Annotated in this window: 87 protein-coding genes, 9 tRNA genes, 2 other RNA genes and 1 riboswitch (1 of these 99 cut by a window edge); of the genes, 49 read left to right on the plus strand and 49 right to left on the minus strand. The window is 58.1% G+C overall.

The features are described from left to right. The 3 genes in view from B5F22_RS01135 to B5F22_RS01145 are tightly spaced (at most 31 nt apart) and all read left to right on the plus strand, a layout consistent with a single transcriptional unit that may run on beyond the window. A protein-coding gene (locus tag B5F22_RS01135) for a dihydroorotate dehydrogenase electron transfer subunit (RefSeq protein ID WP_087389900.1) crosses the window boundary here: on the plus strand, positions 1–224 show its 3' end. It extends 547 nt beyond the left edge of the window; 224 of the gene's 771 nt are visible here — the last part of the coding sequence; its start codon lies off the left edge, out of view; its stop codon occupies positions 222–224. Beyond that, entirely contained in the window at positions 217–1,134 is a 918-nt protein-coding gene (locus B5F22_RS01140) for a dihydroorotate dehydrogenase (RefSeq protein ID WP_087369257.1), read from the plus strand. The genes B5F22_RS01135 and B5F22_RS01140 overlap by 8 nt, the downstream gene beginning before the upstream one ends. Before the next feature lie 31 nt (positions 1,135–1,165). Continuing rightward, complete coding sequence (locus tag B5F22_RS01145; RefSeq protein ID WP_087389903.1) at positions 1,166–2,320, plus strand: bifunctional histidine phosphatase family protein/GNAT family N-acetyltransferase; 1,155 nt, start codon at positions 1,166–1,168, stop codon at positions 2,318–2,320. Positions 2,321–2,364: 44 nt separating this feature from the next. Here the strand turns inward: B5F22_RS01145 and B5F22_RS01150 are convergent, their stop codons facing one another. After that, positions 2,365–2,748, minus strand: a complete 384-nt coding sequence (locus B5F22_RS01150) for a hypothetical protein (protein WP_143482143.1) — start codon at positions 2,746–2,748, stop codon at positions 2,365–2,367. A gap of 144 nt (positions 2,749–2,892) precedes the next feature. Between B5F22_RS01150 and rbr the strand changes: the two genes are divergently transcribed. Then, on the plus strand, positions 2,893–3,426 hold the full coding sequence (rbr, locus tag B5F22_RS01155; protein ID WP_087229723.1) for a rubrerythrin: 534 nt from the start codon (positions 2,893–2,895) through the stop codon (positions 3,424–3,426). Positions 3,427–3,491: 65 nt separating this feature from the next. On the opposite strand, the gene rsfS is transcribed toward rbr, so the two are convergent. From rsfS to B5F22_RS01210, 11 genes are all read right to left on the minus strand, one after another. After that, positions 3,492–3,842 (minus strand): ribosome silencing factor, encoded by a 351-nt coding sequence (rsfS, locus tag B5F22_RS01160; protein ID WP_087369254.1) that lies wholly within the window; start codon positions 3,840–3,842, stop codon positions 3,492–3,494. 61 nt (positions 3,843–3,903) lie between these two features. Continuing rightward, a complete protein-coding gene (yqeK, locus tag B5F22_RS01165) occupies positions 3,904–5,085 on the minus strand; it encodes a bis(5'-nucleosyl)-tetraphosphatase (symmetrical) YqeK (RefSeq protein ID WP_087389908.1) in 1,182 nt (393 codons plus the stop codon). A gap of 51 nt (positions 5,086–5,136) precedes the next feature. After that, positions 5,137–5,442, minus strand: coding sequence for a ribosome assembly RNA-binding protein YhbY (gene yhbY, locus B5F22_RS01170; RefSeq protein WP_087229713.1), 306 nt, complete (start codon positions 5,440–5,442; stop codon positions 5,137–5,139). Between the two features lie 12 nt (positions 5,443–5,454). Then, a complete protein-coding gene (locus B5F22_RS01175) occupies positions 5,455–6,045 on the minus strand; it encodes an XTP/dITP diphosphatase (protein ID WP_087389911.1) in 591 nt (196 codons plus the stop codon). A gap of 3 nt (positions 6,046–6,048) precedes the next feature. Continuing rightward, entirely contained in the window at positions 6,049–6,765 is a 717-nt protein-coding gene (gene rph, locus B5F22_RS01180) for a ribonuclease PH (RefSeq protein ID WP_087229707.1), read from the minus strand. Positions 6,766–6,784: 19 nt separating this feature from the next. Next, on the minus strand, positions 6,785–6,991 hold the full coding sequence (locus B5F22_RS01185) for a hypothetical protein (RefSeq protein WP_087389914.1): 207 nt from the start codon (positions 6,989–6,991) through the stop codon (positions 6,785–6,787). Next, positions 6,991–7,857 (minus strand): signal recognition particle-docking protein FtsY, encoded by an 867-nt coding sequence (gene ftsY, locus B5F22_RS01190; protein ID WP_087229700.1) that lies wholly within the window; start codon positions 7,855–7,857, stop codon positions 6,991–6,993. Before ftsY ends, B5F22_RS01185 begins: the two co-directional genes overlap by 1 nt. A 13-nt stretch (positions 7,858–7,870) precedes the next feature. Beyond that, entirely contained in the window at positions 7,871–11,455 is a 3,585-nt protein-coding gene (gene smc / locus B5F22_RS01195) for a chromosome segregation protein SMC (protein ID WP_087389917.1), read from the minus strand. Between the two features lie 163 nt (positions 11,456–11,618). Beyond that, on the minus strand, positions 11,619–12,845 hold the full coding sequence (locus B5F22_RS01200) for an aspartate kinase (protein ID WP_087389922.1): 1,227 nt from the start codon (positions 12,843–12,845) through the stop codon (positions 11,619–11,621). 56 nt (positions 12,846–12,901) lie between these two features. Then, on the minus strand, positions 12,902–14,116 hold the full coding sequence (locus B5F22_RS01205) for a homoserine dehydrogenase (protein WP_087390082.1): 1,215 nt from the start codon (positions 14,114–14,116) through the stop codon (positions 12,902–12,904). Between the two features lie 25 nt (positions 14,117–14,141). Continuing rightward, the gene (locus B5F22_RS01210) at positions 14,142–14,582 is read right to left on the minus strand and encodes an ACT domain-containing protein (protein WP_087229691.1); all 441 of its coding nucleotides are present in this window, start codon (positions 14,580–14,582) and stop codon (positions 14,142–14,144) included. 288 nt (positions 14,583–14,870) lie between these two features. Here B5F22_RS01210 and B5F22_RS12190 point away from each other — a divergent pair, with 288 nt between their 5' ends. Next, positions 14,871–15,053 carry a hypothetical protein gene (locus B5F22_RS12190; RefSeq protein ID WP_143482798.1) on the plus strand — a complete coding sequence of 61 codons (183 nt, stop codon included), beginning with the start codon at positions 14,871–14,873 and terminating at the stop codon, positions 15,051–15,053. A gap of 6 nt (positions 15,054–15,059) precedes the next feature. Here the strand turns inward: B5F22_RS12190 and B5F22_RS01215 are convergent, their stop codons facing one another. After that, entirely contained in the window at positions 15,060–17,597 is a 2,538-nt protein-coding gene (locus B5F22_RS01215) for a transglycosylase domain-containing protein (protein WP_158096566.1), read from the minus strand. Positions 17,598–18,069: 472 nt separating this feature from the next. On the opposite strand from B5F22_RS01215, the gene B5F22_RS01220 reads away from it, so the two are divergent. The 4 genes from B5F22_RS01220 (at position 18,070) to B5F22_RS01235 (ending at position 21,332) form a co-directional block, all read left to right on the plus strand. Then, a complete protein-coding gene (locus tag B5F22_RS01220) occupies positions 18,070–18,357 on the plus strand; it encodes a DUF1292 domain-containing protein (RefSeq protein WP_087372818.1) in 288 nt (95 codons plus the stop codon). A gap of 13 nt (positions 18,358–18,370) precedes the next feature. After that, positions 18,371–18,569, plus strand: a non-coding RNA gene (gene ssrS, locus B5F22_RS01225) — 6S RNA. A 178-nt stretch (positions 18,570–18,747) separates the two neighbouring features. Then, positions 18,748–20,298 carry a peptidylprolyl isomerase gene (locus B5F22_RS01230; protein ID WP_087389928.1) on the plus strand — a complete coding sequence of 517 codons (1,551 nt, stop codon included), beginning with the start codon at positions 18,748–18,750 and terminating at the stop codon, positions 20,296–20,298. Positions 20,299–20,606: 308 nt separating this feature from the next. Beyond that, positions 20,607–21,332: a tRNA threonylcarbamoyladenosine dehydratase gene (locus tag B5F22_RS01235; RefSeq protein WP_087389930.1), complete on the plus strand. Its 726-nt coding sequence runs from the start codon at positions 20,607–20,609 to the stop codon at positions 21,330–21,332. On the opposite strand, the gene B5F22_RS01240 is transcribed toward B5F22_RS01235, so the two are convergent. Continuing rightward, positions 21,307–21,858: a phosphatase PAP2 family protein gene (locus B5F22_RS01240; protein ID WP_242955026.1), complete on the minus strand. Its 552-nt coding sequence runs from the start codon at positions 21,856–21,858 to the stop codon at positions 21,307–21,309. The two genes, B5F22_RS01235 and B5F22_RS01240, sit on opposite strands and share 26 nt — an antisense overlap. A gap of 135 nt (positions 21,859–21,993) precedes the next feature. Between B5F22_RS01240 and B5F22_RS01245 the strand changes: the two genes are divergently transcribed. The 10 genes from B5F22_RS01245 (at position 21,994) to B5F22_RS01290 (ending at position 31,520) form a co-directional block, all read left to right on the plus strand. After that, positions 21,994–23,073 (plus strand): hypothetical protein, encoded by a 1,080-nt coding sequence (locus tag B5F22_RS01245; RefSeq protein WP_087389936.1) that lies wholly within the window; start codon positions 21,994–21,996, stop codon positions 23,071–23,073. A gap of 270 nt (positions 23,074–23,343) precedes the next feature. Next, positions 23,344–23,844, plus strand: a complete 501-nt coding sequence (gene purE / locus B5F22_RS01250; protein ID WP_087229673.1) for a 5-(carboxyamino)imidazole ribonucleotide mutase — start codon at positions 23,344–23,346, stop codon at positions 23,842–23,844. A gap of 37 nt (positions 23,845–23,881) precedes the next feature. Continuing rightward, a complete protein-coding gene (gene purC / locus B5F22_RS01255) occupies positions 23,882–24,592 on the plus strand; it encodes a phosphoribosylaminoimidazolesuccinocarboxamide synthase (RefSeq protein WP_087229670.1) in 711 nt (236 codons plus the stop codon). An 18-nt stretch (positions 24,593–24,610) separates the two neighbouring features. After that, on the plus strand, positions 24,611–26,035 hold the full coding sequence (locus tag B5F22_RS01260; RefSeq protein ID WP_087229667.1) for an amidophosphoribosyltransferase: 1,425 nt from the start codon (positions 24,611–24,613) through the stop codon (positions 26,033–26,035). A 5-nt stretch (positions 26,036–26,040) separates the two neighbouring features. Next, positions 26,041–27,090, plus strand: coding sequence for a phosphoribosylformylglycinamidine cyclo-ligase (gene purM / locus B5F22_RS01265; RefSeq protein WP_087389939.1), 1,050 nt, complete (start codon positions 26,041–26,043; stop codon positions 27,088–27,090). A 3-nt stretch (positions 27,091–27,093) separates the two neighbouring features. Then, complete coding sequence (gene purN / locus B5F22_RS01270; protein ID WP_087389942.1) at positions 27,094–27,732, plus strand: phosphoribosylglycinamide formyltransferase; 639 nt, start codon at positions 27,094–27,096, stop codon at positions 27,730–27,732. A gap of 27 nt (positions 27,733–27,759) precedes the next feature. Further along, a riboswitch (ZMP/ZTP riboswitch) is annotated at positions 27,760–27,838 on the plus strand. 55 nt (positions 27,839–27,893) lie between these two features. Then, positions 27,894–28,607, plus strand: a complete 714-nt coding sequence (locus B5F22_RS01275; protein ID WP_087229657.1) for an IMP cyclohydrolase — start codon at positions 27,894–27,896, stop codon at positions 28,605–28,607. Between the two features lie 3 nt (positions 28,608–28,610). After that, on the plus strand, positions 28,611–29,783 hold the full coding sequence (locus B5F22_RS01280; RefSeq protein WP_087229654.1) for a phosphoribosylaminoimidazolecarboxamide formyltransferase: 1,173 nt from the start codon (positions 28,611–28,613) through the stop codon (positions 29,781–29,783). Positions 29,784–29,798: 15 nt separating this feature from the next. After that, complete coding sequence (purD, locus tag B5F22_RS01285; RefSeq protein WP_087389947.1) at positions 29,799–31,055, plus strand: phosphoribosylamine--glycine ligase; 1,257 nt, start codon at positions 29,799–29,801, stop codon at positions 31,053–31,055. Positions 31,056–31,067: 12 nt separating this feature from the next. Next, positions 31,068–31,520: a helix-turn-helix transcriptional regulator gene (locus B5F22_RS01290; protein ID WP_087229648.1), complete on the plus strand. Its 453-nt coding sequence runs from the start codon at positions 31,068–31,070 to the stop codon at positions 31,518–31,520. A 53-nt stretch (positions 31,521–31,573) separates the two neighbouring features. Here B5F22_RS01290 and cls read toward each other — a convergent pair whose 3' ends face one another. The 12 genes from cls to B5F22_RS01350 all read right to left on the minus strand — a co-directional run bounded on the left by cls (position 31,574) and on the right by B5F22_RS01350 (position 46,550). Next, complete coding sequence (gene cls / locus B5F22_RS01295; protein ID WP_087389950.1) at positions 31,574–33,121, minus strand: cardiolipin synthase; 1,548 nt, start codon at positions 33,119–33,121, stop codon at positions 31,574–31,576. A gap of 12 nt (positions 33,122–33,133) precedes the next feature. Continuing rightward, positions 33,134–36,592, minus strand: coding sequence for a DNA polymerase III subunit alpha (locus tag B5F22_RS01300; RefSeq protein WP_087389953.1), 3,459 nt, complete (start codon positions 36,590–36,592; stop codon positions 33,134–33,136). A 33-nt stretch (positions 36,593–36,625) separates the two neighbouring features. Continuing rightward, positions 36,626–37,522, minus strand: a complete 897-nt coding sequence (gene whiA, locus B5F22_RS01305; protein WP_242955027.1) for a DNA-binding protein WhiA — start codon at positions 37,520–37,522, stop codon at positions 36,626–36,628. A 12-nt stretch (positions 37,523–37,534) separates the two neighbouring features. Next, positions 37,535–38,524 (minus strand): gluconeogenesis factor YvcK family protein, encoded by a 990-nt coding sequence (locus B5F22_RS01310; protein ID WP_087389956.1) that lies wholly within the window; start codon positions 38,522–38,524, stop codon positions 37,535–37,537. 3 nt (positions 38,525–38,527) lie between these two features. Beyond that, entirely contained in the window at positions 38,528–39,391 is an 864-nt protein-coding gene (gene rapZ / locus B5F22_RS01315; protein WP_087389959.1) for an RNase adapter RapZ, read from the minus strand. Positions 39,392–39,404: 13 nt separating this feature from the next. Beyond that, positions 39,405–40,316: a UDP-N-acetylmuramate dehydrogenase gene (gene murB / locus B5F22_RS01320; protein WP_087389962.1), complete on the minus strand. Its 912-nt coding sequence runs from the start codon at positions 40,314–40,316 to the stop codon at positions 39,405–39,407. 148 nt (positions 40,317–40,464) lie between these two features. Beyond that, positions 40,465–40,851, minus strand: a complete 387-nt coding sequence (locus tag B5F22_RS01325) for a hypothetical protein (protein ID WP_204210472.1) — start codon at positions 40,849–40,851, stop codon at positions 40,465–40,467. Beyond that, a complete protein-coding gene (locus B5F22_RS01330; protein ID WP_087389965.1) occupies positions 40,838–42,304 on the minus strand; it encodes a recombinase family protein in 1,467 nt (488 codons plus the stop codon). Before B5F22_RS01330 ends, B5F22_RS01325 begins: the two co-directional genes overlap by 14 nt. 255 nt (positions 42,305–42,559) lie before the next feature. Then, positions 42,560–43,684: an N-acetylglucosamine-6-phosphate deacetylase gene (gene nagA / locus B5F22_RS01335; protein WP_087389968.1), complete on the minus strand. Its 1,125-nt coding sequence runs from the start codon at positions 43,682–43,684 to the stop codon at positions 42,560–42,562. Next, positions 43,681–44,424 carry a glucosamine-6-phosphate deaminase gene (nagB, locus tag B5F22_RS01340; RefSeq protein ID WP_087389971.1) on the minus strand — a complete coding sequence of 248 codons (744 nt, stop codon included), beginning with the start codon at positions 44,422–44,424 and terminating at the stop codon, positions 43,681–43,683. The genes nagA and nagB overlap by 4 nt, the downstream gene beginning before the upstream one ends. Positions 44,425–44,576: 152 nt before the next feature. Next, a complete protein-coding gene (locus B5F22_RS01345) occupies positions 44,577–45,122 on the minus strand; it encodes a hypothetical protein (RefSeq protein WP_242954866.1) in 546 nt (181 codons plus the stop codon). A gap of 138 nt (positions 45,123–45,260) precedes the next feature. After that, on the minus strand, positions 45,261–46,550 hold the full coding sequence (locus B5F22_RS01350; protein ID WP_087389974.1) for an adenylosuccinate synthase: 1,290 nt from the start codon (positions 46,548–46,550) through the stop codon (positions 45,261–45,263). 229 nt (positions 46,551–46,779) lie between these two features. Between B5F22_RS01350 and B5F22_RS01355 the strand changes: the two genes are divergently transcribed. From B5F22_RS01355 to B5F22_RS01410, 12 genes are all read left to right on the plus strand, one after another. Next, the gene (locus tag B5F22_RS01355) at positions 46,780–47,061 is read left to right on the plus strand and encodes a YerC/YecD family TrpR-related protein (protein WP_087229615.1); all 282 of its coding nucleotides are present in this window, start codon (positions 46,780–46,782) and stop codon (positions 47,059–47,061) included. A gap of 4 nt (positions 47,062–47,065) precedes the next feature. Further along, on the plus strand, positions 47,066–47,806 hold the full coding sequence (locus tag B5F22_RS01360; RefSeq protein ID WP_087389977.1) for a class I SAM-dependent methyltransferase: 741 nt from the start codon (positions 47,066–47,068) through the stop codon (positions 47,804–47,806). Positions 47,807–47,812: 6 nt separating this feature from the next. Next, complete coding sequence (gene hslO / locus B5F22_RS01365; RefSeq protein WP_087389980.1) at positions 47,813–48,694, plus strand: Hsp33 family molecular chaperone HslO; 882 nt, start codon at positions 47,813–47,815, stop codon at positions 48,692–48,694. Between the two features lie 104 nt (positions 48,695–48,798). After that, positions 48,799–48,874, plus strand: a tRNA-Val gene (locus tag B5F22_RS01370). 30 nt (positions 48,875–48,904) lie between these two features. Then, positions 48,905–48,981 (plus strand) — tRNA-Asp (locus B5F22_RS01375). A 7-nt stretch (positions 48,982–48,988) separates the two neighbouring features. After that, positions 48,989–49,064 (plus strand) — tRNA-Phe (locus B5F22_RS01380). Positions 49,065–49,067: 3 nt separating this feature from the next. Next, positions 49,068–49,143: transfer RNA gene (locus B5F22_RS01385), tRNA-Gly, on the plus strand. A 66-nt stretch (positions 49,144–49,209) separates the two neighbouring features. After that, positions 49,210–49,284, plus strand: a tRNA-Cys gene (locus tag B5F22_RS01390). 75 nt (positions 49,285–49,359) lie between these two features. Beyond that, positions 49,360–49,436: transfer RNA gene (locus tag B5F22_RS01395), tRNA-Pro, on the plus strand. 575 nt (positions 49,437–50,011) lie between these two features. After that, entirely contained in the window at positions 50,012–50,926 is a 915-nt protein-coding gene (locus B5F22_RS01400; RefSeq protein ID WP_158096567.1) for a helix-turn-helix transcriptional regulator, read from the plus strand. Positions 50,927–51,284: 358 nt separating this feature from the next. Next, entirely contained in the window at positions 51,285–51,470 is a 186-nt protein-coding gene (locus tag B5F22_RS01405; RefSeq protein ID WP_087229604.1) for a hypothetical protein, read from the plus strand. A gap of 2 nt (positions 51,471–51,472) precedes the next feature. After that, the gene (locus B5F22_RS01410) at positions 51,473–53,089 is read left to right on the plus strand and encodes an ABC transporter ATP-binding protein (protein WP_158096568.1); all 1,617 of its coding nucleotides are present in this window, start codon (positions 51,473–51,475) and stop codon (positions 53,087–53,089) included. Here the strand turns inward: B5F22_RS01410 and B5F22_RS12405 are convergent. The 5 genes from B5F22_RS12405 to B5F22_RS01430 all read right to left on the minus strand — a co-directional run bounded on the left by B5F22_RS12405 (position 53,086) and on the right by B5F22_RS01430 (position 56,435). Continuing rightward, on the minus strand, positions 53,086–53,523 hold the full coding sequence (locus B5F22_RS12405; protein WP_204210474.1) for a hypothetical protein: 438 nt from the start codon (positions 53,521–53,523) through the stop codon (positions 53,086–53,088). The two genes, B5F22_RS01410 and B5F22_RS12405, sit on opposite strands and share 4 nt — an antisense overlap. Beyond that, positions 53,495–53,983 (minus strand): GNAT family N-acetyltransferase, encoded by a 489-nt coding sequence (locus tag B5F22_RS01420; protein ID WP_204210476.1) that lies wholly within the window; start codon positions 53,981–53,983, stop codon positions 53,495–53,497. The genes B5F22_RS12405 and B5F22_RS01420 overlap by 29 nt, the downstream gene beginning before the upstream one ends. Before the next feature lie 87 nt (positions 53,984–54,070). Then, positions 54,071–54,241 carry a hypothetical protein gene (locus tag B5F22_RS12195; RefSeq protein WP_158096569.1) on the minus strand — a complete coding sequence of 57 codons (171 nt, stop codon included), beginning with the start codon at positions 54,239–54,241 and terminating at the stop codon, positions 54,071–54,073. Positions 54,242–54,330: 89 nt separating this feature from the next. Continuing rightward, positions 54,331–55,086: an exodeoxyribonuclease III gene (locus tag B5F22_RS01425; protein WP_087389990.1), complete on the minus strand. Its 756-nt coding sequence runs from the start codon at positions 55,084–55,086 to the stop codon at positions 54,331–54,333. Next, the gene (locus B5F22_RS01430) at positions 55,083–56,435 is read right to left on the minus strand and encodes a conjugal transfer protein TraL (protein ID WP_143482145.1); all 1,353 of its coding nucleotides are present in this window, start codon (positions 56,433–56,435) and stop codon (positions 55,083–55,085) included. The genes B5F22_RS01425 and B5F22_RS01430 overlap by 4 nt, the downstream gene beginning before the upstream one ends. Before the next feature lie 155 nt (positions 56,436–56,590). Here B5F22_RS01430 and asnB point away from each other — a divergent pair, with 155 nt between their 5' ends. The 4 genes from asnB to B5F22_RS01450 all read left to right on the plus strand — a co-directional run bounded on the left by asnB (position 56,591) and on the right by B5F22_RS01450 (position 63,484). After that, complete coding sequence (asnB, locus tag B5F22_RS01435) at positions 56,591–58,447, plus strand: asparagine synthase (glutamine-hydrolyzing) (RefSeq protein WP_087389996.1); 1,857 nt, start codon at positions 56,591–56,593, stop codon at positions 58,445–58,447. Positions 58,448–58,618: 171 nt separating this feature from the next. Then, positions 58,619–61,558: an acyl-CoA dehydratase activase gene (locus B5F22_RS01440; protein WP_087390000.1), complete on the plus strand. Its 2,940-nt coding sequence runs from the start codon at positions 58,619–58,621 to the stop codon at positions 61,556–61,558. Between the two features lie 36 nt (positions 61,559–61,594). Beyond that, complete coding sequence (locus B5F22_RS01445) at positions 61,595–62,905, plus strand: 2-hydroxyacyl-CoA dehydratase (protein ID WP_087390003.1); 1,311 nt, start codon at positions 61,595–61,597, stop codon at positions 62,903–62,905. 15 nt (positions 62,906–62,920) lie between these two features. After that, complete coding sequence (locus B5F22_RS01450; RefSeq protein WP_087390007.1) at positions 62,921–63,484, plus strand: GNAT family N-acetyltransferase; 564 nt, start codon at positions 62,921–62,923, stop codon at positions 63,482–63,484. 46 nt (positions 63,485–63,530) lie between these two features. On the opposite strand, the gene B5F22_RS01455 is transcribed toward B5F22_RS01450, so the two are convergent. The 13 genes from B5F22_RS01455 to ffs all read right to left on the minus strand — a co-directional run bounded on the left by B5F22_RS01455 (position 63,531) and on the right by ffs (position 77,903). Next, entirely contained in the window at positions 63,531–64,400 is an 870-nt protein-coding gene (locus B5F22_RS01455; protein WP_087390010.1) for a DegV family protein, read from the minus strand. Between the two features lie 62 nt (positions 64,401–64,462). Then, the gene (locus B5F22_RS01460; protein WP_087390014.1) at positions 64,463–65,197 is read right to left on the minus strand and encodes an NAD-dependent protein deacylase; all 735 of its coding nucleotides are present in this window, start codon (positions 65,195–65,197) and stop codon (positions 64,463–64,465) included. A gap of 112 nt (positions 65,198–65,309) precedes the next feature. Next, a complete protein-coding gene (locus B5F22_RS01465) occupies positions 65,310–65,603 on the minus strand; it encodes a hypothetical protein (protein ID WP_087370460.1) in 294 nt (97 codons plus the stop codon). 3 nt (positions 65,604–65,606) lie between these two features. After that, on the minus strand, positions 65,607–66,521 hold the full coding sequence (locus B5F22_RS01470; protein WP_343219398.1) for an oligopeptide/dipeptide ABC transporter ATP-binding protein: 915 nt from the start codon (positions 66,519–66,521) through the stop codon (positions 65,607–65,609). Positions 66,522–66,634: 113 nt separating this feature from the next. Continuing rightward, complete coding sequence (locus B5F22_RS01475) at positions 66,635–67,792, minus strand: ABC transporter ATP-binding protein (RefSeq protein ID WP_087390017.1); 1,158 nt, start codon at positions 67,790–67,792, stop codon at positions 66,635–66,637. Positions 67,793–67,808: 16 nt separating this feature from the next. Then, positions 67,809–69,359 carry an ABC transporter permease gene (locus B5F22_RS01480; protein ID WP_087390020.1) on the minus strand — a complete coding sequence of 517 codons (1,551 nt, stop codon included), beginning with the start codon at positions 69,357–69,359 and terminating at the stop codon, positions 67,809–67,811. A gap of 16 nt (positions 69,360–69,375) precedes the next feature. Further along, positions 69,376–70,362 (minus strand): ABC transporter permease, encoded by a 987-nt coding sequence (locus tag B5F22_RS01485; RefSeq protein WP_087370559.1) that lies wholly within the window; start codon positions 70,360–70,362, stop codon positions 69,376–69,378. Positions 70,363–70,581: 219 nt separating this feature from the next. Next, on the minus strand, positions 70,582–72,837 hold the full coding sequence (locus B5F22_RS01490; protein WP_087390022.1) for an ABC transporter substrate-binding protein: 2,256 nt from the start codon (positions 72,835–72,837) through the stop codon (positions 70,582–70,584). Positions 72,838–73,106: 269 nt separating this feature from the next. Further along, positions 73,107–73,514: a hypothetical protein gene (locus B5F22_RS01495; protein ID WP_143482146.1), complete on the minus strand. Its 408-nt coding sequence runs from the start codon at positions 73,512–73,514 to the stop codon at positions 73,107–73,109. A 150-nt stretch (positions 73,515–73,664) separates the two neighbouring features. Further along, positions 73,665–75,371, minus strand: coding sequence for a M3 family oligoendopeptidase (locus B5F22_RS01500; RefSeq protein ID WP_343219397.1), 1,707 nt, complete (start codon positions 75,369–75,371; stop codon positions 73,665–73,667). Between the two features lie 72 nt (positions 75,372–75,443). Continuing rightward, a complete protein-coding gene (locus tag B5F22_RS01505) occupies positions 75,444–75,794 on the minus strand; it encodes a YbaB/EbfC family nucleoid-associated protein (protein ID WP_087229553.1) in 351 nt (116 codons plus the stop codon). A 32-nt stretch (positions 75,795–75,826) separates the two neighbouring features. Then, entirely contained in the window at positions 75,827–77,593 is a 1,767-nt protein-coding gene (gene dnaX, locus B5F22_RS01510; RefSeq protein ID WP_087390027.1) for a DNA polymerase III subunit gamma/tau, read from the minus strand. Positions 77,594–77,638: 45 nt separating this feature from the next. Further along, an RNA gene (gene ffs / locus B5F22_RS01515) (signal recognition particle sRNA large type) lies at positions 77,639–77,903 on the minus strand. A gap of 160 nt (positions 77,904–78,063) precedes the next feature. Here ffs and B5F22_RS01520 point away from each other — a divergent pair. Next, a tRNA-Ala gene (locus tag B5F22_RS01520) sits at positions 78,064–78,139 on the plus strand. A 67-nt stretch (positions 78,140–78,206) separates the two neighbouring features. Continuing rightward, entirely contained in the window at positions 78,207–78,827 is a 621-nt protein-coding gene (locus B5F22_RS01525) for a uracil-DNA glycosylase family protein (protein WP_087390029.1), read from the plus strand. Positions 78,828–78,834: 7 nt separating this feature from the next. On the opposite strand, the gene B5F22_RS01530 is transcribed toward B5F22_RS01525, so the two are convergent. Then, positions 78,835–79,713, minus strand: coding sequence for an XRE family transcriptional regulator (locus B5F22_RS01530; protein ID WP_087390032.1), 879 nt, complete (start codon positions 79,711–79,713; stop codon positions 78,835–78,837). Positions 79,714–79,889: 176 nt separating this feature from the next. Next, positions 79,890–80,705 (minus strand): glycerophosphodiester phosphodiesterase family protein, encoded by an 816-nt coding sequence (locus B5F22_RS01535; protein WP_204210478.1) that lies wholly within the window; start codon positions 80,703–80,705, stop codon positions 79,890–79,892. A gap of 240 nt (positions 80,706–80,945) precedes the next feature. Here B5F22_RS01535 and B5F22_RS01540 point away from each other — a divergent pair, with 240 nt between their 5' ends. From B5F22_RS01540 to B5F22_RS01560, 5 genes are all read left to right on the plus strand, one after another. After that, positions 80,946–81,158, plus strand: a complete 213-nt coding sequence (locus B5F22_RS01540) for a helix-turn-helix transcriptional regulator (protein WP_087390038.1) — start codon at positions 80,946–80,948, stop codon at positions 81,156–81,158. Beyond that, positions 81,155–81,892 (plus strand): DUF3169 family protein, encoded by a 738-nt coding sequence (locus tag B5F22_RS01545; protein ID WP_087390040.1) that lies wholly within the window; start codon positions 81,155–81,157, stop codon positions 81,890–81,892. The genes B5F22_RS01540 and B5F22_RS01545 overlap by 4 nt, the downstream gene beginning before the upstream one ends. 11 nt (positions 81,893–81,903) lie before the next feature. Continuing rightward, the gene (locus B5F22_RS01550) at positions 81,904–82,794 is read left to right on the plus strand and encodes an ATP-binding cassette domain-containing protein (RefSeq protein ID WP_087390041.1); all 891 of its coding nucleotides are present in this window, start codon (positions 81,904–81,906) and stop codon (positions 82,792–82,794) included. A 14-nt stretch (positions 82,795–82,808) separates the two neighbouring features. Next, positions 82,809–84,056, plus strand: coding sequence for an ABC transporter permease (locus B5F22_RS01555; RefSeq protein ID WP_087390044.1), 1,248 nt, complete (start codon positions 82,809–82,811; stop codon positions 84,054–84,056). A 102-nt stretch (positions 84,057–84,158) separates the two neighbouring features. Then, positions 84,159–85,286 (plus strand): DUF362 domain-containing protein, encoded by a 1,128-nt coding sequence (locus B5F22_RS01560; RefSeq protein ID WP_087390046.1) that lies wholly within the window; start codon positions 84,159–84,161, stop codon positions 85,284–85,286. 210 nt (positions 85,287–85,496) lie between these two features. Here B5F22_RS01560 and B5F22_RS01565 read toward each other — a convergent pair. Then, a tRNA-Gly gene (locus tag B5F22_RS01565) sits at positions 85,497–85,570 on the minus strand. 383 nt (positions 85,571–85,953) lie between these two features. On the opposite strand from B5F22_RS01565, the gene B5F22_RS01570 reads away from it, so the two are divergent. After that, positions 85,954–87,264: a putative ABC transporter permease gene (locus B5F22_RS01570; RefSeq protein ID WP_087390047.1), complete on the plus strand. Its 1,311-nt coding sequence runs from the start codon at positions 85,954–85,956 to the stop codon at positions 87,262–87,264. Between the two features lie 94 nt (positions 87,265–87,358). Here B5F22_RS01570 and B5F22_RS01575 read toward each other — a convergent pair. Both B5F22_RS01575 and B5F22_RS01580 read right to left on the minus strand, forming a co-directional pair. Beyond that, positions 87,359–87,435, minus strand: a tRNA-Arg gene (locus tag B5F22_RS01575). Between the two features lie 100 nt (positions 87,436–87,535). Further along, positions 87,536–88,168, minus strand: coding sequence for a redox-sensing transcriptional repressor Rex (locus tag B5F22_RS01580; RefSeq protein ID WP_087229511.1), 633 nt, complete (start codon positions 88,166–88,168; stop codon positions 87,536–87,538). Between the two features lie 143 nt (positions 88,169–88,311). Between B5F22_RS01580 and B5F22_RS01585 the strand changes: the two genes are divergently transcribed. From B5F22_RS01585 to B5F22_RS01610, 6 genes are all read left to right on the plus strand, one after another. Continuing rightward, on the plus strand, positions 88,312–88,701 hold the full coding sequence (locus B5F22_RS01585; protein WP_087390050.1) for a carboxypeptidase regulatory-like domain-containing protein: 390 nt from the start codon (positions 88,312–88,314) through the stop codon (positions 88,699–88,701). A gap of 10 nt (positions 88,702–88,711) precedes the next feature. After that, positions 88,712–89,893, plus strand: a complete 1,182-nt coding sequence (locus B5F22_RS01590; RefSeq protein WP_087390052.1) for a peptidoglycan-binding protein — start codon at positions 88,712–88,714, stop codon at positions 89,891–89,893. 15 nt (positions 89,894–89,908) lie between these two features. After that, the gene (locus tag B5F22_RS01595) at positions 89,909–90,412 is read left to right on the plus strand and encodes a peptidoglycan-binding protein (RefSeq protein WP_087390055.1); all 504 of its coding nucleotides are present in this window, start codon (positions 89,909–89,911) and stop codon (positions 90,410–90,412) included. Between the two features lie 96 nt (positions 90,413–90,508). Then, entirely contained in the window at positions 90,509–91,057 is a 549-nt protein-coding gene (locus B5F22_RS01600; protein WP_087229499.1) for a DUF4364 family protein, read from the plus strand. Beyond that, a complete protein-coding gene (locus B5F22_RS01605; RefSeq protein ID WP_087390058.1) occupies positions 91,054–91,863 on the plus strand; it encodes a putative ABC transporter permease in 810 nt (269 codons plus the stop codon). Before B5F22_RS01600 ends, B5F22_RS01605 begins: the two co-directional genes overlap by 4 nt. 309 nt (positions 91,864–92,172) lie before the next feature. Beyond that, a partial coding sequence (locus tag B5F22_RS01610) for a transposase (RefSeq protein ID WP_242955030.1) occupies positions 92,173–92,876 on the plus strand: 704 nt, incomplete at its 3' end.

Raw genomic sequence — 92,876 nt, forward strand, 5'->3', positions numbered from 1 at the left:
ACTACACCGCCGTGCTGGCCTGCGGCCCCAAGCCCATGCTCCGCTCGGTAGCCAAGGTGGCTGAGGCCATGGGCGTACCCTGCCAGGTCTCCATGGAGGAGCGTATGGGCTGCGGCGTGGGTGCCTGCCTGGTCTGCGCCTGCAAGAGCGCAGACGGGCATCAGAAGCACGTATGTAAGGACGGACCTGTATTTGACTCCAAGGAGGTGTCCTGGGATGACTGAACCCTGCATGAAGGTCAATTTGGCCGGTGTGGAACTGAAAAACCCCGTGGTGGTGGCCTCCGGTACCTTCGGCTTCGGCCGGGAGTACGGCCAGTTCTACGATCTGTCCGAGCTGGGCGGCATCTGCGTCAAGGGCCTCACCGCCCAGCGCCGGGAGGGCAATCCCGCCCCCCGCATTGCAGAGACTCCCATGGGCATCCTCAACTCTGTGGGCCTACAAAACCCCGGTGTGGACGCCTTTATCGCCGAAGAGCTGCCTTTCCTGCGTCAGTATGACGTGAAGGTCATCGCCAACATCTCGGGCAACACCCCCGAGGAGTACGGCGAGATGTGCGAGAAGCTGTCTGCCGCTGGCGTAGATATGATCGAGGTGAACATCTCCTGCCCCAACGTCAAGGCCGGCGGGCTGGCTTACGGCACCAAGCCCGAGCTGGCCGCTGAGGTCACCCACATGGCCAAGTCCCACTCCACCGTCCCCGTGATGGTGAAGCTTTCCCCCAATGTCACCGACATCACCGAGATCGCTCGGGCCGTGGCAGACGCTGGGGCCGATGCCCTCTCCCTGATCAACACCCTGCGTGGCATGCGCATTGACATCAACACCCGCCGCCCCATTCTGAAAATGAACACCGGTGGTCTGTCCGGCCCCGCCGTGCTCCCCGTGGCCGTGCGCATGGTCTGGGAAGTGGCCCAGGCTGTGAACCTGCCCATTCTGGGTATGGGCGGCGTGTCCAAGGCTGACGATGCCGCCCAGCTGATGCTGGCCGGCGCCTCCGCTGTGGCGGTGGGCACCGCCTGCTTTGCCGACCCCTACACCCCCGTGAAGGTGCGGGACGGTCTGAAGGAGCTGGCCCAGGCTCAGGGTCTGGAGTCCATTACCCAACTCACTGGCGGCGTGCGCCCCTGGTAATTTCCTGACGAGAGAAGAGAGAACAACCAACATGACCACAATTTATCTCATCCGTCATGCCCAGGCGGAGGGCAATCTGTACCGCCGTTGTCACGGCTGGTACGATGGCCTGCTCACTCCCCTGGGCTACCGTCAGGTTCAGGCCCTCGCCAAGCGTTTTGAAAACGTCCACGTGGACGCCGTCTACTCCAGCGACCTGACCCGCACCATGGAGACCTCCAAGGCCATCTGTCTGTCCCGGGGCTTGCCGCTGTGCGTGGACGCTGACCTGCGGGAAGTGGGGGCCGGCTGCTGGGAAGACCACAGCTGGGGCGAGATTCTCCACGCCGAGCCGGAGAGCCTCCGCCAGTTCCTCCTCTGCGATCCCCAGTGGCACGTGGATGGTAGCGAGACCTTCCCCGGCGTCCGGGAGCGCATGATGTGTGCCATCACCAGCATTGCCGCCTCTCACCCCGATCAGACGGTGGCGGTATTCTCCCACGGCAGCGCCATCCGGGCCGGAATCTCCGGCTGGCTGGGCGTCCCTGTGGAGGAGATGGGCTACATGCCTCTGGGTGACAACACCTGTGTGGCCAAGCTCCAGTTCCAGAACGACCAGGTGAACATCTGCTACTACAACGACAACAGCCACCTGGGTGATCTGGCCAACCGCATCCACCCCAAGGACAACTCTGGGTCCGACATGCTGGATGCCATGCGGCACAACAGTCTACGGTTCCGCCCCTTGCAGCTGCCCGAAGAGGAGGCCCTGTATCAGCAGGCTCGGGAAGAGGCCTGGATGACCAGCCACGGCACCATGGACCACTTTAACGGCGCCGCCTTCCTGGACGTGATGAAGAAAAATTCCGAGTACGCCCCGGAGAGTGTTCTGGTGGCTCTGCTGGGCGACGAGCCCGCCGGGATTTTGCAAATGGACTGGCAGCAGCAGGCAGAGGAGGGCGTGGGCCGCATTCCCTTCTTCTGTATGCTCCCCCCCTACCGTTCCAAGGGCCTGGGGGTACAGATGTTGGGCCAGGCCATCTCCTGCTACCGAAAGTTGGGCCGCAAGCGTCTTCTACTCCGCTGCGCGCCGGAGAACCAGCGGGCCAAGTCCTTCTATCTCCGCCATGACTTCCATAAGATTGGCGAAGAGCCCGGAGGCACCGGCGTGCTGGACACCATGGAAAAGTACATCAGCTATCAATAAGATAGAAAGCAGCTGCCAAGGCAACCCCCTGGCAGCTGCTTGTTTTATTTCATGGACTCGCTGGCCTCGTCTTTCATGCGGTTCATCTCATCTTGGGCCTTGTCGGCGGCATCGTCAATGCCCCGTTTCACGTCATCCACGCCCTGCTCCACGTCGTCTTTCACGTCGTCTACCCCGTTCTCCACGTCCTGCTTGATGTCGTCCAGGCCGTCTTCCACCCGCTCATCCGGGTCCGGGGTGGAATCCGGTGTGCCGTCGTTGTTTTCATCGTTGGTGCCTCCGGCTCCACCCCCCTGATCGGCGTCGTTGGGCACCTGGGTGGCAGGCACCGCCTCAGGCGTGGTTTTCACCGGATCGTTGGACGAACATCCGGCAAATACAAACGTGGCCATTACCGCCAACAAGAAAACAGAAAGTCTGCGTTTCATATCCTCACACTCCTTTTCGTGATACTAGAAGTATGGGATAAAAATTGAAAAATAATTAAGAAATTTTTTCTTGCTTCCCAGCTATCTGTGTAGTATCATGAAGAAAAGCTCATCCTATGAGCGTCACTTAAAGGAGGTAACAATATGGAACTCAAGGGAAGCAAGACCGAGGCCAATCTGTGGGCAGCATTTGCCGGTGAGAGCCAGGCCCGCAACAAATACACCTACTTCGCCAGCAAGGCAAAGAAGGAGGGTTATGAGCAGATCTCCGCTCTGTTTACCGAGACTGCCAACAACGAGAAGGAGCACGCCAAGATCTGGTTCAAGGAGCTGGGCGGCATTGGTAACACCCGTGAAAACCTGAAGGCTGCCGCCGAGGGTGAGAACTACGAGTGGGTGACCATGTACAAGGAGATGGCCGAGACCGCCCGTGAGGAGGGCTTCGACCGCATCGCCGCTCTGTTCGAAGGGGTCGCCGTCATCGAGAAGGAGCACGAGGAGCGCTACCTGAAGCTGCTGGCCAACCTGGAGAACGACATGGTCTTCTCCGCCGGTGAGCAGACCGTGTGGATCTGCCGCAACTGCGGCCACGTCCACGTGGGCAACGATGCTCCCCAGGTCTGCCCCGTGTGCGCTCATCCCCAGGCCTACTTTGAGCGCCGCTGCATGAACTACTAATTGATCCGTCAAGTGCAAAAATTCCCCTGTGCTTTGCAGCACAGGGGAATTTTTTGTCCGTGAAATCAAGCTTCCGGCTTGATGAGGTACTCGTCCAGGTCCACGGGGGTGGCGTCGGACCACAGGCGCTCCAGAGCGTAGAACTCCCGGGCCTCCTCGGTGAACACGTGCACCACAATGGCGGAGTAGTCCAGCAGGGTCCACTGGCCGCCCCGGTGCCCCTCCACGTGGTGGGGTTCCTCCCCTGCCTTGGTCATGGCGTCCTCCACGGCGTCGGACAGAGCCTTGACCTGGGTGTTGGAGGTACCGGTGCAGATGACAAAGTAATCGGCCAGGGTGGTCTGGTCGGCGGTGTAGAGCACCTTAATGTCCTTGCCCTTCTTGGCGTCCAGGGCCCGAACGGCCAGTGCGATCATTTCCTTAGAAGTTAACAATGATATTTCTCCTTTCAAAACACCCCTCAGGGGTGTCCGGTTCTCAAGTTTCTTTCAGCCAGTTGTAGGCCTCCAGGGTATTGCAGTGAATGGGCTGGTTGCGCTCCCGCATGTCCTCCATGGACATCTCCACGCCCATGAGCATGGCCGCCTTCAAGTCCCGGTATGCCAGCTCTCGCATCTCCTCCACGCCCTCAAAGGCCCGGTTGGGCTCAATATAGTCGGCCATGTAGAGAATCATCTCCTCCAGGGTCATGTTGGCCCGCCCGGTGGTGTGATACGAGATGGCCTGGACCACAGCCTGCTCCTGCCCAAAGACATGCTCCGCCAGAGCAGCCCCGCTCTTGGAGTGGAGCAGCTTTTCCGATCTGCGCTCCATCTCGTCCAAGGGGAACCCATACCGGTCACAGATGGCCAGGTGCTGCTCCAGGGGGAAATACTTGGTGCAGTCGTGGAGAATCCCCGCCCGGCGCATCTGATCCACATCGGCGCCCCAGCGGCGTGCCAGCTGCACCGCCTCCTCCTCGGTCCCCTTGATGTGGGCCAGGCGCTTGGCTTTGACCATGGAGTTGGACACGCACCGCAGTTCCTCCACCGAAAGCTGGGCCAGATTGGCATGGGTGTGATAGAGGTGCTCCCGCAGGATATAGCCGTATACCTGCTGGGAGAGGTGTTGCATCCCCTCACTCTGGGGCAGCTGGCTGCGAATCTGGGTGGAGGAGACCTCCCGCAGATCGGGAATCTCAATCACCTGGACCCGGGCGTTATAGCGCTGGGTCAGGGTTGCACAATGGGTATGGCAGCGGTCCATGTCCTCCCGGGTGCGGGCAAAGGCACAGATGCCCGCCAGCTCCATGATGCGCTGGGGAAGATGCCAGTCCTCCAGGGAGAGGAACATGTCCGAGCCCATAAGCAGCCACAGCTCATCCTCTGGCCACCGCTCCACCGCCTGCTCCAGGGTGTCCACGGTATAGCTCTTTCCCTCCCGTCTGAGCTCCACGTCCCAGACCTCTGCCTTGGGACCCAGCTGGTCCGCTGTCAGGGCGGTCATGGCCATGCGCTGCTGCGGGGTAGGGCTGCCGGGGGGCAGCTGCTTATGGGGAGGTTGACTGTTGGGCACCAACACCAGCCGGTCCAGGTTCAGGCTGTCTATGGCAGCCCGGGCTGCGGCCATGTGGCCCAGATGCGGGGGATTGAAGCTTCCGCCGTAAATGCCGATTCTCATCTTCCCATCACATTCCTTTCCCATTTGAATGATCTCTATGTCAACCGGAGTTTACTTGACCAATTTGATGCGCTTGTCTTTCTCCTTGCTGTGGGTCTCCCGGTACAGCACAAACTTGGTGCCGATGACCTGCACCACCTGGCTGCGGGTGGCACGGGCCAGTTCCTCGGCGCCCTCCCGGGCGGAGAGCATGGAGTTTTCCAGCACCTTACCCTTGATGAGCTCGCGAGCCTCCAAGGCGTCGTCCGCCTGGCGGATGAGGTTGTCTCCAATGCCGTCCTTGCCGATGTGCAGGATGGTGTCGATGTTGTTGGCCAGCCCACGCAGCTGGGCCCGTTGCTTGCTTGTCAAATCCATATTTGAACTCCTTTATTTGTTTAAATATTCTTTTAGCTTCTCCTGGAACCGGGCCAGAGCACGGCCCCGGTGGGAGATCTCATTTTTCTCCTCCGCCGTCAGCTGGGCAAAGGTCTTTTTCCGCTGGGGCAGGAAGAACACGGGGTCATACCCGAACCCGCCCTCGCCCTGGGGCGCATAGGCGATGGTGCCGGGGCACTCCCCCCGGGCGGTGATCACGTCCCCATTGGGGAAGCAGCAGGTGATGACCGAGACGAATTTGGCGGTACGGGGCGTCTGGCCCCGCATATTCTCCAGCAGCAGGCGGTACCGACCCGCATCGTCCAGACCAGGTCCGCCGTACCGGGCAGAGTACACCCCGGGGGCTCCCCCCAGAGCGTCCACACACAGGCCCGAGTCATCGGCGATGGCGGGCATTCCTGTGGCCTCCATCACCGCTTTTGCCTTGAGCAGGGAGTTTTCCTCAAAGGTCTCCCCGGTCTCCTCCACATCCACGTGGACCCCCAGTTGGGACTGGAGGCATACCTCAATGCCCAACTGAGAGAGAATGTCGTTCATCTCTTTGAGTTTTTTCTCATTTTGGCTGGCCAATACCAATTTCATGCCTCAACCCTCCAAAATCTCTTTCTGACGTGCAATGAGCTCCTCAATGCCCTTCTGACACAGAGCCACCAGCTGCTGCTGCTCGGCAATGGTGAACGCCCGGCCCTCTCCGGTACCCTGCAGCTCCACCAGTTCACCCTGCTCGTTCATCACACAGTTCAGGTCCACCATGGCCGAGGAGTCCTCCTCATAGCACAGGTCCAGCATGGGCACGTTGTCCACGATGCCCGCAGAGATGGCGGCCACATAGTGTTTTACAGGAGAGGCGGGCAGCACTCCGTCGGCCACCAGCTTGTTGCACGCCATGGCCAGGGCCAAAAAGCCACCGGTAACGCTGGCGGTACGGGTGCCACCGTCCCCCTGCAGCACGTCGCAGTCCACGGTGATGGTCATGTCGGGCAGCATGGTCAAATCCACTGCCGCCCGGAGGGAGCGGCCAATGAGCCGCTGAATCTCCGCCGAGCGGGGGGACAGCTTCAGCTTGGACACGTCCCGCCGGGACCGCTCCCGGTTGGCCCGGGGCAGCATGGAGTACTCCGCTGTCACCCAGCCAGTGCCCTCAGCCACGTGCCGGGGAGCAGTCATCTCCACGCTGGCGCAGCACAGCACCTTGGTATTGCCACAGGTGATGAGGACACTTCCCTCGGGAAATTTGACGAAATTGGTTTCAATGTGAATGTCTCTGAGCTGGTCCACCGCTCTTCCATCCAAACGAGTCATATCTTTCTCCTCCTTACATTTAGCCCACAAGGCCCAGGTTCACGGCCTGAATCACGGCCACGCCAATACCCAGCACAGCCAGGACAATTCCCACCATGCGGGCGGTGCGCACCGACTGCTCCGGCACGTCCTTCCGCTTCATGCGGCGCTGCAAATAGGGGCGGGGATTGACGGCATACCACACGCCGTACACCGCCACCAGCAGACTTACCATCAACCAAGTCATTACAGCAGCGCCTCCACAAACGCCTTGGCGTCAAAGGGCTGCAGGTCTCCCACCTGCTCGCCAACGCCCACGTACTTCACCGGCACCCCCAGCTCCTTGGCAATGGCGATGACGATGCCGCCCTTGGCGGTGCCGTCCAGCTTAGTGAGGACAATGCCGGTGATGCCAGCGCTCTCCCCGAACTGCTTGGCCTGGATGAGGCCATTTTGTCCGGTGGTGGCGTCCAGCACCAGCAGGGTCTCCCGGCTGGCGTCTGGGCACTCCCGGTCAATGACCCGGGAGATCTTATTCAGCTCGTTCATCAGGTTCTGCTTGTTGTGCAGACGTCCGGCGGTGTCCACCAGCACCACATCGGTCTTTCGGGCCTTGGCGGCGCTCATGGCATCATACACCACAGCGGCGGGGTCTGCCCCCTCGTGCTGCTTGATGATGTCCACCCCGGCCCGCTCCGACCAGATGGTAAGCTGATCGGCGGCGGCAGCCCGGAAGGTATCTCCGGCGCACAGCAGCACCCGCTTGCCCTCACCCTTCCAGCGGGCAGCCAGCTTTCCGATGGAGGTGGTCTTGCCCACGCCGTTGACGCCGATGAACAGCACCACAGCGGGGGTGCGGCTCATATCCACCCGGGGGTCGCCCACCGTGAGGATTTCGGCCAGAATTTCCTTCATGCAGGCCTTGGCCCCATCGGTGTCCTTGATCTTATTGCGCTTGCACCGCTGCTTGAGTTCCTCCACAGCCTCCATGGTGGTCTCCGCCCCCATATCCGCCATGACCAGAGACTCCTCCAGCTCGTCGTAGAAGTCGTCATCCAGTTTGGAAAAGCCGTTGAAAATCCCAATCTTTCTGATTTTATCAAAAAAACCCATGTTTGGTCACCTCTTATGTTGTTTCTGGAATAATTTCCTGCGCCATCTCGTTGAGATTGATGGTGAGAATGCGGCTGACTCCCTGCTCCTGCATGGTCACGCCGTAGAGGACGTCCGCCCCCTCCATGGTGCCACGCCGATGGGTGATGGCGATGAACTGGGTCCGGTCGCTCATCCGCCGCAGATACTGGGCATAGCGCACCACGTTGGCGTCGTCCAAGGCCGCCTCGATCTCGTCCATGACGCAGAAGGGAGTGGGCCGCACCTTCAAAATGGCAAAGTACAGGGCGATGGCCACAAAGGCCTTCTCACCTCCGGAGAGCAAACTGATGATTTTCAGCGCCTTGCCGGGGGGCTGGGCCTTGATCTCAATGCCGCAGCCCAGCACATCCTCCGGGTCCTCCAGCTCCAAGGTGGCCTTGCCGCCTCGAAACAGCTCCAAAAATGTCTCCTGGAAAGCCTGCTGAATTTCCTGGAACTTCTCCTGGAAGATGTCGGTCATTTCCCGGGTAATCTGGCGGATGATGCCCTCCAGTTCCCGCTTGGACCCGGACACGTCGTCCCGCTGGTCGGTAAAGTAGCTATACCGCTCAAAGACCCGCTGGTACTCCTCCACCGCATCGGGGTTGATACTGCCCAGGGCAGAAATGCCCCGTTTCAGCTCTCCAATGCGCCGTGTGGCCTTGGCAGCAGACTCCAGCTCCACCCGCTGACTGCGGGCCGCCTCATGGGAGAGCTGGTAGTTCTCCCACAACTTGTCCAGAATCTGGCCCTCCTCCATGGCAGCCGCCATGGATTTCTGCTCCAGCACGGACACTTCCCGCTCCATGGACAATAGGTCGTTGTTCTTCTCCCGGGCCTGCTTGTCCGCCTGGTTGCGCTTTCCCTCCAGCTCCAGCTTTTTCTGGTTGACTCCGGTGAGCTGTCCGCTCCAGGTCTCCCGCTGGCGCAGCAACGCCTGCACCTGGGTGTCCTGCTCCACCATCTGCTGGGCAATCTGTTGGTTCTGGGCCTGTAGCTGCTCCACCATGGCCTGACGGCCCGCAGTGTCCCCAGACAGGTCCTGCTGCAACTGCTCCAGCTGAGACAGGTTCACCTGCATGGCGTTCTGTTCGCCCTGGAGTCCTGCCAATTTGGCCCGCACCGCGGCCATGTCCTCGCTGCATTCCTCCAGCTGTTGCTGTAAGGTGCTCTGGCCCTGGGTCTTGTCCTGGGACTGGGCCTGGATGGCCGCCGCAGAGCCCTCCAGCTGGGTGATACGCTCCTTGGCCCGCTGGGCCGCCTGGGCGTTTTCCTCCCCACGCTGCTGCAAGGTCTCCCGCTCCTGGCGCAGGGTGGCGCACCGTTGCTCCACCTGTTGGAGTTGCTGCTGGTGGTGCTCCAGCTGCTGGGAATGGGTGAGCACAGCGTCCTCCGCCTGCCGCAGCTGAGAGGCTGCGTTGTCCAATTCGTATTGCGCCGCCGCTTGCTCCCGCTGAACCTGGGCCAACTGCTCTTTGGACCCCGCCATCTCCTGCTCCAAGGCGGTCATCTGGCCCCGCAGCCGCTGCAGCTCGTTGGCCCGGGAGAGAATGCCCGCAGACCGGGAGGCAGAGCCGCCGGTCATAGAGCCGCCGGCGTTGAGAACTTGGCCGTCCAGGGTGACAATGCGGAAGCGGTGTCCATACCGCCGGGCCATGGCCATGGCCTGGTCCAAATCCTGGGCGATGACGATGCGCCCCAGCAGATTGGACATCACAGTTTGATAATCCTCATGGTATCCGATGAGCTCGTTGGCCATGCCCACGTACCCGGGCTGGGACTCCAGCCCCGTCTCCCGGAGGGAACCCGGTCGCATGGTGTTCATGGGCAGGAAGGTGGCCCGGCCACCGTCCCGGCGTTTGAGCCAGCCGATGGCCTGCTTGGCGTCCTGGTCCCGCTCCACCACCACGTGCTGCATGGCACCGCCCAAGGCGATTTCAATGGCCACAGCATAGGCATCGGGCACATGGATGAGCCCCGCCACCGGGCCGCGAATTCCCGACAAGCCGCCCCGTTTGGCCTCGCCCATGAGCAGCTTGACGGATTTGGAATATCCTTCGTAGAATTTCTCCATTTCGGAGAGCATGTGGATGCGGGACTGGAGGTTGTTGTGGTCCATCTCCAGGCGGCGGTGGGTCTCCATAACCTGCTGGACCTTCCGCTGCCGGGTTTGCAGCCGCATCTGGTAACCTGCCAAGGTGTTGGACACCCCGTCCCGCTCCTCCACCAGCTTGTCCAGCTGGCCTTGGAGGCGTCCGTGTTCCTCCTCCATGTGTCGCTTCTGGGCCTCCTGCTCCAAAAGCTCCCGGGCCACGCTCTCCTCCCGGTCCATCAGCTCCTGCCCCGCCGCAGACAGGGCGGACAACAGGGCCTTGGCCTCTCCGGCGGATGCCTGTTCCAGCCGCTCCTGTTCCCGCAGCTGGGCCAGCTCCTGGTCCAGACCGCCCACCGAGTCCATGAGGTGGCGGATTTTCTCCTCCAGCTGCTCCAGCTGGGCCTGGCAGTCCGCCATGGCCCGCTCCACTTGCTCCAAGCGTTCCCGGCGCTGCTGCACCTGCTGAGCCAGAGAACCGGCCCGGCCCGCCTGCTGCTCCAGCTCGTCCTGAATGCGCTGGATGTTGTCGGTGTTGTTCTTCTGATCTCGGCGCAGCAGCTCCAACTGACTCTGTCCCTGGTGCACCTGCTGCTCCAGGTCGCTCTGGGCCCGCCGAATCTCCTCGGCCTGCACCTCATGCTGCTGCATCTGCTGGGCATAGCCTTCCGCTTGCTGGTAGAGTCCCTCCAGCTCCTGCCGCAGGGCCTCCCGGTGGGCGGTGGCGGTGTCCAGGGCGGTTTTCAGCTGGATGCTGCTGGCTCGCAGCTGCTCCAGCTGCTCCAGCCACAGGGAGATCTCCAGCCCCCGCAGCTCATCCCGCATCACCAGATATTTCTTGGTCTTCTCCGCCTGCACCCGCAGGGGCTCCACCTGAAGTTCCAGCTCGCCGATTTTGTCGTTGATGCGCACCAGGTTTTCCTCGGTGCGCTGGAGCTTCCGCTCCGCCTCCTCCTTGCGGTGGCGGTACTTGGAGATGCCCGCCGCCTCTTCAAAGACCTCACGCCGATCCGAGCTCTTCACCGACAGAATCTCGTCGATCTTGCCCTGGCCGATGATGGAATAGCCCTCCCGGCCCAGACCGGTATCCATAAACAGCTCATTGATATCCCGCAGGCGGCAGGAACGGCGGTTGATGTAGTACTCACTCTCTCCGGAGCGGTAGTACCGCCGGGTCACCGCCACCTCCTGCTCCTCCAGGTCCAGCAGGTGCTGGCTGTTGTCCAGCACCAGCGTCACCTCTGCAAACCCCAGGCTCTTGCGCTTGGCGGTGCCGTCAAAGATGACATCCTCCATCTTGTTGCCCCGGAGGGTACGGGTGGACTGCTCCCCCATCACCCACCGAATGGCGTCGGCAATATTGGATTTTCCCGATCCGTTGGGGCCTACGATCACGGTGATATCGGCGCCAAAGGTCAACACCGTCTTCTCCGGAAAGGACTTAAACCCCTGAATCTCCAGCGCTTTTAAATACAATCCTCGCACCTCGCATAAAAGGTCTGCTTCGCGTCCTGCCCAATCCATGGATTCGCAAGACAATACGTATTGATTGTATCATTATTCCCCCCTTGTTGCAACCGTTTCCCCCGTTTTTTCTATTCCACGCAAAAGGGGTGGCCCCACCGGGCCACCCCTTTTTGTCTACAAATTACCGTGCGCCGTTGAATTCGTCGTAGAACCGATCGTGCACCACCTGCACCGCCCGGTCAGCGTCGCAGCTGTCCACCAGCACAGAAACCTTGATCTCACTGGTGGAAATCATATTGATGTTGATGCCCGCATTGAACAAAGCCTCGAACATGGTGGCAGCCACGCCGGGGTTGTTGATCATGCCAGCGCCCACGATGGACACCTTGGCGATGTTGTCCGAGACGTCGATGTGGTCGAAGGCGATCACATCCCGATTCTCCTCCAGCAACTTCTGGGCCAGCTCCATGTCGCTCTTGGCCACGGTGAAGCTGATATCCTTGGTCTCGCTGCGGCCAATGGACTGGAGAATGATGTCCACGTTGACGTTGTTCCGGGCCAGCAGAGAGAAGATTTTAAAGGCGATACCCGGGGTGTCCTCCAGGCCCACCAGAGCCAGACGGGCAATGTTCTTATCCTTGGCCACACCGCTGATATGAGACTTTTCCATGCGCTTGACTACCTCCTTGACTTTTGTACCGGGTGCATCGGTGAAACTGGAGAGCACCTCCAGCCTGACGTCGTAGCGTTTGGCCATTTCCACCGAGCGGTTGTGCAGGACCTGAGCGCCCAGTGAGGCCAGCTCCAGCATCTCTTCATAAGTAATTTCTTCCAGCTTCCGGGCGTTGGGCACCAGGCGGGGATCGGCGGTGTACACGCCGTCCACGTCGGTGTAGATCTGGCACAGGTCGGCGTGGAGCACGGCCGCCAGAGCCACCGCCGAGGTGTCCGAACCGCCTCGGCCCAGGGTGGTGATATCCCCGTGCTTGTTCAGGCCCTGGAAGCCGGTGACGATGACAATGCGCCGCTTGTCCAGCTCCTCCAGAATGCGGTCGGGCTTCACCCGCTTGATGCGGGCGTTGGTATAGCCGGAATTGGTGTGAAATCCCGCCTGCCAACCGGTGAGGGACACCACCGGGTAGCCCATCTTCTCGATGGCCATGGCGCACAGGGCGCAGGAAATCTGCTCGCCGGTGGACAGGAGCATATCCATCTCTCGGCGAGAGGGGTCGGGATTGAGCTCCAGGGCCTTCTCAATGAGATCGTCCGTGGTGTCTCCCTGGGCAGAGAGCACCACCACCACGTTGTTTCCCTTTTTGTATGCGTCGGTGATGATGCGGGCCACATTGCGCACACGCTCCGCATTTGCCACCGAGGAACCTCCGAATTTTTGTACGATTAATGCCATTGCACATTCAATCCTTTCGGGCTGTATTCTGCCCTATACTATGCCGATCTGGCGGGTCAGTTGAGCACACGGATGAGGGAGAGTACCTCCATCCCCTCCAGCTTGGAGCGAAGCTGCTGCTCCGTCATGGCCTGCTCGGTGATACCGGCGGTCTCACCGGCTGCCGCCCCGCCGCGGGCCAGCAGCTTGATCTCACCCACGTGGGTGCGAAGAGCGTCCGCCCCCGCCTGAACCCGAACGTAAAAGCGGCTGGCCAGCTCGTCGGTGCCGCACAGCGTCTGGTCATCGCCCTGCTCCCAGGTGATGGGAGGCCGGGCACCCTTAGAGCGGGCAATGTCCATCACATCCGCCACCACAGCGGAGGCGGTGGGCAGCTTGCCAGCGCCAGGGCCGTAGAACATGACCTCGCCCACGGCGTCTCCTTTCACCAGCACCGCATTGAACACATCCTCTACGCCAGCCAAGGGGTGGCTTCCATCCACCAGATGGGGCGCCACGTAGGCACACACCCGTCCGTCCGGCTGGCGCAGCGCCCGGCCCAGCAGCTTAATCTTCTTGCCTGCGCCGTCGGCATAGTCCACATCCGCCAGAGTGATACCAGTGATGCCTTCGGTGGGCACCAGCTGGGGGTCCACATTCTTGCCAAAGGACAGATCCGCCAAAATACAGATTTTCCGGCAGGCGTCATAGCCCAGGATGTCCGCCGACGGGTCCCGCTCGGCATATCCATTCTCCTGGGCCTCCTTCAAGGCCGCCTCAAAGGAGAGCCCCGCCCCGATCATCCGGGTGAGGATATAGTTGGTGGTGCCGTTGAGGATGCCGCAGACCTCCTCCATCTGGTTGGCCGCCAGACACATGGTCAAGGGGCGAATGATGGGAATGCCACCGCCCACGCTGGCCTCAAAGAGGTAGCACACGCCCTTCTCCTGAGCCAGTCGGGTGAGCTCCAGCCCGTGACAGGCCACCAGCTCCTTGTTGGAGGTCACCACGTGCTTGCCTGCGCTCAGAGCCCGCTGGGTGAAGTTCAAAGCCACCGTGGCTCCGCCGATGGTCTCCACCACCACGGATACCTCCGGGTCCTCCTCGATCACCGAAAAGTCCTTCACAAAGGTACCGCCATAGGGCGACTGGTCAAAGTCCCGCACGTCCAAGATGTACTTGACCTGCACCTCGTCCCCTACACTGCGGGCGATGGCATCTTTATTTTGACACAGCACCTGAGCCACTCCGGACCCCACGGTGCCGTAGCCCAAGATCGCTACTTTTACCATGTTGTTCACCTCGTTCATCCTTGTCTTATCCGGCCAACACTTCACAACGCAGCACTTCCGGCAAATCCCGCAAGGTGGCCAGCAGATCTTCCAGCTCCATGCTCAATCCCGAAGTCTCCAGACCCAGGGTCACCGCCGCAGACTCGCCGCCCGGGATGGCCTGATTGATGGTGAGGACATTGCCCCCCCAATCTGCAAACATATTCAGCACGCCGGAAAGTGCTCCCGGCCGATTGCGCAGCAGGATCTGGATGGTGACAATCCGACCGTGGAGCATATCCCGAAACGGACGCACTGCATCCTTATATTTGTAAAACGCACTGCGGCTGATGCCCACCCGCTGGGTGGCGGCATTCACCGTCTGTGCCTCGCCGGTCTCCAGCAACCGCTTGGCCTCCGCCACCTTCAAATAGATCTCCGGCAATGCGGATGCCTCCACAATGAAATACCTGGGTCTCTGCGACATACATGGATCCTCCTTTTGCTAAGCACATCGCTAATGTCTTTCCATTGTGGTCTATTGTATCACGCAGATGGACAGATGGCAATTTTCTTTTCCTCACATTTTGCACAAAATTATTCCATATGTTTACATGTTTTTGCACGTAATGAGAAAACATGCACAAACAGACTGCCAAAAGCCTCATGCCGATGTAAGAAGAATAGCTGATCTTGCATATATAAAAGGCCCTCGGCAGAGTTTTCCCGCCCGTGGGGGCGGGAAAATCAATCAAAATCCGTTTTTTCCGGGGACATGCGCATCGGAAAAAACACTTCTCAGCCCGCCAGTGTGGAATTGGGTCGCCCTTTGACCCAATTATGCATGCAGCGGGCTGCATCCTTTCGAGAAAATGCTGGCATTTTCGAGAAGCGTGTCGAACTTTTCGACACGCTGAAAAAAGACTCCCCGGACCATCCGGGGAGTCTTTTCTACTGAGCAATATCAGGATTCCGGCTCCTGCGACGCGCTGGGCTTGGGGTCCTCATTTCCCTCGTCTCCGGGCTTCTGCGAGGCCGACGGGTCGGTGGGCTCTTGCGAGGTGGAGGGCTCGGGGTCAGTGGGTGTGCCGCTGTTGTGCACCGTGCACTGGCCGTTGCCTTGCACCGTGGACAGTAAGGCACCAGCATCCAGGATTGTGGCTCCGGACTCATTGTTCCGGGAGTAGTCCACAAAGGTCACGGTCCGGACAGAGCTGGAAGGACAGTAGGGTCCAGCCAGATGATAGCCCCCAGAGGCAGAGCCCTCGGTGCAGATGTCCACGGCCACATGGCAGGAACAGTACTGGCTGGGCACATCGCTGCTGAGCAGGGTCATGTTCTGAACCCGGCTGCCCCGGACATCCATGGAGCAGTTGTCGGTGGCCAGCTTTCCGCAGTCCTTGCAGATGCTCACCGTCACCACGCCAGAGGGCTGGGTGAATTCCTCTCTGGGCAGGTCCTCATGGACACGGCTCATGACCTTCTGCCACAGAATGGTGGACGGGCTGGGCCACATGTCGCCGATGCTCTCGCTGTTGGGATAGCCGATCCACACCGCAGCGGTGTAGTGCTTGGTGTAGCCCGCGAACCACTGGTCGTTGGCGGCATCGGTGGTACCCGTCTTACCGGCCACCAGCTGGCCGGAAATGCGGGCAGCGGTACCGGTACCACTGCTGACTACGTTGGTGAGCAGCTGGTTCATATAATAGGTAGTGCGCTGATCCAAGATATACTCGGTGGAGGGCTTGTTGTCGATGAGCACTTTCCCATCGTGGTCCTTCACCGTCAGGTACGTGGTGGCCTCAGTAAAAGCACCGTCCCGGGGGAAGGTGGCATAGGCAGCGGCCATCTCAAAGGTGGAGATACCCTTGGTCAGACCACCCACAGCCAGCTGGCTGTATCCCAGGTCCGTCTTCACCTCGCCGTTCTCCAGCACCATTTCATCCACCATCGTGGAGATCTTGAACTTCTCCGTCATATATTCGTAGGAGGTCTGGAAGCCCAGCTTCTCCAGCACGTTGGCGGAGACGGTGTTGATGGACTGGGTGACACCCTCCAGCACCGTGGTCAGGCCTCGATACTTGAGCGGATAGTTCTTCAGCCAATAGGAGCCCATCCAACGGGGCACATCGTCGGTGACGGTATTGGGGGTGATAAGGTGCTCATTGATGGCCGGGGCGTACACAGCCAAAGGCTTGATGGACGAACCGGGCTGACGCACCGTATCCGTAGCGTAGCTCCAGCCCCGGTTGATGGTCTTTTCGCCCACGTCGCCGCCAATGGCCACCACGTAGCCCGTGGTGTTGTCCACCACGGTGATGCCGGACTTCATCTCCTGGCCCGAGCTGGAGATATAATTGAGGTTGCTCTTGTCGTTGTATACCTCGTCCACAGCCGCCTGAACCTCCGGGTCATAGGGCACAACGATCTCCAGACCGCCGCTGTACACCATCTTGGTGACGACCTCATAGGATAGGCCAGTCTGTTCCATCAGGTCCTCGGTGACCTCGTCAATCACCGCCTCCACGTACCAGGAGTAGATGGTCTTGGTGCTGGTGTTGGCGTTGTTGTACTCCTCTTTCTTCTCCTCGTCCCAGTCGGAACGGAACACCAGCTCTTCGGCCTTGGCCTGGTCCCGGGTCTCTGCGCTGATGGCCTTGTCCCCCAGCACATCATCTTTGGCCATCTGGTCCAAAATCAGCTCCTGACGTGCCTTGTTGTAGTCCCGGGCCGTCCACACGGTGCCCTCGTCAAAGCTGTTCTTCGCTCCGCACTCGGAACACACATCATCCTTGGTCAGAGAGTACTCACCGCAGTTGGTGCACTTATAGCGGGTAACCTCCAAGGTGGAGTAGGGGCTATACAGAGAGGGGTTGTTGGTGATACCAGCCAGGCTGGCGCACTCGGCCAGAGACAACTCGGACACGTCCTTGCCAAAGTACATCTGAGAGGCAGACTGTACGCCGTAGCATCCCTGACCCAGGAAGATCTCATTGAGATAGTAGGTGATGATATCTTCCTTGGTGTAATTCTTCTCCAGCTCCAGAGCGGTGAAGATCTCCAGAATCTTACGCTTGACGGTGACGTCATCGTAATCGGTGATGTTCTTCACCAGCTGCTGGGTCAAGGTGGAGCCGCCAAAGGTGTTTCTCATGCCGATGAACATGTTCACAAAGGCGCCGGCGGTACGGTACCAGTCCACACCGTTGTGCTCCCAGAACCGCTTATCCTCCACGGCTACCACCGCATTGACAAGGTCCTGAGGGATTTCATCATAGTCCACCCATTGGCGGTTTTCTGCGCCCACCAAGGTTTGTAGTTCCACCAGTTGACCGTTGTCATCCTCGTACTTGATGACAGAGTTCTCGTTGATGGTGTAGGCGGACAGGTCTAGCTTGGCCTCGGGAATGATGACATTGGTGATATACACCGCAGCATAACAGGCCATGAACGCACTGGTGACGATGCCGATGAGCAGCAGGGTCCCCAGCACCTTTCCCACACGCAGGGCAATTTCTGACCGCTTGGTGGGTGCCTTCTTACGGGGCTGGTGGGAACTCCCCTCCCCGCTTCTCTCCGGACTTGCTCCACGGGTCTGGGATGTGTCGTGCCGACGCCTGGGTCCACGTTCCGAAGAGGGTCGATTTCGATTCATCTCTGACATAATGGGTACCTCCGATGTATTGGGGCGCAATGCGCCCAACTCGTCTTCCTTTTTCATTCTTCTATAACTTATTTCCGTCAAAATACGATATTTTTCAGCACATTCTTCTGGAATTTTTTGCTTATACACCGAATTGACTCATGATATTATAGCACACACACCCTGCTTTGTCCACCCTGCCCCCCGGAGCGCCCCGGAAGCTTCGATTTTCTTTTCTCAATTCTCCCCCTTGCATTTTCGCCCCGTTGCAGTTACAATAAAGCCAGCGAAAGACATTCGCCCGAAAACGCCCTAAGGAGGACTTATAGGCATGAGCGAAGAATACGGACCTGATTTCGTCACCGTCACCGATGAGGACGGCAACGAATTTGAATTGGAACATCTGGGCACACTGGAGTATCGGGACAACACCTACATGGCCTTTGTCCCTGCTGACATGGACGAGGATGACGAGGACTTCGGCCTGATTCTCCTGCGCGTGGCTGAGGAGAACGGGGAGCAGATCCTGGCTGACATTGACGATCAGGAGGAGCTGGACCAAGTCTACGAGCAGTTTATGACTCAGCTGTTCAACGAGGACGACGAGGACGCCCAGTAACCTTTTTCGTAATTGATCCCTGCCTTGTCTCGTGACCACCTTTTTAAAACCCACATCTTTTAAACGGGATGTCCCCTCATCTGGCGGATCGCAGGCCTCCCGGACCTCTTTGGAGTGTTTGGACGTTGGAAGTGAGGAAACCAGATGGAGACAACCCACCTGCATTTGCGTGCAGGTTTTTAATTGGGTGGCACGGCTATGGCGGGGCCCTTTGATGACTCAGGCGATGCAGAGCGAATCTGCATCGCCTTTTTCCTTGTGACAATTTCCGATTTTTTCTTGCATACGCCAGCCCCACGTGGTATAATATGCCCGTTCGGCACATCTCTCAGACGTGGTGTGCCGTTCTTCCCACCGGGGATACCACTGAATACTGAGAGGATTGATACCATGAGTGCATCCAGAGAGAAGAAGCAACGCCAAACCGTTGCCCCTTCCGACAAGAACTCCAAAGCCTATTCCGAACAAGCTGCCTACAAGTGTAAGGTGCGCACCTACACCGCCATAGGTGTTGTGGTGGCCATTCTGGTAGCTGCCCTGATTACTTGGAACTCTGGCTTCTTCCAGCGCCGTGCCACTGCCGCCACCATTGGTGACACCAAGGTGAGCGTCTCCGAGCTGGGTTACTATTATTACAACATCCGTTACATGTACGCCTACTACTACCGCGCCGTGGACCCCAACACCCCCGACAACGAGCAGATGTATGATGAGGAAGAGGGCAAGACCTACCGCGACTTCTTCCTGGAGTCCGCCCTGAGCCAGGCTCAGAACGACAAGGCTCTGTATGACGCCGCTGTGGAGGCTGGTTACTCCAAGTCCGACATTCAGGAGGATCTGGACGAGCGCATCGACTCCACCAAGAGCGCTGCCAAGACCTCTGCTGTCTCCTACAAGGCTTATATCCAGTCCATGTATGGACAGTACATCACCCCCAGCGTCTATGAGGACCTGGAAGCCCGCTCCCTGCTGGCCACCAAGTACTACAATGATGTCTACACCGACACCAAGGAGTCCTTCACCGAGACCGATCTGGAGGATTACTACAACGAGCACAAAGACGACGCCGATACCTTCAAGTACTCCTACCTCTACTTCAAGGCTGACGAGGTGGAGGAGACCGACGACGAGGGCAACACCCTGAGCAACGACGAGATCTCCAAGCTGAAGGAAGAGGCCATGGCCGCCGCCAAGACCAAAGCTGACGAGGCTCTGGCCGCTTACCAGGAGGGCACCGATGTGGCCAAGCTCATCTCTGAGACCTCCCCCAGCAACTCCGCTGACCACACCACTGTGGTAGGCGCCTCCTCCCTGTCCAGCATCTACAAGGACAAGCTGCTGGAGCTGGAGAAGGACCAGGGCGCCGTGGTGGAGAACACCGACGCCGGCTACTACGTGGTGATCTTCCACGACCGCTATCAGGACAAGACCACTCCCGCCACCATCCGCGACATTCTCATCAAGGCTGAGACCACCACCGACGAGGACGGCAACACCGAGGCTCCCACTCAGGAGGCCTGGGACGCCGCCAAGGCCAAGGCCGAAGAGGTCATGGCCAAGTGGGAAGAGAGCGACAAGACCGCTGAGGCCTTCGGCAAGCTGGCTGAGGAGTACTCCGCAAGCTCCACTGCCTCCAACGGCGGTGTGACCACCGGCGTGAAGTCCGGCACTCTCAACGACGACCGGAACAGCTGGCTGTTTGAGGAGGAGCGTGCCACGGGTGACGTGACCATGGTCCAGCACCAGGACAATCCCGACTCCACCTCCGCCTACTTCGGCTACCACATCACCTACTTCCAGGAGTGGGAAGAGGAGTCTTGGAAGCAGACCGTCCGTTCCGCTCTCACCAGCGACGCTATGACCGACTGGTCTGACGAGCTGCTGGGCGGCGATGCCTATGCCACCGCTCTGGCTGACGGTGCCAAGTACTTTGGCTACTAATTCCACTTGATTTTCAAATTTCCCCGGCGTATCCTAATACGCCGGGGAAATTTTAAACTGTCAAGCAAGCAAACACCTAGCTAGAAGTTCTGATGGTATTGCATAGACAAAAGCCCTCGGCAGAGTTTTCCCGACTACAGGCGGGAAAATAAATTCAAATCCGTTTTTTCCGGGGACATGCGCATCGGAAAAAACACTTCTCAGCCCGCCAGTGTGGAATTGGGTCGCTCTTTGACCCAATTATGCACGCAGCGGGCTGCATTTTCTCTCAAAAATGCTGGCATTTTTGAGAAAGGAGGCAAACTGACATGGAAGACCAATTCATTCGAACCCGTATGCTGTTGGGGGATGCCGCCATGGAGCGGTTACAGCAAAGCCACGTGGCCGTGTTCGGCCTGGGCGGCGTGGGCAGCTGGTGCGCCGAAGCCCTGTGCCGATCCGGGGTGGGTGAACTGACCCTCATTGATCTGGACGATCTGTCCATGAGCAACATCAACCGCCAGGCCTTCGCCCTCCACTCCACCGTAGGCATGAAAAAAGCGGAGGCTGCCGCCCTCCGCTTAGCTGATATCTCTCCCACCTGCCAGCTCCACCCCATGGCCGCCCGATATGAGGCCCAGACCCGAGAGGCGTTTTTCCAGCACTCCTATGACTGTATCGTGGATGCCATCGACCTGGTGTCCTGCAAGCTGGACCTCATTGAGACCGCCCATGCCCGGAACATCCCCATCATCTCCGCCATGGGCACCGGCAATAAGTTGGACGCCCAGCAGCTGCGCATTGCAGACCTGTCCAAGACTGAGGGCTGTCCCCTGGCTCGGGTGGTGCGAAAAGAATTGAAAGCCCGGGGGATTCTCCACCACCCTGTGGTGTTCTCCCCCGAGCTTCCCTCTCGTGCCCACGACGGGACGGAGACGCCTCCGCCTGGCCGCCGTTCCATTCCTGCCAGCTCCATGTGGGTGCCCGCCAGCGCAGGTCTGTTGCTGGCCCAGTGGGTGATCTCCTATCTCACCGACGAGAACACCGCTCACTGACCCGCCGGACCACCCAGCTGGCCAGGATACCGCAGCAAGTTCCAATCACCGCTCCCGTCAACACATCGGTGGGAAAATGCACCCCCACATACAGACGAGACAACCCCATCAGGGCCGCAGCCACCAGGGCTGCGGCCTTTGCCCATTTTGGCTTCATCGTGAGAAACAGCGCCACGCCAAAGGCAAAGGCCGCCGTGGTGTGTCCAGACGGAAAGGAATTGGGGTCAGAACTGGTGACCAGACACACAAAGTCCTCCATGACCACCCAGGGCCGTGGCCGGGTGATCAGCGGCTTGATGGTCAGGTTGGTCACCACCGCACCAAACGCCAAGGCGGTCAATGCGGTAGCTCCTGCCTTTCTGGTCTGTCGAAAGGCCAACAGCAGCAGGGCCACGGCGATAAAGCACAGGCCGCCATTGCCCAGATTGGTGTAGAACATCACCAGGGGGTCCAACCAGGCCATGCGCAGGTGTTGGGCAATCCACCACAGGGCCCCCTCGTCCAATTGTTGTATCAACTCCAGCACAGTGGTACTCCTTCCCTTGACCCAGGGGTCAAGCATATTGTATAATTGTTCCTGTGAGACAAAATATGGTCTATTCTACTGTATTTTGTCCAGACTTGCAAGAAGATTTCCATGTGATCTTTTGAGGTGAGTGTCATGAAGCAAATTCTCTGCCTGTCCCACACCCCATGGCAGGCTCGCCCCAACCGCACCCAGCAGCTGCTGGCTCGGATGAACGACATCCAAATTCTCTTTTTTGAGCCTCCCGTCCCCCGTGGGATGCCTACTCCCAAGCAGGGCCGCAAGATGCGCCCCCATATTACCGTGTATACCCTTCCCGCTCCCATGTTCGCCCGATGGAATCACCCTTCCATGCAGCGGCGAGATGAGCAGCGCTGCGCCAACTTTATGGAAAAGGTCCTGATTCACCACCATTTTCGGGAGCCGGTGCTGTGGTGCACCAGTCCAGAACAGACCGTTCATCTGGACCAACTGGCATACAGCGGCCTCGTGTACGACTGCTACCGGGAGTGGGACGAGAACTATCTGGACGAAGAGAGCGATTTGACCTGCCATGCCGACGTGGTGTTTGCCGCCTCGCCCGGATTGGTCCAGCGCCTCTCCCCCTGCAACGACAGCGTGCACCTGCTGCCCAACGGGGTCAATGACCGCATGTTCACCCGCCCCGGACTCACGGTGCCTCTCTGTCTCTCCCAGCTGCCCTCCCCGATTCTGGGCCGGGTGGGAGACATCAACGGCCGGATTGAGCTGGAGCCCATGCTCCGGGCCGCTCACACCCACCCGGAGTGGACCTTCCTGCTCATGGGCCGGGTCACCCCCACGGTACGCAGCCGCCTGCGCCGCTATCCCAACATTGTCCTGGCCGGGCCTGTCAATCCGGTGGAGCTGCCCGACTACCTGTTCGCCTGCGACGTGCTCTTTGACCTCTTCCATACCGACACCAAAGGCAGCGATATCATCCCCCCTCGCATGTACGAATACTTGGCCTCGGGAAAGCCCATTGTCACCATGATTGACCCCGATCAGGTGGAGCCCTTCCCCGACGTGGTGTACACCGCCTACGATTCCGCCGGATTTGTGCGCCGCTGCCGCCGGGCGCTGGAGGAGGAGTCCTCCCTGGCTGCCCCTCGCAGACAGAACTATGCCCGCAACGCCTCCTGGGCCAGCCGTGCCAAAGACGCCCTGGAAATTCTGGACCGAGCCGGGTTATTCTAACCAGCCCTTATAGAATCCGCAGGCAATCCATTGTGTAAGCTAACGAAAAAAATTTTATACCTTGATTTGCCCCCTCGTTTGTGTATAGAATAAAGATACTTTTTGTAGAGAGGTGTTGCCCTGTGAAGGCCGAGCATTTTTCTGTTGCATCTGGCATGTCTCAGGGCATCTCTGCGTCCAAATTCCGTCCATAATCCAAACAGGCCGACTACAAGTGCGTGGTTGGCCTGTTTGATTTTTGGCATGCGTTTTGTAAAGGAGAATGGAACAATGAGTAAAAAAGTTGCAGTTATCATGGGTTCTGACTCGGATTGGCCCGTGGTGAAAGGTGCCTGTCAACAGCTTGCCCACTATGGCATTCCCTACGAGGCCCACATCATGAGCGCCCACCGCACGCCCGCCCAGGCCGCTGAGTTTGCCCGCTCCGCCCGTCAAAACGGCTTTGGCGTGATCATCTGCGCTGCCGGAATGGCCGCTCACCTGGCCGGCGCTTTCGCCGGAAATTCCACCCTCCCCGTCATCGGCATCCCCCTCAAGGGCGGCGCTGTGGACGGTCTGGACGCTCTGCTGGCCACCGTCCAGATGCCCAGCGGCATCCCCGTCGCCACCGTGGCCCTCAACGGCGCCAAGAACGCCGCTGTGCTGGCCGCCCAGATTCTGGCTGTCACCGACGACGAGCTGGCCTCCCGTCTGGACGCTGACCGGGACATCATGGCCGCTCAGATCGCCGCCAAGGAAGACAAGCTCCAGCAGGAACTGGCTGAACTGTAATTTCATTCACTTTGAGATAGAGAAAGGACGATTTATCATGAACAAACTGGAACAGCTGTATGAAGGAAAGGCCAAGAAGGTGTTCGCCACCGAGAACCCCGACATCGTGATCGTCTCCTACAAGGACGACGCTACCGCCTTTGACGGCGCCAAGAAGGGCACCATCCTGGGCAAGGGCGCCATCAACAACCAGATGAGCAACTTCCTCATGTCCCAGCTGGAGAAGGCCGGCGTCCCCACCCACCTGGTGGAAGAGCTCAATGAGCGTGAGACCGCCGTGAAGAAGGTTTCCATCGTCCCCCTGGAGGTCATCATCCGCAACATCTCCGCCGGTTCCTTCGCCAAGCGCTACGGCGTGGAAGAGGGCATTGTGTTCGACCAGCCCACCATCGAGTTCTCCTACAAGAACGACGACCTCCACGACCCCCTCATCAACGACTACCACGCTGTGGCTCTGAAGCTGGCCACCTGGGAGGAGATCGAGCAGATCAAGACCTACGCCTTCGCCGTCAATGAGTTCTTGAAGAAGACTCTGGCCGAGTGCGGCGTGACCCTGGTGGACTTCAAGCTGGAGTTCGGCAAGACCTCCGACGGCACCATCGTCCTGGCCGACGAGATCAGCCCCGACACCTGCCGCTTCTGGGACTCCAAGACCGGCGAGAAGCTGGATAAGGACCGTTTCCGTCGCGACCTGGGCAACGTGGAGGGCGCTTATCAGGAGATGAGCCGCCGCCTCATGGGCAAGTAATTTACTAGGAGGAACAGCATGGGAGGCTTTTTTGGCGCCGTCTCCAAGCGGGACGTAACTCTTGATATCTTTTTCGGCGTGGACTACCACTCTCACCTGGGCACTCGTCGGGGCGGCATGATCATTCATGACGCCGCCGACGGCTTCCAGCGTCAGATCCACTCCATTGAAAACACCCCCTTCCGCACCAAGTTCGAGAAGGATCTCCACGACTTCCACGGCTGCAGCGGCATCGGCTGCATCAGCGACACCGACCCCCAGCCCCTGCTGGTTCGCTCCCACCTGGGTCTGTACGCCATCACCACCGTGGGCGTCATCACCAACACCGACCAGCTGGTGGCAGAGCATTTTTCCGAGCCCGGCCACCAGTTCATGGCCATGAGCTCCGGTAAGGTCAACTCCACCGAGCTCACCGCCGCCCTCATCAACCAGAAAACCAACCTCATTGACGGTATCCGCAACGCCCAGGAGCTCATTGAAGGGTCCATGACCCTGCTCATTCTCACCGAGCACGGTGAAATCATCGCTGCCCGGGACCGCCTGGGCCGTCTGCCCGTCCTCATCGGCAAGGGCCCCGAGGGCCACTGCGTGTCCTTTGAGTCCTTCGCCTACCACAAGCTGGGCTACGAGGATGCCTACGAGCTGGGCCCCCGGGAGATTGTCCGGGTCACTGCCGACGGCTTTGAGACTCTGGTCCCCGCTGGCGACGAGATGAAAATCTGCGCCTTCCTGTGGACCTACTACGGCTACCCCAACTCCAACTACGAGGGGGTCAACGTGGAGGTCATGCGCTACCGCAACGGCGAGATCATGGCCCGGGACGAAGAGGCCCGAGGCGTACAGCCCGACGTGGACTTCGTGGCCGGTGTGCCTGACTCCGGTGTACCCCACGCCATCGGCTATGCCAATAAAAGCGGCAAGCAGTTTGCCCGCCCCTTCGTGAAATACACCCCCACCTGGCCCCGCTCTTTCATGCCCGCCAACCAGGAGGTGCGCAACCAGGTGGCCAAGATGAAGCAGATTCCTGTGCCCGAGCTCATTCAGGACAAGAAGCTTCTCTTCGTGGACGACTCCATCGTCCGTGGCACCCAGCTGCGGGAGACCGTGGACTTCCTCTACGAGTCCGGGGCTAAGGAAGTGCACATGCGCTCCGCCTGCCCCCCCATCATGTACAGCTGCAAGTATCTGAACTTCTCCCGGGGCAACTCCGACATGGACCTGCTGGCCCGTCGCACCATCCAGGAGCTGGAGGGCGACGAGGGTCAGAAGCATCTGGAGGAGTACGCCGACGCCAACACCGAGCGTGGCCAGTGCATGCTCAAGTCCATCTGCGAGAAGATGGGCTTTGACTCCCTGGGCTATCAGTCCCTGGACGGCCTGCTGGAGTCCATCGGCCTGGACCGGGATAAGGTGTGCACCTACTGCTGGAACGGAAAGGAGTAATTTTCATGAATCATTCTGACTCTCACTCTGCCTCCTACGCCGCTGCCGGCGTGGACGTCACCGCCGGATATGAGGCGGTGCGCCGCATCAAGCCCATGGTGGAATCCACCTACATTCCCGGGGTCATGGGTACCCTGGGTGGCTTTGGCGGCATGTTTGCCCCCGACATAAGTGGCATGAAGAAGCCCGTGCTGGTGTCCGGCACCGACGGCGTGGGCACCAAGCTGAAGCTGGCGTTCCTCATGGACAAGCACGACACCGTGGGCATCGACTGCGTGGCCATGTGCGTCAACGACATCATCTGCGGCGGCGCCATGCCCCTGTTCTTCCTGGACTACATCGCCTGCGGTAAGAATGACCCCGCCCGCATCGCTGACATCGTCACCGGCATCACCGAGGGCTGCCGTCAGGCTGGCTGCGCCCTGGTAGGCGGCGAGACCGCCGAGATGCCCGGCTTCTACCCCGTGGACGAGTACGACCTGGCTGGTTTCTCCGTTGGCATGGTGGATGAGGAGAAGATCATCGACGGCAAGTCCCTGGCCGAGGGCGACGTGCTCATCGGTCTGGCCTCCTCCGGCGTGCACTCCAACGGCTTCTCTCTGGTGCGTAAGGTCTTCGACGTGGAGCACGCTGACCTGAAGACTCCCATGAACGAGCTGGGCGGCAAGAGCCTGGGCGAGGCCCTGCTGGAGCCCACCCGCATCTATGTCAAGGCCGTGAAGGCCGTGCTGGGCGCTGGCGTGGATGTCCACGCTGTCAGCCACATCACCGGCGGCGGCTTCTATGAGAATGTGCCCCGCATGATGGTGGACGGCCTCACCGCCCAGATCAAGCTGGACTCCTTCCCCACCCTGCCCATCTTCTCCCTCATCCAGAAGGCGGGCAACATCCCCGCTCGGGATATGTACAACACCTTCAACATGGGCATCGGCATGATTCTGGCCGTCCCCGCTTCTCAGGCTCAGGCCGCTCTGGACGCCCTGGCCGCAGCTGGCGAGACCGCCTACCAGATCGGCAGCGTGGTGGCTGGCGAGGCTGGCGTGGAACTGGTGTAATCCATGGGAAAGCGTATTGCCGTTTTGGTGTCCGGCGGCGGCACCAACCTGCAAGCCCTCATTGACGCCCAGGCCCGGGGTGAGCTGGGCGGCGGCACCATTGCCGCCGTCATCTCCTCCAAGGCCGGGGCGTACGCCCTGGAACGGGCGGAGAAGGCGGGGATTCCCCACTATGTCATCCCCCGCAAGGAGTATCCCTCCAACCAGGCCATGACCCAGGCGCTGGTGGCCAAGCTCCGTGAGCTGGACATTGACCTGGTGGTGCTGGCAGGCTTCATGATCATTCTCACCGAAGAGATGGTGCAGGCCTACCCCAACGCCATCTTGAACGTCCACCCCGCCCTCATCCCCTCCTTCTGCGGAGAGGGCTGCTACGGCCTCCACGTCCACGAGAAGGCCCTGGAGTACGGAGTGAAGGTGTCCGGCGCCACCGTCCACTTTGTCTCCGAGGAGTGTGACGGCGGCCCCATCGTGCTGCAAAAGGCTGTGGCTGTGGAGGAGGGGGACACCCCCGAGACCTTGCAGCGTCGCATCATGGAGCAGGCCGAGTGGCACATCCTGCCCCAGGCCGTCTCCCTATTCTGCCAAAATCGGCTCCATGTAGAGGGCCGAGTGGTCCACATTCTGCCCCCGCAAGCTTGACAAAGGCGCTCAGGGCATGATATAGTTAACAGGCTATATGACTGACGGAAGTGGGTTGACCACAGGGAGTATAGCCGTAGAAATGCCGACCGTCTGGGCGCACCTATTTTGTGGATAGGTGCGCCCTTTTTCTTTGACCAACACTTTGAGGAGGTACCACTATGACAACTTTGGATCTGTGCCAGGAGCTGTCCCGCAACCCCTACCCCGGCCGGGGCATCGTGCTGGGCCGCACCGCTGACAACAAGCATGCGGTGATCGCCTACTTCATCATGGGCCGCAGCGAAAACAGCCGCAACCGCATCTTCGAGGAGACGGACGACGGCATCCGCACCCGGGCCTATGACGAGAGCAAGATGACTGACCCCTCCCTGATCATCTATCACCCCGTGCGCCAGGTGGGCGAGGACACCATTGTCACCAACGGCGACCAGACCGACACCATCCAGCAGGGCCTGCTGGCTGGCAAGACCTTTGCCGAGTCCCTGCGCTCCCGCTGCTTCGAGCCCGATCCCCCCAACTACACCCCTCGCATCTCCGGTCTGCTCCTCAAGGACGGAAGCTACAAGCTGTCCATTCTCAAGTCCGCCTACGGCAACCCCGATTGCAACCTGCGCTACTTCTACGAGTACGACGCTCCCCTGCCCGGCACCGGACACTTCATCCACACCTATCAGGAGAACCTGGACCCCCTGCCCTCCTTCGAGGGTGAGCCTCGTCTGGTGGCCATCACCGCCCCGGACGCCGAGACCCTGGCCGGGGACCTGTGGCTGTCCCTCAACGACGAGAACAAGGTCTCCCTCTTCGTCCGCTACATCGACCTGGAGACCGGAGACTGTGAGACTTCCATCATCAACAAACACTGGGAGGTTTAATCCATGACTGAACTGGAACTGAAATACGGCTGTAACCCCAACCAAAAGCCCGCCCGCATCTACATGGACGAGGGTGAGCTGCCCATCACCGTCCTCAACGGCAAGCCCGGCTACATCAACTTCATGGACGCTCTCAACTCCTGGCAGTTGGTGAAGGCCCTGAAGAAGGCCACCGGCCTGCCCGCCGCCGCCTCCTTCAAGCACGTCTCCCCCGCCGGTGCCGCTCTGGGCACCCCCCTCACTGATGTGGAGAAGCAGATCTACTTCGCCGACGGTTTTGACACCTCCCCCATCGCCTGCGCCTACATCAAGGCCCGCGGCGCCGACCGTCTGTGCTCCTACGGCGACTGGGCCGCCCTGTCCGACGTGTGCGACGAGGCCACCGCCCGGTTCCTGGCCATGGAGGTCTCCGACGGCATCATCGCCCCCGGCTACACCGACGAGGCCCTGGCCATTCTCAAGACCAAGAAGAAGGGCAACTATAATGTGGTGCAGATTGACCCCAACTACGAGCCCGCCCCCATTGAGACTCGCCACATCTATGGCATCACCTTCCAGCAGGGCTACAACAACTTCGAGATCAACGAGAGCCTGCTGGACAACATCGTCACCGAGAACAAGGAGCTGCCTGAGGCCGCCCGCCACGACCTGCTCCTGGCCCTGCTGACTCTGAAGTACACCCAGTCCAACTCCGTGTGCTACGTCAAGAACGGCCAGACCATCGGTGTGGGCGCTGGTCAGCAGAGCCGCATCCACTGCACTCGTCTGGCTGGCTCCAAGGCAGACAACTGGATGCTGCGTCAGCACCCCAAGGTCCTGGGCCTCCAGTTCGTGGACAACATCCGCCGTCCCAACCGGGACAACGCCATCGACGTGTACATCTCCGACGAGTACGAGGATGTGCTGGCCGAGGGCGTGTGGCAGGAGACCTTCAAGGTCAAGCCCGAGCCCCTGACCCGCGAGGAGAAAAAGGCCTGGATTGCCCAGATGCACGGCGTGTCCGTGGGCTCCGACGCCTTCTTCCCCTTCGGCGACAACGTGGAGCGGGCCCGCAAGTCCGGCGTGGAGTACATCGCCCAGCCCGGCGGCTCCATCCGGGACGACAACGTCATTGAAACTTGCAACAAGTATGGAATTGTCATGGCCTTCACCGGCATGCGCCTGTTCCACCACTAAGAGGAGGGTCAACCCATGAGAGTACTCGTAGTGGGCAGCGGCGGCCGTGAACACGCCATCTGCTGGAAGCTGGCCCAGTCCCCCAAGGTCACCGAGCTGTTCTGCGCCCCCGGCAACGGCGGCATCGCCCAGGTGGCCACCTGCGTGGATGTCAAGGCCACCGACGTGCCCGGCATGGTGGCTTGGGCCAAGGAACACCACATGGATTTCGTCATGGTGGCCCCGGACGATCCCCTGGCCATGGGCATGGTGGACGCTCTGGAGGAGGCGGGCATTCCCGCCTTCGGCCCCCGGGCCAACGCCGCCATCATTGAGGCCAGCAAGGCCTTCTCCAAGGAGCTGATGGCCAAGTACCACATCCCCACCGCTGCCTATGCCACCTTCACCGAGCTGGACAAGGCCCTGGCCTACATCGAGGAGCAGGGCGCTCCCATCGTGGTGAAGGCCGACGGCCTGGCCCTGGGCAAGGGCGTGGTGGTAGCCTCCACCGTAGAGGAAGCCAAACAGGCCGCCACCGAGATGATGGCAGACAAGAAGTTTGGCGAGTCCGGCTCCACGGTGGTCATCGAGGAGTGCATGGTGGGTCCCGAGGTCACCGTGCTGGCCTTTGCCGACGGCAAGCACGTGGTCCCCATGCCTGCCAGCCAGGACCACAAGCGAGCCTTTGACGGCAACCAGGGCCCCAACACCGGCGGCATGGGCGCCATCTCTCCCCCGCCCCAGTACACCTCTGAGATCGCCAAGCAGTGCATGGAGGAGATCTTCCAGCCCACCATTGACGCCCTTCAGGCGGAGGGTCGTCCCTTCCACGGGGTCATCTACTTCGGCCTCATGCTCACCCCCAAGGGTCCCCGGGTGGTGGAGTACAACGCCCGCTTTGGCGACCCCGAGTGCCAGGTGGTGCTCTCCCTGCTGGACACCGATTTGATGGACGTGCTCCAGGCCTGTGTGGACGGCACCCTGGACCAGCTGGATATCCAGTGGAAGAAGGAGGCCGGGTGCGTGCTGGTGCTGGCCTCCGGTGGCTATCCCCTGGACTACAAAAAGGGCTATCCCATCTCCGGGCTGGAGGAGGCCGGTAAGACCTCCGTGGTGTTCCACGCTGGCACCGCTCTGAAAGACGGCCAATACGTCACCAACGGCGGCCGTGTGCTGGGTGTCACCACCACCGCCCCCACGCTGGAGGAGGCCATTTCCAACGCCTATGAGGCAGGCAAACACATCTCCTTTACGGACATGCACTTCCGCACCGACATCGGACACGCATTTTAAGGAGCGTTTTCTATGATTACCTTGGCCCAGCGCATCACAGAATTGCGCACCCAAAAGGGCATGAGCCGCCCGGAGCTGTCTCTGGCCCTGGGCCTGCCCAAAACCGCTGTGGAGAAGTTCGAGACGGGGCGTCAGACCCCCACCCAGGAGCAGCAGAAGAAGATGGCCGCCTATTTTGGCGTGTCTCTGTTCTACCTCCGGGGGGAGAGCAATGATCCCACCACCCAGGACAGCTGGATGAATGGGGCCATTCCCGACGACGACCCCGCCCCCTATCTCCCACCCCAGCCCAAGCGGGCCCCAGCATCCCGTCCCTCCCCGGTAAAGGAGGGCTCCATGCTGGACCCCATTCTGAAAAGCGCTGGCTTCCAGCAGGCCGTCCACGACGCTGTGGTGGATGTGCTCCGCTCCAAAGAGGGGCAGCAGCTGCTGGAACAGGCGGTAGCCCGTTACCTGCGCAAATAACCACAAAAAAGATCGGACCAGGATGTTCTCTCATCCCAGTCCGATCTTTTTTCTTATAACAGCGGAGCAAGCACCTGCAAGATTTCCCGCCCCAAGCGGCGGTAGTAGGGCACGCTCTTACACTGCTCCAGGGTCACCGCCACGCTCTTGTCCTGGGTACTCAAAAAGTCGTCCCGGATCTGGTGGACAGTGGGGGTGCCATACAGGAGCACCCCGTTTTCAAAGTGCAAAAACATACTGCGGTAGTCCATATTCACCGTGCCTACGGTGGCATAACAGTCGTCCACCACAAAGTTTTTACTGTGGATGAAGCCGGGGGTGTACTCATAGATCTTCACGCCCGCCTCTATAAGCTCGTCGTAGTGGGCCCGGGTCACCTCAAACACCGTCTTTTTGTCCGGGATGTGGGGGGTGATGATGCGCACGTCCACCCCGGACTTGGCGGCGGTGGTGAGGGCTACCGTCATGGAGTAGTCAATGACCAGGTACGGCGTGGTGATGTACACATACCGCTTGGCCCGGTTGATGAGGTTGAGGTACACCGACAGCCCCACCGGCTCATTGTCCCAAGGGCAGTCCTGGTAGGGCTGCACATAGCCCACCTCGCTCCACGCCGAGGGCTCCGGCCGGTAACCGTCAAAGTCCTCGGCACTGTTCTCGGTGAAGTCCCACATGGACAGGAACGACACCGTCATAGACCACACCGCATCCCCCTCCAGGCGGATGGCAGAATCCTTCCAATGGCCGAACCGGGACTTGACGTTGATGTACTCGTCCGCCATGTTGATGCCCCCGGTAAAGGCCACCGTTCCGTCGATGATCATATATTTCCGGTGGTCCCGGTTATTCTGGCGCAGAGACACCACCGGGAGGATGCGGTTAAACACCCGGCACTGGATGCCCAGCTTTTCCATGCGCTCCGGGTAATCCGCCGGAAGGGTGAAGATGGACCCCACGTCGTCGTAGATCACCCGGACCTCCACCCCCTGCTGCACCTTCACTTGCAGCACGTCCAGGATGGAGTTCCAAAGCTTACCCTCTTCAATGATAAAGTATTCGATGAAGATATACCGCTTGGCCCCCCACAGGGCGGCCAGAATGTCGCTGTAACAGTTGTCCCCCAGGGGATAATAGTGGCTCTTGGTGTTGCCATATACCGGGCAGTGGGCCACCTGCTCCAGGTAGTTGGCCATGCACGAGGCATCCGAGCCAATGAGTTGGGTCAGGGCCCCGGCCCGGTGGCACTCATCCCCCAGGTTCTGGCACACTTTCTCCTCCATGATGCGCAGACGCTTCTGGTTGAAGTTGGACAGGTGGTTTCCACCCAAGAGCAGATAGGCCAGCGACCCAAAGGGCATCAGACCCAGAACAATGATAATCCAGCTGATCTTATACCCTGGATTACTCTTACTGGCTACAATCCACACCACCACCAGAATGGACAAGATCAAAAAGGCCCCATGTATCATGTCGTAATGGGGAATCTCCTGTAGCCTGGAAAGGGCAAACACGTAGAACCCCAACTGAACGACGATCAACACCGCCATAATGCCCAGTCGGTGAAACAACAACTTTCCGATATGCGTCAGTATCCGATTCATGGTATCTCCTCTTTACCGCAAAACCACGCTGTCCTCGCCCAGCGTCTCTCTCAGTTCCTCCAGCAGCACCGCATGGTGCAGACAGCCCGCCAGCAGCTTCTTTTTGCTGTCTTGCAGGTAGACCACCGTGCGGCTCTGGCCGGGGAACATACTCAGCAGCTTTTTCAGCCACACCAGGGACTCATTTCCGTCGGGCAGGCGAATCCACAGGGTCTTTTCTGCCTCGCTCTCCTCTGGCGTTGGGCTCTGCTGGTCCTCTCCACTCAGGGGTCCAATCCAGTCGGCCATGATCTGAGGCTCCTTCTCGTCCCGCTGGGACAAACGCCCGGTGACGGCCACAGGAAGCCCTGCCTTGAGGTAGTGGCCACACTCCCCCAGCACCCGGGAGAACACCATCAGCTCCATAGCCCCCGTGGCGTCCTCCAGGGAGACGTAGGCCATCATGGTGTTGTTCTTGGTGGTCTTGGTCTTCACCGTGGCCACCACACCCGCCACGGTCACCTTCTGGCCGTCGGAGAACTTGGGAGGACGGTCCCCCTCCTCCGAGCAGCCCTGGATCAGGGTGGCAATGGGCACCGCACGGAGCTTCTGCACCTGGCGGCGGTACTGGTCCATGGGATGGCCGGACAGATACAGGCCTGTGACTTCCTTCTCCATGGCCATGAGCTCCGCGGGAGAAAACTCGGGAATGTCCGGCAGCTTCATCTCCGGCTCCAGGCTCTCCTGACCACCGAAGAGGTCAAACTGCCCCTCCAGTTTCTGCCGCTGGTCACGGAGAATGGAGTCCACCACCTGCTCAAAGACCTTCAGCAGCTGGCTGCGGCGATAGCCCATGCGGTCAAAACACCCCGCCCGGATGAGACTCTCCAGCACCCGCTTATTGAGATCGTTGTGGCTCATGCGGGCGCAGAAGTCAGGGAAGGAGGTGAAGGGGCCTCCCTGCTGCCGCTGGGTTAGTACCGCATTGACAAAGCCCCGGCCCACGCCCTTGAGGGCGGCCAGTCCGAATCGGATGTTATTGCCCGATACGGTAAAGCTCAGACCCGACTCGTTGATATCGGGGGGCAACAGAGCGATGCCGTTTTCCTTACATTCGGCAATGTACTCCGCCACCTTGTCCTGAGAGTCCAGCACCGAGGTGAGCAGAGCCGCCATATACTCCCGAGTGTAGTGGCACTTAAACCACGCCGTCTGATAGGCCACAATGGCGTAGCTCACGGCGTGGGCCTTGTTGAAGGCGTAGTTGGCAAAGGCGTAAATTTCATCATAGATGGCTTGGGCATCCTCCGCCGGAATACCCCGAGCCACACAACCTTCAATGTTGCGCTGAGGGTCGCCGTTGATAAAGGCCTCCCGCTCCCGCTCAATGTCCTTGACCTTCTTCTTACTCATGGCCCGGCGCACCATGTCCGCCTGGCCCAGAGAGTAGCCCGCCAGGCGGCGGAAAATCTCAATGACCTGCTCCTGGTAGACGATACACCCATAGGTCACGGACAAAATGGGCTCCAGGGCGGGATTCCGGTAGGAAATACACCGGGGGTCCTGCTTACTGGCGATAAACTTGGGGATGGAGTCCATGGGGCCGGGTCGGTACAGGGCGATGATAGCGGTGATGTCCTCAATGTTCTGGGGCTTGAGGCCCACGCACACCCCCGTCATGCCCGCCGACTCCATCTGGAACACACCAGAGGTGTGCCCCTCGGAGAGCATACGGAATACCTCCGGGTCGTCGTCTCGAATCTCGCTGAGAGAGAAGTCCGGGTTGTGCTCCTTGACCATCTTCACAGCGTCGTCCAAAATGGTCAGGTTCCGCAGGCCCAGAAAGTCCATTTTCAAAAGGCCCAGCTCTTCCAGGGTCACCATGGTGTACTGGGTCACGGGCACATCGTCGTTGGTAGCCAGGGGCACATACTCATACACCGGCCGCCGGGTAATGACTACGCCAGCGGCGTGGGTGGAGGCGTTGCGGGGCATGCCTTCCAGCTTCCGGGCCATATCCACCAGCTGCTTGACCTTTTCGTTGCCGTTGTACAGGTCCGCCAGACCCTTGGACAGCACTAGAGCCTTGTCCAGGGTCATATCCAGGGCAAAGGGCACCTGCTTGGCAATGGCGTCCACCTCGGCGTAGGGCATGTCCATCACCCGGCCCACGTCCCGGATGGCCGCCTTGGCCTTCATGGTACCAAAGGTGACGATCTGGGCCACGTGGTCCTCCCCGTACTTCCGGGACACGTAGTCGATGACCTCCTGACGGCGGCGGATGCAGAAGTCAATATCGATATCCGGCATGGTCACTCGCTCAGGGTTGAGGAATCGCTCGAAGTACAGGGAGTACTTCATGGGGTCAATGTCGGTGATATACAGACAGTAGGACACCATGGACCCGGCGGCAGAACCACGCCCCGGGCCCACGGGGATACCCTGGCTCTTGGCGTAGCCGATGAAGTCGGAGACGATGAGGAAGTAGTCCACAAAGCCCATGCGGCGAATCATGTTCATCTCCATCTCCAGCCGCTGCTGGTACTCCTCCCCGGCCCCTGGATACCGCTGCTGGAAGCCCTGGCGGCACAGGCGCTCAAAATAGGCGTCCCCATCGGTCTCCCCCTCCGGCAGCTTGAACTCCGGCAGGTGATGGACCCCGAACTGGAAGTCCACCTGACACATCTGGGCAATCTTGGAAGTGTTTTCAATGGCCTCCGGGCACTGGGGAAAGAGGGCGCACATCTCCTCTTCGCTTTTGATGTAGAACTCCTGGGTCTCAAAGCGCATACGGTCGGTGTCCTCCAGCCGCTTGCCTGTCTGGACGCACATGAGCACGTCCTGCATCACCGAGTCCTCTCGGGTGAGGTAGTGGGCGTCGTTGGTGGCCACCAGGGGAATCCCCGTCTCAGCGTGGAGGCGGAAAATCCCGGCGTTCACCGCCTTCTGCTGGTCGATGCCGTGGTCCTGAATCTCCAGGTAGTAGCTGTCCTCCCCAAAGATGTCCCGCATCTCCAGGGCGTGGGCCAGCGCCCCCTGGTAGTCCCCCGCCATCAACCGCCGGGGAATTTCCCCGCCCAGGCAGGCAGACAGGGCGATGAGGCCCTCACTGTGGGCCCGCAACAGCTCCATATCCACCCGAGGCTTGCCGTAAAAGCCCTCCACATAGGCCATGGACACCAGATAGCTGAGGTTGCGGTACCCCGTCTCATTTTTACACAGCAGCACCAGGTGGCGGGGAGAGCCGTCCAGCTCTCGGGTGTGGTCGAACCGGGACCGGGGGGCCACATACACCTCACAGCCGATGATGGGCTTGATGCCCGCCCCCAGGCAGGCCCGGTAAAAGTCCACAGCGCCGAACATCACTCCGTGGTCGGTGATGGCCACAGCCTCCTGTCCCAGCTCCTTGACCCGCTCCACCAACTGCTTGATGCGGCAGGCCCCGTCCAACAGGGAGTATTCGGTATGTACATGTAGATGGACAAAAGCCATGAATGTATCCTCCTGGGTAAAAGGTTTTCTCTCTCAGCTCTCCGCCAGCTGGGCCAGCTTGCGCAGTCGGTGGTTCAAAGCGGACTTGGACACCGGAGGGGTGCACAGCTCTGCCAACTGTGCCAAGGTCAACTCCGGGTGGGCCATGCGCAGGTCCACCGCCTCCTTTAATTTATCCGGCAGGTCTTCCAGCATTCCCCGCTCCTCCAGGCGGTAGATGGCATCCATCTGCCACCGGGCCGCCTCCACCGTCTTATCCAGATTGGCGGCATCGCAGTTGACCCTCCGGTTGACGCTGCCCCGCAGGTCCCGCTCCAGCTTGGCAGTCATAATCTCCATGGCAGAGATGGGGGCGCCCACGGTGGTGAGAAAGTCCTCGATGTGGTCGCTCTGCTTGAAATAGGTCACGTGATTGCCCTTGCGCTGGGTGTCCTTGGGGGTAAAGCCCAGCTCCTGGAGCAGGGCGATGCTCTCCCGCCCCACCGCCCCGTGGGAGGTGGCCAGCTCCAGATGATAGCTCTTACCCGGGTCGGTCACCGACCCCCCCGCCAAAAAGGCGCCTCGGAAAAAGGCCGTCTGGCAGTGCTCCTCTTCCAGATGGGCAAAGTTGATGTGCACCGACACAGCGGAGTCCCGCTCCAGTCCAAAGGTGTCAAAGAGGATGTGCAGCTTCTCCGGGTCCTCAATGAGAAAACTGCCCTTCCCCTCCCCGGTGGGAATCACGTCAAACTCCACCCGAAATGCCTTACGAAACAGCAGGGGCAGCCGCTGCTTAAGCTGAGGGGATTCCGTAATGATGCGCACCTGTCGGGGCTGGAACGTATTGCAGTAGAGCAAAATTCCGTAGGCCTCCGCCTGAGCGCAGCAGCGGCGGCTGAGGGGCTGTTTGCATAGTTCTTGTTTTACCTGGGCAGAAAAGGTCACATGCATCTGCTCCTTTTGTCAAAATGTCTTGGTGTGTCCCCGCTGCTGGTACAGCTCCAGCACCGCCTGGGCCACCTTGTCCCCGGAATGCCGGGCGAAGTCCACCTTTTCATCGGTGAGGGGGCGGCACACTACCTCAGCCCCCAGAATCTCCATCTCCCGGCGGTCTACCACCAGAGGCACAGCGTCCTCCAGCTGGTAGCGGTACAACATCTCACGGGGCAGAGCCGCATTGTTGCACAGGCACAGGTCCACCAACTGGGGCCCGCCGTGCTCCAGCAATGCCGCCAGATGCTCGGAGGCGGTCATACCCTCGGTCTCCCCGTCCTGAGTCATGATGTTGCAGACGTAGATTTTCAGTGCCTTGCTCTCCTCAATGGCGTCGGAGATGCCGTCCACCAGCAGGTTGGGGATGACGCTGGTGTACAGGCTGCCAGGCCCCAGCAAAATGATGTCCGCCCGGCTGATGGCCTCCACCGCTGCAGGCAGCGCGGGGGGATGCTCGGGGATGAGGCGCACATGGTGAATCCCGCAGTTCTGCTGCTTTTTAAAGTTGAAGATCTTGGACTCTCCGCACACCTGGGTGCCGTTTTCAAACACGGCCTCCAGCTGGATATTCTCATTGGTTACGGGCAGAATAGTACCTCGAATGGCCAGAACCTGGCTCATCTGGGCCACCGCCTGGTCAAAGGAGGTAGAAATTCCGTCCAGGGCCGCCAGAAGCAGGTTTCCAAACGCCTGACCCGCCAGCCGTCCCTCGGGATAGCGGTAGGCAAGCAGGGTACGCATCAAAGACTCCTCGTCGGCCAAGGCCTCCATACAGTTGCGGATATCCCCCGGTGGGGGCATACCCAGCTCCTCCCGCAGGGTGCCGGAGCCGCCGCCGTCATCCGCCACCGTGACAATGGCAGTGAGGTCATCGGTGCAGTTCTTCAATCCACGCAACACGGCAGACAGTCCGTGTCCGCCGCCAATGGCCACAATAGCCGGTCCGTGTTTCTTTCCCATATCTCAAGCCCTCGTCATGTCCCGGTGGTTCTCCGAGACCTGATAGCCCAAACTACGCACGTACTCTGCCAGCGCATGGGTCATGGCCACTGAGCGGTGCTGGCCGCCCGTACAACCGATGGCCACCACCACCATGCTCTTCCCCTCTTCTACAAACTGGGGCAGCAAAAATCCCACCATGTCCTCCAGCTTCTCCAGGAATTCCTGGCTCTGGGCGAACTGAAACACGTAATCCCGCACGCCGTCGTCCAAGCCCGTCTGGTGCTTCAACTCTTCGATGTAGAAGGGATTGGGCAAAAACCGCACGTCAAAAACCAGGTCCGCCTCCATGGGCAGGCCGTATTTAAATCCAAAGGAGGTAACGCACACATTCAGCTGGCTGACCTTCTTCCGCCCGGGGTACACCAGTTCCAGCACTCGGTCCCGCAGCTTTCGGGTGGACATGGCGTCGGTTTGGAGCACAATGTCCGCCCGATCCCGCACCGGCTTCATGAGCCTGCGCTCCATCTGAACGGCTCGGGCCAAAGTGCCCTGGCTGTCCATCAGGGGGTGGCTGCGTCGGGTCTCCTTGTACCGCTTGATGATGGTCTGGTCATCCGCCTCCACAAACAGAATCTGATAGGGCACCTTCATGCTGTCCAGGGTGTCCAAAGCCTGGAACAGACCGTCAAAGTGGCTGCCACCTCGGATGTCACACACCACGGCAGCCCGCTGATGCTCCCCGCTGCCCATCTGGCACAGCTCTGCAAACTTGGGAATCAGCTCCGGGGGCAGGTTATCCACACAAAAATAGCCACTGTCCTCCAAAATGGAGATTACCGTGGACTTTCCCGCCCCGGACACACCCGATACAATGAATAACTGCATACTCTCTGCCTCCTTACTTGAGGTATCTGACCTCTGGCTCCAGCTCCACGCCGGTGTCCCGGAACACCCGCTCCCGGACCTGATCCATCAGACGCAGAATGTCGGCACAAGTGGCCCCTCCTACGTTGACGACAAATCCAGCGTGCTTCTCCGAAACCATGGCGCCGCCCACACGCAGGCCCTTGAGGCCGCACTGGTCAATGAGGGCGGCGGCAAAATGGCCCTCCGGGCGCTTAAAGGTGGAGCCTGCACTGGGAAAATCCAGGGGCTGCTTCTCCCGGCGGCGGCCAGCCAAATCCTTCATTTTGTCCCGGATTTCCTGGCCATCACCTGGCTCCAAGTGAAGCTTGGCCCATAGCACCAAGTTTTCCCCGTCGCTAAAGGCGGTATGGCGGTAGGCAAACTGGCAGCGCTGAGCGTCCCACTCCTCCACCTCTCCGGTGGGGGTCAGCACCCCCACCTGGGTCACGACCTGCTTCAGCTCCCCGCCATAGGCGCCAGCGTTCATGGTCACGCCGCCGCCCAAGCTGCCAGGAATGCCGTGGGCAAATTCCAGCCCCGTGAGCTGGGCCTGGGCCGCCTGATTGGCCAGCTGGGAGAGGAGAATTCCGGCCTCTGCCGTCATGTTCTCTCCTTCAATATGGCACTGGGCATACTGGGGCACGGTTTTTATCACAAAAGCATTCACGCCGTTATCGTCCACCAACAGGTTGGAGCCGTTGCCCACCATCACCGTGGGAATCTCCCAGGCACGGGCCAGCTTCACCGCCTCCACCAGCTCCTCCGTCTGTCGGGGCAGCGCCATCAGCGCCGCCGGACCGCCCACCCGAAAGGTGGTGTGGCGGCTCATCGGCTCATCCTGACGCAGTTCCAGCTGGGGCAGCCGCTGCCTGAGCTGCTGGTACAGCTTATGTATCTCATTCATATGCAAACCCTCCGGCTTGTGTCTCTAGGTTGGTATCTGGTTAGAAAGATACTCGTGTATTATAGCAGAATTCCCGTTAAAAAAAAAGTGTGGTTCTCCACGAAATTGGGAGGGGCGTTGTCAGGCAACGCCCCTCCCAGACCGGGTTTCAGCAGCAGGGATTGCAGTTTTTGGCCTCCTGGTAGCCTTCTGGCGGGGAAACCGTGTTGGGCGGGAAGAACTCCTCGGTGGGGAACTGGACCTTGCGGAACAGAGCGCAGGGGTCCTCCTCGTTTCCACCGGTGCACTCCTTGTTGGGAATGCAGTAGTCATAGGCGGGAATGAGCAGCTGGCTGTCTCGCTCCAGCCGAATCATGGAGAACTGACCCAGGGTCACATACACCCGCTTGCCCTCGCTGCTCATGGACAGCTCGCCGGGGAAGCAGGAGGTGATGCAGGTGGGGATGTCGTTGGGGTCGCAGCAACAGCAGCAGCCGTTGCTCTCACAGCCATCCACCAGCTTCATCCCCAGGATGATGGGATCAACCGCCTCCACGGTCGGGATCAACTGGAGAGGTCCCGCCATCCGCCCTCAAAATAATCCGCACCTCTCCCCGCTCGTCGGCGGTGATCTTCTCCACCAGCTTGGCTACATCTGCCCGTTCCAGCCCCTCCCACCTCATGTACTCTTCCAGCTGCGCCAGAATTTTCGCTGCATCGCTATGCTCTCCCGCCCATTCTTCCTGTAAAGTGTCTTCCCTTGTCTGTATTTCTGCCAGTTCCTGTTGCAGCTGTTCCAGGGGGATAATTCCGTTGGCATAGAGCCGCTCATACCGCTTCTTTCGCTGTGCCAGCCGTTCCAGTTCACTCTCCTCCTGGGGTACCCCTGAGATATGGTTCAGAACTCCATCCACCACACTCTGCTTCCATCCTTCCAGGTTGGTGATACACTCACCGACATGGTCCCGGATGGCAGCCACCAGCTGTTCCTCCTCGATTTTGGTGCGGTTGGCACACAGCCCCTGGTCATTCCCCCAGCACTTCCAGTACACTCGGGTGTTGGCATAGGTATAGGTCTTGCGGCAAAAGCTTCTCCCGCACTCTCCGCAGACAATGAGGCCGCTGAAGGGATGCCGGGCGCTATATCGGCCTGGAGATTGCCCCGGCCCACAGGCCTTGGCCCGCTGTTGCCGCTGCTGTTGGGCCTGGGCAAACTGCTCCGGTGTGACAATGGCCCACTGGGGCCGTGGATGGTGAAATTGCTCCTGAGGGGGTAGCTTTTTTCGCTTCCCCGTGAGGTAGTTTTCCACCTCATACTTGTGATTGACGTGGTGGCCGCAGTAGATGGGGTTTGTGAGGATGCGGTGGACGGCGGACGGGGTCCACGGACAGCCCTGTTTGGTCACATACCCCAGCCCGTTGAGCTGTTGGGCAATGGTGCGGCAGCCCAGCCCCTGGTCCACATACAGGGAGAATATCTTGCGCACCACCTGGGCCTCTTCTGGACAGATGGCTAGTTGGAAATTGTCCACCCGGTGGTAGCCGTAGAGCAGCCGAGGCACCCGCCCCTTCTGGGCGTTGAGGCGTTTACCAAACTTTACGCGGCGGCTGAGGTTGGCACTCTCCTCTTGAGCCAGGGCCCCAAATAGGGTGAGCACAAACTCGGACTCCCCCAGGCTGTCCATATTGGCGGTGAGAAAGCGGGTATTCACCCCCAGGTCTTTGAGGGCCCGCACGCTCTGGAGGAAATCCACTGTATTGCGGGCAAATCGGGAAATATCTTTCACCACCACCAAATCGAAGTGATGTCGGGCAGCATCTCGAAGTAACGCCTGAAACTGCTCTCGTTTCCGCATCTGTGTGCCGGAAATTCCCTCATCGGCATAGACCCGGACCAACTCGTACCCGTTGGTCCGGGCATAGGCTTCAAAAAACTCCTTCTGATTGGCCAGACTGTCCAGCTGCTCCTCTTTGGCCGTGGACACCCGGCAATAGGCTGCAATTCTCACACACTTCTTCCCTTCTTTCCAAAAAAGATAAAGAGGGGTCTCCCCCTCTCTATCTCCAGCAGCTGCACAGCTTTTCCGTCAAGATTCTGCCCCACAACTCTTGCAGAGCGTCTCCTCTGTTGTGGTCCACGATGACAAAGTGAATGTGCAAAGCAATCACCCCCACACCACTGTATGAGGGGAAGTGCCGGGTATGACAAAGAGCTGGCGCAGAGGTATCTCTGCACCAGCTCTTCTGATACGTATTGGGTCTGATTACAGGACCCCGTGGACCAGCTCGCCCCGGAACAGGACGGCCTTCAGGTTCAGGTCCTTGTCCAGGACCACCACGTTGGCATCCTTGCCCACGTCCAGGCTACCCACACGGTCGTAGATGCCGATGGACTTGGCAGAGTTGACGGCGGCGGCCATCACAGCATCCTCCAGGGGGATGCCGAAGGAGACGGCCGTCTTCATGCAGTTCATCAGGTCGGTGACAGAACCAGCCAGAGTGCCGTCGGCCAGCTCAGCCCGGTTGCCCTTGACGAACACGGCCTGACCGCCCAAGGTGTACTCACCGTCGGGCATACCAGCGGCACGCATGGTGTCGCTGACCAGCACCATCCGCTCACGGCCCATCATCCGGAAGGTGGCCCGGATGACTGCGGGGTGCACGTGCACGCCGTCACAGATGATTTCCACGTAGGCGTCCTTGCTGTCGGCAGCAGCGCCGATGACGCCGGGGTCACGGTGAGCAAAGGGAGGCATGGCGTTGTAGAGGTGGGTGACATGGTTGGCACCAGCCTCAAACGCAGCCATAGCAGTGTCATAGTCGGCGGTGGTGTGAGCCAGGCTCACGGACACCTCGTCCTTCACCTCACGGATAAAATCCATGGCGCCATCCAGCTCGGGAGCCAGAGAAACCAGCTTCACCAGGCCCTGGGAACACTCCTTCAGGTGGCGCAGCAGAGCCACGTCGGGATCGCGCAGCCAAGCGCCGTTCTGAGCGCCCTTCTTGGCAGCGGCCAGGAAGGGGCCCTCCAGGTGAATACCCACCAGCTCAGCGCCGGGCACGTTGGCGGCACGGTGCTGGGCAGCGGTGGTGCACACCTTCTCCAGCTGCTCGGCAGCCAGAGTCATGCCAGCGGGGCAAATCTGGGTCACGCCACGGGACAGCTCGTAAGCTGCCATATCCGCCAGCCCCTGAGCGTCTGCGTCGGAGACATCGGCCCCCACGCAGCCGTGGAAATGGACATCGGTGAGGCCGGGGATGACATAGCACCCGGACACATCCACGCCGTTGTCCTGACAATTCTCTACGATCTTTCCGCCCTCCAGGCACACGTCTTTGACAACAAAGCCGGCCTGGGGATCAAAGACCTGTCCGCCCGCGAGTCTCACAGGCAACCCTCCTTACGCAGCACGGAGAAGGCGGCCTCGTCGCCCACCACAGTCACGTTGGGGTGCAGCTGCAGCAGAGAGGCGGGCACGCGGGGAGTGATGGGGCCAAAGAAAGCCTTGTGGACGATCTCAGCCTTGTCCTCGCCGCTGACAACCACCACCACGGAGCGAGCCTGGAGAATGGCGGCCATGCCCATGGTCAGAGCCTGACGGGGCACGTCAGCCTCGGAGGCGAAGAAGCGCTTGTTGGCGTCGATGGTGCTCTGAGCCAGCTCCACCACGTGAGTGGGGCCCACAAACTCGTCGGCAGGCTCGTTGAAGCCGATGTGACCGTTGTGGCCCATGCCCAGCAGCTGCAGGTCGATGCCGCCCAGCTCACGGATGTGGGCGTCGTAGGCAGCGCACTCAGCGTCAGCATCCTCAGCCTTGCCGTTGGGGACGCTGGTGTTGGCCACATCAATATCCACGTGGTTGAAGAGGTTGTTCTGCATGAAGTAGCGGTAGCTCTGGTCGTGATCGCCAGACAGGCCCTTGTACTCGTCCAGGTTGACGGAACGGACGTTGGCAAAGGACAGGTCGCCCTTGTTGTACCACTCGATCAGCTGCTTATAGGTGCCGATGGGGGTGGAACCGGTGGCCAGACCCAGCACGCAATTGGGCTTGACGATGACTTGCGCAGAGATGAGATTCGCGGCCTGACGGCTCATAGCCGTGTAGTCAGAGCAGGAAATAAATCTCATAATTGATAACCTCCTAAATTTACAGTCCGCATCCCGAACTAGCCAGGGTCTCCCCCGCCTATCCCGGAACGCCAAGTATTTCCCTTCCCTATGTATGGATTCCCACACTCAGAAGGGCTCTATATGTATCATAACTTTATCAAACCCAAATATCAATAGATTTTCCAAACTTTTTTTGAATTTGTTTCCTTGCAGGAAAATTTTCGCCATTTTTTACCTGCCCAGTTGATCGCAACCGTCTCCACTACCGCCACAGGCAGGTTGCTATTCTCCAGCGCCTGGGTGTCCAAGCTGCCCATGGAGGCGTTGGAGGAGAACACTTTGGCCGAGCCCTCGCTGCCAAAGAGGATGGCCCGCTTGTCAAACACCGCCAGTCCACACACAGACACCGGGCGGGATGCCCCCACGAAGGCGTCCGCCGTCACACGGTAAAAGTAGCGGACGTCCACGGTGTAGAATCCCCGGTGGAATCCCATGGGCTCCACGTCAATGTAGGCGTATAGCAGCTCGGCCTTTCCAGCCTTCAGGCTGATGGCCCGATCAATGACAGCCTGGGAACTGGCTGTGGGGTAAAGGCGCAGATCTTCCACGCAGTCCTTATCGCGACAGCTGTCGTAAATTTTTCTGGTGTGAATGCACACGGCCTCTCGAATACCAGCGGTATCGCAGATGGGGCCGGGCTCAATCAATTCAGCCATAGATCAATACCTCCCGATGGTTGATGGGAACAAGAACAGAGAGATTCTCCCTTCTTCCATTCCCATTGTATGACCACCGGGAAAAAGGGTGCAAAAGCCCCCTTGCCACTCAAGGTTGCGGCAAGGGGGCTCTGGGTTTTATTGGGGCTGACGCAGAGCAATCTCGTGGCGCTTGGGGCCAGTGGAGACAATGGTGATGGGCACACCGATGTGGGATTCCAGGAACTTCACGTAGTTCTTGGCCTGCTCCGGCAGGGCCTCAAAGTCAGTGATACCACGCACGTCGCTCTTCCAACCGGGCAGGGTCTCAAACACAGGCTTGGCCCGCATCAGACTGGGGGTGGTGGGGAATCGGTCAGTGACCTGGCCGTCGATCTCATAGCCCACGCACACCTTGATCTCATCCAGATAGCCCAGCACGTCCAGACAGGTCAGAGCCACCTGGGTGGCACCCTGAACCATACAGCCGTACTTGGTGGCTACAGCGTCGAACCAGCCCACACGGCGGGGACGGCCGGTGGTGGCGCCGAACTCACCCTTATCACCGCCACGGCGGCGCAGCTCGTCGCCCTCTTCCCCGGTGACTTCACTGACAAAGGGCTCGGTGTTGGAACCCACAGAGGAAGAATAGGACTTGGTGACGCAGATGACATCCTTGATGGCGGTGGGAGGCACGGCAGCGCCCACGCAGCCAAAGCCAGCCAGGGTGTGAGAAGAGGTGGTCATGGGGAAGATGCCCAGATCAGGGTCCTTCATAGAGCCCAGCTGACCCTCCAGCAGGATGGTCTTGCCCTGGGCCAGGGCCTCGTGGACAAAGGTCACCGCATCCCCAACATAGGGACGGATCATCTCCCGGCACTCCAGCAGCTGCTGGAACAGCGCCTCCACGTCCAGAGCAGGCTTGTGGTACAGGTGCTGGAACATCACATTCTTCAGCTCCACGGCCCGAGTCAGGCGGTCGCGCAGCCGATCCTCGTCAAAGAGATCGCACACCTGAATGCCAATCTTGGCATATTTGTCGGAATAGAAGGGAGCAATGCCGCTCTTGGTGGAGCCAAAGGCCTTTCCGCCCAGACGCTCCTCCTCGTAGCTGTCCTGGAGCACGTGGTAGGGCATGAGCAGCTGGGCCCGCTCCGAAATGATCAGCTTGGGAGCAGGCACGCCCTGATCGGTGATGGACTTGAGCTCCTCCACCAGCTTCACCACATCCAGGGCAACGCCGTTGCCAATGATGTTGGTGACATGGGGATAAAAAATGCCGGAGGGCAGAATGTGAAGCGCAAACCGACCGTAGTCATTGATAATGGTATGACCAGCGTTGGCACCGCCCTGGAACCGGATGACCACGTCCGAGGTCTCCGCCAGCATGTCGGTGATCTTGCCCTTTCCTTCGTCGCCCCAGTTGGCACCTACGATTGCTTTAACCATAATTACCTCCGCAGTGCGGGATTCGCAACCATGTAAATGGATTTGCCTTATCCGCAACGCATTATGTGACTATTATAATATTATATTCCCCAGGACGCAAGCCTTTTCCGCCACTCTGATAGATTTTATCCGGCTTCATTCTTTTACCTCTTTACTTTCTTGAAGCGCAATGGTATGATAGATACGCAATTACACCAGCACCTACTATTAAAGAAATGGAGGCTGCACTATGCAGAAAAACAACTCTGAGAATGCAGAGATGCTGTACCAAGCCATTTTGTCTCTCTCCTCTCCAGAGGAATGTCGGGCTTTCTTTCAGGACCTGTGCACCGTGGCGGAGCTGCGGGCCATGGCACAACGTCTGGAAGTGGCTGTGCTGTTGGACAGCGGTATGATTTACAATGATATTTTGGAGCGCACTGGCGCATCCAGCGCTACCATCAGCCGGGTCAACCGCGCACTCCAGTACGGCGCAGATGGGTATAAAACTGTCCTTCCCCGTCTAAAGTGATTGTATGGAGCAATATACCTCTCTGGCGGAATACTATGACCGTCTCACCGGAGACGTGGGCTATTCCCACTGGGCGGACTATGTGGAGCGGCATTTCCGCCGTCTGAAGCATCCCGTTCGCTCGGTGGCGGAGTTGGCCTGCGGCACCGGCTCTCTCACCTCCATCTTGGCATCCCGAGGCTACCAGATGACTGCTGTAGACATCTCAGCGGACATGCTGTGCGTAGCGGCACAGAAGTGTCAAGACCAGGAGGTTCTTTTTCTGTGCCAGGATATGGCCAAATTCACCTTGCTGGAACCAGTGGATGCCGTCATCTGCTGCCTGGACAGCGTCAACTATGTCACCCGCCCCCAGAGGCTGCGCCGGGCCTTCGCCCAGGTGTATCGCAACCTCAATCCCGGCGGGCTCTTTCTCTTTGACGCAAAAACTCCGTTGGCCCTGGAGGAGGCGGACGGACAGACCTATCTGGACGAGGACGAAAGCCTGATGTGTGTATGGCGGGCCGACTACGAGCCCCGGCGGCGCGTCTGCGGCTACGGCATCGACCTGTTCACCCTGCGGCCGGACGGGGCATGGAATCGGGAGAGTGAATACCATGAGGAGTACGCCTATACCCCTCAGGAACTCACCGACTTTCTCACCCAAGCTGGCTTCTCCTCCATCAAGCAATACAGCAATCTAAAAATGTGCCCTCCCAAAGAGGAGGATCGGCGCATTTTCTTTGCAGCACGAAAGGAACAATAAAAATTTATGGATCAACTTGTACGTGTCATTGCCAAAGACGCCCCCATCAAAGCCACTGCCCTGTCCGCCACGGATTTGGTGGAGCGGGCCCGTGCCATTCATGACACCTGGCCGGTGGCCACTGCCGCCCTGGGCCGTCTGCTCATGGGCGCGTCCATGATGGGCAATATGTTGAAAAATGAGGACGGCTCTGTGACCCTCCGCATCCGCGGCGGCGGCCCTCTGGGCAGCCTCACCGCCGTATCAGACAGCACCGGCAACGTCCGGGGCTATGTCACCAATCCTGCGGTGGATGTACCTCGCAAGGCCCACGCCAAGCTGGACGTGGGCGCTGCCGTGGGCTGTGACGGAGAACTCACCGTTATCAAAGATATCGGTATGCGGGAGCCCTACGTAGGCTCTGTCCAACTGGTGGGCGGTGAGATCGCCGAGGACATCGCCGCCTACTTTATGGAGAGCGAGCAGATTCCCACGGCCTGCGCTTTGGGGGTCCTGGTGGCTCCTGACCAGACGGTACAGGCCGCTGGGGGCTATCTCATCCAACTGCTCCCCGGTGCCACCGACGAGGTCATCTCCGCTGTGGAGCGTGGCATTGCCAAGGTGGGCGCCGTCAGCGCCAAGCTGGACCAAGGCATCAGCCCTCTGGATCTGCTCCACGAGGTGCTGGGTGAGTTTGAGCTGGAAGTGTTGGAGACTACCCCGGTGGAATACCGCTGCCAGTGCTCCCGGGAACGGGTGTCTCGGGCTCTCATCAGCATGGGAAAACATGAGTTGGAATCTCTGATGCAGGACCAAGGCAGCGCCGAACTCACCTGCCAATTCTGCGATAAAGTTTATCATTTCTCAGAAGATGAGTTAAAACAGTTACTTTTGGAGGCAACTTCATAATTTTCAAAAAAACTTGAAAAAAGGTGTTGACATTTCCCCCAGTGCTTGCTATAATAACCAACGTCGTCTGACGAGCGACAGCGCCGAGCAAGGCGCAAGCACTGGGGAGCATAGCTCAGCTGGGAGAGCACTTGCCTTACAAGCAAGGGGTCACAGGTTCGAGCCCTGTTGTTCCCACCAAGACATTCTAGTTGGAATGTCAACACATGTGGCGCGGTAGTTCAGTTGGTTAGAACGCCGGCCTGTCACGCCGGAGGTCGAGGGTTCAAGTCCCTTCCGCGTCGCCACTTTTATGCCTCTGTAGCTCAGTTGGTAGAGCAGTGGACTGAAAATCCACGTGTCGCTGGTTCGATTCCGGCCGGAGGCACCATTTGCGAGTGTAGCTCATCTGGTAGAGCGCCACCTTGCCAAGGTGGAGGTAGCGAGTTCGAGCCTCGTCACTCGCTCCACTTAAAATAGAAGCGGATCTTCCACTTCTATTTTAAGTGGAGGGTGCATATTATAAAAGTGTCTCTGGCGCCATAGCCAAGTGGTAAGGCAAGGGTCTGCAAAATCCTGATGCCCCAGTTCAAATCTGGGTGGCGCCTCCATATCGCCGCAAGTGTCGAGGCGCTTGCGGCGATTTTTCTTTTCCCTCTTCCCTGTTATGTGCCCTAAAAAATTATCCGGGTGTGGCGAAGCTTGGTATCGCGCTTGGTTCGGGTCCAAGAGGCCGCAGGTTCAAATCCTGTCACTCGGACCAAAAAACACCGCTGACGAGATGTCGGCGGTGTTTTTTGTTTTGCTTGATTTTGTTGAACCTGCGGCCTCTTGCATGGAAATCAGCCGCCTTATGGCCCTCAGAGTGTCAACTCTGTGGGCCATAGGTTCAAATCCTGTCACTCGGACCAAAAATCCGCTGTTTTTTCTCGAAAACAGCGGATTTTTCTTTTGATTTGTGCCTGAATTTTGGGGTAATTTTTACGTTTTTCAGGTTGACAACATAAATACCACAGACAGGTTTTATTTTTTGACCACAGGAAGGGGGCTTCTTTTTATAAGGAGTGCCCTTCTTTTGTTTTCTGTGGCGCAGGATTTTGAGAGGCGGCTACGAACCGCCTCATAAAGCCCTGTCGTATTCCAGTTCCGACCCTCCCACCGGTGGTGAAGGATCTACCCTCCCAGAGTCATTAACAGGAATATTACAAATTTCAAAATGTGCTCAAACACCACCATTTTCCCGCTTTGCTTTTTTCATAGGCAATATGCTATACTATACTTGGAATATTGGGTACAGCTACCCGGAAACGAGAGGTCACATCCATGCATAAAAATTCATTGGGAGATACCCTGAGAGAACTACGCAAGCAAAAGAGACTTTCCCAGGAGGATCTAGCTGAGGGAATCTGTTCCACAGTATCTATCTCGCGCATTGAGAATGGGAACCAAATTCCTTCTCAACCTGTATTAGAAGCATTACTAGAAAAACTGGGAACTGGGCTGTACCAAATTTGCAACGTGTACTACCGCAGTGAGAAGCAGCAGGATTTTGAGGAAAGAGCCCAGACAGTTATCAATCTGGCGGACGAGGAGAATGTGGATCGGGCTTGGGATGAACTAAAACTTCTACAACAAGACTGCCCTGACGATACTCGGAGTCGACAACTTTGCTGGTTGGTAGAGGCCACGTTACGGCTACAATGCCACGACACGGACCCAGAGAACTATCCTTTCGAAGAAACCTTGGAGCTAGCCCAAAAGGCGCTGTCCCTAACCCGCCCCAACTTCGACTACGAAAACTTCCCCAGCTCTGTGCTGACTATCTTAGAGGTGGATCTGCTCCATATCATAGTCGCCATTTATGCAGGCATGGACCGCAACATGGAGGCTTTGCGCCTGGGTGAACGCCTATATGCTTCACTCAAAAGACATGAAAGTGATGTGGTTAGTTACGAACGGGCCAAAATCAATGTAGTAAGAAATCTGGGCGCCATTTTGGCAAAAATGAAGATGTACCAAGATGCGCTACAATACATCGATGAGGCAGAAGCTCTAAGTTTGAGAAACAATGAACATAGTTTCTTGGTTATGATCGAATTGACTCGAGCAGAAATTTACTGCCTTACGGACCGCAAAAAGGAGTGCGCTGATATTTTGAAGACGTTGGCAGCCTATACAGCATTAACAAAACAAACCATATACCTTCAGTCGATTCAACGCTTTGCCTTCGATCGTCTTGGCCTCGACTTGTAAAAGGGCACGACTTAACAAATGATGTTATATGTTCATAACGAATCGTGTATGTTTATCATATACATGGTTCGTTATGGTCTTTTTTGGGCTACGAGGTAAAATATGTCTCGAGGTTGCGAAGGGAGGTCATAGTGATGAGACCTTGCGTAAAGATCGAGATTCATATTATCGTCAAGTTCTAATAGCCCTGCTTATTGTGAATGTATTTCTATCATCCACATAATTTCAAGTCGAAAGTAGCAACAGAACTGCAACCTACACCCTGTAACGAATGTGGGGGTGTGGCTCAAACAGGGCCCACCCTCGCATTCGCCGTTTCTACAATGAACTTCAACTGCCGAAGAGGAGGCTCTCTATTATGCCGAAACCGGATGTTTTCAACAATTCTGCCCCGAAGAGGGAGGAGAAAATCTCCATATCTCTCAGCCTCTGTTTTGAGGGGAAAAAGTCTGTGCAGTATCATATAAATTGGGTTGATGAGACCGGCCATTCTCACGACATATCCAACATGGACGAGAACCATCCTGACAACGAGGAGAAATGACCATGAGAGGCTATATTTTTCAGAAAAACAAGCTGCTTACCACCGTCATGGTAGTGATGACTGTCCTGCACACGGCGGCGCAAGCAATGGTGGCCCTGATGATCAGCTGGATCATTGACACAATTAACGAGATTATTTTTACCGGCGACACCAGTCCGATCGCCAGCATTGCAATCCTTTGTGTTGTGTTTGCCGTGTTTGTGGGGATTGTAGTATTTTCATCTATGTATCTCCAGGGCCTTTGGATAAAAAAGATCATGCTGAAGCTGAAAAACTCTTTGTTCCATGGCATGCTACACCAACCTATGGATACCTATCAAAACTGTAATAGCGCTGTAAACCTGACTCTGCTGACCCAGTCCGTGGGAACTTTTGAGGAAAACTATCTGAAAAATAGTATCAAGATTTTCGAGTCGGCCTTTAGCATTGTGATGGCGGTGGTGTTGCTGTTCACTATCAATCCCATGGTAGCCATAATCTCCATCGTGTCCATGTGCATTCCAACGCTGCTGCCCCAGCTGTTCGGCAAAAAAATGGCTCACTGTCAAGAGACGGTTGTAAAGAAAACCACCGATTATACCGGCAAAGTAAAGGATGCACTGACCGGCTACGAGGTGCTAAAAACGTACCATGCTGAGCTACAAAACGAAGCAATCTGCCAAGATCAGGCCGACGCCATGGAAAGCAGCAAGTTGAAGATGACCGCAACCAACGCCATGGTGTATAGCGTTGCCAATTTTTCCTCGGTAATAGTGCAACTATTCATTATGTTGCTAGCAGGCATTTTCGCGGTGCGCGGTCTGATTTCTCTGGGCAATATCTTAGCTGTGGTAAATTTGACTAGCATGGTGGTGTCCCCCGCCTTTGAAATTTCGGGACAGATTACACAGCTGAAGTCTACCCAGCCCATTGTGAACCAGATGCTGACCCTGTTAAACATCTCTGATGCCTCTGCCCCCATGTCTGAGGTCAAACGGAGTCTCGTTTTGGACAATGTGACCTTTTCTTATTCAGATACCCCTGTGCTGGCCCATGCTAGCGCCCAGTTTGAACAGGGTAAAAAGTATGCCATCATTGGGAAAAGCGGCAGCGGAAAAAGCACCTTGTTAAAGCTGCTCGCCGGATACTATAACGACTTCGACGGCAACATCCTAGTGGACGGCCAAGCGGATATGCAGTGCGACTGTGCAGTCATTCATCAAAATGTGTTTTTGTTTGATGACACCATCCGCAACAATATCACCCTGCACGGCGATTACACCGACGCCCAAGTGCAGGAGGCCGTCTATGCGGCCGGGTTGGATGAAGTAGTGGCCGACTTGCCGGAGGGGCTAGAGACAAACGTCTCAGAAAATGGTGCACGCTTCTCTGGTGGCGAACGGCAGCGTATTGCCATAGCTCGGGCTCTGCTACACAGAAAATCCTTGCTTTTAGTGGACGAAGCCACATCCGCCCTTGATGCCGAGAATGCAGCTAAAATTGAAGATAGCATTCTGAGCCTAAAAGGCATAACCTGCATTGCTGTGACTCACAAATCTGATCCTAAGATATTGGCGCGATACGACCAAGTTTTACGCATGGAAAACGGTATGCTGTCCCCCGAGCGAAAGATTTTCTAAAGAAAATAGTAGAGCAGATCTACACTCTGTAAACCGGGAAAACTGTGCTTTGACGTAGCACAGTCTTCCCGGTTTTCTCTCACCACCCCTGCCTTCCTAAACTCCGCCCTGACCTCATCACTGAGAGCTTCAATCTCTGCATTCATCTCCCGGATGAGCTCTTCCAGCTTCTCCTCGCACTCCTCTTCGGTCGGGGCGTAGACATTTCGGGGACGTTTCTTGCCATCTGGCCACACGGGGGAGTATCTCCCCTCCCAGAGATGGTCGTTGATCTGACTGACACTTCCAGTCCCTGGCCTGCGCCGAGTGGGCTGGACAGGGGTGAACACTTCCGCTCTTCTCGCTTTTCCTCCGGATCGGTAATCGATACTTTCATATCTCCCCCTGTAATATGGTTCGTACAAATCACAATAAGCGTCGATACCGCCATCCATTTGGAGTTTTCTCGATGGGCATAAAGCCGCATGTTTCAAACATCTTCCGAGAGCCCACATTATACTCATAGATTTCCGCTACCTCCAGGGACGAAAATCCCAGGCGCTTTGCCCGGTCTACCAGGGCCAAGATCACCTTCTTTCCAATCCCATGCCCTCGTAAACCGGGCTCTCCAATCACAATGGGCATGTCCTCCCTCCAAAAGGGAACATCTCCAATTGGTACAAACCCATTGCCACAGGGATTGTATTCAATAAAGTACACCTCGCCACGAGCCTGCAAGTAGTGGTACATCTGATATACTTTCTCCATGGTATATGGAGTCGTCTTCCCGTCCACCAGCCACAACGTATGTTCATCCTGATACCACTTCAGCGCAAAGGTGCAATCATCGGTATACCTATGTAGACGGAGCGTCTCATCAATTTGGATAAACTCCGGCTGTTCAATCCCGCTCATCGGCATATTACATCACATCCTCAACGTGTCATATGTGTACAGCGCAGGAGAAGGGACCTCTCCCCTCTCCTACGCTGCCGCTTTCTCTTACATCTTCAATGCCCCAGACAGGTTCTCCATGGCGTCGCCGGCCACCTTGGCCGCCTTGCTCACCGTCTTCTGCATCTTGGTCTTCTTCTTGGGGCTCAGAGCCATGCCCATCACACCGCCCGCCAACATGCTCAATCCTGCCACGGGAATCATCATACTCATCTTCATCGCACATGTCCTCCTTTACTTTGGTCCAACCATAGTGTGCCCAGCGCAAAGGATTTCTCTATGCCAGTTTCTTCAGAATTGGTAAATTTTTAAATTTCCAGATCCAGCGACACCGGGCAGTGGTCGCTGCCGTAAATATCGGGGTGGATGAATGCCCCCTGTACCTTCTCCGCCAACCGCTGAGACACCACAAAGTAGTCAATCCGCCACCCCGCATTGTTGGCCCGGGCATTGAAGCGGTAGCTCCACCAAGAATACGCCCCGGTGAGGTCCGGGTACAAATACCGGAAGGTATCCACAAACCCGCTGTCCAGCAGCAGTCCAAACTGCTCCCGCTCCTGGTCGGAAAAGCCTGCCTTGCCCCGGTTGGGCCCGGGGTTTTTCAGGTCGATCTCCTTGTGGGCCACGTTCAGGTCTCCGCAGTAGATCACCGGCTTGGTCTTGTCCAATTCCATGAGATAAGCCCGCAGGTCCCGCTCCCACTCCATCCGGTAGTCGATACGGGCCAGTTCGTTCTGGGCGTTGGGGGTATAGCAGTTGACCAGGTAGAACTCCGGGTACTCCAGGGTGATGAGCCGCCCCTCGTGGTCGTGGGGCTCCACCCCCATGCCATAGCGCACCGAGAGCGGCTTATGGCGGGTGAAAATGGCGGTACCGGAATACCCCTTCTTCTCTGCCGAGTTCCAGAACTCCTCGTAGCCGGGCAGGTCTACATGGGCCTGGCCCTGCTCCATCTTGGTCTCCTGGAGACAGATGAAGTCCGCATCCAGCCCCAGCACCGATTCCTCAAATCCTTTTTTCAGACAGGCCCGCAGGCCGTTGACGTTCCATGAGACAAATTTCATGTGGTTTCTCCTTTTTTCACGCACAGGATGACCAGGTGGACGATACAGAAGATCAAAGCCGCAGCCATAGCAGCCGCCTCCCAGAACATCACCAGGTAATCCCCCGAAATGTATAAAATGTAGTTGTACTTTAGGCGCAAATAGACGCTGTAGCTGGCCAGAGAAGAGCCGCACACCAGCACCGCCGCCGGAATATGCCGCCAGTTGCTCACCGCCCAGCACACCGCCAGCACGTCGGCCAGATAGAAATACCGCTCGTGCATGTGAGGCAGCAAAAACGGAATCCCCACCACCAGCACCATAGCTACTACCATGGCCATCTGGTTGTCCAGCTTTTTCCCCTTCCACGCTCCGATGAACAGCATGGCAAAGGCCAGAATCATAGCGGCAATGATGCCCATCTGGGATAGAAACGCAGGGTCATAGGCGGCGTGGGCGGGCAAGAACTGATAGACGGAAGGAGCATTCAGCGTCAGCCGGTCATACTCCCCCATCTGCCCCAAGTAGACGGACAAAATGTCCTTCCAGGGCTTGCCCAGCAGCAGGGCTGGAATTGCCGTGAGAACATACACCCCAGGGAACACAAACAGCTCCCGGAACTTCACCCGGCCCGCCAGCCACAGCACACCCCACAGAGGCATGATAAACACCGTCTGGAGCTTGAAAGAGAAGGCCACCGCCAGCCATACCAGGGACCACTTGTTCTTGCCCTCCAGCACGCAGGCCACCGCATGGACCACCAGGGCCCCGTAGATGGCGTCACACTGGGCCCAGTAGCTGCCGTTGAGCACCACCGTGGGCACAAAGAGCAGCACACCAAAGGCGATCTGGGGCAGTATGGTATTTTCCTTCTCTTTGGTGAGTACCCGCACCAGGCGCAGGCCGCCCCAGGCCAGAATCACATCCAGGAAGATGGAGAACAGCTTGTACAGGTACAGGTCTGGGATATTCAGATAGGAAATCAAGGCAATAAAGTAGAGGTACGGCACATTGTAATTGCCTACGGGTTGAGAAATAGCTCCCAAGCCGCCGCCCTCCCGGATCACGTCGTACCACTGACTGAGGAAGGTGAGGTAATCGTCGCTCTCGTGGTCCAACAGCAGGCACCGCACCAGCATAGCCGCCGCCAGAGGGAGAAGTAGAACCAGAATCTGGTTGATTGGAACATTCTCTTTTTTCAGCAGCAATCCGCCCAGGGCTGCCATGAGCACCAGACACACCGCCACCCACACGCGATCTGCCACGCTCCCCTGTTGGAGTTGGAGCGCCGCCGCCACTGTCCCCACCAGACACGCCAGGGCCAGTATCCCACACAGTTTTTCTTGCCATCGCACTTTTGACCAACTCATGGTGATCTCCTGCTTTCCATTTTGTCTATTCGTTGTATTCTACCATGCCTCCCTCTGGGATTTCAACCGCATTCTTGCGGGGAACGGTTGACTTTTTTCTATATAAGATGTATGCTTTAGTCTGAATTTTCAAAACACTTCTGGAGGATGACTCTATGTGCGGTTTTACCGGATTTCTCTCCCGCTCTACCCCTGATGTCACTGCCCTTCACGCCATGGGCGATTCCATTATTCACCGTGGCCCCGACGAGGAGGGCTACTATACCGATGACCACTGCGCCATCGCCCACCGCCGCCTGTCCATCATTGACCTGGCTCACGGCCACCAGCCCATGACCAGCCCCGACGGGCGTTATATTTTGGCCTATAACGGAGAAGTTTATAACTTCCAGACCCTGCGCACCCAGCTCCAGGAGCTGGGCCACACCTTCCAGACCACCTCCGACACCGAGGTAGTGCTCCACGGCTACATGGAGTGGGGCGCTGAGGTCACCGGGAAGCTGCGTGGTATGTTCGCCTTTGTCATCTGGGACACCCAGACCAAGACTCTGTACGGCGCTCGTGACCCCTTCGGCATCAAGCCCTTCTACTACGCCCCCATGGGGGACACCTTCTTCTTCGGCTCGGAGCTCAAGAGCTTTCTCCCCCACCCCGACTTCAAAAAGGAGCTGAACCGGGAGGCATTGAAGTTCTACCTCACCTTCCAGTACTCCGCTCTGGACGAGTCCTTCTTTAAGGGCGTGTTCCGTCTGCTTCCCGGCCATCACTTCACCTACCGGGACGGCAAGCTGGACATGAGCGCCTACTACACCTTCTCCTTTGAGCCCGACTCCAAGAGCCTGGAAGAGCACGCCCAGGAGATTCGAGAGGTGGTCACCGAGTCGGTGGAGGCCCACCAGATCAGTGACGTGGAGGTGGGTGCCTTCCTCTCCGGCGGCATTGACTCCAGCGTCATCACCGCCCTGTCCCACCCGGACAAGACCTACTCCGTGGGCTTTGCCAACAAGGGCTTCGACGAGACCAGCGAGGCTAAAGCCCTGTGTGAGGAGCTGGGCCTGAAGAACATCTCCAAGACCATCACCGCCGAGGAGTTCTTCGACATTCTCCCCACCATCCAGTACTACGCCGACGAGCCCAACGCCAACCTGTCCACCGTGCCCCTGTACTTTTTGTCCAAGCTGGCAGCTCAGGACGTGAAGGTGGTTCTGTCCGGTGAGGGCTCCGACGAGCTGTTTGGCGGCTACATCACCTACCACACCACCAAGCCCTACCGGGCCTACCGCAAGCTGCCCCTCCCCATCCGTAAGGCAGTGGCAGGTGTGGTGTCCAAGCTGCCCCCCTTCCACGGTCAGGGCTTCCTGACCAAGGCCGCCAAGCCTGTGGAGGACACCTTTGTGGGTCAGGCCTTCATCTTTGACAACGACGAGGTGGAGCAGGTTCTCACCCCCGCCTACCGCAGCAGCCGCACCTGGAAGGACATCACCGCCCCCTATTTTGCCCAGGTGAAGGACGCCGACGACCTGACCAAGATGCAGTATCTGGACCTGCACCTGTGGCAGCCCCTGGACATTCTGCGCAAGGCCGACCGGATGACCATGGCCAACTCCCTGGAGCTGCGGGTGCCCTATCTGGACCGGGAGGTGTGGAAGGTGGCCCGCTCCATCCCCAGCAACCAGAAGATGCGTGGCAAGTCCACCACCAAGTTCCCCCTGCGTCAGGCCGCCGTGCCCATGCTTCCCGACGACTGGATCAAGCGTCCCAAGGTGGGCTTCCCTGTCCCCTTCATCGCCTGGCTCAAGGAGGAGAAGTACTACAACTGGGCCAAGGACCTCATCAACCAGGACTATGTGGCCGAGTTCTTCGACCAGAAGTACCTGCTGGACCTGCTGGAGCAGCACTACTCCGGCCAGAAGCGCACCCACCGCAAGCTGTACACCGTGCTGTCCTTCCTCATCTGGTATCAGGTGTACTTCCCCGAGGTGTGTGGTGTGGCTCCCTACCAGCCTAAATAATCTATTGTCATATCCTACAGTCCGCAGCGGTCCCCCCGCTGCGGACTGTTATCGTTGTGATGAATTTTGCCATATCCCGCCGGTGTTACAAGAACCTGCTATTGAAATCACAACCTTTCTTTTATATAATAGTAGCACTGCTTTATTTTATTGATTCAGGAAGGTGCCATTATGAGTTTGCGAGTGGGCATTGATATCGGCTCCACCACCGTCAAAGTGGTGGTGCTGGACGAAGAGAACCAAGTATTATTCCGCTCCTATGAGCGGCATTATTCCAAGACCCGGGAACGGGCCTGTGAGACCCTGCACTCCATTGAGGATATGCTGCGGGGCAAAGAGGTGAAGCTGGTCATCACCGGCTCTGCCGGATTGGGCGTGGCCAAGGCCGCTGGACTGGACTTTGTCCAGGAGGTATATGCCACTGCTGCCGCGGTGAACACCTACATTCCCGACACGGACGCCGTCATCGAGCTGGGCGGCGAGGACGCCAAGATCATCTTCTTCGGCGGCGCTTTGGAGGAGCGTATGAACGGCTCCTGCGCCGGCGGTACCGGAGCCTTCATTGACCAGATGGCCACGCTGATGAACGTCACGGTCAATGAGCTGGATGAACTGTCCCTGAAACACGAAAAGATCTACCCCATCGCCTCCCGGTGCGGCGTGTTTGCCAAGTCCGACATCCAGCCCATCCTCAACCAGGGTGGACGGAAAGAGGACGTGGCCGCCTCCATCTTCCAGGCGGTGGTGGACCAGACTGTGGCTGGCCTCACCCAGGGCCGAGAGCTCAAGGGCAAGATCGTCTTTTTGGGCGGCCCCCTCACCTTCTTAAAGGGCCTGCGGGAGCGCTTTGTGGAGACCCTCCAGCTGGACGAGGAGCACGCCATCTTCCCCAAGGACGGCGACTGCTTTGCCGCCATTGGCGCTGCCCTGTGCTCGGAGGAGTACGCCGCCCGTCCCTTTGAGGAGCTGTTGAAGCTGCTGGAGGAGAGCCGGGACGCCACCACCGTGGTGGACACCATGCCCCCCCTGTTCCAGTCTCAGGAGGAGTACGACGCCTTTGTGGCCCGCCACAACGCCTCCACGCCCCCCCAGCTGGACATTCACACCTACACCGGCAACGCCTACCTGGGCATTGATGCCGGTTCCACCACCACCAAAATGGCCCTCATCGCCCCCGATGGCGGCCTGCTGTACACCTACTACCACTCCAACCAGGGCAACCCGGTGTCTGTGGTCCTGCCCCAGCTCAAGGAAATCTACAAGCTGTGCGGCGACCGCATCACCATCAAGGGCTCTGCGGTGACGGGTTACGGTGAGGACCTCATTAAAAACGCCTTTAACTGTGACTTAGGGCTGGTAGAGACGGTGGCCCACTACCGCGCCGCCGCTCACTTCAACCCCGACGTGGACTTTATCATCGACATCGGCGGCCAGGACATGAAGTGCTTTAAAATCCGCAACGGCGCGGTGGACTCCATCATGCTCAACGAGGCCTGTTCCTCCGGCTGCGGCTCCTTTATTGAGACCTTCGCCAAGGCCCTGGGCTACTCCATTGCGGACTTTGCCAAGATGGGCCTGTTTGCCCAGCGTCCGGTGAACCTGGGCTCCCGATGCACCGTGTTTATGAACTCCTCGGTGAAGCAGGCCCAGAAGGACGGGGCCAGCGTGGAGGAAATCTCAGCTGGTCTGTCCATCTCCATCGTGAAAAACGCCGTGTATAAGGTTATCCGCGCCGCCAGCGCCGACGACCTGGGCAAGCACATCGTGGTCCAGGGCGGCACCTTCTATAACGATGCCGTGCTCCGGGCCTTTGAGCAGGAGCTAAAGCGGGACGTGACCCGTCCCACCATTTCGGGCATCATGGGCGCCTTCGGCGCCGCTCTGGCCGCCCGCAACCTGCACCTGGAGAAGTCCACCCTGCTGGGCCCTGAGGCGCTGGAGAACTTCACCCACACCGCCAAGCCGGTAACCTGCAACCTGTGCACCAACCACTGCTCCCTCACCGTCAACACCTTTGACGGCGGCCGTCGGTTTATCTCCGGCAACCGCTGTTCCCGCCCCCTGGGCAAGGAGAAGGTGGAGCTGCCCGATCTGTACAACTACAAGTACCGCAAGCTCCGCTCCATGGAGGGCAAGGGCTTCGGCAACGGCTCCCGGGGCCGCATCGGCATCCCCTTCGGGCTGAACATGTACGAGAACCTGCCCTTCTGGTTTGAGCTGTTCACCCGCCTCAACTTCGAGGTGGTGCTCTCCCCCGAGTCCTCCCGCAAGCTGTACATCAAGGGCCAGCGCACCATCCCCTCGGACACCGTGTGCTATCCCGCCAAGCTCCTCCACGGCCACGTCCAGGCTCTGGTGGAGGCTGGAGTGGACGCCATCTTCTACCCCTGCATGTCCTACAACTTCGATGAGAAGACCTCGGACAACAACTACAACTGCCCGGTGGTGGCCTACTACCCTGAGCTGCTGGCTGCCAACGTGCCCGATCTGAAAAAGACCCGGTTCCTCTACCCCTATGCCGGACTACACCGCCAGAAGGACTATGAGCGCATCGGCTCCCAGTGGTTCTCCGACACCTTCGGCATTCCCCGCCGAGAGGTGGTCCACGCCATCCGGGCCGCCTACCAGGCCTACGACCTGTACAAGCAGGAAATCCGGGCGGTGGGCCAGTCCTACATCGACAAGGCCCGGGCCGATAGCCGTCCCATCATCGTCATGGCGGGCCGTCCCTACCACATTGATCCGGAGATCAACCACGGCATCAACGACCTGGTCACCTCCTTCGGCTTTGTACTGGTCAGCGAGGACGCCGTGGCCTATCACGAGGACTATGCCCCCCGGAAGGTGCTCAATCAGTGGACCTTCCAGTCCCGGATGTACAACGCCGCCCGCTACGTGTGCACCCAGCCGGACATGCAGCTGATTCAGCTGGTAAGCTTCGGCTGCGGCACCGATGCCATCACTGGCGACGAGGTGCGCTCCATCCTGGAAGAGGGCGGCAAGCTGTACACCCAGCTGAAAATCGACGACATCAGCAACCTGGGCGCTGTCCGCATCCGTGTGCGTTCTCTCATGGCCGCCATGGAGGAGCGGGATCAGAACCAGGGCTGATGTCCCCTGGACCAAGTTCCGAAAGGAGAAAACAACATGGCTGAATTGGTTTACGCCAAAGATGGGCGTCTTCTGTTCACCAAAGAGATGAAGCAGGAGTACACCCTGCTGATGCCCCAGATGCTTCCCGTTCACTTTGGCATGTTCCGCCAGCTGCTGGTGCTGGAGGGCTACAAGGTGGATATGCTCACCACCAACCACAGAGGCATTGTGGACGAGGGCCTGAAGTACGTCCACAACGACACCTGTTACCCCGCCCTGCTGGTCATTGGCCAGCTCATTGATGCCGTCAAGCATGGCGGTTATGACCCCCACAAGGTGGCTCTGCTCATCACCCAGACCGGCGGCGGATGCCGTGCCTCCAACTACATCCACCTGCTGCGCAAGGCTCTGGAGAAGGCTGGCATGTCCTACATCCCGGTCATCTCGGTAAACCTCTCCGGTATGGAGAAGAACCCCGGTTGGAGCCTCACCCTCCCCCTCATCCGCAAGATGATCTACGCCATGATGTACGGTGACCTCATCGTCAACGTGGCCAACCAGGTGCGCCCCTATGAGGTGATGAAGGGGGACACCGACAAGATGGTGGAGACCTGGGAGAACAAGCTCATTGAGGGCTTCCAGAAAGGCCGTGGCATGAACCGCAAGGAGATGCGCCAGATCTTTGACCAGATTTGCGCCGACTTCGCCGACATCCCCGTGGCCGGACCTCAGAAGGTGCGTGTAGGCGTGGTGGGTGAGATCTACGTCAAGTTCTCCCCCCTGGGCAACAACAACCTGGAGGACTTCCTCCTCTCTGAGGGCGCTGAGCCTGTGGTGCCCGGCCTCACCGACTTCATGATCTTCAAGATCTTCAACCGGGAGTCCGACGTGGACCTGTACGGCGGCAAGTGGATCAAAAAGAAGGTCTGTCAGATCTTCAAGGGCTACATTGAAGAGTGTCAGAAGGACATGATCGCCGCCCTGAAAAAGACCCGCTTCCACGCTCCCGGCACCTTTGAAAACATGCACAAGCTGGTCCACGGCTACCTGGGCGACGGCAACAAGATGGGCGAGGGCTGGCTGCTCACCGGCGAAATGCTGGAGCTCATCCACTCCGGAGTGCCCAACATTGTCTGTACCCAGCCCTTCGGCTGCCTACCCAACCACATTGTGGGCAAGGGCATGATTCGCAAGCTGAAAGACGACTACCCCAACTCCAACATCGTGGCCATTGACTACGACCCCGGCGCCACCAAGATCAACCAGGAGAACCGCATCAAGCTGATGCTGGCCAACGCCCGCCAGATTGCCAAGCAGGAGGCCCAGCAGAAGGCGGAGCAGGACCTGGTGGGCGCCGCCCACTAAAAGGAGCCGATTCCCATGCCACAGCTCACCATTGTAGAGGCGTCCACCCCGGCTCACTTCGCCGCCATGAGCGAAATCCACGCTCTGGGCTGGTGGGCCGCCTACCAGGAGGCGGTGCCTCTGGACTGGATGGAAGAGCACATCACCCCCACCCGCTGGGTGGATACCTTTGCCCACTACGCCAGAACCCCTCGCCACCACGGGTTTCTCCTCTATCGGGACGACACCCCTGTGGGCTGCATCACCTGCGGGCCTGCCCGCATTGGCAATCAGAACCACGGCGGAGGCATGCAGGTGCACTTTGACGCCTCTGGCTACCAGGGCTGGGGAGAGGTCATCTCCTTCTATACCCACCCCCAGGAGACGGGTAAAGGGTACGGCAGCCTGCTGATGGACCGGGCCAAGGAGCAGCTGAAAGAAGACGGCTTCCAGCAGGTCTATGTGTTTGTACTGCGGGAAAACCAAGGCGCTCGGCGTTTTTACGCCCGCCACGGCTTTTCTTGGGACGGCACCCATCAGGATATCCCCTTCCCCCACGACACCGTGTGCGTGGATTTACGATACACCACGACCCTATAAAAGATAGAAGCGGCGGAGCTCATGCTCCGCCGCTTTTTCACATGATTTATACACGTACCGCTCCCACGCCCAGCACACCGGGTCCGGTGTGACAGGCCACTGAGAGGGTCAGGTCTGCGCACTCCACCGGATAGTCCAGATAGAAGTACTGCTGCACTTGATCTACCCACTCTTCCCGCAGTTGGTCAGGGACCCGGCTACAGGCAATTTTCACTTGCAGGTGGCCACTGTCGTGGAGGGCCTTTAACCGTCCCTCCATGTCCGCTCGCAGCTTCTCCAGCATCATCTGACGGGCGGCCTTGGCCCCACGCACCTTGCCCACCGCCTCCAGCTTGTCTCCGGCAATGGTGAGCACGGGCTTGATGTTCAGCATGGCTCCGGCAAAGGCCTCTACCCCGGACACACGACCACCCCGGCGCAGATATTTCAAGGTATCCACCATGAGGAAAATGCTGGCGTCTGCTGCCTGCTCCTCCAGAGTGCGACGAATGGAAGCCGCGTCCATGCCCTGCTCTGCCATGGCCAGGGCATCCAGCACCGCATGGTACTGGGTCACAGAGATGCGGCGGTTATCCACCACCTGCACCCGCCCCTGATAGTCATCGGCCATCATCCGAGCGGTGGCATAGGTGCTGCTCAGGCCCGCAGACATGGGGATATACACCAGCTGGTCATAGCCCCGGAGAATCCGATTCCACAGCTCCAGGGTGTCCGCCGGGGAGGGCTGAGAGGTAAACATCTCTGCCCCTGCTGCCATGCGCTGATAGAAGTAGTCCTGGCTCAGGTCCAATCCTTCATAGTAGACCTTTCCATCCATGTTAATGGGCATGGGAATGACGTACACCCCCATCTTTTTCCCCTCTTCTACGCTGATTCCGCTATTGCTGTCCGTCATCACGGCAACTGTCCGCTTCATTGGCCTGTCTCCTTTTCCAGCAGTCAAGATAAAGGATATTATACCTGATTTTTACTATTCTTTCAAGTCTCCAGATGGGCACAGGCCTCCTCCAGCACGCCCCCAATGGACTGGCGAATCACCAGATCAGCCCGTTGGTCATAGCTGGTGGCGTCCCGGTTGATGAGGACCAGGTGACGGCCCCGGAAATACTCCAGCAGTCCCGCCGCCGGATACACCACCAGAGAGGTACCGCCTACAATGAGCAAATCGGCATTGGCAATGGCCTCCACAGCGCCTCGGATGGTGCGCTGGTCCAGCCCCTCCTGATAGAGTACCACATCCGGCTTGATGATACCGCCGCAGTGGGGACAGCGGGGAATCCCCTCCCCTGCTGCAATCTCCTCCACCGGGTACGAGGCCCCACAGGACATGCAGTAGTTGCGGTAGACCGAGCCGTGGAGCTCGTAGACCCGCTGGCTGCCTGCCTTCTGGTGCAGTCCGTCGATGTTCTGAGTCACCACCGCCTTCAGCTTGCCCAGCCGTTCCAGCTTGGCCAGTGCCAGATGGGCGGCGTTGGGCTGCACGTCCAGACACAGCATTTTGTCCCGATAGAACCGATAAAATTCCTGGGTGTGGGACATGAAATAGTCGTGGCTGAGAATGGTCTCCGGCGGCAAATCGTAGTGCTGATGATATAGTCCATCCTGGGACCGGAAGTCGGGAATACCGCTTTCCGTGGACACCCCTGCGCCTCCGAAAAAGACGATGTTCTCGCTCGCCTCTACCCAGTGTCTCAAAGTCTCAATGTCATTCATGGCCTTGTGCCTCCTTTTCTCCATCATACCCATTCCTGCCCCTGAGGTCAACCAGATTTTCCAACAAAAAGCAGAGAGCTCTCCGGCAACACCGGAGAGCTCTCTATTTTCATTAATTCCAAAGCCATATCATCAGAGCAATCAACAGCCCGAAGGCAACGATGTAAATCGCCGCCATGGACAAAGCCGCTTTCATGGCCGCCCAGATGTAGGCTCTTCGGTCCTCCCGGCTCATTCCGGTATCCTCCCAGGGGCGCTCCTCACGCTCCTGTTCCATGGGCTCCGGGGGCCGGGATTCCCTGCTGTCCGGCCGACCTGGCCGGAACAGGGACGGACGGGACAGGCCGCTCATATCCGCGATCACGCGGCCGTCATCGTCCTCGTATTTCTTTGGCTTACGTGCCATATCTTACTTGTCGAAGAGGTGGCAGACCACGTAGTGGCCGGGCTCCACCTCACGCTGGCAGGGAGCCTCCACCTTGCATCGCTCGGTGGCATAGGGGCAGCGGGTGTGGAACTTACAACCGCTGGGGGGATTGGCGGGAGAGGGAATGGAGCCCTCCAGCACAATACGGTTCATCTTGGCGTTGGGGTCGGGCACAGGGATGGCGGAGAACAGAGCCTTGGTGTAGGGGTGCAGCGGGTTGCGGAAGATGTCCTCCGTGTCGCCATACTCCACCAGGTTGCCCAGGTACATTACGCCCACGGAGTCGGAGATGTGCTCCACCACAGACAGGTCGTGGGAGATGAACAGATAGGTCAGGTTGTACTGGTCCTGCAGGTCCTTGAGCAGGTTGATGATCTGGGCCTGAATGGACACGTCCAGAGCGGACACAGGCTCGTCACACACCACGAACTCAGGGTTCAGAGCCAGAGCACGGGCAATGCAGATACGCTGACGCTGACCGCCGGAGAACTCGTGGGGATAGCGGGCCTTGTGGAAGGGCTGCAGACCGCAGTTGTCCATGACCTTGTCGATGTAGTCATTGTACTCGGCCTTGCTCACCAGCTTGTGCTCCCGCACAGCCTCGCCGATGATCTCACCCACGGGCAGACGGGGGGACAGGCTGGAGAAGGGGTCCTGGAAGATGATCTGCATCTTGGTACGCAGAGCCCGCAGCTCCTTGGGGCTCATGTCGTAGATCTCTTTGCCGTTGAAGAGCACCTGACCGTCGGTCTTCTCCCCCGCCAGACGGAGGATGGTACGGCCGGTGGTGGTCTTACCACAGCCGGACTCGCCCACCAGACCCATGGTGGTACCACGCTTGAGGTTGAAGGTGACGCCGTCCACGGCCTTGACGTGGCCCACGGTCTTGCTGACCATGCCGCCCTTGATGGGGAAGTACTTCTTCAGGTGGTTGACCTGGAGAATGTACTGGGGATCGTACTCCACGGGGGTGAAGTCGCCCTTGGCAATTACGCTTTTCTTGTCAGACATCAGCCCTCACCTCCCTGGTTCTTGTTGTCATAGTAGCGGTAGCAGGACACGAAGTGGGTGGGGCTGAGCTGCACCTGGCAGGGGTACTCACCCTCGCAGCCAGCCACGCACATCTCGCAGCGGTCCTTGAAGTAGCAGTAGTTGGGCATATCAATGGGGTTGGGCACCTTGCCGGGGATGGAATAGAGCTTGTCGATCTTCTTGCCCACCACAGGCTTGGAGGCCATCAGGCCGATGGTGTAGGGATGGGCGGGGTTGGAGAAGATCTCCTGCACGGTACCCTTCTCCACCACGCGACCGGCGTACATGACCACCACGTAGTCGGCCATTTCAGCGATGACACCCAGGTCATGGGTGATGAACATGATGGAGGAGTTGATCTTATCCTTCAGGTTGCGCAGCAGGTCCAGCACCTGGGCCTGGATGGTCACATCCAGAGCGGTGGTGGGCTCGTCGGCGATGATCACCTTGGGGCTGCAAGCCAGAGCCATGGCGATACACACACGCTGGCGCATACCACCGGACAGCTCGTGGGGGAACATCTGATACACGCCCTGGCTGTTGGCGATGCCCACCATCTCCAGCAGCTCGATGGTGCGGGCCTTGATGTCCTCCTTGGTCTTGCCCTCACCGTGGTGCAGGGCGATGACCTCGTCCACCTGCTCACCGATGCGGAACACGGGGTTCAGGCTGGTCATGGGCTCCTGGAAGATCATGGACACGTAGTTGCCACGGATCTTCTGCATCTGCTCGTTGGGCATCTTGGTCACGTCATAGGCCTTGTCGCCCATGTTCAGGCGGATCGCGCCTTCCACCACCTGGCCCTGGGGCCGCTGGAGCAGCTGCATCAGGGACAGGCTGGTAACGGACTTACCGCAGCCGGACTCGCCCACCACGCCCACGGTCTTGCCGATGGGCACTTCGAAGGACACGCCATCCACGCTCTTAACCACACCGGCGTCGGTGTAGAAGTAGGTGTGGAGGTTATCAAACTCCACGGCGTTATTGGGATCGGCCATCTGGGTGAGGTACTCACTCTCCGGCACGTTTTTACGCTTGCGCTGTTTCTCAAAGGCGTTGGTGATCCGGCGGTTTTCCTTGGCAATGCGCCGGGCCTCCCGGCCGGAGAGATAGCCTTCTGCTTTTTTCTTAGCCATTGTCTCTCCTCCTCTCTTACCGCTTCATCTTGGGGTCGAAGGCGTCCCGCAGACCGTCGCCCACGAAGTTGAAGCCCAACACGGTGAGCAGCAGGCAGATACCAGCGGGAATCCAAACGAACCAGTAGTTGGTCAGCACGAAGGAGTTGGACACGTCGTTGATGATGTTACCCCAGGAAGCGAAGGGGAACTTGACGCCCAGGCCCAGGAAGGACAGGGTGGCCTCCGTGATGATGGTGGAACCCAAGCTCATGGTGCAGATGACGATGAGCTGAGGAATGACGTTGGGGATCAGGTGGCGGAAAATACGCCGGGGAATGCTGATGCCACAGGCCTCGGTGGCGGTCATGAACTCCTGCTCACGCAGAGAGAGGATCTGGCCACGCACCATACGGGCAATGCCAGGCCAGCCCAGGAAGCCCAGAACCAGCATCAGGTACAACATTCGCATGGTGGGGTCCACGCGCATGCCGTCCATGGCGGAACCCATAATAATAATCAGAGGCATGGAGGGGATGCAGTAGAACACGTCCACAATACGCATGATCAGGTTGTCCACCCAGCCGCCGAAATATCCGGCCACACCGCCCAGGATGATACCCAGAACGGCGGAGATAATCACGACAATGAAGCCGATGACCAGAGACACACGGCCACCGTACATCAGACGGGTGAGCATGTCCATGCCGTTGCGGTCGGTACCCAGCCAGTGAGCCTTGCTGGGCTCGGAATAGGTATCAAACACCTGGGTCTCCTTCTCCTGTCTGACGGAGTAGCTCTTGGTGTCTGCATCGTACTCCAGGGTGTAGTCGAAGGTACCCTCGTCATTGGTGTAGGTGAACTCATCGCTGTCGTTTTCGATGGTCTCAGCCAGCTGCTCCTTGAAGTCACGGGTGAAGGTGACACCGCTGACCTTGGACTGCACCACAAAGCGGCTGATATAGGCCACAGGCTGACCAGCTTCGTTGATGCCGCCGTGCTCATCCACGGTGTACTCGGTGCCATCCACGGTAAAGCTCTGCTCCCCGTTGGTGTACGCCTTCAGGGCGGCACGCTGGAAGTCAAAGCCCACGGTCAAGGAGGGGTCCTCAGCATTGACGATATCCTTGTATGCCAGAGCCACAGGGGTGGTTCCCTGAGAGATCACATAGAAGTCCTCGCCCTCCTCGGCAAGGGAATAGGTCACGCCGTCATAGGTGAAAGAGGTCTGGCCCTTGGTGGCAGCCATCATGAACTGAGCCTGGACCATGCCGGTAAAGCTCTGGCCCTCGGCTGTGGTATAGCGGAAGCTGCTGTTCTCTGTGACGCCAGCATACTCCTTGGACTGGAACTCACGGCGGTAGAACACCTCGTCCTGGCTATAGGGGCTGACCACGCCGCCAATAAAGGAAAAGACAAACATAACGGCCAGGATCACCAGACCCACCACAGCCAAGCGGTTACGGAAAAAGCGCTTGGCCACCAGGGCGCCGGGGGACAAAACCTTAACACGGCGGTCATCGTTCAGAGAGAGGTGCTCCTGGGAGCCGCCCTCCTGCTGATGGTTCATTTTCTTCTCGTCAGACATGAAAGCGCCTCCTTTCTTAAGCGATACGTACGCGGGGGTCAACCACAGCGTACAGAATGTCGGAAATCAGGTTGCCGGCCAGAGTCAGCACAGCCATAAACAGCAGGTAGAACATAGAGAAGGGAATGTCACCGGCAGTCATGGCCGTATAAGAGGTGTAACCAATGCCCTGGATGGAGTACAGAGTCTCGGTAATCAGAGCACCGGCAAACAGGCCGGGCAGAGAGCCACCCACGATGGTGACCAGAGGAATCAGGGTGTTGCGGAAGGCGTGATGATAGATGACCTTCTTCTCGCTCAGGCCCTTGGCACGGGCCGTGCGGATATAGTCGGAGTTGAGCACTTCCAGCATGTTGGTACGGGTATAACGCATGAGCGAGCCCACAGACACCACCACCAGGGTAACAATGGGAAGCACCATATGATGGGCAATATCCAAGAACTGCCCCATGGCATCCAACTGCAGGAAGTCACGTCCCGTCAGGCCGCCCAAATCAAACCAGCCCAGCTTCACGCAGAACACCAGCTTCAGCAGAGTGGCAAAGAAGAAGGTGGGCAGAGAGATACCAGCCAGAGCGAACACGCTGATGGCGTAGTCGGCCTTGGAGTACTGACGGGTGGCGGCGATAACGCCCAGAGGAATGGCAACAATCAGCTGTAAAATAAAGGCAATTCCGCCCATCACAAAAGAAATCCAAATCACGCTGGTGAATTTCTCCATGACAGGCACGGTGTACTTCCAGCTGTCGCCGAAGTTACCGGTCAGGATGTTGCCCAGCTGGTGGAAGAAACCAGGGATCAGCGGCAAATCCAAACCATATTGGGCGTTGAGCTGTGCCACCCACTCCTCATAAGGCTTGGCGCCGGGGGCCATAGCCAGCTGACGAGCCATGGTCTCCACGTAGGAGCTGGGCAGACAGCGCAGCAGTGTATAAATAATGAATGCTACGAAAAATAGAATGACTACTGATAATAGTACGCGCTTGATGATAAAATTTCGCATAGAATCCCCTCCGTATTTGTTGGCGAGGCACAGGGGTTCGTGGCCTCGCATGATGTGTTCGCCCCGTCCGCACATCAGGCAGCCCCTCCGGCTCTGACCGACTTTGGTCGGAACAGCCGCCTCATGTGCAGGGATGCGCAGGGTTGCCCTGCGGCCTTACGGCCGCAGGGCAACCGTGATGGTAAACTCAGGAACTCGTTCCTTTGTTTCTGTGCAGAATTAGTTCAGCTCCAGCAGCTCAACATCGTTCATCCAGTTCCAGTAAGTGGTCATATCAGGAGTCAGGGTGTCGATCTTGATACGCTCAGTGGAGAAGATGAAGCAGTTGGCACGCTGATAGATGGGAACCTCAACGGCCCAGTCCATGACGATGTCCAGAGCTTCCTTGTACATCAGAGTACGGGCCTCCTGATCGGTGATGGAGCGAGCGTCCATGATGATCTCATCCAGCTTGGCGTCCTTGATGTCATAGTTGTAGTTGGAAGTGCCCTGGCTGTGGTAGATCTGGTACATGTCGGGGTCCACAGTGGCCTGCCAAGCGGCGGCAAACAGCTCAGCGGTGCCAGCCTGCATCTGAGAGAACAGGTCGGAAGCGTTGGCAATATCGGTCACGCGCAGCTCCATGCCGATCTCCTTCAGGGCATCGGAAGCCAGAGTACACATCATGAAGGCGGGGTGGTCGCCCTGACCGCCGCCGCCGATGATCAGCTCATAGTCCATCTTGGCGCCCTGGGGAGCAGCAACGATCTTGCCATCGGAGACGGTGTAGCCAGCAGCCTCAAAGAAGCCCAGAGCGGCCTGCTTGGCAGCGGCGTACTTCTCCTCGTCGCTCATGCCATCGGTGTAGATGGGGTTGTCGTTGACGTCGGTGGAGAAGGCCACCTGATAGCCGGCATCGGTAACCTTGGGAGCGGCCCAAGAGGTATCGGAGATGGGGTAGTTGATGACGTTGGCCCACTTGCCGTAGTAGGAGTCGATAGCCACGTCACGGTACACGGCCAGCACGGTGGCCAGACCCTTACGCAGGTTCTTGGAGGCATCGGAGGAACCGTCGTCGCCCACCTTCACGTTGTCGGCGTTGATGCCCACATAGCCGTAGCCCAGGTTGTCCACGGTGTTGACGGTGATGACGGAACCGTTGAAGTCCTCGCTGCCGCCGTTGGCTGCGGCAATCTCCTTGATGGCGTCAGTGGAGAAGGAAGGATCGGTGATGTCCAGAGTGCCGGACTTCACGCCGTTGACCTTATCGGCCTCGTTGGTCTCCTTGAAGTTGATGTTCTGGATCTTGGGCTCGCCCTTCCAGTAGTTCTCGTTGGCCTTCAGAGCCACGGTGCCGTTCTCATAGCTGACGAACTCGTAGGGACCAGCGCCCATGGGCTTGCTGTTCTTCTCACGCACGATGGTCAGATCGCCCTTGGGGAAGCCGAACTGGTTGTTCTCGTAGTTGTACAGCTCCTCGTTGCCGTAGTAGTGCATAGGAGCAACCACCAGAGACAGCTGATAGATGCAGGTGGCGGAGACCTCGGTGGTGGTCACACGCACGGAGTTGTCACTGGTCTTCTGGATGCCGGAGATGTTGGGAGCAGACTCACCAGTCTGAACACCCACGTTGTAGGCATCATAGTCCTCAATGAGGTTGGTGAAATCAGCCAGGCTGCTGGGAGACTCGTTTCGGGCCATCTCAGCGGGATTGCCGTTGTAGGCAGCCAGCATAGCCTGATAGAAGTCCTCATAAGTGGCATCCTCAGCCAGGTCGGGGTAGTTCCAGTTGGCAGCGCAGGCAGCCACGCTGTCCTCGGCCTTGTTCTGGCCGTTGGCGATCAGATACTCGCAGATGTACTTGGCATACTCAGGGCCAGCCTTGTCCACAGCAGCCCACAGAGCAGTCTGCTCCTCCTCGGTCCACAGGGAGAAGTCGGTGTTGTCACGGGGAGCGGCCAGGATCAGGTTGAACTTGGTATCCATGCCGGAACGATACTCGTTCATACCCATAATGGGCTGACCATACAGAGTGGAGCTGCCATCATAGGTGGGGTCGGACAGGACGTACATGGAGAAGATCACGTCGTCGATGTCCATCTCGGTGCCGTCGGAGAACTTAACGCCATCCTTCAGGGTGATGTCATAGTACACGGTGCCGTCCTCGTTCTCGGTGACCACCACATCGGAAATACCGGTGTAGGTGTAGTCGGTGCCGTTGTACTCCTTGGTCTCGCCCTCAATGCCGTTGAGGATCATAGCGCCCTCACGGTCAGAGCTAATCAGGGGCTGGCTGACCATGGAGACGATGTTTCCATCATAGGCAGAGGTGTAGAAGAAGGGAGAGAACTTGCCGTCGTAGTTGCCGTCACCAACCACCAGGGTACTGGCCTGGTTGTTGTTGTCGCTGGAAGGCTTGTTGCCGCAAGCAGAGAGCAAACCAAGCGTCATGACCGAAGCCATGCCCAGCGCAAGCACTCGTTTCGTGCTTTTCATGTAGAGATTCCTCCTTAAATTATATTGAACAAAGAGAACATCCATCCTCTGAGCTCACAAGGACTGATTCCGACTCCCCTTCTCTCTACCGGGGAATCGGTTTTTGCAACTCCACTTACTCAATCTTTCATTTTTCGCCGCCTCAGTGTCCACGCCAAGCGGTCAAATGTTTTTTCAGCAGATTTTGCAAAGACTATTCTATTATGTTTTGCTCCAATTGTCAACGAGAACATCCTGTGATATCTCACAAATTTTTGCGCTTTATCACGTTAAATAGACCACAGTGCCTGATTTTCTCTGCCCTTCCACAGGAAAGCACAGACAAAAACCACAATTTCCAGGCCCGAAAATGCCAAAGTGTACAGATACTCAACCCCTTGCAGGGAATGTGTCACCACATATGCAATCTGTCCACAGAGTGTGCACATTGACAAAATCATAGCCAGGGTTGCACGGATGGGGATCTGCTTGATGGTGGCGTCATAGACGTATTCCCGCAGGGGATTTCCCCAGTACACCATGCGGCACACCGCCCAAACCAGGGAAACCACCGCAAAAAACGTAAGCATATAAGGAGCAATCACGTACCAGGTGTTGTACAAGGCAGGAACGGGCATCATACCGCCCGCCAAATGAGCCACCGCCATGACGGCCGCCAACGCCATGCGCTGGCGCATACCCTGTCGATAGCTCCTCTCATCCCCCTGGAAGGAGTAGTGACGACCGACATAGATCATCTCCCCCCCTGCTCCCCTGGTGAATTGAGACGCCTTGGCCGCCCGGTTCCACCGTTTATGCTTATGCTTGTTCTTCTTGTCTGACATGGCTTATTCGATTCCGCTCATATCAAAGTGCTCCAGCCAGTTCTTGGCGGAGGCGCACACCCGCTGCAGGCAGCTCTCCTCAAAGGGGCTGTCCAGGCCAGCTCGCTCCAGCAGGGTGGTGAACACCTGGCTGCCGCCCTGGCGGGTGTAGGCCATGTAGTGCTCCCAAGCCTCCCCCAGGTCCTCCTGAATCTTATCCCAGAACTGGAGGGCCACCGTCTGAGCCAGGCAGTAATCAATATAATAGAAGGGACTGGAATAGATGTGGTGCTGTCGCTGCCAGCCCTCGCCCTCGCTGTAGAAGGGAATTTCCCCGTCCAGCTTCATCCAGGGCATATAGGTCCCCAGCAGCTCTTTCCACACCTGGTGGCGCTGGGCAGGGGTCATCTCCGGGTGGGCGTACACCTCATGCTGGAAGTGGTCCACCATGGTGCCGTAGGGGATGAAAGTGAGAGCACTTGACAGGTGGCTGTAGTGGAACTTCCGGGTATCCTCTCCGAAGAAGCCCTGAGCCCAGGGCCAGGCGAAGAACTCCATGGACATGGAGTGCACCTCGCAGGCCTCCATGCTGGGCCAGATATACTCGGAAGGAATGCGGTCCCGGTTGAGCCAGGCGTCAAAGGCGTGGCCGGCCTCGTGGGTCACCACCTCCACGTCACCCTGGGTGCCGTTGAAGTTGGCAAAGATGAAGGGCACCTTGTAGTCCAGAATGTCGGTGCAGTAGCCGCCGCCGGCCTTGCCCTCGGTGGAGAGCACGTCCATGAGCTCCCCATCCAGCATGGTGCGGAAAAATTCGCTGGTCTCGGGAGACAGGGCGTCATAGAACTTGCGGCCGTGGTCCAGAATGTCCTGGGCGGTGCCGCAGGGGCGGGGGTTGCCGGAGCGGAACTCCAGAGCATTGTCTGCAAAGCTCATGGGGTACTCCTTGCCCAGGCGCTTGGCCTGCTGGCGGTAGATGCTGTCCGCCACCGGCACCAGATACTTCACCACAGCCTGGCGGAACTTCTCCACGTCCTCCTTGGTGTAACAGTTGCGGCCCATGCGGTAATAGCCCAGAGTGGTATAGCCCTCATAGCCCAGCTTCTTGCCCATCTCGTCTCGCAGGTGCACCAGCTGGTCGTACAGGCTGTCCAGAGCCTCCTGGTTGTCCTTGTACCACTGCCCTTCCGCCTTCCAGGCGTTGAGACGGCGCTGGTCGTCGGCATCGCTCTTAAAGGGAGTCATCTGGGACAGGGTGTACACGCCGCCCTCAAAGGGAATCTGGGCGGAGGCCAGCAGCTTCTCATACTCCTGGGTGAGGTCGTTCTCCTTCTGCATCAGGTCAATGATCTCAGGAGAGAAAGTCTTCAGGGCAATCTCGGCATTGATAAACATCAGGTCGCCGTACTCCTGAGAGAAGTCACCGCGGAAGGGAGAGTTGAGCATGGCCAAATTCCAGGCCTGGCTGTACTCCTCCAGCTCCGGTCCGGCTGCGTTCCAGAACTTCACTTCCCCGTCGTAGAACTCGTCTCGGGTGTCAATGGAGTGGCGAATGTTGGCCAGGGTGCTCATGGTCTGAATGTGACGCCCCAGCTCCTCCTTGCGCAAAAACACCTCCCGGGCAGCCTGGTAGCTGTCAGCGGCCTTGAGCTGCTCCACCAGCTGGCCCATCTCCTGTTTCAGCGCATCCAGGTCAGGGCGCTGGTATTTCATCTCAGAAAACTTCACCATATTTGGTTCCTCCTTATCAATGGGTTCAGGGCTGCTCTCTTGTGAGAAAGCAGCCCTTGAGGGTCGTGTGTATTAAAACGGCAGTCCCAGGCCTCCGGTGAGGCGGGACATCTGGCTGGCGGCATCGTCGGCAGCCTTGCGCAGGGCCTCGTTCACCGCCGCCACAATGAGGTCCTGGAGCATCTCCACGTCGTCGGGGTCCACGGCCTCGGGGTCGATGGTCACAGAGGTGATCTCCTTCTTACCGGACACCACAGCGGTCACAACGCCGCCAGCGCTGGCCTCGTAGGACTTGCTCTCCAGCTCCTCCTGAGCCTTCATCATGTCCTGCTGCATCTTCTGGGCCTGGCGAATCATGTTGTTCATGTTTCCGCCCATGCCGCCCATACCGCCCATACCGCGGGTATTAAATCCTTTTGCCATCCGAATTACCTCCTATGTCATATCCTAACAAATTATTCTACGGTTACATTGCTGTGCCCCGCTGCCAGAAAGGCGTCCAGAGCATCCCCTTCTTCTGGGGGCTGTGAAGTAGGCGGCGTCTGCACCGTCTCTGCCGGAGGCGCTCCCACCTGAACTTTCACCGGAACCCGCTGTCCCATATATCGCCCAACCACCTGGGAGACCGCTCCAGAGATATCCGGCTTCTCCACCAGGTCCGCCACAAACTGATTGGCGGCCCAGATAGTCACCACATCCCCGTCCCACCGTCCAGTGAGCATGGCGGGCATGGAGAAGAAGGTGTAATCTCCGGTGGACAGCACACCTTTGAGCTGGCCACACACCACATTCCAGCCAGGCCATCCCGTCTGCCCTCCCACGTGTGTCACAGACTCGGGCGGGGCTGGCCGAGGCTCAACCGCAGGGGGTGCCGGAGTCTCTTCCGCCGGCTTTTCCTGTAAAGTTTTTTTTCTTGCAGGTTGTTGTGGCACCGGTTTCTCTGCCACCTCCCAGGGTGGAGGGTCAGACGCCACTGGAGTGGACAGGTCTGGCTCAGGCTGTGTGCTCTTTTGAGCCGGAGTTGGTGCCGGGCTTCTCTGTAAAGGTTTTTCGCTTGTCGTTTGCTGAACCACAACGCCGGAAGCCAATTGCTGCTCCAACTTTGCCACTCTGGCAGTCAAGGCATGGACACTTCCGTCCAGAGAGGGGTCACACAGCATCACCAAGCACAACTCCATGTCTGTGCGTCGGTTTGCAGAGTGGACCAGCTCGCCCGCGGTCTTCTGCACTAAAGCGAGCATCTGGACCAGCCGAGGCACGTCGAACAGCTGTCCCAACCGCTCCAGGGTGCCCGAGTCATAGCCCCCGGTGAGCAGTCCCGCCCCGCCCTTGGGAGCGCTCTTGCTCACCAACAGGTCCCGCAGCAAAGCGGACAGTTCCCCGGCCAAGGCTGCCATCTCCTTGCCTCCGGTGTACAAGCTGGCCAGTCGTGCCAATGCGCCAGACAGGTTGCCCGCTGCGATCTCCTCCAACAGCGCCACCGTCTGGAGATTACCCGCCAGGCCCAGCACCTGAAACACCCGGTCCTGGTCTACGGTCCCCCCTGCCCCCACACACTGATCCAGCAGGGATAGGGCGTCACGCATACCGCCATCGGCCAGACGGGCGATGAGCTGTGCCCCCTCTTGGGTCAGCTCAATGCCCTCCTGAGCGGCCACGTAATTCAAACGTCCGGCAATCTCCTCGGCCCGGATGCGCTTAAAGGCGAATTGCTGGCACCGGCTCTTGATGGTGGCCGGCACCTTGTGCAGCTCTGTGGTGGCCAGGATGAACATCAAGTGGGCGGGCGGCTCCTCCAGAATTTGCAGCAGCGCATTGAAGGCCTGAGGCGAGAGCATGTGCACCTCGTCGATGATATACACCCGCTTGGCCACGGTGGCCGGGGTATAGGCCGCCTCCTCCAGCATGGCACGCACGTCGTCCACGCGGTTATTGGAGGCTGCGTCCAGCTCCACCACGTCCAGGATGGAGCCGTTCTCAATGCCCATACACGCCGGACACTGGTTGCAGGGGTTGCCGTCCTGAGGATGCTGACAGTTCACGGCCCGGGCCAGAATTTTGGCACAGGTGGTCTTACCCGTTCCTCTGGTTCCGGTAAACAGATAGGCGTGGGTCAGCCGTCCCCCCTGCACCTGACGCTTGAGGGTCTCTGTAATATGTCCCTGCCCCACCACGTCGTCAAAGCTGCGGGGACGCCACTTTCGGTACAACGCCTGGTACAAACGCCTCACCCCCTAAAAAGGAAATCGCTTGTGTACAGAATAAGACCGCGCACCGGCCTTTGAAGCACAAAATATACCCGTTACCCATACAGCCGGCTCAAGACCGGCACCCCCGCGGCACACGCAGCGGTCCGCTTAGTGCTGCTCGGTTCCCCGCCTGACACGGTTCACGGGGCTACGTTGCGCAGGACCAATCCATCATCGCTGCTTATATGGGGCAGTCAGTACATTTTGTCTCCGGGGGCCGGGATTCATCCCTGCTATAGCGGGTTGCAGATACAGGGCACCGCTAACTCCCCGACTAGCGCGGCCTTACTCCACACACAAGCGTGTTAAAAGCCGTTGATTATTTTATCACATCGTCACGACTTTTTCAACTGAATTTTAAACTTTTCCCCTTTGGACTCTTTTTTCATTTTCTCCATTTTTCTCTTTACAAACTGTTTTTTTCTGTTATAATAGTTGGGTACGGGCCTGTAGCTCAGCTGGGAGAGCGTTCGGTTCGCATCCGAGAGGTCGACGGTTCGATCCCGTTCAGGTCCACCACTTATTTATGAAAACGCCGCAGTGAAAACTGCGGCGTTTTCTCATCTCACTCTCAGGAGGAAATTCTATGGAAGAAACGCTTCGTTCCATCCACCCCTACGAGCCCTACATCCCAGAGGGTGCCACCAAACTCATCATTGGAACCATGCCGCCCTTTCGGTTTTGCACCTCCGGGGGAAGAGCCTTACACGACAACGATGTGGATTTCTACTACGGCTCCAGAGACAATTCTTTTTGGAAGTTACTTTCTGAGGTGACAGGCACCACACTGGAGTTCGTGAACACCACAGAAGCAGTGAACCAACGAAAGCAGCTGTTACAGGAGTTAGACATCGGTATCACCGATATTGTGGGCAGCTGCATCCACCGAAACGGCAAATCCGATGACGCCTCGTTAATCTCCATTGAGCCCAAGCCTCTGGATAAGCTACTGCTGGAGTATCCCAACATTGAGGAATTGATCTATACCAGCAGAGCCGAAGTGAAAAAGCTCGTCAACCGTTTCTTTGCAGACAAGGGTCCTCATCCCAGGGCGAAAGATAACACAGGGAAAGAAAGCGTCTGGATTAACGGCAGACCATACGGAGTGACCAGACTTTACTCGCCCTCCCCCATTGCATTGTGGAGCGTCAGCGCCGATGCACGTCTGGAACAATATCGACGTGTCTTTATAACTGACAACATTTGAACCTTCCTCAATGATATTTTCTCCAGAAAAACACCAGAGAGATCACACCCGGTATGCCGATATACAACATCAGGGCAATCACAGAAATCGTTCCAATGAGCTCCATATCCGAAACCGAAAAAGCTGCGGCAAGGTATAGCAGCGTCAAGGGCAACGAGATGACGCCGATGATTCTATGGGCCAGGTTCCAGGTATCTTCATCCCGCACCGTCCATGGCAGACGCAGGCCGGTATGCCGCTGATATGGCAGCCGTGGAGAAAGCGCACCAAAGAAAAGGAACAGACCGGAAAACACGCCCATAAGCAACCACTGTTCCTGCTGCGCCGTCAGCGTGATCACCTGGGCTTGCAGCAGGCCACAAACTGCCAGCAACACAATCAAAAACACTGCGTTGAATATCGTCACAACTTTCAGCGCTTTCATCTGGGATATGGAAACCGTACTCTCGGAAAACAGAGACAAATTCCGATACAGGATCAGCAGTGACAATGCAATGCAGGCCCCCACCAAAAGCAGCGACGCCAAGGGATTGTCCACTAGGATCACAACCATCAGGGCCGCGAAGGAGAGAAATACGATTTGCCCCCGCTTCTGGCTGGCCAATGTGTTTCTTTGGAGCTGTTGATTGCGCTCTGCCAGCTCCTCGTTGACCCTTGCCAACTCATCCGTCAAGTCCACGGTTTCTTCCTCCGGCGTCAGGTCCAGCAGTACGCTGACCGGCACCTCCAACGCTCGAGATATTCTGATTAGAACCTCTGCATCTGGCACAGACGCATTGTTCTCCCACTTGGACAACGTCTGGCGAACCACATGCAGTTTAGCAGACAGTTCTTCCTGGGTATATTCTCTCTCCCGGCGGTATTTCTTAATGTTATCACCTAGCATGACTCAATCACCATCCTTGCCCGCATTGTACGAGAGAACACCAAACTTGTAAAGCAACAAGTTTTAACATGGGGCCATCAGGTTCCAAATCATCACTTTTTAGCAACAGCAGAGGGTCTGCGACCTTTTCACCGCAGACCCTCTGCTGTTTTCATCCAGCTCCATGTTAAAATTTCTCACGGCTGAAATTCCTCAAAAATAGGCAGGCAGCCCTCCTGCTCCACCCGCTGCATAGATGCAGAATCCCGGATGGTCCAGCTCACCTCCTGGCCCCGCCACAGGCGTCTGGCCAGAAACAGAGAGAGTTGGCGGCGGTCCTTCCATTTATAGGCCACAAAATCCGGGCACGTCACCAAGTTGGTGAGCACGTTGGTCATCACCACCGCAGCCACCAGAGGTATCCCGCTGCGCTCACGGATGAAGTTCTGACTCAACTGCCCCCGGCAGATTTCAGGACGGTGCCGCTTGAGCCACATCAACACCTTGGGGTGAAAGGACTCAATGCAATAGTTGACCTTGTAGCGGTCCAGCACCTGACAGGCCGCCTTGGCCAGCCGAGCCGCATTTTTCTCCGCTTTCAGCTCCACAATCAGCGGGGCCCGCCCCTCAAACAGAGGCAGCACCTCCTCCAAAAACGGGATTTTCTCCTGAGTGCCCTCCAGGCGGTACTGAGACAGCTGCTCCGCCGTCAGAGAAGCCACATCCACGTCCACCCCAGCGGTACGCAGCAGGGAGTCGTCGTGGATGACCACCAGACTCCCGTCCCGGGTCAAGTGCACATCCAATTCGGCCCCATACCCCCGCTCCGCCGCCCGGCGAAACGCAGTCAGGGAATTTTCCGGGATGCCCCGTGTTTCATCATGCAGCCCCCGGTGGGCATATCGGTATCGGCGCAGCACCTCCCACGCCGGGTGTCCATGGCGGCACCGCACCGACATAACCCAAAAGAGCAGCAGCGCTGCAACAACTCCTATCACAATCCATATTCCCATGGTTTCCATCCAACCTCTCATGTATCTGACAAGATTCCGTGGGGTTTCGCCCTTCCCCCCTCGGACCACCTCTCCATTATACCGAAGCTTTTGAAAAAATCCACCCTCTTCACCGGGTGGAAACAGATTTTTACGTTTTCTTTATTTTTCCCTATTGACAATAATCCTTGTCAATGCTATCTTATGTTTGCCAAAGATAGCTGTCATAACGCAAATAATACTTGTCAAGGAGGGGTGCTCATGCCGCTACAGAATCGACTCAAGGAGTTTCGGGCAGCCCAGGGCATCAACCAGCAGGAGCTGGGGACATTGGTGGGAGCCTCCCGGCAGACCATCAGCCTCATTGAGCGAGGGGACTACAACCCCTCCATCACCCTGGCCCTTCGCATTGCCCAGGTGTTCCACCTCCCGGTGGAGGACGTCTTTTATCTCACAGAGGAGGAGTCATCATGAAAGAAGCTAAGAAAAAATCACCCGCTCGTATCTATGTTACCTTCGCCGTGATCATCATCATCTGCGGCCTCATTGGCGGCATCGTGGGCGTTGCCGCCGTGTCCAATGAGTTCTCTGTCCGCAATCTCGGCGAGCAGTTCAACCTGATGCTGGCTTCCCTAGGTCCCTGGTGCTATGTCCCCGGATTTTCGCTGTTGATAGGGGCCACTTGGTACTACTTCCGGGGAAAGCGTTTGATCCCCAAGGCTTTGGCGGACGACGAGGCATTTCCCCAGGCCAACCTGACTTTGTGCCGGGCCATGTTTCTGGCCAATCTGGCCACGGTGCTCATGTTCTTGGCCATGGCTCTGAGCTATGCATCCTCTTGGGGGTTCAACCTCTCCTGGTTCCTACTCATCGGGCACATCATCTGGATGACAGCAATTCAAGCCCGCATCATCTCCGCTACTAAGAAACTATTTCCCGAAAAGCGTGGTGATATTTTTGATTTTAAGTTTCAAAAGGACTGGTACGAGAGCTGCGATGAAGCCGAGCGGCAGCAGATCGCCCAATGCAGCTACCAGGCCTTCAAGGTAATGGGTCTGATTTTCCCCGGCATCATGGCAATACTATCCATTCTATCCGTCATTGACCTGGTCGCCCCTTCGTATAGTCTGTTGGTGGGCGGTCTCTGGCTGGTACAGCAGTTTGTGTACAACTACACATCCCTACAAATGGATAAAAAGAGAAGTTGAGGTAAGCAATAATGAAATTGGAACTACGCAACATCGAAAAGAGCTTTGGAGCCAAGCAGGTGCTCCAGGGCATCTCCCTCACCGCTGAGGGAGGCCAGGCCTTCGGCCTGCTGGGCCGAAACGGCGCCGGTAAGACCACCACCATCCGCATTCTCATGGACGTCTTCCCTCAAAACAGCGGAGAAGTTCTCCTGGATGGGAAGCCCATCGACTACCGCAAGGTGTCCCTGGGCTACCTCCCCGAGGAGCGAGGGCTGTACCCCAAAAAGCCCATCGGGCAACAGCTGGTATACTTCGCCCAGCTCAAGGGGATGAAGCGTGCCAAGGCGGTGGCCTCGGTGCGCCACTGGCTGGAACGGCTGGGCATGGAGGAGTACGAAACCAAGCGGCTGGACACCCTGTCCAAAGGCAACCAGCAGAAAATCCAGCTCATCACCGCCCTGGCCCATGACCCCGATATCATCGTACTGGATGAGCCCTTCTCCGGTCTGGACCCGGTAAATGCCGCTCTGCTCAAAGATGTGGTGAAGGAGCAGATTCAAAAGGGAAAAATCGTCCTCTTCTCCTCCCACCAGATGAACTACATCGAGGAGTTCTGCCAGGAGATCGCCATCCTCAATCAGGGCAAAATCGCCATCTCCGGCAATCTGGAACAGATCAAGCGCAGCTATCCCCGGGACCGTCTCACCGTGTTCAGCCCCCAATACCGGGAGATTCTCTCCCAACTGGGCAATCGCTGCCAGCTGGTGCAGCCCGGCGAGGTGCTTCTCCGCCTGGACAGCCCCAGCCAGAAGCAGGAGATGATGGGGCAACTGGTGGCCCGCTACGACATTGACCGGGTGCAGGTCTACGAGCCGTCCCTCAACGACATCTTCGTGGAATACGCCGGGGACCACGTGTGAAGGGAGAAGAGATCATGAGACAATTTCGTACTATTCTCAGCTTTGAGCTGAAAAACTACTTTAAAAACAAGGTGTTTGTGGGCTCCACCCTGTTCATTGTGGCTGTTCTGGCCGTGGTGATGTTCCTGCCCAACCTGATTGGTTTCTTCGGCTCCATGGGCGGAGATTCCTCCGATGAGCCCACCGAGCAGTCGGTGATTTTGATCTCCGCCCCCTCTCAAGAGATGGGCGAGACCATTGCCCAGGCCCTGGCCTCTGCCTTCCCTGACCAGACGGTGACTTGGACGCAAGACGACCTCGCTAAAATCAAGGAGCAGGTGTCCAACCAGGAGGCCGATTGTGCCCTGGTCTTTGACTCCCTGACTTCCTACACCTATTATGTGTACAATCGTTCCCTCTACGACCAGACTACCCAGGTGGCCAATCAAGTTCTGGTGAGCCTAGCCCAGGTGGAGGCCATGACCCAACAGGGACTGAGCCCGGACCAGGCCGGGGAGATTCTCTCCCTTCAGATTGACGCCAAAGAGGAACTTCTGGGGGTGGACCAGGCCCAAAATTACTGGTACACCTACATTATGACGTTGGCCCTGTACATGGTCATCATGCTCTACGGCCAGATGGTAGCCTCCCACGTGGCCACTGAAAAGAGCTCCCGAGCCATGGAACTGCTCATCACCAGCGCTACCCCGGTAAACATGATGTTCGGCAAGGTGCTGGCCTCCTGCATCGCCGGGTTTGTCCAGCTGGCGGTCATCTTCGGCTCCGCCCTTCTCTTCTACCAGCTCAATCTGGACGCTTGGGGCGGCAATTCCGTGATGACCTCCCTGTTTGACATGCCCCTGTCCCTGCTGGTATATCTGCTGGTGTTCTTCGTTCTGGGCTTCCTTCTCTATGCCTTCCTCTACGGCGCCATCGGCTCCACTGCCACCAAGCTGGAGGATATCAACACCTCCATCATGCCTCTGTCCATGCTCTTTGTCATTGCCTTCTGCGTGGTCATGTTCAGCATGGGCAGCGGTGCGGTGGACAACATCGCCATGATGGTGTGCTCGTTCGTCCCCTTCACCTCCCCCATCGCCATGTTTGCCCGCATCGCTATGAGCACCGTCCCTGTCTATCAGATTGTCCTGTCCATCGGTATTCTGGCGGTGTCTGTGGTGGGTATCGGGGTGCTGTCCGCCAAGATCTACCGAGTGGGCGTGCTCCTCTACGGCACTCCGCCTAAAATTGGCGCCATCCTCAAAGCAGTTTGGCAGGCCTAACTTTTCAAAGCCTTCCCGGATGATTCTTGCCAAATTCTCCTGGCTCCGCTATACTGTTCTTACATGACTTTCACCCTATTTCGAGACAAGGAGCAATGAGGTATGGAAAAAGCAAACGTTTACTACACCGATTTCCGCACCAAGCTGGGCGAGGGCCTTCCCACCAAGCTCAAGCGGCTCATCCGGGCCGCAGGCATTGGCGAGATCGACATGGATAACAAGTTCGTGGCCATCAAGATGCACTTCGGCGAGCTGGGCAATCTGGGCTTCCTCCGCCCCAACTACGCCAAAGCTGTGGCTGATGTGGTGAAGGAGCTGGGTGGCAAGCCCTTCCTCACCGACTGCAACACCCTCTATGTGGGCAGCCGGAAAAACGCCCTGGAGCACCTGTACTGCGCCTGGGAAAACGGCTTCACCCCCATGACTGTGGGCTGTCCCATCCTCATTGGCGACGGTCTGAAGGGCACCGACGATGTGGAGGTCCCCGTCAACGGAGAGTACGTCCAAAACGCCAAGATCGGCCGAGCCATTATGGACGCTGACGTGTTCATCTCTCTGAACCACTTCAAGGGCCATGAGATGGCGGGCTTTGGCGGCGCCATCAAGAACATCGGCATGGGCTGCGGCTCCCGGGCCGGTAAGAAGGAGCAGCACCACAACGGTCAGCCCTCCGTACACCAGGACAAGTGCGTGGGCTGCAAGTCTTGCATGAAGGAGTGCGCCAACCAGGGTCTGGCCTTTGACGAGACCACCCGGAAGATGCACATTGTCACCGAGAACTGCGTGGGCTGTGGCCGGTGCATCGGTGCCTGCAACTTTGACGCCATCGACTTCTCCAGTTGGGCCGCTGTGAAGGACCTGAATTGCCGCATGGCGGAGTATGCCAAAGCAGTGGTGGACGGCCGTCCCAACTTCCACATCTCTCTCATTGTGGACGTCAGCCCCAACTGTGACTGCCACGCCGAGAACGACGCCCCCATCCTCCCCAACATCGGCATGTTCGCCTCCTTTGATCCCCTGGCCCTGGACCAGGCCTGTGTGGACGCCTGCCTGGCCTGCGATCCCCTGCCCAACAGCCAGCTCAGCGACAACATGGCCAAGCCGGATTTCTGTGACCACCACGATCATTTTGAAAACAGCACCCCCGACTCGGAGTACAAGACCTGTCTGGAGCACGCTGAAACGATCGGCATCGGCTCTCGCAGCTATGAACTGGTGTTTCTAAAGTAAGACTCAAAAATGCCTGGAGAGGGCTTCTCTCCAGGCATTTTTATAATTATAAGTACAGGGTCCCGCAAAGCCGGGCGGCGCTGGTGCGCCGTACAAGTGTTTTCGCCTGGGCGAAAACCTTGGCGCAGGCGGAATTCACTTCCGCCGAGCATTGAAATGAGCCTATGGCTCCCAATGAAAAAGACACGCTTTTTAGCGTGTCTTTTTCATTGGAGCGGGTGAGGGGAATCGAACCCCCGTGTTCAGCTTGGGAAGCTGACATTCTACCATTGAACTACACCCGCATATTTCAACTCGGTGAAGCTTATTATAATACACCCCCTGGGAAATTGCAAGCATTTTTTCTCCCCTATCTTCCTCGTTATCCCTCCACTTTTCTACACTTTGCCCAAAACTTTATTTGTATTTTACAATTCCACCCTTTACTTTTCCGATACATGTTGCTATAATGTACAACAGCGCAAGAGAAAAGAGGTGAAACTTGTGAAAGAATATCCCCGCAAGCCTGATGTGGATGATATGATTTTCGGTGATGATCGCACCGTGCCCAGCCAGCGCTGATCTCCCATCAGCCCGCAATGCTGCATATTTTTTGACTCACCCCAGTAATCAGCAATACTGTGGTGAGTTTTTGTCTTTCTCAGAACAACCCCGAAAGGAGCTTTTCATGACATACTCACTCTCCCAACTGGCCTGGTTCTTTCTCATCTATTCCATTCTGGGCTGGTGCATCAGCGTGGCATTCTGTGCCGTCAAAAAACATTCCTTTGTCAACCCAGGCTTTCTCAACCTTCCTGTCAGCCCCATTTACGGCATTGGAGCGGTACTCTCCACGGTGTTCCTCTCGGAACTGACCCACCGCCCCCTGTTCTTTATTCTGGGCTCCTGCGTTCTGTCCGGCATTCTGGTCATTACCACCGGTGTCGCTCTGGAGCGCATGCTCCACCGCAGATGGTGGGACTTCTCCGACCACAAATTCCACTTTCATGGGTACATCTCCCTGCCCCTGCTGCTGGTGCTGGGTGTGGGCGCATGGCTGTGTGTGAGTTTTCTCAACCCCCTTCTAGCCTTGGTGTTGGGTGACCTCCCTCCCCTGCTGTCCCGCATCCTGGTTCTGGTGGGATTGGGACTGGTCGCCCTGGACCTGGCCCTCTCTCTGGGCATCACGGTACAGATGGGCGTGCGTATCCGCCGTCTGGAACAGCTGTCCCGAGACTTCCAGGAGCTCACCGCTCTCTTCGGCCACGCCATCACCCGGCGGGTCCAGACCCGTATGCTCCACGCCTTCCCCAATCTGGAGCAGGCCGCCCCCTCCCAAAAGCCCAAGCCCACCGTGTTTGCCCAGGGCTGTTCTCCCACCAAGCTGATTTGGATTTTCTTCATTGCCGCCCTGCTGGGCGATATCATCGAGACGCTGTTCTGCCGGGCCACCATGGGCATCTGGATGAGCCGCAGCAGTCTCATCTACGGTCCCTTTAGTATTGTGTGGGGCCTTGGCGCTGTGATGTTCACCGCCCTGCTCTATCGGTACAAAGACAAGAGCGAGGGCTACCTCTTCCTTGCCGGCACCATTGTGGGCGGTGTGTACGAATATGTGTGTAGTGTCTTCACCGAGCTGGTCTTCGGCACCGTGTTCTGGGATTACAGCCACATCCCCTTCAACCTGGCCGGACGCATCAATCTGCTCTACTGCTTCTTCTGGGGCATTGCCGCCGCCGTGTGGATGAAGGTCCTCTATCCCCGCCTGTCCCGTCTCATTGAGCGCATCCCCATGAAAGCGGGCAAAGTGCTCACCTGGGTGATTGTTGTGTTCATGGTGTTCAATATGGCCATCTCCGCCCTGGCTCTGGGTCGGTATCAACAGCGCCAATCGGCCCCTGACGCCCCCACCAACGGCTTCACCGAATTTTTGGACCACTACTACCCCGATGAGCGGATTCATCAGGTCTACCCCAACATGAAACAGGTCACGGACTGACCGAGAAAAAAACGTCCGATGCTGATTCCTGCATCGGACGTTTTCCTATGTCTCCGGAAGAAAAAAAGGCAAGTCCCTTTCGGAACTTGCCTTTTGGTACGGCTGGAGGGATTCGAACCCCCGACCTTTTGGTTCGTAGCCAAACACTCTATCCAGCTGAGCTACAGCCGCTTGTCGCTGTCGTTTTCTGGCGACTCATATATATTAGCACAGCTGAAATGAAATTGCAAGTGTTTTTTTCGATTTTTTGAAAAATTTTTGAGAGGTCTATTTACTCCTCAGAAATCATATAACTCAGCGTTAGCAGGCTGTCTGCAAAGTGCACGTTCTCCACTTTCACGTCGGGCATCTCCTGCTCCGGCAACTCCACATTGGTGAAATTCCAGATTCCGTCCACCCCCAGCTTGCTCAGGCGGCGAGCGGTGGCCACGGCCACAGACCCAGGCACCGTCAGAACCGCCACGCTCACCCGGTGCTCCCGCACAAAGGTGTCCAGACCATCCACATGGTAGACGGGGACGCCGCCCAGCTTGGTGTCCACCAGGTCCGGGTTGACGTCAAAGGCGGCCACCAGCCGGAAGCCATTGGCACGGAACGGGAAATTCTCAATGAGGGCACGGCCCAAGTTACCGGCACCCAAGATGAGCACGGTGTGGCCTCGGTTCATCCCCAGGATCTCTGCCACCTCACCCCGCAGCCGCTCCACGTTGTACCCGTAGCCCTGCTGACCGAACCCGCCAAAGCAGGACAGATCCTGGCGAATCTGGGAGGCCGTCAGGCCCATGGACTGGGCCAAGGCTCCGGAAGAGATTCGAATGGTACCGGCACGATATAAGTCATCCAAATGGCGATAATAGCGGGGCAAACGCCGGATCACCGCCGAAGAAATCTTATCTTTTTTCATATGACACCCTCACATCCCGTCAGAGTTTTTCGGCATTTCATCTTTCTTTTGATCACCATACGCAATTCATTTTATCTCATTGTCATAAGTTTGTCAATTTCCATGTGCAAGTTCTTGCAACATTTCTCAAGGAGGTCCTAGCATTGGCACAAAACGGTTCTCTCATTGTCCACGTCTATGCGTCCCGGGCTCAGCTCCCCATACAGGGGGCCACGGTGTTGGTGTCCCAGCCGGACGGACAGGGTAGGCATCAGCTTCTATCCGTGCTCATTACAGACGAGAGCGGCGTGGCTGGCCCCATCTCCCTGCCCGCTCCCGACGCCGCCCTCAGCCAGAGCCCTGGCTCCCCCCTGCCCTTCTCCTCCTACTCTCTGGTGGTGGAGCACCCGGGGTATCAGGTGGCTGTTTTCGAAAATCTCCAGATCTTTTCTGGGGTAGAGACCACCCAGAGTGTGCCCCTCATCCCTCTGGCCATTCCCGAGTCGCCCATCCCTCGGCCCCAGTTCACCAACGTCACGCCACAACCGCTGTAAGGAGGCTTCTATGTCTGTATCCGTCATTCCCTACATTCCCCAGTATATCACCGTCCACCTGGGCCAGCCCAAGGAGGCGGCGGAGAACGTCACGGTGACCTTCCCCGACTACATCAAAAATGTAGCCTCCAGCGAGGTATACCCCACCTGGTCAGAGGAAGCCCTGAAAGCCAACATTCTGGCCCAAATCTCCTTTGCCCTCAACCGGGTGTACACCGAGTTCTACCCCAGCCGCGGGTACGACTTTGACATCACCAGCGAAACCCAAAACGATCAGAAATTCATCAAAGGCCGGAGCACCTTTGAAAACATCGACCGCCTGGTGGACGACATGTTCACCACCTACATCCGCCGAGTGGGCTTTGTGGAGCCCCTGGCAGCCAAGTTCTGCAACGGCACCACCTCCACCTGTGACGGCCTGTCCCAGTGGGGCAGTGAGGCCATGGCCCAGGAGGGGGCGGACTACATGACCATTCTGCGCAACTACTACGGGGACGACATCGAACTGGTCAACGACGCCCCCATCCGGGATGTGCCCAACTCCTACCCAGGCTATCCCCTGCGCCAGGGCTCCTCCGGGGAGGACGTGGTGGTGCTCCAGGCCATGCTCAACCGCATTGGACAGAATTACCCTGCCATTCCCCGCCTGGCCCAGGTGGACGGCATCTTTGGGCCACGCACGGAGGAAGCAGTGCGGGTGTTCCAGTCCGTCTTTGGGCTGGCAGTGGATGGTATCGTGGGTCGGAGTACCTGGTATAAGCTGGTGTTCCTCTACGTGGCCGTCACCAAGCTCTCCGAGCTGGTCAGCGAGGGCCAGAGCTTCACCCAGGTCCAGGGCCCCTCGGGCATCCAGGTGCTGCGCCAGGGAGACCGGGGCCCCGCCGTCTCCGCCCTCCAGTATTTCCTCTCCCTCATCGGGCAATACTCCTTCAATCTGCCCACCCTGGCCATTGACGGCATCTTTGGCCCCAAGACCAAACAGGCGGTGCAGGATTTCCAGAAAGCCTACCATCTGCCCGCCACCGGCGTGGTGGACAACGCCACGTGGCTGAAGCTCTACGACGAGTACGTGGGCATCGCCACCACCTCTCTGGCCAACGCCAATTTGCCCATCTCCCCCTCGGAGATTGAAAACCAATTCCAGGCCGGGCAATTTCCCGGCTATCCGCTCTCCTACGGCAGCAACGATTAAGGAGGTATCTCAACCATGGAACTCAATCTCACCGGCGCTCCGGTACGAGACATTCAGCACATGCTCAACGTCATCTCCGCCACCCATCCCGCCCTGCCCCGCCTGGTGGAGGACGGGGTGTTTGGGGAGCGGACCCTGGAAGGGGTGATGATCTTTCAGCGGGACTTTGGCCTTCCCGTGACCGGGGTGGTGGACTACGACACCTGGCTGGCCCTGCGGGTGCAGTCGGAGCTGATTCAGAAGCGGGACGGGATCCCCCCCTCCCTGCAAATCATCTCCCCCCAGTATGAGCCGTCCTCGTCTGGCACACCGGAATGGGCGTTTGTGGACACCGTTGTGACGGCGCTCTCCCCCATTCTCACCAATTTCCCCTCCACCTCCACCCCCACCGACCACATCCGTCACTTGCAGGGGCTGGGACAGCTGCCTGTCACTGGTATTCTGGACCGCCCCACTTGGAGTTTGCTGGTTCGGCTGTACCATGCCTTAGTGGTTCGAAACGCCCTGGCCGCCCTGTGAGCCTCCAGGTTTCCCTTGTAAGCCTGGGCCTTTTTCGGTATAATATAGAAGTGGCCCATGAGGCCACCTTATCCCAGGAAAGGCAGGAACAAGACCATGGCTCGTTTTGGATTCATCCACAGCAAGTTGGACACCAAATTGCTCATTCTCTATATCCTCACCCGTGTGGCGGGCCCCATTGACTTCGCCACCCTCACCGATCTGGTGATGTGCGACGACGGCGTGGACTACTTTGAATTTGCTGAGGCCCTGTCGGAGCTGCTGGAGAGCGGACACCTGGTGCGTGAGGGAGACTACTACTCCCCCACTGACAAGGGCCGCCGCAACTGCGCCGACGGCGAGAGCAGCCTCTCCCCCGTCATCCGCAAGCGCTGTGACCAGCGCCTGGCCCCCTTCAACGCCGCTTTGAAGCGGAAGGCCCAGGTGCGCAGCCGGGTGGACCCCTCCCCCGACGGCACCTTCTACACCGTGCGTCTGATGCTGGACGACGACCGGGACAACCTCTTTACCCTCTCACTGCTCACCGCCACCCGGGAGGAGGGAGAGGACATTGCCCAGCGCTTCACCCAACACCCCGACCGCATCTATAACGGTGTGCTGGGTATCCTACTGTCCGACCCAGAAAAGAGAGGTGAAACCCATTGACCATCCTGGGCTATCCCATTCAGGCACTATTTCTCTACTTTATCTTTTACTCATTTCTAGGATGGTTGATGGAGACCTGCTACTGTTCCATTCTGGAGCACCGTCTGGTGGACCGGGGCTTTCTCTACGGCCCCATCTGCCCCATCTACGGCGCCGGCGTTCTGTTAATGGTCCTCTTTTTCACCCCGCTGAAACACAACCTGTTTGTGTTCTATCTCACCGCTGTGGTGGTGATGACCTCGTGGGAGTATTTCGTGGCGTGGCTTCTGGAGACCACCACCCACGTGCGCTACTGGGACTACTCCCGGTTCCGCTTCAACATCAAGGGCCGGGTATGCCTGTGGGTGGCCCTGGTGTGGGGTGCGCTGTCCTATGTGGTGATCTTCTGGATTCACCCCGCCGTGGACGGCATCTACCAGACTATCCCCGGCTGGCTGGTGAACACCCTGTGCGTGGTCTTACTGGTCATTCTGCTGGTGGATGCCACCCTCACCATCCGGCACCTGGCGTTGGTGTCTCAGCTGGTGGTGAAGCTGGCCGCCGCCCGGGACGAGGCACAGGTCCAGTTCTCTCTGGGTAAGGCCGAGCTGGGTCAAATGCTGGAAAACCAGTCCGCCGCCCTGCGCAGCAACTACAGCCAGCAAGTGGCCCGGTTGGAACGGTATTCCCGCTCCTTCCGCCGCAAATACTCCAACATGCGTCTGACCAGCCGCTATGCCAGCCTCACCGATGATCTCCGGGCATCGGCTGCCGCCGCCCGCAAGGAGATTCTGAAAAAGCGGGAGAATCGCAAAAAAAGAAAATAATCTCAGCAACAGAAGGGCCTGTTGCAAAATAGGCCAGAACAACAAAACGAGAGGCTAACCTTTTTGGGGGTTGGCCTCTCGTTTCATTTGCTTTATAATTTGTTTGTGAAGACAAATTATAACAAGCAAGATCAGTGTACCGTATATGAGTGCCACGGTCAACTGGTATTTGCATTGAACTCACAAAAAATATTACCGGAGAACGCACCCGTCCGACTGGCAAGTGCCCAGCTTGAGGAACTGGATTACAGGAAACTGTATCGCACCTATTCGTCCAGAGGACGGAAATCGGCAGTGGAACCACGGGTGATGTTCAAGGTAATTGTCTACGGGTATCTGTGTGGCATCTACTCCAGCCGGAAGCTGGAAGAGGCGTGTAGGTATCGAGTAGATTTTATGTGGCTGTTGGAAGGCCAAAAGGCACCGGATCACACCACCATTGCCCGTTTTCGAACCGGGCGGTGCAGAGAAGCCATAGAAGACCTGTTCTACCAGTTTGTCCGCAAGCTGGAGGAAATGGGGGAGACAGACCACAGAGCTGTCTTTATTGATGGAACAAAGATGGAAAGCCGTGCAGGCCGCTATACCTTTGTGTGGCGCAAAAGCGTGGAGAAGCACCTGGCCAAAGTAAAGGCCCAGGTGGAACGATCTACCGGTTTTACTTCCACACAGGAATTGCGGGCATGGTTGGAGGAGTTTGCTCAAAATATTACCTTTGTCCATGGAAGTGGCCGGCGGAAAAGTCCCGGACAAAAGGAATGGGAGCGCCTGTCTGAACTTCTGGAGCGGTGGGAGCAGTATGAAAACATGCTATCCACCATGGGAGAAGGGCGCAACAGTTACTCCAAAACAGACGAAGATGCCACATTTATGCGGCTGAAAGAAGACCACATGCGAAACGGGCAGCTCAAGCCAGCTTATAATGTGCAGATTGGTGTGAACAGTGAGTATATCACCGGGATAGAGCTGTTTTTCGACCGAAATGATGTGAGAACGCTTCAGCCGTTTTTAAA

Origin of the sequence: Pseudoflavonifractor sp. An187 (assembly GCF_002160275.1) — a bacterium.
In the GTDB taxonomy this organism is placed as follows: Bacteria; Bacillota; Clostridia; order Oscillospirales; family Oscillospiraceae; genus Enterenecus; species Enterenecus faecium.

What these genes read in the sequence shown, in the direction of transcription:
- B5F22_RS01140 (WP_087369257.1), top strand. Translation starts at nt 217, where the DNA reads ATGACTGAACCCTGCATGAAGGTCAATTTGGCCGGTGTGGAACTGAAA.
- B5F22_RS01145 (WP_087389903.1), top strand. Translation starts at nt 1,166, where the DNA reads ATGACCACAATTTATCTCATCCGTCATGCCCAGGCGGAGGGCAATCTG.
- B5F22_RS01150 (WP_143482143.1), bottom strand. Translation starts at nt 2,748, where the DNA reads ATGAAACGCAGACTTTCTGTTTTCTTGTTGGCGGTAATGGCCACGTTT.
- rbr (WP_087229723.1), top strand. Translation starts at nt 2,893, where the DNA reads ATGGAACTCAAGGGAAGCAAGACCGAGGCCAATCTGTGGGCAGCATTT.
- rsfS (WP_087369254.1), bottom strand. Translation starts at nt 3,842, where the DNA reads ATGATCGCACTGGCCGTTCGGGCCCTGGACGCCAAGAAGGGCAAGGAC.
- yqeK (WP_087389908.1), bottom strand. Translation starts at nt 5,085, where the DNA reads ATGAGAATCGGCATTTACGGCGGAAGCTTCAATCCCCCGCATCTGGGC.
- yhbY (WP_087229713.1), bottom strand. Translation starts at nt 5,442, where the DNA reads ATGGATTTGACAAGCAAGCAACGGGCCCAGCTGCGTGGGCTGGCCAAC.
- B5F22_RS01175 (WP_087389911.1), bottom strand. Translation starts at nt 6,045, where the DNA reads ATGAAATTGGTATTGGCCAGCCAAAATGAGAAAAAACTCAAAGAGATG.
- rph (WP_087229707.1), bottom strand. Translation starts at nt 6,765, where the DNA reads ATGACTCGTTTGGATGGAAGAGCGGTGGACCAGCTCAGAGACATTCAC.
- B5F22_RS01185 (WP_087389914.1), bottom strand. Translation starts at nt 6,991, where the DNA reads ATGACTTGGTTGATGGTAAGTCTGCTGGTGGCGGTGTACGGCGTGTGG.
- ftsY (WP_087229700.1), bottom strand. Translation starts at nt 7,857, where the DNA reads ATGGGTTTTTTTGATAAAATCAGAAAGATTGGGATTTTCAACGGCTTT.
- B5F22_RS01200 (WP_087389922.1), bottom strand. Translation starts at nt 12,845, where the DNA reads ATGGCATTAATCGTACAAAAATTCGGAGGTTCCTCGGTGGCAAATGCG.
- B5F22_RS01205 (WP_087390082.1), bottom strand. Translation starts at nt 14,116, where the DNA reads ATGGTAAAAGTAGCGATCTTGGGCTACGGCACCGTGGGGTCCGGAGTG.
- B5F22_RS01210 (WP_087229691.1), bottom strand. Translation starts at nt 14,582, where the DNA reads ATGTCGCAGAGACCCAGGTATTTCATTGTGGAGGCATCCGCATTGCCG.
- B5F22_RS12190 (WP_143482798.1), top strand. Translation starts at nt 14,871, where the DNA reads ATGCGCATCGGAAAAAACACTTCTCAGCCCGCCAGTGTGGAATTGGGT.
- B5F22_RS01220 (WP_087372818.1), top strand. Translation starts at nt 18,070, where the DNA reads ATGAGCGAAGAATACGGACCTGATTTCGTCACCGTCACCGATGAGGAC.
- B5F22_RS01230 (WP_087389928.1), top strand. Translation starts at nt 18,748, where the DNA reads ATGAGTGCATCCAGAGAGAAGAAGCAACGCCAAACCGTTGCCCCTTCC.
- B5F22_RS01235 (WP_087389930.1), top strand. Translation starts at nt 20,607, where the DNA reads ATGGAAGACCAATTCATTCGAACCCGTATGCTGTTGGGGGATGCCGCC.
- B5F22_RS01245 (WP_087389936.1), top strand. Translation starts at nt 21,994, where the DNA reads ATGAAGCAAATTCTCTGCCTGTCCCACACCCCATGGCAGGCTCGCCCC.
- purE (WP_087229673.1), top strand. Translation starts at nt 23,344, where the DNA reads ATGAGTAAAAAAGTTGCAGTTATCATGGGTTCTGACTCGGATTGGCCC.
- purC (WP_087229670.1), top strand. Translation starts at nt 23,882, where the DNA reads ATGAACAAACTGGAACAGCTGTATGAAGGAAAGGCCAAGAAGGTGTTC.
- B5F22_RS01260 (WP_087229667.1), top strand. Translation starts at nt 24,611, where the DNA reads ATGGGAGGCTTTTTTGGCGCCGTCTCCAAGCGGGACGTAACTCTTGAT.
- purM (WP_087389939.1), top strand. Translation starts at nt 26,041, where the DNA reads ATGAATCATTCTGACTCTCACTCTGCCTCCTACGCCGCTGCCGGCGTG.
- purN (WP_087389942.1), top strand. Translation starts at nt 27,094, where the DNA reads ATGGGAAAGCGTATTGCCGTTTTGGTGTCCGGCGGCGGCACCAACCTG.
- B5F22_RS01275 (WP_087229657.1), top strand. Translation starts at nt 27,894, where the DNA reads ATGACAACTTTGGATCTGTGCCAGGAGCTGTCCCGCAACCCCTACCCC.
- B5F22_RS01280 (WP_087229654.1), top strand. Translation starts at nt 28,611, where the DNA reads ATGACTGAACTGGAACTGAAATACGGCTGTAACCCCAACCAAAAGCCC.
- purD (WP_087389947.1), top strand. Translation starts at nt 29,799, where the DNA reads ATGAGAGTACTCGTAGTGGGCAGCGGCGGCCGTGAACACGCCATCTGC.
- B5F22_RS01290 (WP_087229648.1), top strand. Translation starts at nt 31,068, where the DNA reads ATGATTACCTTGGCCCAGCGCATCACAGAATTGCGCACCCAAAAGGGC.
- cls (WP_087389950.1), bottom strand. Translation starts at nt 33,121, where the DNA reads ATGAATCGGATACTGACGCATATCGGAAAGTTGTTGTTTCACCGACTG.
- B5F22_RS01300 (WP_087389953.1), bottom strand. Translation starts at nt 36,592, where the DNA reads ATGGCTTTTGTCCATCTACATGTACATACCGAATACTCCCTGTTGGAC.
- whiA (WP_242955027.1), bottom strand. Translation starts at nt 37,522, where the DNA reads ATGCATGTGACCTTTTCTGCCCAGGTAAAACAAGAACTATGCAAACAG.
- B5F22_RS01310 (WP_087389956.1), bottom strand. Translation starts at nt 38,524, where the DNA reads ATGGGAAAGAAACACGGACCGGCTATTGTGGCCATTGGCGGCGGACAC.
- rapZ (WP_087389959.1), bottom strand. Translation starts at nt 39,391, where the DNA reads ATGCAGTTATTCATTGTATCGGGTGTGTCCGGGGCGGGAAAGTCCACG.
- murB (WP_087389962.1), bottom strand. Translation starts at nt 40,316, where the DNA reads ATGAATGAGATACATAAGCTGTACCAGCAGCTCAGGCAGCGGCTGCCC.
- nagB (WP_087389971.1), bottom strand. Translation starts at nt 44,424, where the DNA reads ATGAGATTTATTTCCTGCTCTGACTACACGGCTATGAGCCGTCAGGCC.
- B5F22_RS01345 (WP_242954866.1), bottom strand. Translation starts at nt 45,122, where the DNA reads ATGGCTGAATTGATTGAGCCCGGCCCCATCTGCGATACCGCTGGTATT.
- B5F22_RS01350 (WP_087389974.1), bottom strand. Translation starts at nt 46,550, where the DNA reads ATGGTTAAAGCAATCGTAGGTGCCAACTGGGGCGACGAAGGAAAGGGC.
- B5F22_RS01355 (WP_087229615.1), top strand. Translation starts at nt 46,780, where the DNA reads ATGCAGAAAAACAACTCTGAGAATGCAGAGATGCTGTACCAAGCCATT.
- B5F22_RS01360 (WP_087389977.1), top strand. Translation starts at nt 47,066, where the DNA reads ATGGAGCAATATACCTCTCTGGCGGAATACTATGACCGTCTCACCGGA.
- hslO (WP_087389980.1), top strand. Translation starts at nt 47,813, where the DNA reads ATGGATCAACTTGTACGTGTCATTGCCAAAGACGCCCCCATCAAAGCC.
- B5F22_RS01405 (WP_087229604.1), top strand. Translation starts at nt 51,285, where the DNA reads ATGCCGAAACCGGATGTTTTCAACAATTCTGCCCCGAAGAGGGAGGAG.
- B5F22_RS01410 (WP_158096568.1), top strand. Translation starts at nt 51,473, where the DNA reads ATGAGAGGCTATATTTTTCAGAAAAACAAGCTGCTTACCACCGTCATG.
- B5F22_RS12405 (WP_204210474.1), bottom strand. Translation starts at nt 53,523, where the DNA reads ATGGATGGCGGTATCGACGCTTATTGTGATTTGTACGAACCATATTAC.
- B5F22_RS01420 (WP_204210476.1), bottom strand. Translation starts at nt 53,983, where the DNA reads ATGAGCGGGATTGAACAGCCGGAGTTTATCCAAATTGATGAGACGCTC.
- B5F22_RS12195 (WP_158096569.1), bottom strand. Translation starts at nt 54,241, where the DNA reads ATGAAGATGAGTATGATGATTCCCGTGGCAGGATTGAGCATGTTGGCG.
- B5F22_RS01425 (WP_087389990.1), bottom strand. Translation starts at nt 55,086, where the DNA reads ATGAAATTTGTCTCATGGAACGTCAACGGCCTGCGGGCCTGTCTGAAA.
- B5F22_RS01430 (WP_143482145.1), bottom strand. Translation starts at nt 56,435, where the DNA reads ATGAGTTGGTCAAAAGTGCGATGGCAAGAAAAACTGTGTGGGATACTG.
- asnB (WP_087389996.1), top strand. Translation starts at nt 56,591, where the DNA reads ATGTGCGGTTTTACCGGATTTCTCTCCCGCTCTACCCCTGATGTCACT.
- B5F22_RS01440 (WP_087390000.1), top strand. Translation starts at nt 58,619, where the DNA reads ATGAGTTTGCGAGTGGGCATTGATATCGGCTCCACCACCGTCAAAGTG.
- B5F22_RS01445 (WP_087390003.1), top strand. Translation starts at nt 61,595, where the DNA reads ATGGCTGAATTGGTTTACGCCAAAGATGGGCGTCTTCTGTTCACCAAA.
- B5F22_RS01450 (WP_087390007.1), top strand. Translation starts at nt 62,921, where the DNA reads ATGCCACAGCTCACCATTGTAGAGGCGTCCACCCCGGCTCACTTCGCC.
- B5F22_RS01455 (WP_087390010.1), bottom strand. Translation starts at nt 64,400, where the DNA reads ATGAAGCGGACAGTTGCCGTGATGACGGACAGCAATAGCGGAATCAGC.
- B5F22_RS01460 (WP_087390014.1), bottom strand. Translation starts at nt 65,197, where the DNA reads ATGAATGACATTGAGACTTTGAGACACTGGGTAGAGGCGAGCGAGAAC.
- B5F22_RS01465 (WP_087370460.1), bottom strand. Translation starts at nt 65,603, where the DNA reads ATGGCACGTAAGCCAAAGAAATACGAGGACGATGACGGCCGCGTGATC.
- B5F22_RS01470 (WP_343219398.1), bottom strand. Translation starts at nt 66,521, where the DNA reads ATGGTCAGCAAGACCGTGGGCCACGTCAAGGCCGTGGACGGCGTCACC.
- B5F22_RS01475 (WP_087390017.1), bottom strand. Translation starts at nt 67,792, where the DNA reads ATGGCTAAGAAAAAAGCAGAAGGCTATCTCTCCGGCCGGGAGGCCCGG.
- B5F22_RS01480 (WP_087390020.1), bottom strand. Translation starts at nt 69,359, where the DNA reads ATGTCTGACGAGAAGAAAATGAACCATCAGCAGGAGGGCGGCTCCCAG.
- B5F22_RS01485 (WP_087370559.1), bottom strand. Translation starts at nt 70,362, where the DNA reads ATGCGAAATTTTATCATCAAGCGCGTACTATTATCAGTAGTCATTCTA.
- B5F22_RS01490 (WP_087390022.1), bottom strand. Translation starts at nt 72,837, where the DNA reads ATGAAAAGCACGAAACGAGTGCTTGCGCTGGGCATGGCTTCGGTCATG.
- B5F22_RS01495 (WP_143482146.1), bottom strand. Translation starts at nt 73,514, where the DNA reads ATGCGCCAGCGCATGGCGTTGGCGGCCGTCATGGCGGTGGCTCATTTG.
- B5F22_RS01500 (WP_343219397.1), bottom strand. Translation starts at nt 75,371, where the DNA reads ATGGTGAAGTTTTCTGAGATGAAATACCAGCGCCCTGACCTGGATGCG.
- B5F22_RS01505 (WP_087229553.1), bottom strand. Translation starts at nt 75,794, where the DNA reads ATGGCAAAAGGATTTAATACCCGCGGTATGGGCGGTATGGGCGGCATG.
- B5F22_RS01525 (WP_087390029.1), top strand. Translation starts at nt 78,207, where the DNA reads ATGGAAGAAACGCTTCGTTCCATCCACCCCTACGAGCCCTACATCCCA.
- B5F22_RS01530 (WP_087390032.1), bottom strand. Translation starts at nt 79,713, where the DNA reads ATGCTAGGTGATAACATTAAGAAATACCGCCGGGAGAGAGAATATACC.
- B5F22_RS01535 (WP_204210478.1), bottom strand. Translation starts at nt 80,705, where the DNA reads ATGGGAATATGGATTGTGATAGGAGTTGTTGCAGCGCTGCTGCTCTTT.
- B5F22_RS01540 (WP_087390038.1), top strand. Translation starts at nt 80,946, where the DNA reads ATGCCGCTACAGAATCGACTCAAGGAGTTTCGGGCAGCCCAGGGCATC.
- B5F22_RS01545 (WP_087390040.1), top strand. Translation starts at nt 81,155, where the DNA reads ATGAAAGAAGCTAAGAAAAAATCACCCGCTCGTATCTATGTTACCTTC.
- B5F22_RS01550 (WP_087390041.1), top strand. Translation starts at nt 81,904, where the DNA reads ATGAAATTGGAACTACGCAACATCGAAAAGAGCTTTGGAGCCAAGCAG.
- B5F22_RS01555 (WP_087390044.1), top strand. Translation starts at nt 82,809, where the DNA reads ATGAGACAATTTCGTACTATTCTCAGCTTTGAGCTGAAAAACTACTTT.
- B5F22_RS01560 (WP_087390046.1), top strand. Translation starts at nt 84,159, where the DNA reads ATGGAAAAAGCAAACGTTTACTACACCGATTTCCGCACCAAGCTGGGC.
- B5F22_RS01570 (WP_087390047.1), top strand. Translation starts at nt 85,954, where the DNA reads ATGACATACTCACTCTCCCAACTGGCCTGGTTCTTTCTCATCTATTCC.
- B5F22_RS01580 (WP_087229511.1), bottom strand. Translation starts at nt 88,168, where the DNA reads ATGAAAAAAGATAAGATTTCTTCGGCGGTGATCCGGCGTTTGCCCCGC.
- B5F22_RS01590 (WP_087390052.1), top strand. Translation starts at nt 88,712, where the DNA reads ATGTCTGTATCCGTCATTCCCTACATTCCCCAGTATATCACCGTCCAC.
- B5F22_RS01595 (WP_087390055.1), top strand. Translation starts at nt 89,909, where the DNA reads ATGGAACTCAATCTCACCGGCGCTCCGGTACGAGACATTCAGCACATG.
- B5F22_RS01600 (WP_087229499.1), top strand. Translation starts at nt 90,509, where the DNA reads ATGGCTCGTTTTGGATTCATCCACAGCAAGTTGGACACCAAATTGCTC.